The organism is Rhodococcus sp. 27YEA15, assembly GCF_049739425.1.
Taxonomy (GTDB): Bacteria; Actinomycetota; Actinomycetes; order Mycobacteriales; family Mycobacteriaceae; genus Rhodococcus_F.
On the sequence record NZ_JBMHHW010000001.1, the window covers coordinates 3,184,148 to 3,294,378 of the forward strand.

Below are 110,231 nucleotides of genomic sequence, written 5' to 3' on the forward strand. Positions count from 1 at the left end.
CGACCAATCCGTCGACGTGAACTCCGCCGACAACGGCGAATCGGCCCACATGCGCCACCACTCCCGCGTCCGCTCCGGCCACACGAACGTCTGAGCGATCAACTCGCCGTCAACCTTCACCTGAATGTCGAACTCCGGCAGATCGGGCTGATCGACAGGCTCAGCGTGAATCACACGCAACCCGAGCGGATCTTTGTTCGACCGAGCCCGCTTCGACGGATCCTTCGGTTGCGGTCCGCGTCCAGCCATCTGGGCCACCTCCTACAGGGTGCTGAGATCGCCACAGGGGCGAGAAATAGGTGCCGGGGCCAAAATCCCCAGACCCGTAGCCACAGGGAGCGCGTATGCCAACCGCAGGCCCGTGGGGCACCGGGAGGAGCATCCCCGCACCCCCTTGTGGGTCGGTCGGGTCGGCGGTGGGGCTCGGCGGTGGGCTCAGAGCAGCCCTGGGTGGGGCTCAACGGGATGGAGGCGGCCGTTCTTCGCTCTCCCAGCCTGGGCTTCCCTCTGGGTTTTCCTGCCGTGGCAGGGCCTACAGAGGGTCTGCCCGTTGGGGAGTGTGGTCGGTCCGCCCTCGGCGTGGTTGATGATGTGGTCCGCCTGCACGTCGGCGGGTCGGGATTGGGGGCTGCCCTGGTATCCGCACTCCCGGCACCGGTACTGGTCCCGGGTGAGTACGGCACGGCGCCATCGGCGGTGCTCGGACCGTGATGTCCGGTCGCTGGTCCCTCCGTGTCCCCAGGCCATCAGTGGTCCTCCTGTGTGTCCGTCTGCATGTGGAGCAGGTCGCGGTGGATGCGGAGCCGTTCGACTGCGTCGCTGTTGCCCATGCGTTCGGCTCGTTCGATCAGGACGTTGACGTAGAACAGTTGGTCGCGAAGTGACGGCATCGTTCACCCCTCCGTGTCGGGTGGTGTCCGGAGTATGGCTGGGCATCGCATCGGCGGGATGGTTGGTCGCGGGTAGATGCGGTGCGGCAGTCCGGTGATGGCGGGGTGGCGCCCTACGTGGCGAAGGGGCCCTTGCGGTGTCGGCGGTGGGAGTAGTCGCGGGCAAGCCAAGAGTCTCGCGGGATGCGGATCCGCACCGACTCGGTGGCGACACTCAGTCCGTCAGCGGTGAGAACCGGTTCGCTAACCGCATCGGTCACAAACCGATCGGCCTTGAGCCAGCGAGCGTTGACCTGCCGAACGGACTCGTCGGCGATCCGGTGGCCCTGGGTACCCAGTACCCGGGTGGCCTCCTGGTAGTGCGGGGTGCCACGTCGAAAGTAGGGGTCAGCCTTGGTGGGGGCCAGGGTGATTCGCATGCGCCGTTCCATCGCCTTGAGTTTGGCGATGAAACTCAGGTAGGCCGCAGTATTCAGGTCGCTCGTCACGACTTTGCGCCCGATACGGCGAGACCACCAATGTTCGCCTCGATCGCAGCGAACACCATCTTGTCGCTGACTTCGCCCGCGCGTGCGGCGGCCCGGAGTTCGTCGTAAGACATGTCGTGACGCTTCGCGATCCACTGCCAGATCGGGAGCCCGAGTGCAGCGATACGGTTGATGTTGGGCGTGTGTGCTCGGCCTATGCAATTAATCTGTTCGATCGGTCGCCAAGCGTCCTCGCGGGGAACGCCAGCTGCCACAGCAACATCGTCGATGAGCGATTCGGTGGTCATTAGTTCTCCCTGTTGTCGTCGGTCATGTCGGGGGCGGATTGAATCATCGGGATACACGCGGCAGCCTTCGCCTGCTCCAGCAGCCCGAGCTTCTTGAACAGCGGCATTCGGACGCCATCGGCAGTCCAGTAGCGTTCGACGATCAGGTACTCGCCGGTCTCGGCATTAAGGAACTCGACGATCTCGATGGTCGATAAGGGCACTGCGCCTTCGGGTAGCCAGTCCATCACCACCACCTCCACATGCGCCATAGACCGGACAGTGCCCAACGGGCGAGACGGAGGCGGTGGATCCCAACGAATCCCATTGCCTATGCCGGATCGAACTCGTCCATGAGGACGGCCCACGCACGCCCTTTCAGTTCGAGAGTGTCGGTGGAATGCGTTCCGTATCGGTAATCGGCCCCGCCCACTATGGAGCGGAACACCAGCAGCCGTGAGCCCGGCAGTTTGAGGGTCCACACTCGACGTGCGGCGAAGACGCACGATGCGTGGGTTGCTCGCATCTCCCAGTCTTTGATCTCGACCGGGCGCATCCATCCGCTATAAATACTGCGGGACAGCCACCCATATCCAGCGACGAGTCCGAACGCGACAAGCGCCACGAGTGGCACTGTCAGCATTCCAAGTATATACACCTGCACGTTCATTACCTCCGACTAGATCACTGATACGTCAAGCCGCTAACCGCCTTCTGGGCACGCTCTCGGCGCCGCTTGCGGATGCCGTACAGATGCGATCCGCCGTACAGCAGCGCGGACACGATGAACCACCATTGCTCCGACGACACCGCGTAGGCGATCCAGACGGCTTGAATCCCGATTCCGATGGCAGGACCGAGGTAGGCGGTGTAGCTGCGGTAGGCGAAGAACATGCCCGACGCACCGAACGCGGTGAGGATGAACGACCACCAGAGACTCATCACACCACCCAGAACACGATGAGCGCCCACACGATTCGGACGGCCTCGATGAAGTCACGGATTGCGGTCACTTGCTTGCCTCACGGAGGCGAATCAGTTCCTCCTGCGCCACCCGAAGCCGTCTATCGGCCAGACTCCTGGCCTCGACAGCCAGAAGGCTTCGCTCGCCTCCCCGGATGCGGTATATCCGCGCTCGATACATCTGAGCATTGAGGATGTCCATCTCCGCCCGCAGCATCTCAGCATTCGTCACTTTCGGCACAGCCATCTCATCCAGCTCGGCGGCAACACCATTCAAGATCGAGTCGACATTAATGGGTGTGAATACGTTGACCACTGTCGAGCCGCTGACGAAGGCCAGGGTGGCGACGAGTTCGAAAACAAGCTCACGCTGCTCATGATTCAGCGACCGGATGCGCGCGCCGATATCTTCGTATGTTGGACTCACACCTGCCCCCATTCCTTGCCGCACTGACAGATACGGATGACCTCGAAGTCGGTCTCGTTGAACACGCCATCACCGCGGAACCCAAGATCTGGATACCAAGGCTTCGGCTCCCGCATCCGATGGCAGTCCACGAGACCGCAACCAGGACACGGACACCAGGCAGTGAAAGGCTCGATGAGACTAGGCATTGCCGTCTGCGGCCAGCGCATACTCGTCGGCGCGTCCAGTCTTTGTGGTACCGGCGAATGCCTGCGCGATTGCCTGCATCCCCCGCGACATGGCTGTGCCCAGTTCGTTCATGGCTTTGGTGAAGTCTCGTCGGGCGCAGTATCCGCGCACGGCAGGATCGAGACCACACAAGACGCGCATCTCGTCGTACGGGATTGGAGCAATGGGTGCAGCCATGCGAACCTCCTGGAAGTTACTCACCAAAGAACCGCGCAGGTCAGCGGCAACTATTCGGAAATTCCGAACAGTTCGCTGAAATAGAAGTAGGCGGGCAGTTTTACAGGCTCATACCCAGGAGGTGACGGCCAGAGCATCCCGGAGGACCACTGGCATTCAATTGTGCGGCTACCGATCTCCCCGGATCACCGCGTACCCCACTGAAAGCGGGGACGATTACGCCCCGCCGACCGCGTTGGCAGTGACGGGGCAACCCCGGGCGCTGGCAAGCTGCTCGCAGGGCATGCGGCACAGGGAAGACCCCGAAGGGAATGTGCCACAGGATTCAGACGCCAAGAATAGCGAAAGCGCGACCAGTGATGATTCACTACCCGCGCTATGCGACAAGCATAGCATTCGGGGTGCGGATACCGCTACGCGAACGAGTCGACTTCCTCTCACGCACAGGAACCTCTAGGTGTTTCAACAGCACATCTGCGAGTAGAAAAACCTCAGCCTTCGTCATCACCCCGCACCACTTCGCCGCAATGTGCCCACCTTTACGCAGTGAATCCACCCGATTCAACGTCAGCCCCGCATACTCCGGATACTGCCGCCCCAGGATCTCGCACACCTCCACAATCCCCGCCCGGTGCAGCATCTTCCGGCCCACGCGCTCGAGAACGTCGAACTTGTCCTGCTCGGCAATCTCATCCTCCGGCGGAATATCCATCGCCCGCCGGCACTCCCTCATCGCCACCTCGATCGACGGCAACGCTTCCTCCGCGCCCTCAGTCATCGCCAGAGACGCCAGATTCCGGCGCAACCACAGCGCCACACCAGCAGTCGACGCAGAACCTGTGTACACCAACCCACGGGACTCGCACACATGCCGAGCCCAACCCGCCAGCTCATTCCGCAGCCTGTCCCCAGCATCCGACGCACCCACGTTGAACGGCAACGGCTGCACGTTCTCACCGGACGCGATCTTCGCCCCACCCTTGCCTATTCGGTCCTGGCGCGTCACAGTGACCGCCAGATCCTCCACCAGGGACGGAACCTCCCCCAGCAGCTTGTCCAGCATCGCCCGGTCATCACGGCCTACGAAGTAGATGGTCATGGTCGCTCCTCCTCCGTCACGATCACTGCCGCAATCTCTTCGAGGCTCACCGGCCGCTTCCACGTATCCCAGCCGACATGCAACTGGCGGGAGTGGGGCTCGGTGAGCGGTTCCGCCTGGTGGGTGTGCCCGTGCAGCAACCACATCCCCTCATCCCGCAACCGATACGCCTCCGCCCGATCAACATCCGTGTGATCGCCCACGTACGGGAAATGCGACAACATCACATTGCGGCCCGCGACCTTCCGCCGAGCAAACGTCTGCACCGACGAAAACACGTCCAGGAAACGACGCTGATGCTTGTGGGCGTCCCGATGCATCGAATGACACGAGTCATGATTGCCAGCAATCAGATGCAGCTCGTAGCCCCGCGACAACACCTCGAGAATCTCCAACGCCCGAGCCTCCGAACGACTACCGCCTGACGACAGGTCACCCAGAATCCACAACTGGCCACCCTTACTGAGAGTGGACGTGATCGACTCCACCAACTCGGCATCATGGTCGTCAATGCTCGAGTAGCCGCGAATCTCCGCAATCATCGAATGGCCGAAATGTAGATCGGACGTGAAATAGACCGTGCTCACAGTGCCCAGCTCTCGTCATAGTCGGGATGATCGGCGTAGGTGGACGCGAGGTGCGTCAACGTCACAGTAAGAGCGTCTACGTGCCCCCCAGCCTTAGCGGCAGGCAGCCCATTCCCTCGCATGTGCGCGTAATACTCCTCGGCCTCACGGGCTTGGGCCAGAATCGCCCGCTTCGCCGCGACCTCGCGAAGGATGCGGGCAGGATCATGACGGGCGAGGTGAACGGTGGTCGGAGTTGAATGCCCCGGCACATCAGTGCTGTCCCACACGATCAGCCCCTCGTGCGGGACTGCATTCACATGCCACCCGTCTTGCCCGTGATGTTTGGCGGCGTCTCGCGCTACCGCTTCATCCTCCGCGATCCGAGCCTCGAGAAATTCGACAATCCCCATGCTCAGAGTTCCCCCTTCAGCGCCGCAGTAGCCATCGTGAACCGGTAGCGAACTTCACGCAGCACGCACCTGACGCGATACCGGGCCGACTCCAGCCGAGTCATCCGAACAATCTCCCTCGGAGGGCCAGGTATGACCATTGCCCCGACTGCGCCCATGAATCCGGACCCAAAGTCTGAAGGCATTCCACTCCAGGTGTAGCCCGTCAACGGAACGAAGCCCTCCCCGAGGAACCTCGACTCGCCACTCTGCATCTCGGCTATGCAACCCTCACTCCCGACTGAGCAACTCTCGCCGCAGACATGTCGATCGCCCATCGTGAAATCTCGACCGATCAGCATCGGCTCACCATCCGGTATCTGCATCATGCGATCCCCACTCTCAGACGGCCTGCCACTACCCCCGATTCTACCACGGCAAACACCGCAAATCACACCGGATAGGTTGGCGCACAACATCACTCGCACGCCAACCCATCCAAGTGGTCAGATTACTTCACTCTCGCGGTCGGTCCGTATTTCGTCCGTCGAGTGCGGCCCGGATTGTCGGCCCAGAACGGACGCTCAGGATCCGGTGGACGCTTCGGCGGATAGGCCACAACGGGCGGCAGGTTGAGATACTCCACCGATACCGTGAAGGCACTCTCGGTCCGAGTGTCGACCGTCTTGCCGCCGAACTCCTCGGCCCCATCGGGCGTGAACTGGATTTCATTGACAGTCCCGAACGGCTTCCCGTCGATGTAGACAGTTCCACGCTCCATCACTCACCACCCGGAGTGAACAGGACGCGGATCGGGTCTCCGTAGGTGCCGCGAATGACCTCGGCGAGTTCGTCGGTCGGTAGGTGGCCGGGGTAGCCGACGACGTGCCGTTTATCGCGCGCCGCCATGATCATTCCAATCTCGCCGTCCGGGAGCTTGATCACCGACCCGACCGGCAAAGCCTCCAGTTCTTCGACGGTCTCCACCGCACGAGGTCGGGACCAGCCAGCAGCCAGCAGAGCATCAGCGGCCTCCTCGAAATGACCTGGATGGTACTGACGCCAGTCCGGGTCAAGTTCCTTCTGCATCGCCTCGGCCAGTTCGTCTCGTTGCGTGCTCACAACTCCCCCTCGGGAACTCGCCATTCGTAGACTTCGCGGTAAATCACTTCGCAGTTCTCGGGGTCGGGATGATCGAGCATCCATTTCTCAGCGTCCGCACGCGATGTGTGAATGTTCGGGTATGTCAGCAGGCGTTTGTAGCAGACAGCCCACTGGATTTTGCACGCTCCCATTCGCATTCCTTCGGTCTCACTCACTGCTGTTCCCCTTCCAAAGCTGCGCGGAGGTCGGCCCAAACCTTCTTCTGGCCGGAGGCGTATCCGACATCGATGTACGTCGCTTTGCGTCCGAGCCCTTGGATGACTCGCGGGATGATGGCCTCCACCCTCGCTACCGTGGCCTCGGCAGCCTCAGCGCGGGCATTCAGTGCCGTCGTGTGCTGCTGCACCACCCCAGCCACATGCGCGGCCCATTCGCGTGGTGTCGCGAACCTCTCTCCGCAGTCGCATGTGATCCAATCGCCATCGTCGTCGATCTCGTGTACCGTCCAATGCCCCGCGATCAGCTCGGTCAGGCCGGCCACCGGATCAGACATGCCACTCCCCAATCTCCGCAGTCTCCACGCGGGCAACACAACCCCACTCGATGAGCTGGTCCACTCGGACCTGCGCGGCACTGCGCACGAAGAAATGTCGGCGAGTGAGTGACGGCACCACAAGCAGTGGAGGCCACGGCACGTCTCCCTGGATGCCCTTGCCCTGGCGCTGCGGTGAGTCGTATCCGTGTCCGAACGGTCCGTCATCCTCGGTGTAGAGGTATTCGGATATGTCGGGTACCCAATCAGGCGTTGGGTCAGGGTCAGTCGGGTTGTCGTACTGGTCCACGATCAACTGCCAGAACTCTTTCGACTGCTCCGTGAACGGCTTACCGTCTTCGGTCGGGTAGGACTCGACTACGACGCGGAACACCTTTCCCCGCTTCGGATCAGGCGCGGTCACGACGACACCTCGGACGCATGCTCGAAGCACGCCTTCAGGTGTCGCGCATCTGCCAGCGCATCATGCGCTCCGGCTGCTTGCTCCGGGATCTCGGGTCGTCCGAGATCATCTAGGCGCTGCTGGAAGTCCCGCGTGTACATCGGCAGACCCTTCGGTAGCCGGATCATCGGGCCCCAAAGTTGCGCGAGTGCGACATGATCGTACGCACCAAAGTCGGCCCACAGTTCCGGGTCCGGTCCAGCGAGTAGGAACTCACGCACCTCGTTTGCGATAACCCACTTCGGTTTCACGAGAGTCGAACTCAAGTCCAGTGACCAGAGCCATCTCGACGAACCCTGCGCAGGCTTGCCGCCCGCAAGCGGTAGGTGCGGGATGACGTTCTTGCACAGCCAGTCGTTAGTTGAAATCCGGTCCTGATCCATATCCGAGTTCACGGCGTAGTATTCGCGACCATCGTCAGCGACAATCCCGATGCTGATCAGGTCGATCGTCCTGCCGTCTTCCAGAAACTCAGTGTCATAGAAGCACTTCATGGCTTCGTCTCCAATGTTCGGGTTAGTACTGCCGTCAGGTCTCGGTACAGTCGCCAACGGTCCCCGGTGGCGCATTCCGGTAGGTCTCCGTCGTCGGAATGGTCGTAGCGGTCGAGGACGCTCAGCGCCTCTGCCACGGTCGCCCTGAGTGCCTGCACCCCGGCAACCAGAGCGGGCACCAAAGTCCGGGCAGCAGCGATGAACTCGGCGTCAGCGATGTCCAACAACCCGTCGACCATGATGTCCGGCAGCCACTCCCCGCCGATGTACGTGTTCTCATAGAAGCGCTCTTCCGTCTCGACCCGCCACGGCCCACTCGTCGCTGCTGCTGCCAGCGCGGTCGCCCGCTCAACAATGTCAGTCATGATGCACGTCCTGCGCGGGATGTGTGATGGTGAATGAACCAGCATTTTGGATACCGCCGGCGAGAACGTAACCGTAGATCTTTCCTGCCTTTTCCTCGATCGCGACGTCGATCCATCCCGATGCGAGTAGTTGCCGCGCATAAACCTCGATGCGGTGCGCGACCTCATTCCAGTTCGTTAGGTCGCCTGGCCATAGCGGTTCGTAGTCGATGACGATTCGGTGCTGAACGTCCGCGACGGGGATGCGCAGCTCTGGCAGGTTGTGCGTCCTGCCGATGCGCTCGAACGTGACAACGAGGTCCGCGCTCACGCTTTCCCCTCCTTGGCCGCAACGAACGGGGCGTACTTCCGGTTGATGTACAGGACCGGGAGGATCGCCGTTTCAGGCGTGACCCAGTTGTCGCCGTCATACGTCCATTTGTCGCCAGCTCGGTCAATCAGGGTGAGGTGCTTCGGAGCCTCTGAGATGCCCTGCCACTTGGTTTCGGCGGGGGCCGCAACGAACGGGGCGAGTTCTTGCATTGCGAACTCGGATACGGTCGATGGCCGGCCACTTGCGAGGTAGATGATTCCGCCGTGATTGACGAAATAGCCGGATCTCGGGTCACCTTCGCTCCGGTACTTCACACCCTCCGGCACTGCATCCCATGTCTGCCACTTGGTTTCGGCGGGGGCCGCAACGAACGGGGCGAGTTCTTGCATTGCGAACTCGGATACGGTCGATGGCCGGCCACTTGCGAGGTAGATGATTCCGCCGTGATTGACGAAATAGCCGGATCTCGGGTCACCTTCGCTCCGGTACTTCACACCCTCCGGCACTGCATCCCATGTCTGCCACTCGGTTTCGGCGGGGGCAGGGGTGACCGGAGGGGTGGAGGTGCGCAGTATGTCGTAGATGTCGCTGGTGTAGATCCCTTCACCTACACGGTCACAAGCCATCTCGATGCTTGTCAGCTTCGCTTGAGCTGCATACAGAGCCGCTTTCGTCTCCTCCGCTTCTGCGGTCGGGGCCTTGTCGGCGCGGGCAGACGCATCGAACGGGGCGGACGAACTATTGCATTCCGTGCAACTGTTGCCGCTGACCTGCTCAGATGCGGGCCAAAGTCCGAGATGCGCGATGGCTTCCCGGATCGCTTCAGCAGCCGCTTCCGCCGGATCGCCCTGATCCGCAACCATGTCCCAGTCGTGCAAGCCGACCCCCGCCTCCACCGCCGCATCGACAAGTCCCTCCCATATGCTGCCGCGTACCTGCTCGGATGCGGGCACCTTGGACTTCTTGACTGACTCCCACGCTTGCAAGGGGTTTCCGGCGACGTCCTCGGCGGGTTCGGCAGGGGCGGGGAGAGCGAATGGATCAGCCCAGGGCTGCGGGAACTTCGACCAAGGAACCTCCACGTACGGGCCGGAGGACGGAAGGAAGTCGCTTTCCGCCATCGGCTTCGACCAGTACTTAGACGCACCTAGAGAAAGTCTCAGTTCCCTGAAGCGATTGCGCACGAACAGGCTTGAACCTTCACCGCCGTGCGTGTGGAGCAGGGTGTTGTTCGGTACGTCCTGGATTGCCGGGAAGCTGCGACGTTCCTCGGCGGGTTCGGTTGCCGGGAACAGGGCGCGGAGACGGTCACGCGGCCCCCACCACTCGGTGTCGTGATCCCAGTCGGCATTCACCACCGTCCGCACGTCTTCCACCAGTGCGGCAGTAAAGCCCATACCGCCCTCAGGGATTATGCAGCCACTTAGTAGCTCAAGATTGACACGCTGAGCTTCCACCTGCTCGGCGGTGAGTGCCAGACCGCCGGCAGGGGCCAGACGGCCCGTGACCTCCAGCATGCGCAGCACCTCACGGATACCCGCACGAGACACCTCCCGCTGATCTTCGGTGAGCGCGTCCCAGGCGAGCGTCGGATGCAGTGTGTCGATGTCCAGTGCGCGGGACTGCGCTGCGTCATGCCTCCACAGCGCCAGATCCTCGACGAGATCAGGATCGAAATCAGTGCCACTCATTGAAGCCTCTTTCCGGATAGCCCGCGATCGGCGAGCGCATTGAATGTCAGGAAACTTGCGTACGCCGAACCCACGGCGAGGGACACGAAAACAACTGCGACAGAGAGGATTTGATACCACGATTTTACCAGGACAGTCACGTCATTTCACCTCTACGCGCTGGCCCGAGATCAGGGCAACGAGGTCGCGAACAGTCATGTGAACCCACTGATCGAGCGGGTCCGTCGTGCCCCTCCGCTTGGCAACGACAACGCCGGCTAGGGCGTCGTCGTTGCCTGCTTCGAGTTGCGCCTCGCGAGTCCACTGCGGGAGCGATTGCGTGGCAACGTCTTTGCATTCGATCACCAACCGTTGTCCGTGGATTCGGACCCCGCCAATGTCACCACGGTCTTTCGCGCCGGTCTTCACGCGACGGTCGATGCGGTCATCGTCGAGGGCTTCGGCGAGCCCGTCGGCAATGAGCCGTTCGAACCGTGCCCCGGCGGCTTTCGCGGATGCTCTGCTGCGGCTCACTCCTCCACCTCGACTCGTGCGAGCTGGAAGCGGTCACGACGGCGGAGCATGGCTGCGGACTCACGTAGTGACTTCAAGTCCTCCACCCCGTCGTCTCGACCCCAGTACGGGCCGTAGACGTGGTCTGGGATTCCTCCGCCCTGGCCGGTTTCGAGGATGACGTAGATATCGGTCATGCGGGCACCCCCGGAAACTCGTCCCAGGTCCGTCCGTCGAGTTCGCGCCCAGCCGCCTTCTTGCCGACGCGCTGTGATGACGCATCCCATTCACCCCACTGTTTGAACAAGAACGGCACGGCAGCCTCGACGCACTGATCCCGCAACGACGCCGCCCACTCGGGATGCATCGGCCGTGCATTGCGGCCAGACTCACCGCCGACGATCACCCAATGCAACATCCGGTTCGCAGCCAGCCGGTCACCTGCCCACTCCTCACCATCTCCAGGATGGAACTTGGCGAGCGACTGGCGAAGGTTGATCGGCCCGAGCAGCGGCTCAGCACTGATGAACCGGACCGCAGCCGGAGTGTCGAGCAGCGCCGGAATGCGGATATCCGCCCACTTCTGGTCCTCAGTCGAGACGCCCAGCCAGACGTTCGGGAGCGGGTTGGAGAGCCATGATATTTCGGTCGCCCACCGGGTCAGGAGCGATCGCATCCGGGCGTGCCGTTTCGTGAGGATCTGGAAAGTGTGCTGAGACGCCTGGGCCATCACACCGAACACGCCAAGAATGAAACTCTCCGGCACGTCATCGTGGAACAGGTCACTCATCGAGTTCACGAAGATCCGCCGCGACTTCTTCCACTTCAGCGGTTGGTCGATCTTGTCCGGCCGGAGCTGGAGGTCGAACCCGCTCTCGAAGTAGTGTCCAGGTGTGCCACGGAAGCGCTCACTGAACGTCTCGGCGTAGCAGTTGTCGCATCCGGGCGAGACTTTCGTGCATCCGGTGATGGGATTCCATGTGGCATCAGTCCATTCGATGCCGGTCTTGTCGCTCATGCTGCCTCGTTCCACAGTCCGTGGCGCACGATTTCCGCCCACCATTCGGGGTCGCAGGTGATGCAGGCGCAGGTGTCGGGGTGGTGGTTCATGCTGGCTCACCGCCTGGTAGGTGACTACCGAACCAGTCATCGGAAACTAGGCAGTCCCTGACATGCTCCGAATGGGGCTTGCACTCGACGTCGATTGCCCGCTCCAGAGCGCGATGGGTGACCGTCTTGACGTGCCACTCGACCTCGTTGGTCGTCAGGACTGTGACGACGACGGATTTGTGCTTATTCATGAAGTCGAGGAGTTCCTGTGCGAGTGGGTGGTCATCTGGGAGTGTGAAACCTCCGGCAAAGGGCGCAATGGAGTGCCCTATCGGAGCGCGCTTGGAATCCCATGCGCGAATTAGAACTGGCTTGACGTTCATGCTTGATCCTGTTCTCGTGTGCTGTTTCCCGGCGCTGTGCTGCCCGTGGGCGCACTAGCGGGGTTGGGGTGGGGTGATTGCCCGAACTCGCCGACAATGGCCGTCAGAAACCGCCTACGGTCCGGGGATGCCTTCAATGCCTGCCGCTCAGCCAGACGTGACCGCAGCGCCGTGTCCTGATCCGCCGTAAGCGGCCTCAGTGGACGCCTGCCGAGCGCAATCCGCCTCGCATAGGTGTGAGCCTGCGGAGGCGTCAAACCGAGCTCCTGGAGGATGTGAGACGCCTCCTCCATCAACTCCCGCTTCGCCTCCGGGAGAGCCTTCAACGATTCGAAGTACGCGGCGCGAGCGTGTTTCACGATCGACGCGGGCAGCGGCTTGAAACCCTCGTCCGCGAGCCGGTACGCCCGAGCCACACCCGCGAGCAGATCCTCACGAGCGAGCCCGGACTCCGCGAACACCTCCGCCCACGCCATCACGATCGACTCGCCACCGTTCGGGAACCAGGGATCGTTCGCCGCGCACTTCGCCAGGACCAGAGCGGCCGTCTGCTGGTGATCGTTCACAGGATTTCCTTCTGGTCAGAGATGTTCGCGAATGCGAGGTAGCCGGCGACTTTGGCGTCTTGACGGGAGACTCCGGCAGGTTGCGCCCCGGGGCGCGCGGTTGGTCGTGCCCGCCGGACCCAGTTCCGCCACGTCGCGTCCCAGTCGAGTTTCACGCCCTTGGCTCCAGGCTGGGCGATCCAGTAATCGCGGAAGATTCTGAGCTCTGCGGCGAGGTCGATGTCCGGACGTTCGGAGGCGATCATCGCGTTCAGGGATTCGGTCGGGGTCCAGTCGCTTGAGATCCTGGCGCCACGCTTGCGTGGTGCAGTCTCTTTATCCTTTCCCTTCCCATCCCTTCCCTTCCCATCCCTTCCTAGGGGGAGTTGTGGTGAGTTTGGGTGAGCCACATCGCGACTCGGGTGAGTTTCGGCGAGTGTCAGTGAGTCTCGGTGAGCGCATGCCGGGCATCGAGTTTTCCATCTCGGATCGATCTTCTGATGGTCCTCGAACCGTGTGACGTGCAGATATGTCCGCCCGTCGAGATCCTCGACACGACTCACGCGGCCCGAATCGAGCAACTCCGACAGCAGCGCCACGATGTCGACATCGTCCATCGGGAGTATCTGCAACTTCAATTTCATCGCATCATCGGCCACATGACCGTGATCGCACATCGTGAAATTCCACATGCCGATGTAGAGCAGTCGAGCGAAGGGGGACAGTGAAACGATGTTCCCATCGGTCCAGAAATCCGGTTTTATCGTCCGGATGCGAGCCACTAGTCCCCCTCGGTTGGTCGGTGAAATGTGCCGTCGTCGGCGAGGAGAACAGGCTCGGAATCGTGGACGAGTAGCACGGGAACCTCGTCGGATCGGCGCCGACGATTCATGGACACGAGCCAGCCGTGACCCTCGGAATATGCGCGGGCCGACTCGATGAACGCATGGCACGCCAGGCAGACGTCGACACCGTTCGCGGCGCCACTAACCCATGCCAGAGTTGAGCCTCCCGAGCCGCGGGGACGGCGGTGATGGATATGCACCGCCACCGCCCCACGGCACTGCTGCTGAACCTCACAGCGGCCACCGGATCGGGCGTGGATGAGGACTTTAACTGCTGGAGGGAATCCGGTATCACGGGTCCGTTTCCGGGGCGGCGGTGTCGTCTTCTTCGCCCGGCTACGTGCTGATGATGTGCGGGCGGTGAGAGGTTTTCTGCGTAGGCTCATGCTGCGACCTCCATTCGAGTCAGTAGTGACGAGTACGCGGTAATCGCCTGCTGTGGGCACACGCCGTTGCCGATGGCCTTGAGTTGGTGGGCGCGCGAGATTCCGGGGACCGCGGTGACATGGCCGGCGGGGAGGCCCATCATCCATTCGGCGAACTCGGCGTTGAGTTGCGGCTTTCCACTCCGGTTGAGCCTGGTTGGTGCGGGCGCTGGTCGGGTCAGTCGTTCCCAACGTCGAATAGCGGGTCCGTAGTTGCCCCAGTTGATTCCGGGAAGTAAACCGAAACTGCCGTCAGTGACGGATCTTTCCGCCTGGCCTCGCTCGGGCTGTTGTTGTCCCGGAAGTCGTTGGCTTTCGGTGTCGGGAGGAAATCCAGCACCACGCCCGGCAGTAGCTTTTCGTTCGATCGCGATCCGCCCCTGCGCTCGTTCGTCCCGGTTGCGTTCCCCGCTGTCGGCGTTGGGGGCACTGACGAGGATGAAAACCCGCTCGCGGTGGTGGGGGGCGCCGACGTCGGAAGCTCGTAGGCTCGTCCATTGCGCGTCATACCCGATTTCGGCCAGCGTCCCGAGAACGGTGGCGATTGCTCGCTGAACAAATCGGTCTGCGCGTCTTCGTCGATCCACTGCCCGTTTGTGCTGTCGAGTGACGCGAATGGCCGCAGCTCGTCGCCCTCGTTCATGGTGGGCGTCCTTTCCTTTGTGACCGTTGATGTGTTCGAGGGCGCGCTCGAGTCGAGCGACTTCCCGGTTCGCCGCGATCAGCTCATCGCTGTCCGGCTCGCCTTGGGCAGTGAGCAAGCCTGCGACGTTTTCAATCAGCACGTAACGCGGTCGGAGCCGACGAATCGCATACGCGAAATGCGCCCACAACCCAGACCTGGTGCCTTCCTGCAGCCCCGCGCGTTTCCCGGCCGCAGATACGTCCTGGCAGGGGAATCCGCCTGCGAGGATGTCGACCGGCTCGACCGAGTTCCAGTCGACTTCGGTGACGTCGCGGAGGTTCGGCACAGTCGGCCAGTGGTGGGCAAGGATCTTCGACGGTGCGTCGTCCCATTCACAATGCCACGCCACCGACGAGCCGGGAAACAATTGCAGCGCAGCCAAATCTAGTCCGCCGTAGCCACTGAACAGTGAACCGATCCTCATGCTGCGGCCCTCAGTCTCGTGACGGTGCGGTCGCTGATCCCCAATCGGGTCGCGATCGCAGCCGCAGACAAGCCCTTCGCAGTGAGGAGGATTACCGCCTCGTACTGCTCTCGCTTCGGAGCGCGGCCCACATGACGACCCTCCAGGAGTCGTTGCACCAGAACCTCATCCAGTGGACCAGTCGGCTTCATGCGAGCCGACTTGCCTAGCGCTGTCCGCGGCGGCGTCACTCGCGGGTCGTCGATGTCGTAGCCCTCCCACTCCATCGGGAGCAGGAAACCTGATCGGGCGGCCAGCGCGCGAGCGCGAGCATGAGGCGACCCGATCAGTTGGCCGACGGGAGTGGATGACAGCTCGTCGTACAGATCACGCACCGCGACCCAGCGCGCGTATGTGCATGTCGGCCGACGGAACGATTCGAGGAGGTTCTGACGTTTCGTGCCGAGTCGATCAGCCAACTCGGGGACCGTGAATCCCAATGCCCGCAGCGCCTGTAGCCGTCGAACCGCTCCGGCTGAGAGAACATTTGCCTGCGCAGGATGCGGGTGCACGCTGACGCCGAGGATGGCATTCGCGCGATCGAACAAAACCCACTCGTAGGTTCCATCCTCGATGAACGTCACCGTCTGCTTGCTGACGCCGGCCGCGTTGGCGATCATCATCCCCGACATGCCAGCCGCGCGAAGCTCTTGGACGTGAGCCTGAACCCGCGCAGTCGGCACACGCGCGGGGATGCCTTGAATCTGACGGAGCCTCCCACGGCGCCGAGTCGCCTCACGGCCCTGATTCCACGGAAGTTTGACTGGTGCGGTCATGCCTTTGCCTTCGCTTCCTTCGACTTCCGCTTCGAGGCGTGCTGGCAGGTTTTGCAGTAGCGGGCCGTCATATCTCCGGGGCTGACTCGAATCCCGGTGTTTTCGTCCGTGAACTCGTGGCCGTGTGTGCAGTGGGTTTTCGCGGCCATGGCGGTAGCGCCGCCCAATGGTCGCGGTGGTGTAGCTTTCGCGCTGTCTGGGAGCTCCACGCCTTCGGCTTCTGCGATGGCGACGAGCCTGGCGCGCTGGGATCGGGTCATCCTGTAGTCGATGTACACGCCCGCGCGGATCCCGTAGGGCTCGCTCGCCATGACCGCTTCAGCGGCGCACTGTCCGATGACTGGGCATACTCCGCAGGTGAGGATTACGGGGTCGGAGGGCTTCGGCTGGCGTGTCGGGAATACTGCGTCATAGTCGCCTGTACGGGCGCAGAGGGCTTCCTCGGTCCATGGTGCGCCGTTGAGCAGGTTGAGCAGGGGTAGGTACGTGGAGGTCATGCGCCCTCACCTCGGCCGGCGACGTTGTATGCGGATCTGACGGATGCGCCGAGGGACTGCCAGGCGCGGAGTTCGGATTCGAGGGCTTTCGCCTGACGGTCGGAGTACCGGTAGGCGGCGTCCTTCTCGTCGCGGATCGCTCGGGCCTCACCCGTCGCGATCTCGGCGGCGTACTTCTTCTCGTGCGCCGGTCCTGAGTGGCACATGTAGGCGCGCGCGTACTCGCGGTCGTACATGCGGTCGGCGTCGAGGTAGGCGGAGTAGGCGTTGGCGCAAATCGTGACACCCTTGGCAATGTTGTTGGCGCAGTCGCGGATGCCCTGCTCGACAGCGACGGGGTTGAAGTCGGTCATGCTGCGTCACCTGCCCCTGCAACAGGCTGCTCGGGCAACGATTTACCGAGCGCGACAATGAAATCGCGGAGAACGGTCGGTCGGCCGTCGACGTCGAGCGTCGGAGCGTTCGACATCTGCGCTGCCTCGACCTCGCGGAGGAGTGCAAGCAACTCGTCACGGGAGCCACCTTCGGCGCGTGCTCGGTAGTCTGCGATGGACGGAACCTCGACACCCTCCGACAACCAGTCGGAGATGGTCCGCGCCAACTCCACGCCGGGATGCGCAATGGCCTGCCCCGACAGGGACGGGATTCGAGACTTCGAGATGGTCAGACGATTGTCGTGGTCAAGGTCGCCGATGACGTCGAACTCGTACTCGATGCCGTCGCGTTGGATCGGCTTCATGCCGACCTTGCGGGGCTCCTTCTTCCCTCGGTCGTTCTCCTCGACGACATACTCAGTCTTGGTGCGGAGCGTGGCGATCACATGGCCCGGGTAGGTGAGCAGGGCGTCGATCATCTGTTTTTCCTCGGGGCCGACGGCCTTCCATCCGGAGGTGAATTTGTTGGAGCCGCTGCGCTTGTCGACCTGCTCGAGCATTCCGTCGGCGCCCATCCAGTAGTGCGACAACGAGTCGATGAGCACTGCGCCGTACCCGGATCCAGCGGCGACGCCGAGTGTTTCTACGAGCGATAGCGGGGAGAACTTGCTCGGAGCGACTGTGTCGAATGCCCAGCCGTTGAGTCCGACGTACTTCGATGCGGATCCTCGCTCGGTGTCGATGACGGCGACACGATCAGAGAGCGCGGTGGCGAGAGCGAGTCCGGTGTACGTCTTTCCTGAGCCGGACGGGCCGCATAGTGCGATGCGAGCCTTCGACGCCTTCTTTGTGGCGGGGGTGAACTCTATGGTCATGGTCGGGTCTCCTGGGTTGGGGCTTCGATGGCGAGGAGCGGGGATGACTGGAGCAGCTGGTCAGCGAGAGCCTGCGCAGCCGCATTCGGGCGCACCGAGATCTTGCCCGCAGGGCGAGTTACCGTGATACCGGGGATCGTGCGACCGGGGATTAGCGCCTCTTTTTTCGTGGTGTCGATCAGCCACTTCGGGATTACACCCTCGGTGATGGTCAGCAGCTCCGGGGCGTGCTCGCACAGCACGGCGTACACCTGCGGTAGGTCGTCGAGTTTGTACTCCACGTCGAGGTCTGCGGCGCGGGTTTCGCGCAGATACGCTTCGAGAGCGTCCTGATCTGTGATCGTGGCGACCGGCTCCGGAAAGCTCTTCGACACGGTGCCGAGCTTCTGCTCCACACCGTCAGCGTCGATGTACATCGCGGTGCGCTTATCGCCCTTCGGGAGGATTTCGTCGAGCTGGACGGCATTCGCGGATTTCGTTGCCATGACGGCCTTGACGATGGATGCGACCATCACGGCGCGGTTGACGAGATCTTCGGTGGCTTCGACGTCGATGACATCGGCTTTTGAGTCAGGCATGGTGCACTCCAATGGATGTGAGGATTTCCTGAAGTCGTTCAGTGGGGATGGCGATGGCGGCGAGGTCGTCCCATCGGCTCGATGCGGTTGGTCGATCGTCGTCGGCTCTCGAGATCAGGAGCGTCACTTTCGAGGCGTCCCGGTACGCGAGGAGTCGGTGGTGGCCGTCGATGTGCGTTTCGACGACGGGGCGCGGGTAGCGGCGGTTGTCGGGTCGGGGTCCGCCGTTGATGTGGCAGTGCAGCTCGTGCTGTGGATATCCGAGGACCGTTCCAGCGCAGGTGCATCGGGGGTTATGACTCATCGGACATTCCTCTCGTCCAGGGCTTGGTCGACGAAGTGGTCGGTGTCGCGGATGTCCCACTGATCGCAGGGGTCGTCCAGCGGGTCGGGGTCGGGGTAGGTCATGCGACACCACCGATGTAGACGATGTTCCCGATGTTGACGAAAACCAAAGCGAGCCAAAAGATGACATGCCCAGTCTTCTCTGCGTGAAAGTTCCTAGCGACCTCTACCGCGCAGAGCATTAGGCCGATGCCAGACAGGATTGCGGCCAGCATGTAGACACTCATCGCCGTTCTCCGTTCTTGTAGTGCGACACCCAGTAGGTGACGAGGAAAATCTCGCTGGACCGCTGGACGATTTCGATGGTGGGGAGTCCGTCCCGTTCGGCTCGCGCGAATTCGCGTTGGCCGATCTGCTCCCAGTCGCCCATGCCGGGTAGGGGTTTGGGGATCATGGTCGCTCCTCGAGTGCGCCGACAGTGGGTGAGATCCAGTACGGAGTTCGGTTGCTCGCCGTCAATGTGCGCTCGCCATGTTGGGAGATGAACTTGATCGACGTGGGCGGGATTTCGCGGCCATCGACGCGGAACACTTGCGGCCAGATCGGTTTCATGTCGGCCCCGTAGATGAACATTCGGGTGCGCCCAAAGTTCCGCTTCCTCGCCCGGTATTTCATGAGGGGGAAGAACTCCGGGACGCGTGGGCGTTGACCTCTACTCATGCGGTCACTGCCGCTGCACGGAGGGCTGCAATGACCTCGATAGCGGTGCGGCCCTCGGCGTCATTCCAGGCGGGGACGCTGCTGTACCCGATTTTTCTGCGGACAGCGAACACTGCGTCCCGCCACACAGTGATGGATTCCGTCGAGGCCGGGCCTGCGAGTGTCAGGCCAGCGGCCTCGTTGATTGCGCCAATCGCGCAACGGCAACCCGTAATGCGGTCGACTGCTTTCCCTTGCGTCCAGCCATCCTGTTCGAGGATGTCGGCGGCGGTGTTGAGGATGGTGGATACGTCAGTCATGGTCGCCCCAGTGGCTCGGATGGTTGGGTGTGAGTTGCGCACGGAGACGGGCGTTCTCGGCCCAGGCGAGGTGCGCATTGAAACGGGTGAACGCCAGGACCGCGAGCAGAAACGCAATGAGTGGATTCCATGCGAGTAGGTTGATCAGTGCGGCGACGAGCAGTATCGCGATGCCAATGCGGTCGACGGTGGGCATGTTTCTCATGCCGCCACCGCAACGAACGGGGCGCGGCCCTGCATCTCCCGGTCGCTAGCCTCCGAGACCTTCACTGGCACGTTCGCGGACGATGCTCTCGTGTAGTAGCGCGTGCCCCCATGGTTTTCCCACAAGAACCACGGCGTCCGATTACTGGTGTACTTCACACCTTCCGGCACCGCATCCCATGTCGGCCACTCGGTTTCGGCGGGGGCAGGGGCAGGGGCACGCTTGGATAGTTCGCGATCGATGTACCAGCGCGCCTTCTCGAGGTCTTGTGTCGCAGAACCTTTCAGGTCGGCTCGCCAGATGTACTTGACTGCGTTCCCGAGGTTGAAGCCCATGTGCTCGGTGATCTGGATGCACTCGACGCCGCTCGGATGGTCGGTGTAGTGCGCCGGATGGTTGACTGGATCGCTCATGCCGCACCGCCGATCGGGGCAATGGCGTAGATACCGGCGAGGACCAGAACGATCAACGCCGACAGGACCGCGGACACGATCACGCCACGACCGGCAGCGGGGGTAGCGGATGTCTCGTCGGCGAACCGGATCACGCCGTTCTCGATGGTGATCGCGTCGAGGTCGCTCTGATCGGTGTCGCCTTCCGTTGGCCAATCCACGTCCAGGGCAGTCGACAGGGCGTCGTGGATCGGGGTCGGTTCGGCCTTCACGTCACCGAGGACGGCGATCGGGAGAGCCGCGAACAGCGGGCTGAACTTGTGACGGGTCAGGCTGTATGGGGCAACTACTGGGGCGATTTGGGCATGCGTCATCGCAAAATGTCCTTTGCAGGGGGGAATGGGGGTGGAGGGTTACGCGGGGAGGATGTGGAGCTCGTCGCCGAACGCGCCGGCGGTGCCGCCACCGACGAACTCGATGCGGTAGTAGCCGCCATACTCGCGATCACACGTCTGAGCGGGCTTCACAGGCTCAATGGATTCGACGGGAAGGCCGTCGTAGTGGACGGTCATGCTGCGGCCTCCACTTCTGCCGCCATCTTGTCGGCCGCAGACTGGAATAGTCGCCGCATTACAGCGCTCTGCTCCGAGTTCCAGACCGGCATAGTCGCGAGAACCTTCTCGAGATGCCGGGCATCGTCGTCGGTCCAAGGTGCGCGCTTCGGGAGGATCGGCGGGGCGATCGGCTTCATGCCGCCTCCTGATCGCCAGCCACCCAGCGGGAGACGGCCTTCGCAATCGCCTGGGCGCCGGGAGGGGTGATCTTCAACGTGTGCATGACCTCGCCACGAAAGCGGGGGGCCTTATGCTCTTCGATACGGCGGAAGTACGACTTCTTGTTCGAGTACTCCGAGTACCGGTTGATGGTCTCTTTTTTCTGCTGCGATTCAGACCAGCGCGTAGCGGTCTCGACGTAGATCCATCCGTGCTCGATCAGGATCTTGCGAAGCTCGGACTCTGGAGTCTCGAGAGTGGATGCTACGGTTCGGAAGCTGAGGAGGTCCGCGTCGGTAACGAAGGTGTCAACGTACTCCGCCTTCGGGGCGAGTTCAGAGACCTTCGCTTCGAGTGCCAGTCGTTCAACCTCGGCTGCGCGGGCGATCTCGATCAGGTCCAGCCGCGACAGCTGGGCGGGCTTCGGTGTCGCCTCAGCTTCGCGGGTGCGGATCGCGAAGTATGCCTGTGCGGCGGCGACCTCGGGCTTGCGAGGGTCGCCATTCATTGCCACGAGGTAGCAAGCGAAGCGGGAGAGGCGGAAGTCTTCGCGCGGCTTCGTTCCCCCCGGGAGATTTTCCCGGAGGCGGGAAAATCCTGACTGCTGCCCCGAGTTCTGCGCGGTCGCGATTGCCCGATCAATTGATCCCGTGAACCGCTCCCATTTGTCGTATCCGAGTAGCGGCATGAGATCGCGTGCCGACCAGAACTCGGGGCCGTCTGGACGGACCTGGCGGATCGAATCGAACGGGGACTCGATGTGACTGAAGAGGTCGAGTTCGCTCATGCTGGCTCACCGCCGTTGCGGATGAACTCGATCAGGTCCGACTCGGCGGCTACTGCCGCTTCGCGTGCAGCGTCGAGGTTCCGGGCCGACTCCTTCGCTGCCTGATTGGCCTTGTCGTAAATCTTCTTGACCGTGCGCAGGTCCGTCGCAGCGTCCTCCGCTGCCGAGACGAGCGACATGAGCGTGACCTTCGCGTCCGATTCGGGGAGGACGGGCTCGGTGATACCTGCCGAGTTATGCCCAACCCTGCTGGTGTGGAGTTCGCCAGCGCCCTGGGCCATTCCTATTGCGAACCCCCACTCAGCCCTGCGCGCCCGCTCTGCGATGGGCTTCACTAGCGCGTCAATATCGTTGACAATGGAGCGGCGCATGTCGCGTTCACGGCGCTCTGCGCGAGTGAGTCGCCCCGTGGTGCTGCGTGCAGGCAGGATTGTGGCGACCAGCTGAATGCGGAGCCTAGCGAGGTCGGTTGCGATAGAATCTGACATCAGATTCCTTTCTTGTAGATTTGGGATTGACTTAGCCGCCGCCTGCGACCACAGGTGGCGGCTTTTTTCATGCCGCCTGCACAGCACCTGTCGCCTTCTTGGCGACATTGTGACGCACAGTGGGGGACTTTTTGGCCAAAAAAAGAGTGCCGGGCAGAACGCCGAGCGCTTCTTCGATCAACTCCCCCACCTGCTTGGTGCAAGTGGTTCTTTCGCCCGTCGCCAACATGTGAACAAACTGCCTCGAGCACCCGACGTAGCGGGCGAGCCGGGACTGGCTGAAGTCCTTGTTGTTCATGTAGGCGACGAGTAGCTCAGGATCTCGAACCTGCATCCATACGCCTCTCATCCTTCTCCGCCGGATTGCGGTAGCCATAGTCTGCCCCTCTCGAAGTTTGTTGTCAACAACTATGCGACAAACTATCGCCTATCGGTTGACAATCTGTCAACACTTACATCCGTGTAGTTATGCAGGTCGCAGGTCAGGGCATGTTTGGAACTATCGCCTCCTAGTTGACAGAATCGTGGTCGAATAAATCGCCGCCAGGTTGACACGTCAAAATGCGGCCGCTTGTGCAATTTCCCACCGCCACGGAGGCTTTGTCTTGTGAACGAGTTCAGCCGCTTCATCCAAGAGCAGATCGACATTCGCGGGTGGAAGCCGGCAGAGCTTTCAGCGCGATCGAGCCTGTCACGGCAGCACATTTCAAAGCTGCTCAATGACAAGCGCGACCACCTAGGGCAGATGCCAGAACTGAAGACCATGGAAGGTTTGGCCACCGCATTCGAGGGCGTCTCTATTGAGACCATCCGAGACGTCGCAGCCAGAGCGCTAGGAACCGTGGCCGACAACGACAGGCAGACCGTCCTCGACCTACAGCAGGTGTCAATAGACGCACTGCTGAATGAGATCAAGCGAAGGGTTCAGGGAAATGAAGACACGCGCACGCAGGGCACGCCGAGCGATCCGACGACTGATGGAGAAGCTGGGCCTCGCGGAGCCCCCATGAATGAGATAGACCCCAGCGCAGCTATGCGGCTCGCTCGTTCTGATGGTCACCCCGACGATCCGATCGGACAGCCATTGACACCGGGTGAGACGCAGGAACTGCCACAGACACGTACGTCGTCCACCGCTCGCCGTCGCCGGTAGGCCACCAGCCGCCGGCGCGGGTGGGCTGCTCATGAAAAGCGACTTCCGCTGCACCGAGCAGTAGGGCCGACTGGCGGTCATTGCACTCGAGCCTAGGGATCACTCGAATCAGTGACCCCATTACGACCAGTGCCCCAATCTCAGCCATCAGTACGCCCCTGCGCATCCGGTAGATGATGTCCCCTTCGGGACTGCAGGGGACAATTCCGAGTGCAGCCAACTCGATATCTGTGACAGCAAGACTTGGGCAGATGAAGTCGACCCGGTCACTCATGTGCAATCTCCATCGAAAGGCCCGCGAGGGCGAAAGTCAGTTAGACGGATGTCCGTTTAGTTAGCAATGGAGTCTATTACCGTCTCTTTGGATTCGGTGATGGAATCGGGCATGCGATTGCCGTAACCAGCACCTACACATACCGTGTCGGCATGACAGCCGCGCGCCTGCATGACGGAGTAGTGACCATGGACGAGGCCAGGCGGAGGTCTTACGGCCCACAGATCAGGGCCATTCGCACCACAATTGGGTGGACCCGAGAAAAGTTATCCAGCGAATCCGACGTCCCTGTTTCGACGATTAAGGGCATCGAAAACGGGGCCGCGGGGCAGCAGGATAACCTCGAAAAAATATTCGGAACCCTCGGAGTAACCCCGTCCGATTACGGACTAATTACTCACGAGATCAGCGACATGCTCGGGGTATTCGCGCCGCTCGTTTCGCGGATTCCACCGGACAAGCTCGCGGAAACAATGGCGGTAATAATGCGGATCTTGTCCCGCGTTGGACAGGGCTTGCCTATCCCGGAGCTGGTGATCGACATGGATACTCCGATCATCGACGCGGAGCAGGTGAACGTGACCCTGGGGGAGGCGTCGATCAGTCAGGCTAACGTCACTGAATCGACCGGAGATTCGGAAAAGTGAATCCGGACCTTGGCGCGTAGTCGATATCCGCATGCGTGAACCCTCGCGTGCCCACAGTCGACCGATTGATGGTGACAGTAATCAGTGAGCGGACAGCCTCTCGTCTATCCGGAATTCCCATCAGCTCCCACTGACTTCTTGCGTCAGGGCCAGCTAGGACCGCAAGGAGTGGCGATCGCGCGGAGCTTCGGGCTAGATTCTCTGCCGCCTCGATTTTCGCCCTGGCGGACCTCTCGTACTCGGCAAGGGTTTCGAGGCTGATGCCCAAATCGAATGCCTTCCGCGCATAATCCTTGAGCTCTGCGCGCAGTTCGGCGGCCTCTTTGAATGCCATTCTGCCGTCGTCGGATGCGCTCGCGCTCATCGGCTCGAAATTCGGAGGATGTATCGCCATTTGGATAATTAGCTCCTCGACGAAATCGTCGATCTTGTCTGTTCTGCGGGCTACGCATGACGACTTTTCGCACACATATCTGGGCGTCTTCAGGGATTTCGGCCCGAAGTATCTGACTCCGCTACCGCATATGCCGCAGGTTGCTATACCGGTCAGGAGGTGTACGGGTTCGTGGCCGCGCTGGGTTGAGCGTGCCGGATCCGTGAGGATGGCAACGAGCCGTCGGTGATCGTCTTCGGTGACGATCGGTTCCCAAGTGCCTTTACCGATGATTTCCGATCCGTGGGTCCGCAGTCCTGCGTAGGTGGGTCGGATGATCATCACGCGCATGCGCTGCGCCCTCCACTCTCCTGCGGCATTCCTTTGCGTGCTAGGGGCTGGAACGCCGCGGGCGATGAAATCTCTTGTGATCGACCAGAGTGATTCGCCGTCGAGGACTCGCGTGAAGATTTCCCGCACGATGGGGGCTTCCTCTTCGTCTGGTATCCAGGCGTCGGTCTCGCCGGTTCGCATGTTGATGGATCGCCGGTAGCCGTACGGTAGGCGTCCATTCGGTCTGCCCTCAAGCGCGCCTGCGCGTTTTGCTCGAAGGACGCGCTCGCGGTTCTGTTCGGCTTCTTTTTCGGCGAGGAGCGCGTCGAGTCCGGTGCTGAATCTGTCGTCACCTCGGGATGGGTCATAGAGGCGGCCAGAGTAGGACCAGAGCACGCCGCGGGCCGCGCACAAGTCCCTGAGCTCAACAAATGCGCGCATGTCACGCTGCGCTCGGGACGCTTCCCAGGTGACTAGGACGTCACCGTCTGTGAGGATTTCCATGAGCCGCTGGTACGCGGGGCGATGCTTCCCGGAGTGTCGACTGGCGCCGATGTCGTTGTCGGTGAGGACTTCGGCGACGGGCCATTTTTCGCGTTTACAGATTGCGCGGCAGTCCGCTTCCTGCTCTGATACAGACCTACCTTTACCTGAGGGGTCGCTGGAAACTCGGGTGTAGATCACGGCGCGCATGGGGGTGAGCGTATAGGGACTGTTAATCACACTTGGACGAGGCCGGAGATCCGGTCTCTGTCAGTGCAATTCGAACTTCCAACAGCGGCATGGGCTTTCACGGCTTTTACCGCCCAACCGAATGACAGGAATCATGTCGGACGATACCCAGCAGCCAACACCGATCATCACATCGGTAGCCGCGAACAGAGCCAGGACGGTAGTAGTTCGAGCCACTGAGCAGTCGGTGCCGGTAGATCTGCGAATCGATCAAGACGAGTTGCGCTACGGCGGCGCCCGACTGGCCGCCCAGATCCTCACGCTCTGCGAGCGGGCGGGCCTCGAGGCCGGCGCCCGCCATCGGGTCGAACTCGAGGACAGCGGCGTGCCTGCTTCCGTTCTGGACCGTCTCGGGTTGGCCACAGCGGAGCAGGTCGCACGGGCGCAGGCCGTACACGACCGTTACCCCGCTACCTGGATGCGTGAGCTGTGAACGAGATGGATCGGATCCTCGACCGGGCAAAGGACCGCACCGGACGTATGCAGGACACCCTCGTTGGAATCGACGCCATTCGCGGGGTCGCCGTCAGTCCTGGCAACATCGTCACCGCCACGGTCAACGGACTCGGGACGCTGGTCGAACTGCAGATCACCGACGCGGTGACGTCCATGCAGGCACGAACCGTCGCATCGCTGACCGTCGCCACCATTCACCAGGCCGTTCAGCAGGCCGGTGTCGAGCGCGACCGCCTCATGACCTCGTTGACGAGGTCACTGCGTGATGGTTGAGCAGCCCGCACTATGCCTGCGGTACCCGGGTCGATAGGCTTCCGCCCATGGCTGGAGACATCGTCCCTATCGAAATCGGATTGACCGACGGCGACCTCGTCACATTGTGGGCGCCGCGGTGGCGGGAGGGCGACGACGAGTGGGAGGCGTTCCTCGGCCACGAGGAAGATCTGTACGGATTCTCGTCCGTCGCCGAACTCGCCGCATTCATTCGCACCGACAACGACAACGACCTGGTCGAGCATCCGGCCTGGGCCGTGGTCTCGGGTTTGTCGGCGGCCGAGCTCGAGCCTGAGGAGAACTTCTCCTTCGACTTCGTCGGGGTGCTGGAACTCGCGGCGAGCGATCCGGAGGCTGCGGTCGTCTCCGAACTCGAAGACACTCTGAACATGGCACGCAACATCGGTGAGGTCTGCGAGCTGGACCCGGTCATCCGCTTCTTCAGTGGTCACCCGGTGCTCGGTGCACTGGTCACCGGTGCCGCCACGTTCGAGGGACGTGACGGTCTCGCATTGTGGAATCAGATCGGTGCCGCGATCGCCAAGGACTGGGACGGTGTCCTCGACGCCATCGACAAGATCGTCACGTCTCCGACGGTCGACGCCGCAGCGGTTGCAGTGGCCGAGGCCGAGTTGCTGGCCGCCGCCGAGAACACTCTCGATGCCGACGACGCGGCCGAAGCAGCCCACGAAGACGAGGAGGACGAGGAAGACGAGTTCGACGAAGAAGACGAATCGTTCTGGGGCGAGGTAGGTGTCGATCCGATTCGCATCATCACCTCGGCCGATACCTACTACACCTTGCGCTGCTACATGGGCGAGGACGCTCTGTTCCTCGGCAAGGACGGTGCGATCACCGTCTTCCGCTCCGAACGCGCTCTGGCGAGATATCTCGCCGACAACCACGATCATGACCTTGCTCAGGTGAGTACGTACGACGAAATCCGGATGGCTGCGGTGGACGGGTCCCTCGACGTCGACGTTACCGACGAAAATGTCTACGTCCTGCCGGGTATCGCCGACGACCTGGCCGAGGGGCCGGAGGTCGTCGACGCCGAACAACTGGAACTTGCCGTCGAGTTGTTCACCGATGCAGCAGATTTCGCCAAGGACGATGCGACGGAGGCCGCGCTGTCGATGTCCACCGAACTCGGCTGGTACGTCTCGTATCTCCTCGATCCCGACCCGTCACGGATGGCACCGAGTGCTCCGTTCACCAAGGAATCCGAATCGTGGCGCGAACTCGAGATGGCGTTCGAAGCACGGCTTCGCCCGGAGTAGTGACGTGCTGGTCGGTGGTCAGCCGACCAGCACGGCGTATCCGGGCTTGATGACGTCGTCGATCAGGGCGAGCCGCTCGTCGAACGGGATGAAGGCGGATTTCATCGCGTTGATGGTGAAGCGTTGCAGATCCGTCCAGCCGTAACCGAACGTGTCGACGAGGGCTGCCATCTCTCGACTCATACTCGTGTCGCTCATCAATCGGTTGTCCGTGTTGACGGTGACGCGGAACCGCAGCGCTGCCAGCAGACCGAACGGGTGATCGGCGAGCCTGGACACCGCGCCGGTCTGCACGTTGGAACTCGGACACAGTTCCAACGGAATTCGCATGTCACGGACGTAGTTCGCGAGTCTTCCGAGCTTGGCGCCGTCGCCGCTCTCGACGATGTCGTCGACGATCCGCACACCGTGACCGAGCCGATCCGTACCGCAGAAGGCCACGGCCTCGTGAATCGACGGCAGCCCGAATGCCTCACCGGCGTGGATGGTGAAGTGGGCATTGGCATCACGCATGAACTCGAAGGCGTCGAGGTGGCGGCTCGGCGGATTGCCGGCTTCGGCACCGGCGATGTCGAATCCGACGACGCCGCGATCACGAAACCGTACGGCCAGCTCGGCGATCTCCCGTGATCGTGCCGCGTGACGCATCGCCGTCAACAGACAGCCGATGCGGATCTTCCGGCCCGAAGCCTCGGCTGCGGACTCCCCGGCCCGGAATCCTTCGAGGACATGCTCGACTACCTCGTCCAACGTCAACCCCCGTTCGAGGTGTTGCTCCGGAGCGAACCTGACCTCGGCGTACACCACGTTGTCGTCCGCGAGGTCTTCGGCGCACTCACGAGCTACCCGGCTCAGCCCGGCTGCCGTTTGCATGACGGCAACCGTGTGCGCGAACGTCTCGAGGTAGAGCTCGAGGCTGCCACTGTCGGCAGCGGTCCTGAACCAGCGCGCCAATTCGGGCGCTGTATGAGCAGGCAGGTCGTCGTAGCCGCATTCGGTGGCCAGTTCCAGAACGGTGGACGGACGCAGGCCGCCGTCGAGATGATCGTGGAGGAGAACTTTGGGCGCGCTGTAAATGGTGGACAACACGGGTGCGTTCATGACTCAACGCTAACGCGACTCCCCCACAACCCGCTCGACGAGCAACGGGCGCGGCGACGCGCCCGCCACGGCGTCGACAGACCACTGCCCGTCGAGTGCGCTGCGTGCCGCTGCGAACCGCTCCGGGGTGTCCGAGTGCAGGGTGAACATCGGTTGACCACGCCGGACGACGTCTCCTGGCTTGGCGTGCATCTGCACTCCGGCACCCGCCTGTACGGGTTCGCCTTGCCTTTCGCGGCCGGCGCCCAATTTCCAGGCCGCGACACCCACCGCCATCGCGTCGAGCGTGGAGAGGACGCCGTCGCGTTCGGCTGTGATCACGTCGGTGTGCCGCGCTGTGGGCAGGTCGGCGTCGGGATCTCCGCCCTGTGCGCCGATCATGGCTCGCCACCGGTCCATCGCACTGCCGTCGGCAAGTTTGTCGGCCGGATCGATGTCGTCGATTCCGGCGGCCGCCAGCATCTCCCGCGCCAGCAAGAGCGTGAGCTCCACGATGTCGGCCGGGCCGCCACCGGCTAGTACCTCCACGGACTCACGAACCTCGAGGGCATTACCTGCTGTCAGTCCGAGTGGGGTGTCCATGGACGTGATCAGGGCACTGGTCCGCACCCCCGCGTCGTTACCCAACTCGACCATGGTTCGCGCCAGCTCCCGCGCGTCGGCAATCGACTTCATGAATGCACCCGAACCCACTTTGACGTCGAGCACCAGCGCACTGGTGCCCTCGGCGATCTTCTTGCTCATGATCGAGCTCGCGATCAGGGGCACGGACTCGACGGTTCCGGTGACGTCGCGCAGTGCGTAGAGCTTCTTGTCTGCCGGGGCCAACGCGGCGCCTGCCGCACAGATGACAGCGCCCACAGCCGGGTCGGCGAGGATCTCGACCATCTCGGCAGCGGACAGCTCGGCACGCCAACCGGGGATCGCTTCGAGTTTGTCGAGGGTGCCGCCGGTATGCCCGAGGCCGCGACCGGACAACTGGGGCACCGCGACTCCGCACGCGGCGACAAGCGGTGCGAGCGGCAAAGTGATCTTGTCGCCGACACCACCGGTCGAATGCTTGTCGACGGTCGGCAACGGCAAGTCCGAAAAGTCCATCGTGGCGCCGGATTCGATCATCGCGCGCGTCCATCGACCCGTCTCGGCGCGCGTCATTCCGCGGAAGTAGACGGCCATCGCGAGTGCCGACATCTGCTCGTCGCCGATCACCGACTGGGTGAACGCCTGCACCACCCAGTCGATCTCGGTGCCGGAAAGTTCACGACCGTCACGCTTGGCAGTGATGATGGAAACGGCGTCAAACATGCCGGAGCCCTTCTGCTTGTTCCGGTCCGAACGCATCGGGCAACAGCTCACTCAACGGCCGCACCCCACTCGTGCTGTCGACAAGCATCGCACCTCCGCCGTGTTCGAGAAGAAGTTGTCTGCACCGCCCACACGGCATGAGAATCGCCCCACCGGAGTCGCAGCAACTGAAGGCCACCAACCTCCCGCCGCCGGTTGCCGCCAAGTTACCGACCAGTCCACATTCGGCGCACAAACTCAATCCGTATGAGACATTTTCCACATTGCATCCGGAGACGATTCGACCATCGTCCACCAGGGCCGCCGCACCCACCGCATACCCCGAGTATGGGGCGTATGCCTGGAGCATGACGAGTTGTGCTTTGTCTCGCAACAACTTCCAGTCGATTTCACTCATGGTGAAACATCCAATCACGACAACTGAATGGATGCAGAAAGCCACGCCGCAAACATTGGAAAGGCAAACCTTACAAAGAGTTTGATGGGTGTACGAATCCCGCATCTGATTAGTTCCCGGTTTCACATAGGTTTAGAGTCTGAGTCAAGTCGGTTCAGGATCCCGTCGAGCCCGGGCTGAGTACCTCGAAGCTCTCTGCAGGCTCGGCGCGTCCACCAATGACGTTGGAGGCACAGCACTCGATGAGTACAACGACTGAAGCCGCTCCTCAGAAGGAGCGCACGAGGTCGCTTTACCGGGGCGACCCCGGAATGTGGTCCTGGGTTCTACACCGGATCACGGGCGTCGCTACTTTCTTCTTCCTGTTCGTACACGTGCTCGACACAGCGCTGGTCCGGGTCAATCCCGACACCTACGACGCTGTCATCGACACGTACAAGAACCCCGTCGTCGGCCTCATGGAGATAGGCCTCGTCGGTGTAGTCCTCTATCACGCCCTCAACGGAATCCGCGTGATGCTCGTGGACTTCTGGTCGAAGGGCCCGAAGTACCAGCGCGTCATGCTCTGGATCATTCTGGCGATCTGGTTCCTGGCAATGATCCCGGGTGCAGGACGCATCCTCATCAACATGTTTGCGGAGCACTGACATGGCGACTACTCACGGACCCGAAGCCAAGAGCCTGGGTACCTCATACGACCGTCCTGCCAGCCTGGACAATCCGCGCTCACCGCGCGCGAAGGCTCGGAACAACTTCGAGCTGTACGCCTGGCTGTTCATGCGTTTCTCCGGCGTCGCACTGATCGTCCTGGTGCTCGGCCACATGTTCATCATGCTGATGCTCGACGGTGGAGTCCACCGACTGAACTTCGCATTCGTCGCCGGCCGCTGGTCCAGCCCGTTCTGGCAGGTCTGGGATCTGACGATGTTGTGGCTGGCACAGCTGCACGGCGGTAACGGTCTGCGCACGGTCATCGCGGACTACTCCCGCAAGGATTCCACGCGCTTCTGGCTGACCACGATCCTCGTTCTCTCGATGATCCTGATCATGGGCCTGGGCACGTACGTCATCTTCACCTTCGACCCCAATATCTCGGCGAGCTAGGGGAGCACAGACTTCATGCAGGAACATCGTTATGACGTGGTCATCGTCGGCGCCGGTGGCGCGGGCATGCGTGCGGCGATCGAAGCAGGCCCCCGTGCCCGCACCGCCGTACTGACCAAGCTCTACCCCACCCGCAGCCACACCGGCGCGGCCCAGGGCGGCATGTGCGCCGCACTGGCGAACGTGGAGGAAGACAACTGGGAGTGGCACACCTTCGACACCGTCAAGGGCGGCGACTACCTCGCCGACCAGGACGCCGTCGAGATCATGGCGAAGGAAGCCATCGACGCGGTGCTCGACCTCGAGAAGATGGGTCTGCCGTTCAACCGCACACCCGAAGGCAAGATCGACCAGCGCCGCTTCGGTGGTCACACCCGCGATCACGGTAAAGCACCCGTTCGCCGCGCGTGTTACGCAGCCGACCGCACCGGTCACATGATCCTGCAGACGCTCTACCAGAACTGCGTCAAGCACGACGTCGAGTTCTTCAACGAGTTCTATGCGCTCGACATCGCCATCACCGAGACCGAGGACGGCCCGGTTGCCACCGGCGTCATCTGCTACGAGCTCTCGACCGGCGAGCTGCACATCTTCCACGCCAAGTCGATCATCTTCGCGACCGGCGGCTCGGGACGCATGTACAAGACGACGTCCAACGCGCACACCCTCACCGGTGACGGCATGGGCATCATCTTCCGCAAGGGTCTGCCCCTCGAGGACATGGAGTTCCACCAGTTCCACCCGACCGGACTCGCCGGCCTCGGCATCTTGATCTCGGAAGCCGTCCGCGGTGAAGGTGGCATTCTCCGTAACGCCGACGGTGAGCGCTTCATGGAGCGGTACGCCCCCACCATCAAGGACCTCGCACCCCGTGACATCGTGGCTCGCTCGATGGTCCTCGAGGTTCTCGAAGGCCGCGGCGCCGGCCCCAACAAGGATTACGTCTACATCGACGTGACCCACATCCCCGAGGAAGTTCTCGACGAGAAGCTCCCGGACATCATGGAGTTCTCGCGCACCTATCTCGGCGTGGACCCCGTCAAGGAGCCGGTGCCCGTCTACCCGACGTGCCACTACGTCATGGGCGGTATTCCCACCAAGATCAACGGTGAGGTGCTGCGCAACAACGACGAAATCGTCAAGGGTCTGTACGCCGCAGGCGAATGCGCCTGCGTCTCCGTGCACGGCGCGAACCGCCTCGGCACCAATTCGCTCCTCGACATCAATGTGTTCGGCCGTCGCGCCGGCATCGCAGCCGCCGAGTACGCGAACTCCACCGACTTCGTCGACCTGCCCGAGACCCCGGCCGCCATGGTCGAGGACTGGGTCGGCGTCATCTTGTCCGATCACGGCCACGAGCGTGTCGCGGACATCCGTACCGAACTGCAGCAGTCGATGGACAACAACGCCTCGGTGTTCCGTACCGAAGAGCGCCTCACCCAGGCACTCGCCGATGTGCGTGCCCTCAAAGAGCGCTACAACCACATCACGGTCCAGGACAAGGGCAAGCGCTACAACAGCGACCTGCTCGAAGCCATCGAGCTGGGCTTCCTGCTCGAAATGGCGGAGGTCACCGTCGTCGGTGCCCTCAACCGCAAGGAATCGCGCGGCGGCCACGCCCGTGAGGACTTCCCGGACCGCAACGACGCCGAGTACATGAAGCACACGATGGCGTACAAGGAGGGTGACGGTCTGCTCTCCGACATCCGTCTGGACTACAAGCCGGTGATCCAGACCCGCTACGAGCCGATGGAGCGTAAGTACTGATGTCTGCACCCGCTGTAGATGCACCCAAACTCCCCGCTGTTCCCGAGGGGGCCGTCATGGTCACCCTCAAGATCGCGCGGATGAATCCGGAGTCCGGCGACGGCCAGCACTGGGACAGTTTCCAGGTCCCGGCACTGCCCACCGACCGTCTGCTCAACCTGCTGCTGTACGTGAAGGGTTACCTCGACGGCACCCTCACGTTCCGTCGCAGCTGCGCTCACGGTGTGTGTGGTTCGGACGCCATGCGGATCAACGGCGTGAATCGTCTGGCCTGCAAGCTGCTGATGAAGGACATGCTCCCCAAGGACGGCAAGCCGGTCACCATCACGGTCGAGCCCATCAAGGGACTGCCCGTCGAGAAGGATCTCGTCGTCGACATGGAGCCGTTCTTCGACGCGTTCCGCGCCGTCAAGCCGTTCCTCATCACCACCGGCAACGAGCCGACCCGTGAGCGCATCCAGAGCGCACACGATCGTGCCCGTTTCGACGACACCACCAAGTGCATTCTGTGCGCGTGCTGCACCACGTCGTGCCCCGTGTACTGGAGCGATGGCAGCTACTTCGGTCCCGCCGCCATCGTGAACGCGCACCGCTTCATCTTCGACAGCCGTGACGAAGGCGCTGCCGAGCGGCTGGACATCCTGAACGACAAGGAAGGCGTGTGGCGCTGCCGCACCACCTTCAACTGCACCGATGCGTGCCCTCGCGGCATCCAGGTGACCAAGGCGATCCAGGAAGTCAAGCGAGCACTGCTGTTCTCTCGCTAGCCTTCTCGGCCCTGTGCGCGGTTGCGGAGTCTTCGGACTCTTCAACCGCGCACAGGCGTTTTCACGTCATTGTCGACTACGCACCGCTGCCATCCCTGAGGTGTATTCCCAATCCTTCAAGCAGCGTTCGAACCGCTACGCCGTGCCGCGTCACCAACGGACGCGCATCGACAGAATCCTCGACCAGAGCCAGCATGCCGCGAGCCTCCGCGTAGGGCAGAGCATTGTGAAGTCGTACGGAAGTTGTGCCGGTACCTGCTACCGCGGTCAAAGTTGCGGCTGTCGGGTTCTTGTGTTGCTGGTCGAGGCCGTACATCAGACGGCGCACGTCCTGCGGGGCACATTCACGAATCCCAGCAATAGCACCTCGCGCGACCTCGACAACCGCATATATCGTCTCTCCGAACATCGTGAAGCGCGCCAGGGTTCTACCGTCAGGGTTTCCGTCCACTGACGTCCAGCGGTGCGACTGCGGCTTGTACACGGCTGCCAACTGCGGCGCATACAACTGTATTTCGCAAGCATCGTCCCACTCGTCGTTTTGGCGGCGAAGTGGCAAGGCAAGCGTACCGTCGGTCCAGTCCTGCAACGGAATTCGAGGTGCACGCATCCAGTCTTGATATCCGATGACTGGTAGCTCGAAAAGGTTCACACACCGTGCGTCACGGATGATGCGACGCGAACTGTCGACCTCGACGGCTGTTCGTGCCCCCTCATCGAACTCACGCAGCGGAATGCCGCTGATCAGTAGGAATGTCGGCGTTGGACTCGCATCGAGTCGGACGATGCACCCGCTCGCCGACAACCACTGACCTCGCTGCAGCTCTACAAGGTCACCCACGATCGCCAGCGTGTCCATCATGCGGCGGAGTTCGTTGCGCCGGGCATCGACGCCATCCTTGCGCTGCACAATCGCCAAGGCCGGTTCCATGAGTCGATCAAGCAATACCCGAGTGCCGATCGGTGCACGTCCCCCCGTCGAGGCCCAGGCCACGGCCCGGATCAGCTCGCACGTCAGTCCTTCGGGTGTTGCACCGCGGGCTACACCCAGCTCGGCCCGGAAATAGGCCGAGATACCCTCACCCGACAGAGTCGTGATTCGCGGAGCACCAGGAATCACGCGAACCTACTGTGGAATCGTTGCGCCAAACTGTGCAACCGGCGGCGCTCCTTCGACTCAGACGTTCGGCTCCAGTCCAGCACCGCGTTCACTGCAAACTCGAGATCGGGGCCTCCCATGGACGTCGAAAGCACCGGTACGAGAACACATTCCGACAATGACGCTGGGATCTTGTCGGCCTCACCGACTACTTCCAGCGCCGACGCAAACCGGCGTGCGGTGTCAAGCACACCGTCGTCGATGGGCCAGTACTCTGCGACTGCATCCTCCAACGTCTCGAGACTTGTGTCCGCATCGCGCACCGGGGGGAGGGCGCCAGTGCTCGCTTTCGCTGTCCCGAAGGGACGACACGGGACGTCGATCGCGACGGCGAACCCCCACAGATCGGGACTCACCGGCGCGGTGGTGCGACCGGCGACAGCCGTGGCAGCGACGAGAAGACTCTGGTGAGGCACGATTCGTTCCGATCCAAGAATCTGCTGCGCCGTCACCGGGACGGCGATACCTCGATCGGGAACCTGTAGCCACGGCATCAAATAGGACTCGGTTGGAGCACGATTGAATGCTTCTAGAACGAGCAATGCCGGTCCGCCTTCACGCACGGCGTCGCTCACGCCCGACAGGAGGCCCGCATGCATCCGAGTTATCCGCGGATCAGCGGCGCGGACGCCGAGAAGATCGACCGGGTGGAGAAAGTCGTGTGCCACAGGCAGTGCCGCAATTCTGCCGCCACACACAGCTGCGGCGTACGCACTCAACGCGGCTGTCGCACCGTTGCCCGTCAGAACAGGTATGAGTTCGGCAACAACAGCGGCGTGAATTCGTTGCAGGACAGTGTGATCAATTCCGGATTCTCGACCAACACTCACAAAGGACTCGTCCTGAGGCCGCGCCTCGGTCACCGGAGTCGTTCGCCAACCAGGCGACCACGCGAGCAGCGGAGACGTTGCGGCGGGGATCGCGGGCGCCTGTGTAGACGCGCCCACGCCGAGCGCCCGCAACAAGACCGACTCGGCCAGTAGGTCAGACGCATCCGCGACGAGATCTGTCACGCGATCGCTTACCGTGTTCTCCAGTGCCGCGAGTTGCCGATACGCCGAAGCCTGGGTGGACTTGAGCTCGGAGCGTAATCGATCCAACTCAGCGACGTGCCAGGCATTGTCGTGTGCAAGCGCGAGATTCTCCTCACGCATCCGGTCTAGCTGGCCTTGCTCATCTTTCAACTTCGCTTGCACTTCGTCTTTCGCTTCTGCAAAAGCGCCCGCGAGATGCTCGGTTTTACGTCGATCGAGATCTTTCCCAACCGCCGGATCCGCGAGTAAGAGGGACGATAGTTCGGCCGAATGCCTGCGAACCTCGTCGCTGTCACGGCAAATCTTCAGTGCACGAACCATGCGGTCGTATTTGTATTGACGGTCACCAATGTCGTCGCCTTCGCGCAGGGAGTCTGCTGCTTTCTGCATCAGCGCTTTTGTCGCAAGAAATTCCGGTGTGCCAAGAGCCGACTTGTCTGACACTCCAACAGCGTCCCGGACTGCTGTACGCAAGATATCTGCGTCCGGACGGCAGTCGAGAATTCCGGTAATTGGTGAAGTCGGTGCACAGAACGCCGCGCCTCCAGGAAATCGAAAAATGGCACTTTCGTTCTCGCGGTAGGGAACCTGTTCGAATCGCAGTGAGTCGGACGGAACGAGGTACATGTCGCCGTCAATCTTCGGGGTCAACGGTCCGAGTAACAGATCTCCCTTGCACCATACGTAAATGTCCTTGCCTGCGGCTACCTCGGGCCCAGCAGGAAACCTACCTGCAATCAATCGCTCGAGCGCCTCGTCGTAAGTGAAATCTGGATAATGGACGACCGGGCACAAATACTGCGGCGACCTAACCTCAAAATGATCTTCGCCACGATTATCGGCTGCCTCGAACAAAACAACCAATCCGCGATCAACCGACCAATTTTGCGTTCGCCAAGTTATCTGACCGCGCGTTGGATAATCGTTCGAGTCCACATCCACCCAACCTGCCCCAAAATCATTGTAGGCCGGGACCACCCCTGCTCTGCCCGTATCCGATATCCACTCGACTCTGCCAACTATCTGGGTTCCAGGAACTACGACCATGCGCCGATAATAGAGGAGTGATTCGGACGAATTTGATCTGGGTTGCGCCAGCGAAGGTCACTGTTATCGCCAGATAGTTCGGACGCAATCGTGTAAGCGGTCAACCAGTCCGACTGCTGCAGGGATGCTGCCGGAACTTCTCGCATGACACACGGCGCAGTGTCGAACTCCAGGCGGGCGAACCCCAGGTTTCCAGCATCGACCTCGATAATTCGGGTGTTCCCTCGAAACAGCTGAAGCCATTTCGACAGTTGTAGCGCGCCATCGTTATGGCGTGTTTCCACACGTCCATCCATGCTGTGCACAGTCGCGGTAAACGTCAATCCTGCCAGCTCCGAATGAATTTCAATCTGAGCCTCGATATCCGTCTCTTCGCTGGCATTAAACGGGGCGAGCATCCTTTCGCCATGGCGTAGAAACCAGATAGGCGTGAACGAGTCGCGATTCACAGACGACTCGGTCACAATTTCGGAATTGATTCCATCGCGTGGAACATTCGTACGTAGTCGCAGTGACCCCGATTCAATAGCAGTTACCGCAATTCCCTGCTCCGAGCCGGACCGAGCGCGCCGGGGAAGCTTGAGCGCACTTATCGTGACGTCAGATTCGGCGATAAGTATGCTCGCCGCTTCTGCTGCGGTCACGACAACTGGTTCACCCAAAAGGAATCGGGGTGTCCCGTCGCCCGCATATTCGACGGGAGGGGTAACTATGCGTGTGCGAGAGCGGCGGGTTTCGACTACGACGCCAAAGCTCGCCAGCCAGTCGATCACCGAAGAGCGCGCAACCGAGGGAAGAACTACGCGCCAAGCATGCCAAGGTCCTGCAGTAGTCGAGACAGTTCCCAACTGGAGTGGCGAGAACTCAGCGGGAGGCGCGACACCGTCGGGGCGGACCACTACGACGGAATCGCCCCAGTAAACCGACGTCATCGAATCGTATCGCCGATACGTGCCTCCGCGAAACTTCACGAAAATTACACCACCGCGCGGCAATCCCACGAGATTCCGTTGCCATCGATTCGATCGAATCGACCGAGGCCACGTTCCGATCATACGAACCGACAGCTTCTGCCGAGACGGTATGATCGTGATCCGGTTCCGTCCGGATCCAGCAGCCAAGGCGTCGGCCCGCACCTTGCGCGGTTGCTCGCCCGGCCGATTCAGCACCAAGCCATCGAAAAACAGAAGCCCATACGCGGTGTTCCGACTCTCTGCGATCGAGAGCACGTCGCACTCGATAAACATCGTCCAACCGTGATCGTCGGAATTCAGATGCAGATACAGCGGCATGCCTCCGTCTGCCAACGGGTCGCCCGCGATCCCGTACAGCGACGAGCCGGGGTGGTATAGATCGCACTGATCGCTTCCCTCACCTGGGTTGTGCGCAAAATGCGCGATCTTCGCGGGTCCTTGCCTCAGATGGACCTGGGCGCAGCAGTGTGGGCATAGATAACCGGGGTGCCGCTCGGCGTCACGCGCCGCGACGAGTCCACCATTACCCAGATCTATCGCGAGATCCACGGGCCTACAACTCCTTTGCTGCGATTCGGCCGAAACAGCACCAACACTCACCGACGCACAGCGTATGCCGAACCTCGACGCACGCCGACGAGCGCCTGCCATCAATCGCGGCGGCTCTCGTATTCTTCCGCGGTCAATGACGTGAGGTGGAATCCGCCGCATGCACCACAGGCGTATGCACGATTCTCGAGTTTTCCTCGGTACTTACCCTTTGCGCGCCGGACCCGTAGCTGTTGCGCGTTACGGAGTGCCGCCGCGGCGGCATGTTCCGTCGGCAACCGTCGTTTACCGGTCGCGCATACCGGGTCTTCGAGCTTCCAGGGTTCGCAGCCAGGCGCAGCCATCCTGTACAAGCCGTCGAGCTGCATTCGGCTGCGGGGCTTCATCCGGTGTCGAGTCATTGTCTGTCCCTCCGTGAGGTGTGACTCGATCATTGGAATGGCAGGACGCTGTTGCAACCATATGACTGATAAGAGTACTTATCAGTAGTTTGTCATACGCTCATCACTCGGTCGGATAACGTATGGCAGACGAAACCGGAAGGAGGCCAGGCGGTGCAAACCTTAACGATGCAGGGAATCGCGCAGCTCGCACGGGTGAAGCGGCCCGTCGTCTCCATGTGGAGGGCGCGTTTCGCCTCCTCCGACCAGCCGTTTCCGGCGCCGGTCAATGAGAGCCCTCTTCAGTTCGACACTGGAAAGGTAGTTCAGTGGCTTCGCGAAACGGGCCACGGAAACAACCTCGACGCAGAAATCGAATCACCCCTACACTCGTCCGCGTTCGAACGTGTGATGCAAGATATCGAGAGTGCGTCAGGTCTTCTACTACTTCACCACATCACGGGTGAGCCGCTTGCCGAGTCCGATCCGATCGATACCGTACTGGCAATCGACGCCCACGGGATCGGATCAGTCCTCGATCCAGCCACGGCATTCGACGCGCTTGGCGACGTCGCATTACGCGAGGCGGTCGACGAGTTGGCGGAGGCCGCATACTCGGGAGGCAGTGCACTCCAACACGTCGTGGACAGCTTGATCGCTCCCAGCGGACCGTGGGCTGGAGAGGCCCTGACCCAGACAGGCGACGACCTGTTGACTACAGCAATTATCGAGGTTCAGCGCGCTGAACCCCGGGAGATCGCACCCTCCGGGTCTGGCAGCCTTCTATTGATGAATGCGCTCGCGAAGCGTACCGATGAGCGCGAGCGGTGGACTATCCGCCGTCGGGCATCATCGCCCGAACACTCGTGCGACCAAGTCGCCTGGAGAAGTCTTGCTGCACAAGAATTTCCGATCGAACCCTATACCGAGGTCCGGTCGAACACGGCCGATACGATCGGCGTTCTCCACATCATGCAGTGGCTGTCAGTTTCGAGCGATTCCGAGTTCTTCGACCATGTCGAGAACTTACTGATGGACCTGAGCGAACTCGACCTACTGCTGGTGGTGGGGCCCGCCAACCTCATGACCGATCGCCACGGCGCGAGCAGGCGACGGCGTCTACTCCTCCCGTCAGAGTCCTACACCGCTCCCCTACGTTATGTCGCGCAACTCCCCAAGGGCCTGAGCCGATTCGGTGGGCGTCGCCGCCTCGCAGTCTGGGTCTTCGGCCGACCTTCGTCTACCTGGACAGTGGTCGGATCTCATTCGGATACGAGGACAGACGTCGCCGCTCGCGAGGCGATTGCCGCTGATATCGCAACGGCGGTGTCCAATTCCATCGATCTATACGCGCACGCATTCCGCACCAGCAGCGTATTGAAGTCCGACGTTTTCCTGCGACAGTCGACGTTGACCGCACCACCTGCGACGGGCGTGCCGGCGGATGGCGGCGAGCGACTGGCGCGTGTATGGGAATTGGACCGGGGACTCCTCGACGGAATTGACGTGTCAGTCGCAGACTCACAGTCAGGCCACGTCACCTTCTCTCGGGCGTTGCGAGGGTTCGGGCGCGATCTCGCCGGGGCCCGGATTCCCGATGAGCACCTCGATATCCCCCAGACAGGCTGGGTAGCGGTGATCGGTTCCGACCAAGTACGCGATCCAATGTTGCTGGGCCGGAGCGGTATCGACCGTCTCACGCTAGAAGAAGTTGCACCGCGCTCAACGCTCACCGAACCTGGCGACGTTGTCTACGTCACCGTCGGCGGGTGCGCTGCTTTCGTCGACCACCACGGCGGCCATGCTGTCGCGGCCCCGGCAAGAATCTTTCGGTGCAAAGACGACGCAAGCCATGACCGTCGCCTGGTCCCAGCTGTAGTTGCTGCGAACATCGCCTCGCAACCCGGATCGGACCGCAGCACCTGGCAGTTGCAGACTGTCCCGGTCGACGCAGTCCCGGCCATCACCGAGATCGCGCAACGTGTCGCAGCTCGAAAACAATCTCTGCTCAACCAACTTCGAGACCTAGAGGCGCTCGCAACGGTACTCACCGAAGGGCTGTCCACAGGCAGCCTGACAGCCACGGTACATACGTCCCACACAACGAAAGCCGAGTGATGACAACCAAGACGAAACAGCCCCTGGCTCCGTCGACAGCCAAAGAACTTCAAGACACCCTGTGGAAGGCCGCTGACAAACTGCGCGGCTCCATGGATGCGAGTCAGTACAAGGACGTCGTCCTCGGATTGGTGTTTCTCAAGTATGTCTCTGACGCCTTCGAGGAGCGACGTGAGGCAATCAGCGCAGAGTTGGATGGCGAAGACGCCACGTACATCGCCGAAACCCTTGAAGACGTAGATGAATACGTCGGAAACGGCGTCTTTTGGGTGGCACCTGCAGCACGTTGGAGTTTCATCTCCGCAAACGCGACGGGAATCGCGGCCTCCGCCAGCGAAGACGCACGGAGCGTCGGGGACCTGATCGATACCGCGATGCGCCTGCTCGCGAAGGACAACACCTCGTTGGAAGCCACCCTGCCGGCAATTTACGGGCGCGATAACATCGACCAACGGCGTCTCGGTGAGCTGGTTGACCTCTTCAACTCGGCCCGGTTCACCGGCGAGGGCGCATCGAAGGCGCGCGACCTACTCGGTGAGGTGTACGAATACTTCCTCGACAAATTCGCGAAGGCCGAAGGCAAACGTGGTGGTGAGTTCTACACCCCACCCGTTTTGGTGCGCACCCTGGTGGAGATTCTCGAACCGCATCACGGTCGCGTTTATGACCCGTGCTGCGGATCGGGTGGCATGTTCGTTCAGGCCGAGAAGTTCCTTGCCCGGCACAACGAGGATCCGACCAACCTGGCCGTATACGGCCAGGAGCTCAACGAGCGCACCTGGCGGTTGGCAAAAATGAACCTCGCAATCCACGGCATCGACTCGCAGGGACTCGGCTCCCGCTGGGGCGATACGTTTGCCCGCGACATTCACCCCGATATGCAGGCCGACTTCGTCATGGCGAATCCGCCCTTCAACATCAAGGATTGGTCTAGGAGCGAAGACGACAAACGCTGGAAGTACGGTGTGCCGCCCGCCAGAAACGCGAACTACGCTTGGATGCAACACATCTTGAGCAAGCTCAAGATGCAGGGTGAGGCTGCGATCGTCATGGCCAACGGCACCATGGCTTCAAATACCGGCGGTGAAGGCGATATCCGCCGCGCCATGCTCGAGGACGATGTGGTCTCGTGCGTTATCACCATGCCTACCAACCTGTTCCGCTCGGTGGCCATCCCAGTCTGTGTCTGGTTCTTCGCCAAGGACAAGGGAATTGGCAGCAAGGGAAATATCGATCGACGCGGTGAAGTTCTTTTCATCGACGCCCGCGAGCTCGGATATATGGTCGACCGTGTCGAGCGCGCCCTCTCCGACGACGACATCGAGCGCATCAGCAACACGTTCCGTACGTGGCGTGGGCGTCAATCTGCAAACGGGACGTATGAAGACGTTCCGGGGTTCTGCAAGAGCGCGAAATTGCAACAGATCGAGTCCGCCGCCTGGGCGCTGACACCGGGCCGCTATGTCGGAACACCTGAATCGTCCGTGGACGACGAACCAATCGACGCGAAGTTCGCGCGACTGACGACGGAACTCACCAAGGCGCTGGATGAGTCCGCGCGACTTGACATTGTCGTTCGGAGCCAATTGGGAGCGCTGACGTGACAAATTTTACAGAAACCTCAGTGGGCAGCTTGGGCCGTATCTTTGACGGTCCACATGCGACGCCAACGCGCCTCGCGTCCGGCACCAAGTACTTCTTGAACATTAGCTCTCTCAGCAACGGACGCCTCGACCTTAACCAGTCAGATTGGATCGGCGACGCCGATTTCACACAGTGGACACGAAGGGTGCAGCCTTGCGAGAGCGACTTGTTGTTCTCCTACGAGACCCGATTAGGGGAGGCAGCATTGATGCCCGCCGGAGTTGAAGCCTGCCTCGGACGACGTATGGCACTTCTGCGACCTGATCGATCTGTCGTAGAGCCTAAGTTCTTGCTGTATGCATGGCTATCGCCCCGATTTCAGGGCGAGATTGCTCAAAGGTCAATTCAGGGAGCGACTGTGGATCGGATTCCGCTGACCGACCTTGTCAATTGGCCGATTTACCTGCCACCGTTGAATACTCAACAGGCAATCGCAGAGGTACTCGGGGCACTGGACGACAAGATCGCCGCCAACCGGCGAGTGTTGCTAGCGACCGATCAGCTCGGACGCTTCATCGCCGGCAACGCGACAGAAGGCGCATCCGATTGCTCTCTTACATCCGTTTCGGAATTACTTACCAGAGGTGTCGCTCCTCGATACTCCGATACTGGGTACCGTAGTTTTAAATCAGAAGTGCGTCAGAAACGGCCGTATCGACACTAGTCTCGGCCGCACAATGGCTGTACTTCCGAAGGTTGAAGGAAAGATTCTGCGTCCTGGCGACATTCTGGTGAATTCAACTGGACAAGGCACTCTCGGACGGGTCGCTCGCTGGACCCGCGCCGACGAGTCTGTATCCGTTGATTCCCACGTGTCGATTGTCCGTATCGACCCCGCGGTTGCTGATCGAGATTTCGTGGGAGTCCTGTTACTCGATCGTGAAGGCGACATCGAGGCATTGGCCGAAGGGAGCACCGGACAGACAGAACTTCGACGCGATGCCCTCGGCGCGCTTCAGCTCAGACTCCCATCGCTTGACGTTCAGCAACGAATTGGTGAGCAACTGCGATCCATGGCTGAGCTCATGGATGCCAGGGACTTTGAGAACCAACACCTCGCGGAGACGCGCGACGAACTCCTCCCACTTCTCATGAGCGGGAAGATCACCGTCAAGGATGCTGAAAAGCAAGTCGAGCAGGAGGTTTGACGTGGGTGACCCGATGAATGAAGCAGCCTGGGAACAGTGGGTTCTCGATGAACTCGGCGACCTCGAATGGCAACCAGTACACGGAGCGACGGTTGCGCCCGGCTCAGGTGAACGCGAGTCATGGCATGAGATCGTTCTTCGGGGAACCCTCAATACGGCCTTACGTAACCTCAATCCCGAAGTGCCAGAAGAGTATCTGCAGCAGGCTATCGCCGAAGTCCTGACTCCGCAGTCTCAAGATGCAATTTCGGAGAACTACCGCCTGCACCGCGTTCTCACCGACGGATATCGAGGCATTACCTACGTCGATGAGAACGGCAGCCAGGTCAATCCCACGATTCGATTCTTCTCCGGCGACCCCGCGAAGAACCGCTACCACGCGGTCAACCAGGTAACCATCCGCAATCGTGAGTACGAGCGCCGCTTCGACGTCGTTCTCTACGTCAACGGACTGCCGCTGGCTGTCATCGAACTCAAAAAGGCCGGGGCCAAGAACACCAGTGCCGAAGGCGCTTTCAACCAGCTGCAGACATACCTGCACGAGTTCCCGATGGCTTTCCGCTTCGCTGCCGTCGTGGTTGCCAGCGACGGTGTCACCGCCCGCTACGGCACTCCGTTCACTCCGTGGCACCACTTTGCGCCGTGGAACGTCGACGACGACGGCCGTCTCGTCGGCCCCGGTGAAGCTGCGCAAGACGGCGATCCCGTCACCGAACTCGGTTTGACACTCGCAGGCGTGTTCAACGTCGAACGTTTCGGACAGTTGGTGCGTGACTACATCGCCTTCGACGAGGACGCGTCGGGGCTCACCAAGCGAATTGCCAAGCCCCACCAGTACTTTGCTGTCACCAAAGCTGTGGCGAGCACTGTCCGCGCAGTCGACAGCGACGGCCGTGCCGGCGTGGTGTGGCACACCCAGGGTTCGGGCAAGTCGATGGAAATGGAGCTTTACTCCGCCAAGGTGATGCGCCATCCACGTCTGGCCAATCCAACCATTGTGGTGATCACCGACCGCACGGAACTCGATACCCAACTGTTCGACGGCTTCCAGCGCAGCACCTTGCTACCTCAGTCGCCACAGCAGGTGGCTTCCCGGGAACAGCTCCGCGAGCAGCTCACCGAACGACGCACCGGCGGAATCTACTTCACGACACTCCAGAAGTTCGGGCTGTCCAAAGACGAGCGTGAGGCCGGCGCCGATCACCCGATGCTGTCGGATCGGCGCAACATCATTGTGATGGCCGACGAGGCGCATCGCAGCCACTACGATTCCATCGACGGCTACGCCGCACACCTGAAAAACGCACTTCCGAATGCGACGTTGATTGCCTTCACCGGCACACCGATCGCCGAGGGTGAGCGCGATACTCGCAAGGTCTTCGGCGACGACATCGACGTTTACGACCTGCACCGGGCTGTCGCAGACGGTGCGACCGTTCCCGTGTCGTTCGAGCCTCGATTGATCAAACTCGCTCGAGTCGACGGTGTCGACGACGACGATCTGGACGACGCCGCGGAGGAAGCAACCGGGCAGCTCGACCAGGCAGACAAAGACCGCCTCCAGCGCAGTGTCGCGGTACTCGACACCGTGTACGGCGCTCCACAGCGGCTCGAGGTACTCGCCGACGACTTCGTCAAGCATTGGGAGACGCGGCGCGAGGCGATGCGCCCCTTCATCGGCGGGTCCGGCAAGGCGATGATCGTCTGCGCTACCCGTAACATCGCGGCTCGCCTCTACGACGAGATCGTCTCGCTGCGACCGGAGTGGCATGACGACGCCGACGACAAGGGAAAAATCAAGGTCGTCTACACGGCAAATCCGTCCGATTCGGCATTGATCAAAAAGCACATGCGTCGTCCCAGTGCTACTGCAGCAGTGAAGAAGAGGATCAAGAACCCTGATGACGATCTCGAGATCGTCATTGTCAAAGACATGATGCTCACCGGATTCGACGCTCCGTCACTGCACACCTTGTATCTGGACCGCCCGCTCAAGGGCGCTTTGCTCATGCAGACGTTGGCTCGGGTGAACCGTACCTATCGCGGCAAGCAGGATGGATTGCTCGTCGCGTACGCACCGCTGGCGGAAAACCTGACGAAGGCTCTTGCCGAGTTCACACGCGACACCGATCAGACCGGCGACCGCGTTGTGGGTCGGACTGCGGACGAGGCCGCGCAAATCGTCCACGACTTGCTGTCCTCACTCTCCGAGCTGGTCGGCGACGAGTGGAAGTCGATCTTCAACGCGGATGCGAAGAGCGGTTGGATCAAAGCGGTGCTCTCCGTGACAACCAAGCTGCGATCACCGCTGACGCCGGGCAACACTGATCCGGAGGACCCGGAGGCGCGGCCACTGGGTGAGTCGTACCGCAATCAGTCTGCGAAGCTCGCCCGCGCCTGGGCACTGGCCGCGGGAACCACCGAGTTGGAAACCGTTCGGTTCGAGGTGCGCTTCCACGAGGAGGTCCGCACCTGGATGGCCAAGCTCGACGCTCAGGAACGGGTGTCGCGGGGTGAGCCGATTCCCGACGACATTCTCCGCCGACTCGGCGACATCATCGTCACGTCGGCGGCCTCCACCGGTGTCATCGACATCTATCGCGAAGCCGGTCTGGAACTACCGCGTCTGGACGCTCTCACGCCCACGTGGCAGAAAGAGGCGTCCGAGCCCAGCAAGGCGCACTTGGCAATCGAAGCGCTCAAGGCCAGCCTGCTCGAGAAGTCGGCTGCTGTCACACGTGGCAACGAGGTGCGGCGCAAACTGTTCTCCGAGCGGATCAACGATTTGATGACGCGCTACACCAATCAGCAGCTCACCGCAGCCGAAGTCATCGCCGAGCTGGTCGAAATGGCCAAAGAGGTCGTTGCCGAGGCAGATCGAGGTAAGAAGTTCGAGCCCCCGCTCGAATCCGACGAGCTTGCCTTCTACGACGTCGTGGCGCAGAACGAGGCAGCTGTCGACGTGATGGGCGACGACGTACTCGCACACATCGCCCGAGACCTGGTGGCCGCCATGCGGCGCGACACCCGCACCGACTGGACCGTCCGCGAAGACGTCAAAGCCAAACTGCGGGCCAGCATCAAGAGATTGCTGCGTAAGTACGGCTACCCGCCAGACAAGCAGCCTGAAGCGATCATCCAGGTGATGCAGCAAATGGAGGCGCTCGCACCTCGCTACGCGGAAGAGCGAGCAGACCGAATCACAGGCAACCCAGCCGAGAACCCGACGGAATAGAAGCCCAAGATGCGCATCTGACTGGATCCCCGTGAACAGGTCCAGTGGTTGTGAGGGTTCTGATGCACCAAAATGGGTGCAGGACGACGAAACACAACATGGCACGTCGACACACACCCGAACAGATCATCCGCAAGCTCCGCGAAGGCGAAAAGCTCCTCGGCGAGAAGTTCACGATCGAGGACGTCTGCAAACACCTCGAAGTGTCCGAAGCGACCTGGCATCGCTGGCAGAGCCAGTACGGCGGCATGAAATCCGATGACGCCAAACGCCTCAAGGAACTCGAAAAAGAGAATGCGCGACTGAAGAAGATGGTGGCCGATCAGGCTTTGGACCTTGACATGCTCAAGGAGTTGAACCGGGGAAACTGGTAAGCGAAGGACCGCCGCCGCAGGGCCGTGGAAGTATTGCGGGAACGGTTCGGGGTATCCGAACGCAGAGCATGTGCTGTGGTGGGTCAATCTCGGTCGGTCCAACGCCGTCGGCGAAGCGTCGACGAGACCGAGAAGGTCCTTCGGGAGAAGCTGCGAGAGATCTCTCGCAAGCATCCGCGTTGGGGATGACGCAAGCGCATGCCCTCTGCCACGCCGACGGTTTGGTGACCAACCGTAAACGCACGCAACGATTGTGGCGTGAGGAAGGGTTGAAGCGGCCGCTGCGGGTGCGGAAGAAGCGCCGCATCGGCGAGGGCCGCAATCAGCGGTTGGCAGCCGCGCATCCGGACCATATGTGGGCGCTGGATTTCCAGGTTGATGTCACGGTGGACGGCCGGCAGGTGCGGCTTCTCAATATTGTCGACGAGTTCACGAGGGAAGCTCTTGCCGCACAGGCATTTCGGTCGTGCACCTCGGATCGGATGACTCAGGAATTGGATCGGATTATTGCCCGTACTGGGCGAAGGCCCGCCCATATTCGGATGGACAACGGTACCGAAATGACGGCACACGCGATGCGCGATTGGTGTCGGTTCGCCGGAGTGGATGCCTCGTTCATCGAGCCTTCGGTCGCCGTGGCAGAACGGGATCTGCGAGTCGTTCAACAGCCGTTTCCGGGACGAGTTCCTCAATTGCGAGGTGTTCCATTCGCTGACCGAGGTTCAGGTTCTTGCCGACGATTGGAGAATCGAGCACAACAGTTATCGACCACACGGATCGCTCGGATTCAGAACACCTGAAGCATTCCGTGCGCAATGGTTAGAGGCCGAGTTCGATCAGGAATTGCAACTCGCATAATCAGTGGACCCGCGGTCGGGGCCCAGTCACATCCGCAAGATGCTGATTCGTTGGTACAAGTCGTTCAACTACGACTACGAGTTGAAGGCGATTCCAGGCGCGACACGCAATGACTGGCAGATGACTGCCGATGGATGGCTTCCCCACGTGTCAATTGGCCTCGAACACGACATCACCTCCGTCGTCGGAGCCAACGAGTCCGGTAAGTCACACTTGCTCGACGCCATCAACATTCTTCTCACCGGAAAGAATCACAGCCAGAACGACTTCTGCCGATACTCTTCGCTGTTCTCCGTCGAGAAAGGTCAGCGGCTGTTTCCTGAAGTTGGTGCTGTGTTTGCCCTGACCGCAGATGACTCAGAAGCGCTTACGACACTGAAGATTCCCTTGCATTCCAATGGCGACCTTCTGATGCTGCGGCCCAACCCTGACGCCGTCGAGGTCCTCAATGATGCTGAGCAGCGCGTTGCGCTCGATGACGATCAGCTCAAAGGCCTTGAGGAACTGCTTCCTCATGCCCATCAGCTCAAAACGCAGATCGACCTTCCGGACTCGGTTTCCATCGCCTCACTCGCCCAAAGCGTCACACCGATGGCCAGTCGGACTCGACGGCACGAACTCCTCGAAACCCTCAACGAGATCACGTCCATCGAAGACATCGCGCCCAGATCGGTGGCGCTGGTCGAGATCTTGACGGCGACCGAACAGCAGAAACTGGGTCGACTACTGCTCACCAAGGTCGCCCGGATCGACCCGTCCGCATTCAGGGATCTCCAAGATGCCATTGCAAACGAGAAGGAAGGCCTCGTCAACGCACTCATCCAGGAGATGAACAAGTCGATCGCACGCCACCTGAACATCTCGAAATGGTGGAGTCAGGATGAAGATTTCCAACTGCGAGTATCCCCGCGAGAGCACGAACTCGTTTTCACTATCCGCGACCGCACAGGCACCGACTACTCCTTCAGCGAACGCAGCCGCGGACTCACCTACTTCCTCAGCTACTACGTTCAGCTACGGTCTCACGATCGTCCCCAGGAACGACCCGAGGTTCTCCTGATGGACGAACCAGATGCCTACCTATCAGCCCTCGGGCAGCAGGACCTCTTGCGTGTACTCGAAGATCACGCTCATCCGGAAGACTCGGACCGAACCGACCAGGTCGTGTATGTCACCCACTCCCCGTTTCTGATCAACCGAAACGCCGGTCACCGCGTCCGCGTTGTGGACAAGGGCGCTCGCGACGAAGGCACTCGCCTCGTCAAAGACGCCACCCAGAATCATTACGAGCCTCTACGAACATCGTTGGGCGCATTCGTAGCAGAAACGGCCTTCGTCGGCGGCGACAACTTGTTCGTCGAAGGCATCGCCGATCAGATCCTGATCGCAGGAATGAACGCCAGGGTCCGCCGCAGCGGGACCGCACCCAGCAAGTGCCTCGACCTCAACCAGGTCACTCTCGTTCCCGGAGGCTCCAACGTCGCGTACATGCTCTACCTAGCTCGCGGCCGCGATCAGTACAAACCTGCGTGCGCGGTTCTCCTCGACAGCGACCCGGCTGCCGGCTGTTCTTCGATGCAGCGCACGGTACCTACGGGTATCGGCGTATTCATGCTGATCTACGCGCCGGCGGCATCGAGTGTTCCCCAGAGCTGGTCCGTTCGATCATGCGCGAACGCGAGATGGTTCCGTGCCAGCCGAGACCGTTTCGGACGACCACCGAATCCGGCGATGACGGAAAGGTACCGGACCTGGTCAAGCGGGATTTCACTGCGGATCGGCCAGGAATGAAGTTCGTCGGCGACATCACCTATATCCACACGTGGCAAGGATTTGTGTATCTGGCGACGGTGATCGACTGCTTCTCCCGGAAGATGGTGGGCTGGTCGATTGCCGACCATATGCGCACAGAGCTCGTTGCGGCGGCGTTGACCAATGCAGCTGCGACCAGCCTGATCGAACCGGAAGCGGTCTTTCACTCCGATCGGGGCAGCGTCTACACCTCGCGGATCTACCGGCGTCTGGTAGCCGGAATGGGTATGAGGTCCTCGATGGGACGGACAGGTCAGTGCTGGGACAACAGTATGGCCGAAAGTTTCTTCGCCGCACTGAAGAACGAATGTGTCTACCGCACTGTCTACGCCACGAAATCTCAAGCACGACAGGACATCATCCGATACATCGAGGGCTTCTACAATCCTCGGCGGAGGCATTCGGCACTTAACTATCAGGCCCCGAACGACGTCCACTACAGTTACCGGCAGCATGTCAACGCGACCTGAAATTTAATCATCTCCAGTGTCCGAAATCCTCGCGGCAGATCAGTCGTGCCGTGGCGGACGTAGTCGTGGGTTTGCTTCTCCGGGATCCCGATCTGCATCGGCAACGTCGGAGCCGTCCGATCCAAGGCCTGAATCTGCGATTTCTCGTCCACACAGAGGACGATCGCGTTCTCCGGCGGATCGAGATACAACCCGACGATGTCGGTGACCTTCGCAACCAACTCGGGATCGGTGGAAAACTTGAAAGTTTCACTGCGCCACGGCTGCACCCCGTACTCACGCCAAATCCGTGCCACTGTGCCGTACCCGATCCCCAAGTGCGTTGCGAGCAGACGTGAACTCCAGTGTGTGACACCGTATTTCTTTGGCGGCGGCATCAAGGTCGCGGAGACGATCTCCCGGTGATCGAGACTACGCGGACGCCCGGAACGCGCATCGTCCTCGAGGCCGGCCAAGCCGTCCGCGTCGTAGCGAGCGCGCCAGGAAATCACCGTCGGCCGCGACACCCCGACCAGCTCCGCAATCGACGAATTCGACTCACCTTGAGATGCGAGCAAGATAATTCGCGCCCGCTGCGCCGCACCCGAAGGGATCGACCTCGATCGCACCCGTCTGGCCAACTCGATATCGTCGCCGTCACGCAACATCAGAGGCTCAATCCGCATGCGCGAAGTATCTCAAACCGAACTGTAAAAGAACTTTAGGCGCGCCGCACTAGTGTCCTGCGTTAGAAATTAAGCATGTTAGTTATTGATTGTTTTCGTCGTGGTTGGGTTGATCTTGGCGAGGTAGTCGGCGAGGGATCTGAGGATCTCGTCAGCGGTCTTGGTCCAGCGGAAAGGACGCGGATTGTCGTTCCAGGTATCGATCCACTCGGTGATCTCGCCTTCGAGGGCTTTGACCGAGGTATGGACACCGCGGCGGATGAGCTTGTCGGTGAGCAGTCCGAACCAGCGTTCGACTTGATTCATCCAACTCGAACCTGTTGGGGTGAAGTGAATATGGAAGCGGGGATGCCTGGCCAACCATGCCTTGATCTCGGCGGTGTTGTGGGTGGCGTAGTTGTCGCACACCAGGTGCACGTCGAGGTCACGGGGTACGGCTTTGTCGATGGTGATCAGGAACTTGCGGAACTCGACGGCTCGATGCCTACGGTGCAGTGCGGAAATGACGGTGCCGTCGGCGATGTTGAATGCCGCGAAGAGGCTGGTAATACCGTGACGAAGATAATCGTGGGTGCGCCGTTCGGGAGTGCCGGGCACGATCGGCAGGATCGGTTGTGACCTGTCGAGGGCTTGGATCTGAGACTTCTCATCGACGCAGAGCACGATCGCCTTCTCAGGTGGATTGTGGTACAAGCCAACAACATCGACCACTTTCTCGACGAACAGCGGGTCGGTGGACAGCTTGAACGAGTCCTGCAGGTGCGGTTTGAGATCGAACTTGCGCCAGATCCGCCCGATCGTTGATTTGGACAGTCCGGTGTGCGCAGCCATCGACGTCCGGGACCAGTGGGTGTCCTTGCTGGGCGTCGACTCCAAGGTCGCGATGATCACGTCCTCGACCTGATCGAGCAGGATCGACGGCGGCCGGCCTGACCGGGGCTCGTCGACCAACCCGTCGAGCCGGTGTGTAATGAAACGCTGACGCCACCGGTTCACGGTCGACTCGTCGACACCGAGATCGGCCGCCGCCTGCTTGTTCGTCCCGCCTTCGGCGCAGCGCAGTACGATCGTTGCCCGCATCGCAAGGTACTGAGCGGTTTTCGCTCTCCTCGCCCACGACGTCAGCTGCGTTCGTTCGTCCTCGCTCAACACCAATTCCGCCTTCGGGCGCCCACTTCGCCCGGCATCGGCCAGTCCCTCGAGCCGCTCGGCGGCGAACTTTCGCCGCCATGTCGCTACCGTCGCTACCGTGAGATCGAGTTCGCGTGCAACACCCGCGTTCGACGCACCTTCGGCGCAGGCCAACACGATGCGCGCCCGCTCCGCCTGCCGCCGGCCACCCGATTCGACCCTGCGCGTCAGCTCGGCACGTTCAGCCACGGACAACGTGATTTCAACAGCCGAAGGCCCACGATGCGACATGAAACAGATTATAAACTAATTGGTGTAATTTCTAACGCAGGACACTAGGTCTGACGTGCAGTCGGCCTTCGGTGATGGGGCAGGTCAGTCCTGCGCGGGTGCAACCATTTCACTCGCCGTTGTGGGCGCATCGAAGGGTGGGGGAATGATCACCGGTTCGATTGGTGTATCCGCAGTGCTGTCGCTGGTGATCGCCGTCATAGGGGATTCTCCGAAGATGCTGCTGAACAAAGTGGTGAGTTCGCTGATGACAACTTCTTCTTGATCTCCCAGGACCGCCCGATACGAGGCCAGACTCGATACGTCTTTGCAGAATTGGAGGGCGTGATCGACTTTTTGCGAACGTCCGGTATCACCGCAGTACGTTTCGATGTCTCCGCGCGAGAGGACGTGGACATTTTCGAGGCGTAGGGCCTCCAGGAGTGTCTGTTTGGCCTCCGTGATATCCGGATCGGTTCCCGTGAGAAGGTCGAGTTTTTCGTTTTTGCGGTGGGATGTGAAGAAGTTGTCCATAGCTTCGCGTAGCTTCGCCCAGGCTTCATTGTCTTGTGACCCGTTTTCATATACGTCTTTGGCGTTGACCCAGTTGCTGCGGGCATCTCTGCGGTCTGCGAGATTTTTGGCGGCTTTCGAACTGATCTCCGGCGCGGTCGTGGGCAGATTACTGTCGATGGCTGCCATCAATGTTTGCCGAATTTGGACGATCTCTGTTGTTGCGGTGAGTTGTTCGAATCCACCGATGAGGGCGTCGAGGTCACAGACAACATGCACGGGAATGTTGAAGTGGTTGAAGAAAGTGCGGTACTTGTCGATGTTTCCTTTTCCGCCGATCTGGGCGAACGCAATGTTGCGGTCGATGTGGTTCCACTTTGGGTCGATCAAACGGGCGAGGTGGGTGAGCACGACGGCATCACTGTCACCTTCGACGAGTACGACCGCTCGTGCGAAGAAGGCGATCTCGTTGTGCTCGTGTCGGATGATCTGAAAGGCATCACGGATCGAAACTGACGTACCCAGATCTACGGGGGTGATTTCGGTGTAGGGAGCGCATTCGGATTCGGAGACCTTGCGGAGTTTGATGAAGGTTTTCGTCGACTCGGGGCTGAAGAAGACCGGGGAGTGTGTTGTCACGAGAACACTGTGGTCGCCGGCGAAGGCCTCGAGTGCTTGGAAAAGCTGCCTCTGTGCCCACGGATGCAGGTACAGCTCCGGCTCCTCGAACAACAGCAGATAGCTGGGCCTTCCCGTCTGCTTACGTTCGGTCGCTCCAAGCCCTTCGTGGCGGAGGAGGTTGTATGCCCGCAGGATAGCGAAGGTCACGGCCCGCTTGAGCCCATCGCCCTTACTGTCGATCGAGCCTTCGTGCCCGTCGTCCGCGGTAAGCTCAGCGCCTGCGACAATGGTCTTGATCTCTGGGACAGGGACAACCATTTTCAGGTCGATGCCCGGAAAACTCTCTCGGACGAAACCTTCGATGGTGCTCTCGATCCTCTTGACCTGCTCGAGGCGATCGTCGGTGTGGTTTCCCGATTTGTCGAATACTCTGCTGAGCTTCCGTTGGATGCTCGAGAACTGCTCTTCGATATCCCCGAGTTGGTCGGTCACCTCGTCCAACAAGATCTTGAGCAGTTTTCCGAATGTAGCGGATCCACTCGTCTTCAGCTCGGTGGCAACGTCTTTGACTGCCTCGATATAGAGCGGTTCAGGCAGAAAGGCATAAATAGCGGCGTCGATGCCGGTACCTAGAGGCTCGTCTCGAAGGACTTTCTCCGAGATCGGAAGGCTCTCGACGATGTGGTCGCGCGCCTCAAGAACCTGTGGTTGTGTCGGTTTCTCGCCGAGCCTAGATTCGAGTTCCGGGATCAGTTCCACTACAGCTTCTCGAAGGGCCGGGTTCTTCTTACCCTTCATCGTCGGCTTAAGTACACCGTCCGTGAAACGATCTTCCGCGGGGCCGAACTTGCGAATCTTTAAGGAAGATCTACTCTCACCAGGCGGAATGCTGCGTACCAGGGTGACCGTGCCATCGACGATGTCATTTTCGAAGCTTGTGCGATTTCCTGCATCGGAGATTCGCGCCAAGTCCTCGGCGTTGATCGCGCTGATCGTCAACTCGATCCGGATCGGCAACGACGTGGAATGGTAGTCGTGGATGTCGACGCTACGGGGAGTGCTGCCGGTGAGTACGAGGTGCAATGCGTGCAGAACCGATGACTTGCCAGCGTTATTCTCGCCGATTAGGCATCCGAAGGTCGACAGAGGGAGGGTGACATCCTTCAGCGCACGAAAGTTTTTGATACGGATCTTTTCGAGTTGCAAGGCCTGTCTTTCAGGTCGGGTGCGCACGGTGCGCACTATTGCAGATGAACAGCGAAAATGTTGGTCGGCCGGGCTCCCTCTAGGAAAGCGGACCATACGGACTGTAGTTCATGATTCGACGACCTTCAACGCACACCTGGATGTGGATCGCGTGTTATGTATGTATGAGATACCGACGGGCCGTGTGTCATTTATTTAAATGGCAGTGGTCGGAATAGCTAGCTCGGCTGTTTGAACTCGATGACGCCGTGGGCGCTACGGCTTTCTGTTGATGGAAATCTGCTGGGACGTGATTGGGTCTGCACACGGTTTGGTTGGGTCAGAGATAAACAGGCATTGGTCGAACTCGCTGGTCATGCGGGCGGGACCGAACGCAGATCGCGTCGCCGACCGAGGGAAGGTTGTATGCAATTGGAGCATAGGAACGGCTTGCATAACTAGGTTTGTCCCAACTTTTGAGTCGGGACTTGTCTCATTGGTACTGTATTAACTGGTCTTCGTCTCATTTTCATCAGGCGATGGCGGCACTTTTTCTGCCGCCATCGCCTGATGATGATGAGACAAAAATCGGACACCATGAAAATTGGAGATGAATATCTGCGGTTATGCAGATGTGAGATACATGCGGGCTGGATCTTCCTACCGGTGCATGCCCTGACGCCGGGTGTGAAGGACGGTGGCCGCTCACCCTGTGTTGCGGGGTGAGCGGCCACGGTGTGGGTGTGGTGATGGGGTCAGGAATTCCGGTTCTATGACCCGAATATTCCGGACCCGAATTCGAGGGATCCGGTGGGGGTTGTGGTGGTGTCGGTGATGTCGAGGACTACCGGTAGTTCTGCGTCGTCGCCGATGCCGTTGGTGGCGGTGACGGTGAATTCGAATTGGCCTGCGGTGGTGGGGGTTCCGGAGAGCTCACCGGTTGGGGAGAGCGTGAGGCCGTCCGGTAGGTGGCCGGAGGTGATGGTCACGGTCGGAGTGGGTTGGCCGGTGACGGTGAAGGTGTACCGGTAGGGCTGGTCGAGTGCCGCGGTGGTGGGGGTTCCGCTCAGTGTCGGCGCCCGGTCGATCGCGATGACCGACACCGAGTTATCGCCCCGGTTGGTGACGTAGACGCGCGAGCCGTCGGGGGTGATCGCCACCCCGATCGGACTTGCGCCGACCGGGACGGTAGCGACCACGGTAGGCGGAGTCGCGGCGGTGTCGATCACCGACACCGAGTTGCCGTTCAAGTTGGCGACGTAGACGCGGTTCCCGTCCGGGGCGATCGCCACCCCGGACGGACGTGAGCCGACCTTGATGGGGTTGCCGATCGTGGTGCCTGAGGCGGTGTCGATCAGCGACACCGAGCTGCCGTACTGGTTGCTGACGTAGGCGCGGTTCCCGTCGGGGGTGATCGCCACCCCGAACGGGGTTGTGCCGACGGGGATGGGGTTGCCGATGGTGGTGCCTGAGGCGGTGTCGATCACCGACACCGAGTTGCTGGTCTGGTTGGTGATGTAGGCGCGGTTCCCGTCCGGGGTGATCGCCACCCCGGACGGGTATGCGCCGACGGGGATGGGGTTGCCGATGGTGGTGCCTGAGGCGGTGTCGATCACCGACACCGAGTTGCCGTCCCAGTTGGTGACGTAGGCGCGGTTCCCGTCGGGGGTGATCGCCACCGAGTACGGCATTGTGCCGACGGGGATGGGGTTGCCGACGGTGGTGCCTGAGGCGGTGTCGATCACCGACACCGAACTGCCGCCCCAGTTGGTGACGTAGGCGCGGTTCCCGTCTGGGGTGATCGCCACCCCGGACGGACTTGCGCCGACGGGGATGGGGTTGCCGATGGTGGTGCCTGAGGCGGTGTCGATCACCGACACCGAGTCGTCGGCATTGTTGGTGACGTAGGCGCGGTTCCCGTTCGGGGTGATCGCCACCCCGAAGGGGCCTGCACCGACCGTGATGGGGGTGCCGATGACGGTGTCGGCGATGCTGCACTCGTCCCGGTGACCACTGCAGCGACCGACAGAGCGGCGGCACTGAGGGTCGCGGCGAGTCGGACCCGCCACCGCGGTGAAGGTGATCGATCGACAACAGTCATGACAAGCGTGCCCTCCCGGTGCAGTCCACACCCGCTCCGGGTGCGCGGTAGCTCACAGTCGTGAGCCCCGCAAAGAAACATAACGCACATTAACCCCGAAACGGGCGAGCGGGGATGTGCTCCAGCGGCGGATGGAACGAAGCGGCCCCCGCGGTTCGTCAGCGGCGGATGGAACGAAGCGGCCCCCGCGGTTCGTCAAAGCCTTTGAGGTCTGCTGTACCGGCAGACCGAAACGAACTCGGCCACATCGGATGCAGATGACCCGATAAGGAAGGGCGTGCCCAACTTGAAATGCCTCGCCCTCGATGTCAAAGCTTGTCTCATCGGAGCCGTTTTCGCAGGTACTTGTCTCACCGTTCGGCGATGACGGCATCTTCGTAACTTCCGGTCGCGTACTCGGCGAGAAATCACGAGGGGCGGTACGAGGGACTTGACCGGGCTGTAGACGATGCCGAGCAACAGCATTGCCCGGCATCGTCGGATCATCGCTTACATGAATACCGCCAAGCCCTCATCAAGCCCTACAAGTGTATACACTATTCGATGTCGGTGACATTGGGGCGATTTTCGAACAATTACCTCGGTAAAGCGGCGGGGATGCGAGTACATCTGACCGATCAGGGCATCCGCGGCTCGTTCTTGCTCACGACATGGGGCGCCGCCGTGTTGGCGAGACTATTCGATTCCGCACGGCTGGACGATCGCCGATTCGTCGTGGAACCATCCTTACCGGATCAGGGTCATTCCGGATGTACGTGCGCCCGATGACAGCGCAGAGTGGTGCATATGAATATCACCGAGTGGTGGCCGATCCTTACCCGAGATACCCGAGACTGGCTGATCGAGCACAACGGCGAACCGCTGGACCCAGCGGTACTGGTCGAACTTCTGGCCGTCAACAGCGGCCGGACCGACCCTGCGTGGTGGTCCGACGAGTCCGACGACGGATCCTGCGAGCTCACCGACGAGGCTGTCGACTGGATCGAATGGCACGCAAACGGCGAAGACTCCGGCACCTGAACCGCGCATCGTCAAATCGGTACTGGTGCCGAACCGCTACCGCGAACGCCTGCGGAGCACACCGGAAAGACCCAGTGCCGCAGCCGCACCGGTGACGACGAGGGCCGTAGCCCGCGACGGCGAAGCTCTGCCACTGACAACGACACGCGGCGAGATGATCGCCGGATCCGGCGGTGGTACGAAGGCCAGCGCCATGCTTTCCGTGGTGGTGGCGGCCCAGGCTGTGCAGAACAACAACATCCGTGACGCGGTGAACACGAATACCAGCAAACCGATGATGGGTCCGAATGCAACACCGGCCGGGCCGCTACTCACCGACGACAGATAGATGGCACCAACCTGTTTGAAGACCTCGAACACTACTGCGGCAATCACGGCGGCACGAACGGCACTGCGCAGCGCGACGGGCTCACGCGGCAGCCTCGCGATGACCCACAGGAACAACGCCCACGTCGCCGCGACCGACAACAGCGTGGACACCACTCGCAACCCGAATCCGATCCCGGTGATGTTCCCCAGATTGAGCCACTCGACAACTTGCCGAGCGCCCGGACCACTGCTCACCGCCGACATTCCAAGGGAGACCACCAACGCCAAACCCAGCCCCACCAATGCTGCTGCATCACCGAGTTTGGTGCGTACGAAACCTTTCGGTTGACGTTTGCTCTCCCACATGGCGGTGAGCGCGTCTCGCACGTTCGCCATCCAACCGAGCCCAGCGTACGCCGCACCGAGAAGACCGATCACACCGACACTCGCGCGAGAATCGATCGCCGACTGGATCAAGTCCGTGATCGTGTCGCCGAGACTGCCCGGAATGTTGTTCGTGATCTGCTCTTGAATCGATTCCAAGTAGTCGGGGCGCCCCGCCAGCACGAAACCGGCGACCGCAAATGCAACCATGATGATCGGAATCAACGCCAGAACACTGAAATACGTGATTCCGGCCGCGTAATAGTCGCCCTTCTGCGCCTGGTACCGACCGCCCGCACGCACCAGATGATCGAGCCATGGCCTCGCCGCCCGTTGCCGATCGAGGAAACTCGGCTCGGTGTCCGTGGTGTCAGCCATGTGCCGTCTCCCGATACGTCGGTCCATCAGTCGGTTGGGTCAGCCTTCAAGTCATCCCTTGGGCGTCAGGAACCCGACCTTCTCATACACGGTGGCAAGAGTGCGCGAAGACACCTCACGGGCGCGTTGCGCCCCAGCCGCCATGATGCGATCGAGTTCGGCTTCGTCTGCCAGATAGTCGTCCACCTTGGCTTTGAGCGGGGTCACGAATTCTGCGAGCACGTCCGCTGTATCGGACTTCAAGTCGCCGTAACCCTTGCCTTCGTAACCGGTGACCAACGCGTCGACAGAGACACCGGACAGCGCCGACTGAATGGTGAGCAGATTACTGACACCAGGCTTGCCCTGCGGATCGAAGCGGATTTCCCGCTCGTTGTCCGTCACCGCCGACTTGATCTTCTTGGCCGATACCTTGGGATCGTCGAGCAGATTGATCAGCCCGGCGGGGCTGGCCGCCGACTTGCTCATTTTCGCAGTCGGTTCCTGCAGGTCGTAGATCTTCGCCGTGCCCTTGATGATCTGCGGTTCCGGCACCACGAACGACTTTCCGTACCGCGAGTTGAATCGTGTGGCCAGGTCGCGTGCAAGTTCGAGGTGCTGACGCTGATCTTCACCGACCGGAACCCGTTGCGGGCGGTAGAGGAGGATATCGGCAGCCATCAACACCGGGTAGGTGAACAGCCCGACGCTGGCATGCTCACTCCCCTGCTTGGCGGACTTGTCCTTGAACTGTGTCATCCGGCTCGCTTCACCGAAACCTGTGATGCAGTTGAGCACCCAGGCGAGCTGGGCGTGCTCGGGAACCTGGCTCTGCACGAACAGCGTCGCCCGGTCGGGATCGATCCCCACCGCCAACAACTGAGCCACTGCCACCTTGGTGCGGCGGCGGAGTTCCTTCGGATCCTGGGCGACGGTGATGGCGTGCAGATCCGGAATGAAGTAGAACGCGTCGAAGTCGTCCTGCAGGGGAACCCACTGTTGCAAGGCGCCCAGGTAGTTCCCGAGGTGAAAGGAATCCGACGTGGGCTGGATTCCGGAGAGCACTCGGGGCTTTGCTGTGGGTTGCTGTTCTGGCGCGGTCGACATGGTTCCGATCTTTTCACGACCGGAGTTCAGTGTTGCGGAGCGGTGTCCGGGTAGTGCAATTCCATGAGGTCACCGACGTGCGGTTCGCAGCTTCCCGACTCGAATTGGTAGACGGTTCGGAAGACGACCGGAGACCACTCCTGCGCGTAGAAGTCCATGGTCTCCCGGAACCAGGAACGCTGATCGGACTGATCACTGAGCAATGCGTCCGCGTCGCGGACCACGAGGACGTACCCCGCCCCGAGACCGAGTACATCGTCGAGATCACGCATCACGTCGTCGAACGCGTCTTTGTTCCGGCCGAAATACGCAGGGAACTGAAATGCCGCTGCGAACTCGTCGAACACTGCCGTGGTGGTTCTCATCCGAGCACCGCGAACTGCCCGAACCACGAAGTTCTCGAGGCGAAGTTGTCGAGCGAGCTCGTCCCCCCGATCCGCTGCCCCGACCAGCGCCACCGAGGTCGTATCCGTGGACGGATCCAACCACTGCTCGAGTGTGACGAATTCTCGTTCGGCCATCATCGGATCCTCGTGAACGTGTCGTAGTGATCGAGGGTGTACCACGCCGAACCGTCGTTGCCGGTCACGATGCGCTCGGCGTCCCGGCCTCGACCGTTCTTCTTGGGGTTGACGTCCCATTCTCGATAGACGACGCGACCTCCGCCGGCACCGACAGCGGGAAGCCTGCCCTGGCTGTTTCGGAAGGTATCTCCGCCTTTGGTACCGGGCGCATTCGCGGAATCCGGCCACCGGCCCGCGTCGATCTCGTTCAGTGTCGCGAGCACACGTTCCGGGGCATCGCCGGTGGACTGCTGAGCGGAGGTGGGCGCGGCGCTGGTCGGCTCCTCGGTGTTCGCTCCAGGTTTGGTGCGCACACTCGACGCCGGCCCTGCGGTTGACGTCGGAGCCGCGGTAGACGCCGACGCTGCGACCGATGCCGACGAACCAGCCTGCGCCGAATCGTCGGACTCCCGCGACGACAACGTCACGGCCAGCACCACCGCCACCACTGCGACGACGACGGTGACGACAGCGTTACGTGTCTTGGCACTCGGCATTTTCGAACCCTCGGCCATCGACGTTCCTATCCGTACGAGACGGTGACGGGTGCGTGATCCGACCAGCGGAGGTCGTAGGACTCGGCACGCTCGACCACGGCGACCTTCGCCCGTTCGGCCAAACCTCTCGTGGCGACCTGGTAGTCGATTCGCCACCCGGAATCGTTGTCGAACGCCTTACCCCGGTACGACCACCACGAGTACGGGCCGTCGACACCGGGGTGCAACGTGCGGAAGACGTCGACCCAGGCGGAGTCCTCTGCGAACACCACGTCCATCCAGGCGCGCTCCTCCGGCAGGAATCCCGACGACTTCCGGTTGGTCTTCCAGTTCTTCAGATCTAGCTCGGTGTGCGCGATGTTCCAGTCACCGCTCACGACGACGTGGCGACCGGCCCCTTCGGCGGCGGCAGCCGTGGACGCGAGATGCTCGGCGAAGGACGCCATGAAACGTTCCTTCTCCGCCTGCTTGGGGGTCAACGCCTCGCCGGACGGCAGGTACAGGCTCGCGATCGTCAGGTCCCCGAAATCTGCCTCGATGTAGCGACCGGCCTCGTGGAACTCGTCGTCGCCGTGTCCGACGCGCACAGCATCGGGTTCGGTGCGAGAGAGCACCGCCACTCCGTTTCGCCCCTTGGCCGAGGGCTCGGCCGAGGCCAGGAACCAGCCACCACTGAGTGCCGGTTCGAGAGTTTCGCGAAGCTGTGTGTCCGATGCCCGCGTTTCCTGCAGACAGATGTAATCCGCGGCGGTCGACTCGAGCCAGCCGAGCATTCCCTTACGGGCGGCGGCGCGGACGCCGTTGACGTTGACGGACGTGACGGTGTGGGAAACGGTTTCTGACACGGCAAGCACCGTAGCCGATCACACCGACGCGATCGCGCTCTCGGCTCGCCGTTGCAGAACAACCGTGATCACGAGCACCCCGATACCAGCGATCGCCAGCCCCGCACCGACCGCCGCCGGCGCGGTGTACCCGAACCCGGCCGCGATCACGACACCGCCGATCCAGGCTCCGAACGCATTGGCAGTATTCAGTGCCGCATGGTTCAGCGAGGCCGCAAGAGTCTGCGCGTCCTCGGCGACGTCCATCAACCGCATCTGCAATCCGGGAACCATCGACGTCCCGGTGACACCGATCAGGAAGACGAAAACCAGAGCGGTGTACGGATTGCGGACCGCAACGACGAAGATCGCAAGGACTACGGCCAACGAGGCCATCGACAGAAAGAGGCCGCGGATCAGATTGCGGTCGGCGAGATAGCCGCCGACGAAGTTTCCGGCGACCATACCGAGGCCGTAGAGCATCAGCGCCAAGGGGACCAGCGACGATGCCAGCCCGGCGACGTCGGTGAGCGTCGTACTGATGTACGAGTAGACCGCGAACATGCCGCCGAAACCGATCGTGCCCACTGCCAACGTCATCCACACCTGAACCCGACGTAGTGCCCCCAACTCGGTGATCGGGTTGGTCACCTTCATCGCGTCGAGTCGCGGAATCCACCCGAACAGTGCGGCTACCGTTGCCACCCCGATCACCGCGACCAACGCGAAAGCGCTACGCCAGCCCAAGGTTTGACCGATCCAGGCCGCAACGGGCACTCCGACGACGTTGGCCACCGAGAGTCCGAGCATCACCTGCGCGACTGCCTTGGCCCTTTTCCCGGGCTGAGCCAGGTGTGCGGCGACCAGAGCGGCGACACCGAAGTAGGCGCCGTGAGGAAGGCCGGCGACGAAGCGGGCCAGCATGAGCGTGACATAGGAGGGCGCGAACACGGAGGCGGCATTACCTACGGTGAACGCGATCATGAGTCCGATGAGCAGCGTTCGACGAGGAACACGCGCGGACAGCGCCGCGATCAACGGTGCGCCCACCACCACTCCGAGCGCGTATGCGGAGATGACGTGGCCGGCGGTCGGCTCGGAAATCCCCAGTCCGGTCGCCATTTCCGGCAGCAACCCCATCGCCACGAATTCGGTGGTGCCGATCCCGAATCCACCGAGAGCGAGTGCGAGCATCGCCGGGCCCCGGACGGAGCGACCGTCACCGACTTCGGTATGCGGTGCGGTTGAGCCAGGAAGAGTAGACGACGTCACCGGTCAATTGTGGTCGCAGAGGCTGCTCGACTTCCAAGCGAGAGCCGGTGAGTTCACTCACGTGATCTGTCGCATATCGTCGCGATACGGCGACGGGGCGCCCGGGAAGCCGGGCACCCGTCACCGGAGAACTGCGAAACTACTTGGCAGCCTTCGACTTCTGCAGATTCACATCGAGCGCACCGAGGAACTCTTCGGTGGTCAGGTAACCCTGGTCGCCGCCGACGAGCATCGAGAGGTCCTTGGTCATCTGACCAGACTCGACGGTCTTGACGACCACGTCCTCGAGCTGGTGGGCGAAGCCGACCACCTCGGGAGTGCTGTCGAGCTTGCCTCGATGCTCGAGCCCTCGAGTCCACGCGAAAATGGAGGCGATGGGGTTGGTCGAGGTGGGCTTACCCTGCTGATGTTGACGATAGTGACGCGTCACCGTGCCGTGAGCAGCTTCTGCTTCACAGGTCCGTCCATCCGGCGTGAGCAACACCGACGTCATCAGGCCGAGCGAGCCGAAGCCCTGCGCGACGGTGTCGGACTGGACGTCGCCGTCGTAGTTCTTGCATGCCCAGACGTAGCCGCCCTCCCACTTGAGTGCGGAAGCGACCATGTCGTCGATGAGACGGTGTTCGTAGGTCAGACCCGCCGCGTCGAACTCCGCCTTGAATTCAGTCTCGTAGACGTGCTGGAAGATGTCCTTGAACGCGCCGTCGTACGCCTTCAGGATCGTATTCTTCGTCGACAGATATACCGGGTAGTTCTGCTGTAAGCCGTAGGTGAGCGACGCGCGAGCGAAGTCGCGAATCGACTCGGTGAAGTTGTACTGCCCCTGGACGACCCCACCCTCGGCGGGAAAGTTGACCAGTTCGTGTTCGATCGGCGCGCTGCCGTCTTCGGGGGTGTAGGTGATCATCACCTTGCCGGGACCGGGGACCTTGAAGTCCGTGGCTCGGTACTGGTCACCGAACGCGTGACGGCCGATGATGATCGGCTTGGTCCAGCCCGGCACGAGTCGCGGAACGTTCGAGATGATGATCGGTGCCCGAAAGATCGTGCCGCCGAGGATGTTGCGGATGGTGCCGTTGGGCGACCGCCACATCTTCTTGAGGCCGAATTCCTCGACGCGAGCTTCATCCGGAGTGATGGTGGCGCACTTGACGCCCACGCCGTGCTTCTGGATGGCATGCGCGGCGTCGATGGTGACCTGGTCATCGGTCTCGTCGCGGTATTCGATGCCGAGGTCGTAGTACTCGAGGTCGACGTCGAGATACGGGTGAATCAGCTTGTCTTTGATGAACTGCCAGATAATGCGCGTCATCTCATCGCCGTCGAGTTCGACGACGGTGCCCTCAACCTTGATTTTGGACATGGGTGCTTCGCGTCCTCCTAGGAAGTTTCCCTGGTTACACGGTTGCGGGCACTCGATAGGAGTGGATCCGCGAACGGTTCGATTGGCAAACCTAGACGGTATGGACTTATCTCGGGTGATGAGTCCTAAACAAGACAAGCGTACTGCTAGCCGGCGTTCTCGCAACCGGCGACCCCACCAGCACTTTCTTACCCGTCGGTAACAATCACTTCGGGTCAGAGCGGACTCGGACACGCATCGCCTCACTGCGAACCCCTGGCGCGTCCGACGCCGAAAGTGTCCACTTTTGTGGACTGTTCCCACCTCGCTGACACTGCCTACGCTCGAGTGATCCAACTCACACAATTTTTCACAGTTCAACTCATCGAAGGTTCGAGGTCAGATCATGACGAACACTGCCGCACTCGACGCAATATCGGCAATCGCCCGCGGAAGGACAGTCGTCGTCCTGGACGAGAAGGATCGCGAGAACGAAGCCGACCTGGTCATGGCCGCGCAGTTCGTCGACACCGATGCCGTGGCATTCTTCCTCGAACACACGTCGGGTTTCCTGTGCACGACGATCACCGAAAGTCGCGCAGCAGAACTGCGCCTTCCGCCGATGGTCCTGGACAACACCGAAAGCCACGGCACCGCATTTCTGCACAGCGTGGACTACACGATCGGCACGAGCACCGGTATCAGCGCTTCGGATCGAGCCGCTACCATTCGCGCGCTCAGCGACCCGACGGTCTCGGGTGACGATTTCGCCAGACCCGGCCACGTCATGCCGTTACAGACGCGCGACGGTGGGGTGGCGGTTCGCCCCGGGCACACCGAAGCAGGATCCGATCTCTGCGCCGCCGCAGGAGTCCGGGAGGCCGCACTGATTTGTGAACTGGTTACTGCGGACAAACGTGAGATGCTGCGCGGCGACGATGCCAGAGAATTCGCGGCGAATCACGGACTTCCGGTCATCACCATCGCAGAACTCGACGAACATCTCCGCGCAGGAGCGCAGACCGTGACCGCCACCGGCAGCGCGTGCATTCCGACGCCGACCGGGAACTTCACTGCCACGGCGTTTCTCGACTACGACGGTATCGAGCACGTAGCGATGGTCTGCGGAGACGTAGCCGGCGCGGACAACGTTCCGGTGCGGGTGCACAGCGAATGCCTCACCGGCGACCTGTTCGGTTCGTTGCGCTGCGACTGTGGACCGCAGTTGAGCTACGCGGTCGAGGAAATCGCGGGCCGAGGTCTGGGCGCCGTCGTCTACCTCAACGGCCAAGAAGGCCGTGGCATCGGACTCGGGCAGAAACTACAAGCCTATGCACTGCAACAGGATCGGGATCTGGACACCGTCGACGCGAATCTCGCTCTGGGGTGCCCGATCGACGACCGCGACTACCGCACTGCCGCCCGGATACTCGACTTGCTCGGAATCCGCTCGATTCACCTCATGACCAACAATCCGGCGAAGGTCGACGACATGTCCGCGCTGGGAGTGCGCATCACGGACCGCATTCCGGTACAGACGTTTCCGACTCGATACAACATCGAATACCTGCGAACCAAACGCGATCGGATGGGGCATCATCTGGAACTACCCGAAACCGTCTGATCGTCGACGGGCGGCAACTGTCACGTTCACGCGCTACGTTCGGTGCACGATCAGCCGGCATTCGACGGACCGATCCACCCCGGATACTGCACGCCCACCGGTGCCACCGGAGCCACGAACCCCGGCGGCTGGGTCTGAAACGGCAAGTCCGGATTGGGATGGGTCAACGTCGGAAACTGCTGCAACCACCAATCCCGGCATCGGCATCCGGCTTGTGCAACACGATCCGATACACCATCGACGGCGGGTTGGCATCATCGATACCGGGAACGGAATGCAGGAAATAGCTACACACCGACGCCGATACCTCCATCTCGGACTCCGAGTAGTCCGTCAAATGCGCAAACACAGTCTCGACGAGAGGTTTCGTGTACTCCCGACGATCATCCCAACGATAGTTGCCGAAAGGGTCACGACCAGTCGGTAACGCAGCGGTGAAACCCGGAAAATAGTCGTCGATCTCCGGGAACGCCGGCCACGAAGACCCCACTCCGGGCTTGGGCCAATAGAATCCGTCCTCACTGGCCGCCCGTAACAGTTCCGAACCGCGACCGAACAAGTCGACGCCCGCGTCCGCCGACCACACGTGCGGTGTGAAATTGGTGAACAGCTCCGGCTTGGCCTGCGCCGGCCCATCATCGGATTCATCCGAACCAGCACAACCTGACTCCGCCAGAACACAACACACCGCCACAATCACCGAACGGACTGCCCACCTAGCCATCCGCACGCACTACATCGTCGTACGCGTTTCGAATGAACTGAGACTGTCTGCAACAGATCCGGGCGGCAAAGATGCCTGCGTCAATCCTGCATCGGGGGTCTTCCCGTCAGCGAAGAAGAACGGCCTCTCGGACGGAGCAAGTTGCTCGTAGGCGACCTGAGGTGTCCAGGTATCGCCTGCCCACGTCCAACAGCGACCTGTCGAGCTCGCTACCGTTCTTGTACCGATCGTCACCCATCGCGACTATCGAGGCTACCGCCTGATTGTCCGCGACACCGTTGAGCCCGATCGTGGTGAAAACCCTGACACACCCGCATCGAATGTGATTTCGATCAAATCGTTGCGAGTCAACGACTCTCGCATCTCCTTCGGAAGCAAGTCGAGACCGCCGTTGGTGGGTACCTCCGAATCGCCGTGCGTCGAGACCGCCGTTGGCGGGTACCTCCGAATCGCCGTGCGTCGAGACCGCCGTTGGTGGGTACCTCCGAATCGCCGTGCACCGAGGCGGTAACGTGCTCGTTGGAGACGATCTGCAGCGAATTGACCACACCGGTCCGGGCGCCTTCGGGCAACGCGGACAACAAGTCCTCGATCTCCTGCGGCGACCTTCCGTCCAACGATCGCACAATCTGATCGAGGTACTCCATCTGCGACGCCGGAATCGTCGCGGTGTCCCCGCGTTCGAGCGCCCCGATCTGCTCGGCAGTCAGATGCCCGCCTTCCTCCAACCGACGTATCCGCTCCGGGGTCAATGCGGACGGATCATCGACGAGAACGGAAGCATCGGAACGACCTTGGTCGCCGCCCGACGTCGCGACAGAGACGAAGGTTGCCCGCAAACCGTTCCGTGTAGCCGACAGCGTCTCACGTACTGTCTCGTCGGCGGTCACCGTAGCGGAAGCGGCATCTGCCAACTCCCGTGCCCGATCCTTCAGTAACGACACCCGAGCGTCGTCGGTATCCGGTTGCCTGTCCGTGACCACCAACTGTTCGGAGACGTCGAATCCGTCCCCCTCCACCGACACGATCGCCAATCGTGCACGTTGCGACGATGCGTCGATCTCGAAAATATCCGTTCCGCGCAATTGCCGCCACCGCTTCCAGCGCGTCGGTGACATCGGTGAGCATCGACGAGTTCCACGACAGCAATTGCGCGCATGTGACATTCACGAGAGCGGCTCCTCCGGTAGCAACTGACCTGTCGCATCGGTGAAGGTGGCAGCCAACTCCGCCGCCGATTGTTCGTCGCGATCACGTCAGCCGATATCGACGATGCCTCGAGCATCGACGCCGAAATGCCTCCCGGTGCGGACATGAACGGCCCCGAAGTCGGCCCTATCCCCGCAATGCCGCTGCCCTGGTTCCCAACCCGTCCAGGACACCTCCAAGCCTCAGGAGTTGCTCCATGTCCGCTGCGAATGTCCCCACCACGTGTCTCCTCTGCCGATCAGACCCCCTCTGATCGTGCGCCGACGAGATTATCAGGGCGGGTCCGTCGAAGCAGGCCCCCAACCGAGTTCGCGGCGATGCGCGAGTCATCGCCGACGCTCCAGGACTTAGGTCGCGATCGAACGCCGTCAACTCCTGCGATAGCCGCCGATCCGAGTGTCCCGATTCCGCTGACACCGTTGAGCCCATTGCTTTTCCACCGGTCGATTCCCCTCGCGCGTCAATCGCGTGCGTGGGCGCGAGTGCTCTGCACGATCTCGTCGGGAAAGTGCGGTTGCTCGTGAGGCACGGTGCGGGCCACGAGGATCGCGTCGACCATTGCACTGAGAAGACCATTGCACTGAGCAGACCATTGCACTGAGCAGACCGACGGTCATGCTCAGGGCTCACCACCGAGAAGCCCGCCGAGTTCCTGCTCGACGTTCTCCATGCCGTCGCGGTATGTGGGGCAGTACGCGGATCGGCGTCGAGGTGTCGCCGGGGCACACGACCCGGCCTACGTCCGTCTGCTCGGCCACCCGAGCGCTCCACCTACGACGGCGGTCTCGTCGACGGCCACACCGACCATCTCACTTTTCCGCTCGCCGTCGTCTGGTACCCCGATAGTGGCCACCGTGATCGTCTGCTCCCTCACGCCGGTTCGGGGTGCGTCGTCGAAGGCCGGGCGGAGATTTCCGGAGGAACCGAACGCCGTTCCCGACAGCACCAGGATCGGCTGCCGACACCACCTGCCTCGGAGCCGTCCGGCGAACGCTAATATCTGAGTCGAGGTCATGAGCGTCAGCATCGAGCCCCGGCTTGCTGACCGGCAACCCTCCAACCGCGGTGGGGTGCCCCGGGTGATGACCAGGTTGCGCGATGTCACACGACGTCGCGGGACAAGCGCGGCCCGCTGGACGGGCCCACTGGAAGGGCCGAGTCAAACGGAGGTTGTCAGTATGTGTCGCTCGCACCGATAGAACCCAGCTGGAGGCGTGCCGCCTCGTCCGACTTGCCCACGTCAGACCACTGGAGTGAACGACTATGACCGACACCTGCAGGATATTCGCCACCGGCTTCGCTGCGGCGGCGACCTCTTGACCGTGAACGAAGCCGAGCGCACATTGGAGTCCCTGTTGCCACCGCCGAACGGCGAGGTCGGCATCGTGAACATCGGCTCGCTCGAGCTCGAGAGCGGTGCTGTTCTGCCCTCGGTGTCGTTGGCCGTCCAGCGATGGGGTGAGCTGGCTCCTACTCTCGACAACGTCGTACTCGTCGAGCATGCGCTGACCGGCGACTCTCACGTCACCGGGCCTGTCTCCGAACATCAGCCCTCACCCGGCTGGTGGAACGGCATGGTCGGCCCCGGCGACCCGGTGGACACCGATGAATGGTGTGTGATCGCCACCAACGTCCTGGGGGGCTGTCGCGGCACTACCGGACCGGCTTCCCTCGCCGACGACGGCCGACCGTGGGGAAGCCGCTTTCCCGAAATTTCCATCCGGGATCAGATCGCCGCGGAGAAGAAGCTCGTCGATCTGATCGGTATCGACAAACTGGCGGCGGTTGTCGGTGGCTCGATGGGCGGTATGCGAACACTGGAGTGGACTGTCACCTATCCGGACAACGTGCGGGCCGCGTTGGTTCTTGCCACCGGCTCACGTGCCACCGCTGATCAGATCGGGACACAGACCACCCAGATCGCAGCGATCGTGGCGGACCCGGACTGGCAGGGCGGCGACTATCACGGAACCGGTCGCGCACCTCGAGTCGGACTGGGTATCGCTCGTCGCATGGCGCATCTGACGTACCGCGCGGAAGGTGAGCTTGACACCCGTTTCGCCAACTTCGCCCAGAACGGCGAGAATCCTTGGCGTGGAGGACGATACGCGGTCCAGAGCTACCTCGAACATCAGGCAGACAAGCTCGTGGCACGCTTCGATCCCAGCACGTACGTATTGCTGACCGAAGCGATGAACCGCCACGACGTCGGCCGTGGCCGCGGCGGCGTCGCGGCCGCGTTGGCGTCGATCACCGCTCCCGTCGTCGTCGGCGGCGTCGATTCCGATCGGCTGTACCCGCTACGCCTGCAGAAGGAGATGGCCGACGGCATCTCGACGTGCAGTGGGCTCGAGATACTTCGTTCCAAGGACGGCCACGACGGTTTCCTGACCGAAGCCGATGCGGTCGCCGGACTCTTGCGTCGAACCATGGACTTGGCCCGCTCGTCTCGCTGACCCCACGACGCATCGGCCGGACATGCCCGTCCCGGATCGGTCAATGTCGGGAAAACCACAGTTGATCTGCAGGTTTTCCCGACATTTTCACGAGCGGCAGAAGGCGTGAGAGGCTAACATCGGCGACCGTGACCCACCCCTTCGCAGAGCGCCTTCAAGCTACCTATCTGCCCGAGCACATGTCGTTCGCGTTCTGGGGTGCACCCGATCTCGATCAACAGATGACCTCGCTGGGATTGACCGGCGGCACGTCGACCGTGTGCCGACTGGCAGTGCCGATCGACGGCCGCGTGAAGCCCACGGACGTGTGCGCGCAATTGCTCGATATCGAAACCGCGGTGGGCGCATTGCGGTGTCTCGATGTTGCTCGGCCCGAACTGGCGGAATCGGTGCTCGCGTGGATGCGGGTTGTCGAATCCGGCGAACACGAGCAACTCCCGACGGCTGCGCATGCCGCACTGCGCCGCGACGACACGGCAATCCGAAGCGCGGCATCAACGGTGCGTCTTTTCATCGAGGCCACACAGATAGTCGGTCGGATCGCCGACGCCGGAATCCGGGCAACATTGCGGCCGTACCAGGTACAGGGCGTGCACTGGTTGACGATGCTGCCCGGCGGCGGAATCCTCGCCGACGAAATGGGGTTGGGCAAGACCCTGCAGGCCATTTCGATGATCGCTGTCAGAGCGGCCGACGGACCCCATCTGGTGATCTGCCCGACGTCCGTTCTCGGAAACTGGCGTCGCGAGATCGAGCGGTTCGCGCCGAACATGCCCCAGTACGTACATCACGGCTCGGCCCGAACCTTCCCACCGAACTTCGCAGCCGGCACCGTCGTCTTGACCAGCTACAGTGTCTTACGTTCCGACATAGAGCAATTCGAGAATATCTCGTGGAGTTCGGTGATCTTCGACGAGGCCCAGCAGATCAAGAATTCGACGTCGAAGATCACGCGGGCAGCAATCAGGTTGCGCGCAGACACCAAGGTGGCGATGACCGGAACTCCGGTCGAGAATCGTCTCGACGATCTGTATTCGCTCTTCCGCGTGGTGAATCCGAATGTTCTCGGAATTCGTGCACGCTTTCGCCGGCGTTTTGCGGTTCCGATCGAATCCGGCCGGTCCACCACCGCCGCAGCCCGACTCGCCGCCGTCATCGATCCGTACATCCTGCGACGCACCAAGGCTGATGTAGCGAAAGATCTTCCACCCAAACAATTCTCGAATGTCAACTGCGCTTTGACTGTCGAACAGGCGAGCCTGTATCGGGCCGCGGTATCGGACGCCTTCGATACCGGATTGGGATCCGGATTTGCACGACGAGGCAACGTACTCGCACTCTTGACCACCCTGAAGCAGGTGTGTAATCATCCAGCCCAAGTCACCGGCGACGTGGGCGCCGGCTCCGGGAAGCTGGATCGGGTAACCGACATGCTCGCCGAGATAGTCGACAGCGGCGAGCGCGCACTGATCTTCACCCAATACCGGACGATGGGTGAGATACTCTCGACTCATCTGGGCACGGAATTGGGCCTGGACGACGTTCCTTTTCTGCACGGCGGCCTGAGTACGACGCGACGAGATCAGCTGGTCGACGCCTTCCAGACCGACGAGGTCTCGCCGCCGATTCTCGTTCTGAGTCTGCGGGCGGCGGGTTTCGGCCTCAACCTCACCCGCGCCAGTCACGTGATCCACTACGATCGTTGGTGGAATCCGGCGGTGGAGGATCAAGCTACGGACCGAGCGCATCGCATTGGGCAGACCCGAACGGTCACCGTCCACACCCTTGTCACCGGCGGAACGATCGAGGACCATGTCGATGCCATGCACCGTTCCAAACGTTCGGTAGCCGAATCGATTTCGGGGAACATCGAGTCGACGCTCGCCGACCTACCCGATACCGAACTGCGCGGGGTCCTCGAACTCGGTGATGCGGTGATCATCTGATGGCCGACGAATTCGGAGTCACCGCCTGGGGACGCGCCTGGCTGCGGACGATCGAGAAGACGGCGGCGATCGGACCGAACCCCGCCCTGCCGACCGCCCGCGGGCTGGCCCGCAGCGGCGCAGTGACATTCGGCGAGATCTCAACGGGGACAGTCGCGGCAGAGGTGACTGCCAAGGGAAGAACCTCGACCGTGCACATCGCGGTACCCCGATGGTCGGCCTCGGATGTCGACGGAGTCCGTGAACTGCTCCACACCGATGAGGCCGCGAGTCGGACCGCCATCACCGGTGAGCTTGCCGACGGCATCGTCACGGAACTGAACTCACGAGGTATCGCGGTGGCCGTGGATCTCGTCGAGTGCGTGAGCACCTGCACCTGCACCAGCAGGCGCACCCCGTGTACACACCAACTTGCGACGGTGTATGCCCTCGTCGGACGGATCGACGAGGAACCAGCCCTCGCTCTCACGTTGCGGAGCACGAAGCCGACCTCGCCCACTGCCTCCGAACCCGAGTGGATTCCCTTGTGCGAGATCGACGTCGAAGCATTCTACGAAAATTGAACGAGGTCAGTCGGTCCCCAGTGGATCGATCGTGGAGGCGAGCGCGATGATGAGCGCACCCATCAGGCCCATCGCCGCAGTGTCGAATTTCCGACCACGCACGGCAAGGAGCCCCATCCGATCCTCACTGACGAACCATCTGGCCGCAGCACCGATGATCACCGCCACCCCGAAGACGAAGGCCCCGCGACGCCACCGGTCGGCCAACACGAGAACTACCGCCGCCGCAATCACCGCGAGTATCGCGAGCATGGGAAGGTTTTTCTTCGCGAGGCCGACCAGTTCGGACATCTCCGTCAGGCCCCGGCCAGAACTCGTTCGGCACGCTCGACCACATTGGTGATCAGGAATGCGCGCGTCAGGGGGCCGACCCCACCCGGATTGGGAGAAACGAAACCGGCTACCTCGGCGACTTCGGCAGCGACGTCGCCGCGCAGGCCGTCGTCGGTGCGGCTGACTCCTACGTCGAGTACGGCAGCACCTGGCTTGACCATGTCAGCGGTGATCAGTCCGGGAACGCCGGCGGCTGCGACGACGATGTCGGCGCGACGGACCTCGGCGGCCAGATCACGGGTGCCGGTGTGGCAGAGGGTGACCGTCGCGTTCTCGCTACGACGGGTCAGCAGGAGTCCGATCGGCCGACCGACCGTGACACCGCGCCCGACGACGACGACGTGAGCACCGTTGATCGGCACCTCGTAACGCCGCAGCAGATGCAAGATTCCGCGCGGCGTGCACGGCAATGGCGCTTCCTTTCCCAGCACCAGACGGCCCAGGTTCACCGGGTGCAGGCCGTCGGCATCCTTGTCCGGGTCGATGCGCTCGAGCGCCGCGTTCTCGTCGAGGTGTTTGGGAAGCGGGAGCTGGACGATGTATCCGGTGCATTCCGGGTTGGCGTTGAGTTCGTCGATGGTGGCGTCGAGCTGCTCCTGCGTGATGTCGGCAGGCAGGTCGCGGCGCAGCGAGTTGACACCGACCTTGGCACAGTCGTTGTGCTTTCCGCGCACGTAGGCCGCCGAGCCCGGATCGTCGCCGACCAGGATAGTGCCCAATCCGGGCGTGATGCCCGCTGCCTTCAGCGCGCTCACCCGCACCTTCAGGTCTTCGAAGATTTCGTCGCGAGTGGCTTTGCCGTCCAGAATCGTTGCAGTCACGGTGGCCATTGTTCCAGGTTAGGGTCGATCGGTGACATCGGCTCCGGAACTTCACGGCGAACGGGTGATGTTGGTCCCCCTGGCCCCCGAACATCACGCCCGACTGCGCGCGATTCACCTGCTCCCCGAGGTGGTGGCGTGGTGGCAGAACCCCGACGACGACTGGCCGCAGGCACCCGAGGCCGGAACGACTCGGTACAGCGTCTTCCACGACGGTCGGCTGATCGGATTCATCCAGTGGTACGCCGACGAGGACAACCCCGATTTCCGTCATGCCGGACTCGACCTGTTCCTCGACCCGAATTGCCACGGCCGTGGTTTCGGCCGTGAGTCGATCCGGGTCCTGTGTGCCTATCTGATCGACGAGCTGAAATTTCACCGGTTGATCATCGATCCGGAGACCGAGAACACCGTCGCTATTGCCTGCTACCGATCGGTGGGGTTCAAAGATGTGGGCGTGATGCGCGAATATTCCCGCGATCGGCACGGCCGGTGGAAGGACGGTCTGCTGATGGATCTGTTGGCGCGAGAACTCGTTCGTTGACGACCACTAGGTGACGGCCCGCTGGAATCGATAGCTGTTTTCCACGATCGCGCGAGTCAGTGCCCGTTCCGGCGCCGACTGCGCGCGTCGCGCCGTGGTGACCAACGTGAACTCGATGGTTCCCGGGGACGGCAATCCTCGGACAGGCACGACGTCCGACGGCAACAACCGCTCACTGTGGACGATGAACCCGAGGCCGGCGAGGGCGGCCGCACGTAGTCCGAGCTGCCCTTTGGTGGTGCAGGCGATTCGGTAGGTGATACCGGCCTGGTCCAGCACCGAGAGCGCCGCGTCGCGGGTCAGGCTCGGTGGCGGGTAGACCACGACCGGGACCGGATTCGCCAGATCCGGGACTGCGCCCGCAGCACCCGCCCACACCAGCCGGTCCTCGAAGACAAGTCGACCGTGGACCTCCCCCGGCCGGCGTTTGACAAATGCCACATCCAATTTGTCGGATCGCAATTGAGAGTGAATTTCTTCGCTCAATCCGGTCGAGAGTTCGAGATCTATACCCGGATAGTTTCGGCGGAACTCGAAGAGAATCTTCGGCAGTTCCTGAGAGACGAGGTCTTCGGACACCCCGAGACGAACATGGCCACTGACGTGGCCACCACCGAAGTGCCGGACCGCTTTTTCCTGGGCGTCGAGGATCTCGCGGGCAAAGCCCAACATCGCGGCGCCGTCCGACGTCAGCTCGACACCGTGGGTGTCCCGGATGAAGAGTTCGCGGTCGAGCTGCTTCTCCAGTTTGGCGATATGCCCGCTGACGGTGGGCTGCCGCACCCCCAACTGCTTGGCTGCAGCTGTGAAACCGCCGGCCAGTTCGACGGCCACGAAACTTCTGAGCAAGACCGGGTCGAACATCGGCACCCCTATCGCGATTCGTTATTACCAATATAGTCAGAATCGCCTTTTCCAATGACTAAAGCGTGGTTACCGTTGCATTCGTGAAGTTTCTCGGCAAGTTCTACATCGACGGTTTCATGATCGCGATGCTGACAACGGTTGCCCTGGCGTCGATGTTTCCGGCCTCCGGATCCGCAACCGAGGTGTTGTCGTGGGTGACGAAGGCGGCGATCGCCCTGCTGTTCCTTCTCTACGGTGCCAGGCTGTCCCCCGCTCAAGCGTGGCAGGGCCTCAAGCACTGGAGACTGCATTCGCTCATCCTCGCCGTAACCTTCGTGCTGTTCCCACTCCTCGGGCTCGCCGCGCGAATTCTGGTACCGAGCGTGCTCTCCGACGAGCTGTACACCGGGCTCCTGTTCCTGTGCCTGGTGCCGTCAACCGTTCAGTCGTCGATTGCCTTCACCTCGGTAGCTCGCGGAAACATCGCCGGCGCCGTGGTCAGTGCATCGTTCTCCAACATCGTCGGTGTGTTCGTGACACCGCTGCTGGTCGTCCTGTTGGTCACCACCACCGGCGACGTCCACGTCGACGCAACATCCGTCCTCGTGATCCTGGCGCAACTCCTCGTGCCCTTCGGGGTCGGGCAGCTACTGCGGCCACTGGTCAGCGGTTGGCTCGAACGCCATGCGCGGCCCACCAAACTGGTCGACCGCGGCTCGATCCTGCTGGTCGTCTACTCCGCCTTCAGCGAGGGCATGAACGAAAAGATCTGGACTGCCGTCGAACCCCTGCAGATAGTGTCCTTGGCGCTGGTGTGCGCGGGGCTGCTCGCCATCGTCCTGGGACTCACCACACTGATCGGCAAGATGATGCACCTACCCGTCGAAGATCGAATAGTCGTCCTGTTCTGCGGATCCAAGAAGAGTCTGGCGTCCGGACTGCCGATGGCAGCAGTGTTGTTCAGCGGCAGTCAAGTCAGCCTGGTCGTGTTGCCCCTCATGTTCTTCCACCAGATCCAACTGATCGTCTGCGCAGTGCTCGCGCAACGATTCGCCAGACGACCTGACGCGGCCTCTGCCGTCGACGCGAAAGCTGCCGCCGTCACCGCCTGAGCGGTTATTTCATGTCGACGATCACCCCGTGCGCCGACGCGTAGGAAACGGCCTGCATCAATTCGATCCGGGCTCCGGCCAGCGATGCCGACGTCCACAGGCTCGGGTCGATGCGGGCCCCGCGCAGGTCGGCACCGTCGAGTCGGAGCCCGCCGGTTCGGGCGCCGGACAGATCAGCCGCGGACAGGTCGGCCTCACGCATGTCCGCGCGCACGAGATTCGCTTCCCGGAACCGGCAGCCGGTGAAGTCGATCTTGCGAAGATCGGCACCACCCAACGAAGTGAGCGAAAAATCCACCTCGTCGAACACCGCCGGCCGGATACGACATCCGTCGAACGTCGACCCCATCAGGGAACAGTTCCGGAAAGTACTGTGCCACAGAGTTGTCCGAGTGAAGTTGCACGAGCGAAAGGCCGTTCCCGTATGCAGGGACTCCCCCAGGTCGGTGCCGGTGAAATCACAGTCGGTGAACACCACCGACTCCGTGGCGATGCCACTGAGATCTGCATCGCGAAAATTGCAACGGGTGAACGTGCGTTTGTGCCACTTTTGGCCGGGCAACCGCGCGTCGGAGTAATCTTCGCCGACGACGTCGGTTTCTTCGGGAGACATGACCACCATCGTGCCTCGAGCTCCCGACATCGCTCGCCACCGAGCAGACGCAGCTCCCTCACGTGGACTCACATCTCGATGGGCGGCCCTACTCGCAGGCGACGCCGTCCCCATCGCGATCCAAGTTGCTCGAATATCCCGGGTCTCCTCGATAGAGCGGCGCAGCGCCCGCAGCCCGAGCGTCCGCACAACTCGAATATTTCACAACCGGATTGGGTACGTGCACAGTCGGCGGCACGTATTCGGTCGTGGGAACGGGCGGTGGGGGCGTGTACGCAGGCGGCGCGACATGTGGCGTCGTCACTTCCACCTGTGGAACCAATGGCACCACTGCAACAGTGGTAGTGGTCGTCGGGGGCGGCTCCTGCGTAGTAGTGGTCGTCGTGACAGCCGTTGTAGTAGTGACAGCGGTGGTGGTGACAGTGGTGGAACTCGTCGTGGTGGTCGTGGTCGCGGCCGCCGACGAGGACATCACGGGCGTCGTCGATTCCTCGAACTTGTCCGGGGTGTTCACAACTCCGAGAACCACCAGACCCGCTACTACCGCACCGGTGATCCAGGGCCACTTCCGTCTCTTCCGGGACGACGGGTCGCCGGCACCTGACGGCGAACCGTGCTCACCGAGACCAGTTGTAGGTGCATCGGATCCTCGCGGCCGGGTCTGAGCAGTCCATTGCGTACCGTCCCAGTACCGATCGATGGTCGGATCGACGGGATCTGGATTCCATCCTGCGGGAGGGTTCATGCCATGTCCGTTCACTAAGGGGTCGACATGAAATTCGCCACGACCGACCGGTTTGTTACACAAGCCGTCGTCCTCACGCGCGGTAAGGTTCTACCGGTGTTCCGAGTGATGTTCCATGAGCCCCGTATCCCACCGAACACCGGTAATGCGATCCGTATGGTCGCAGGCACCGGTTGCGAGCTACATCTGGTGAAACCACTGGGATTCGATCTGTCCGAACCCAAGCTCAAGCGGGCCGGGCTCGACTACCACGATCTGGCAACAGTGACGGTGCACGAGAACCTCGACGCGGCATGGGCGGCCGTCACTCCGGCGCGCGTGTTCGCCTTCACGGCGCACGCCACGACGTCGTACGCCGACATCGCCTATCAACCCGGCGACGTCCTGTTGTTCGGACCGGAACCGACCGGCTTGTCCGAGGAGGTACTCGCGGACGAGCATGTCACCGAACGTGTCCGTATCCCGATGCTGCCGGGCCGGCGCTCGCTGAATCTGTCCAACGCCGCGGCATTGGTGACGTACGAAGCCTGGCGTCAGCACGGTTTCGAGGGAGCGGTCTGAGTCCGTCAGTAATTCTGCACTGCGGCATTGGATCCGAGAGCGATGTCGAGGAAGTCCCGTGCCGCGCCATGTAATCCGCGATCCGGGTCCCAGACCGCCTGCAGCCGGCGCGGCATCTGCAAACCTTCGACGGGTACGGCTTTCAGTCGGCCGTCGGTCAGATCTGCGGCGACGGCCAACGACGACAGCACGGCCGGCGCATTGCCTGCAACCACTGCTGCCTTGACGGCCGTCGCCGACGTCAGTTCGAGGAGCGGCGGAACACAGTCCGGCACTGCGTTTTCGAGCGTCAGACGGGTGCCCGATCCCGATTCTCGCTGGATGAGTGGCGTCCGCGCCAACTCCTCGATCGGTACTGCGCCCCCGCTCGCCCAGGGATGGCCAGGCGGCACCACGACCACCAGATGGTCACGGGCCACCTCGCAACAGGCCAGCGACGAGGGCACGTCGGGGCCTTCGACGAAACCGATGTCGGCGGTGCCCGCTTGCACCTGGGCCGAGACGTCCGACGAGTTGTGCAGGCTGACCGAGGCGATGACCTTGGGGAACTTGTGTCGCATCGCCACTGTCCACCCCGGCACCAGATACTCGGCGATGGTCATGCTGGCAGCCACCGTCACTGCCGCGTCCCGTTCGCCCCGCAGAGCGGCCACGCCGGACGCCATCTCTTCGGCGGTGACGAGGATGTGGCTTGCCCATTCGAGGATCAACCCACCTTCGGCTGTGGGACGCACGCCGGTGGCTGCCCGGTCGAAGACCTTGATCCCGAGTTGGCGCTCCACCGACCGCACGCGAGCGCTGACCGCCTGCTGGCTGAGCCCGTGTTCGCGCCCGGCTGCACCCATGCTTCCCAGCCGCCCCACCGTCAGGAGGACGTCGAGGGCACTGAGTTCAGGTACCCGAGGAGACAGCGACATGCGTTCAGATTAGACCCACAATCACAGATTGTGGGCATTCAAGGACAAGGCGTCTACCGGTGCCGATGCCCGCAGACGACTGTGGACGTATGTCCACCGCGCCGCAGTCCCCCTTCGCTCACATCACCCCGAACTGGTTCGCGGTCGCCATGGGAACGGGAATCGTCTCGGTGGCAGCGGGATCTCTCGAGTCCGAACTGACGCAGTTGAAAGTGGTTGCAGAGGTCTTCTGGCTTCTGGGTGTGACGGTTCTTCTCTGTCTGGTCTCCGCGTTTTCCGCGCACTGGTCGAAGCACCGCGTTCAGGCCCTGACCTACCTTCGCACTCCCGCGATGTTTCCGTTCTACGGCGCCGTGGCCATGGCGTTTCTGACCGTGGGCTCGGCCACCGGAATCACCGGCCCCACCTTCCTCGGGACAGACGTCGCGATCGCGGTGTCGACGACGCTGTGGACAGCCGGTACCGCACTGGGCCTGATCACCTACGCCGTGATGGTGCAGCGCCTGCTACGGCACGGCGGCGCGGCGGCGGCGATGCCCTTCTGGCTCTTGCCCGTCGTGCCACCGATGGTGTCCGCCAGTACCGGCGCAGCGGTATACGCCCATCTCGGTGACGGCGTCACCCGAACGGCGATGCTGACGTTCTGCTACGCGTTGTTCGCCCTGGCACTGATAGCCGCAGTCGGCATCCTCGTCGCGGTATTGCGACAGTTCGCCCGCAACCGCGCCGCCGGCGGTGCGATGATCCCGCGCAATGCCATTCCGACACTGTGGATTCCGCTGGGGGTCATCGGACAGTCCGTCGCAGCGTCGAATCTGCTTGCCGCCGCAGCACACCACACCATGAGCGATCCTCACGCGGAGGTATTGCGCAGCTTCGGGATCGTGTACGGATCGGTCGTCGGCAGCATCGGCGCCGTGGCCTTCGTCGCCGTCACCGTCGTCACCGTCGCGGCACTTCGTGGCGGACTGGACTTCTCGCTCGGCTGGTGGAGTTTCACCTTTCCGATCGGCGCCTGCGCAGTAGGTGCCGGCGCCTTCGCCGCTGCCACCGATTCCCTCCTGATCGAGATCGTCGCAGTTGCGCTGCTGTCCGTGCTGATTCCCGTCTGGGCTACCGTCGCCGTCCGGACGGTGGCGTCGATTCGGTCCGGCGCGTTGCCTGCGGCAGCCTGACAGTGCCGAACACCGAGTGCCTCAACTCCGTTCGGGCACATCCGCGAAAGGATCGGTTGCCGCAGCAATCCTTGCTCCGGCATCGACGAGGACGGCTTCGCCGTGGCCGAAACCGGCAATCTGCGCCCCGGTTCCGACCAGCTTCGCAAGTGAGAGTTTCGCAGTCACCCGATCGGTGTCGAAGACACCCAGGATCACCTCGCCGTTGAACTCCGCCACCGCATCCCCGGTCAGTAGTGCATCGGCGTCGGGCAGGTAGAGGGCAATACTTCCCGGCGTGTGTCCGGGCACCGAGACGACGCGGGCCCCGCCCGCGAAGTCCAGCACGTCACCCTCACGCACCTCACGATCCACTCGGCACGCGGGGCCGTGCGGCGGTTCGGCACTCTCCGCGTGAATGGTGCGTTCGAGAACGGTCAACGACGGAAGCGGCCCCCTCCGCTCCCCGGAGACGAACGCCGAATCATCCGCTCCCGCAACCACCTCGACTCTCGACCAGGTCGTGATCTCGGCAGCCGAACCCGCGTGGTCTTCGTGAAAATGGGTGAGCACGATCCTCACCACATCGGCACGACGACGATCGAGTGCGGCCAGCGCTCGCTCGATCAGCGCCGCACTGTCCGGCCATCCGGTGTCGATCAACGTCACCCCGTCTGATCCCAGCCAGAGATAACTGTTGAGCAGATGAGCCGGCCCCTCGGGAATCCGGAGCTGATAGAGCGAGGAGGCAAGTTCGACCAGGCCTGGTTCGGTCATACGGCGATCCTGAGCGCCTGACAGCGCCACACCCCGCCGATTTCACTCAGGCCGAACGGACCCACTCGCCTCTGATCAGGACTGGACCGGCCCGGTGTCGACCTTGCGGCCGGACTGGAACCAGCCCATCGTTCCCCCGGCGACCGAAACAGCATTGATACCGCGCGCCTGCAGGTACTCCGCCGCCTGCAGGCTACGGCCACCCACGGCACAGATCACGTAGACAGTCTCGGCGTCAGGAATCTCGTTCACCCGAGAGACGAATTCGCTGAGCGGAACAAGCACTGCACCGGGGACCCGAACCTGCTCGAACTCGTCGGTCTCACGTACGTCGATCAGCGGCTCACCAGCAGCCAGAGCCGCATCCAGTGCATTCAAGTCGACTTCCAACATGTGGTCCTACGCCCGCCTTCGTTTCACTTCTCTTCCGACACTGACGTAGACGGTACGCGCGTCCACGACTCCCAGGCCGAGCGAGGTGATCTTGATCGTCCCGCTCAGGAGCCGGCGCGTGATACCTGAGTGAGATGCCAGACGAGTCCGTGCGAGAGAATCAAGCACATGACTTCGCACTCGGCCTTCTCTCGTGCTGCCGGCGTCGCGTGCGCGCTTGCGCTCAGCGGATTACTCGGCACACAAGCCACCGCATCTGTGCCGGATACGTCAACCACCTTCACCACCTCGGCCGAGACGACGGCATCCGAACGTGTCTCCGACATCTACAGCGCCGCCGGCCCCGAAGAGGTGACTTCACTGGCCGTACCCGGATTTCAACTGTTCTTCCCCACGAACCTGGGCGGTGACGGAATTCGGCACCCGTTGGTGACGTTCGGCAACGGTAGTTTTGCAACCTTCGAAGAATACGACGCACTGTTACACCACTTGGCCTCGTGGGGATTCGTCGTGGCGGTGGCAGACAGCAGCGTCACCGGCGACGGCACCGAGATCGCCGCCGCAGCGCAATATCTGGTAGATCGGAATACCGATCCTCAGAGCATCTTTCACGATTCTCTCGATACCGAGCATGTCGCATCGGTCGGACATTCACAGGGTGCCGGTGGTGCAATCAATGCCGCTACCCAATCGTCACTGATCACCTCGACCGCCGCGCTGGATCTACCTGATCCGCTCTGGGCCTCGAGGCCCGTCGACGTAGTGGACGTGACCCGGTTGACCGGACCGATGTTCTTCATGACCGGCGCCGACGATCCGGTGTCCACCGCATCTGCACAAGCCCGGTACTTCGACAGCACGCCGGTTTCGGCGGTGCGCGGCCGACTCCTCGGTGTCGGCCACAACTGGGCAAGCGACGGAGAAGGATTCCGCGGATACCTCACCGCATGGCTGATGTACACCCTACGTTCCGACTCCGTCGCGGCCGGCGCGTTCGTCGGCGAGTCACCGCAGCTCCTCACCGACGAACACTGGGACGGTGTCGCAATCAAGGATGCCCGGGGTGGAACGGGCTAACCGCGATCGGCCGTCGGGATGTAGAAGAGCAGTTCCGGCCCGGTCTCGCCGGTAGTGGAAATTGCCGCAGACATGTCGAGGGTGCCGTCACCCAACGCCGCGCCGAGCGCCTGCGCCGTGGCCGCGAGGTCCACGGTGTCAATCTGGTAGATGCTCAGGTATCGGCGTGCCGGAAGGGCCTCGGCCGGCAACAACTGCGCGTCGGCAAGCAGGTAGCGAGACGCCGAGACCACACCGGGCACACGCTCGACGACCTGCGGAATATGCACTTCGTCGTACCACCGGTTGAACTCTTCTTCCGAAGCAAGATCGGTGGGGTCGACGTGGGCGACGAGAATTGCGGTGCTCATGAAGTTTCTCTCCAAATGGACATGGAATTGGACTGCACACTGCTGCAATCGAATTCGAATACGCGATGACAGAAGGAGTAGGTCACGCCGATCACTCCCGAAAATCAACCCTAGGAAGTTGCTGTGACCTGCGCCATATGCTTGGAGGTCAGACTTACGCGCGGCATTTGGCCTTTGAGCACAATCTCACCGGAAATCACGCGATCGTGACGAGACACGCAGATCCATCAACTGCATGTGATCCGCCACCACCGTCACCGCGCCTTCCGCGTTCTGGACTTTGCCTCGAATCAGCAAGGCCGGGGCTGTATTCGCCAGTGTGCGGTACTTCGCCCACAGTCCCACCGAGCAGACCACGTTGACCATTCCCGTCTCGTCCTCGAGGTTCACGAACGTGACACCGCCCGCCGTGGCCGGGCGCTGCCGGTGCGTCACAGCTCCTCCGACCAGCACCCGATCGCCGTCCCGGACGTCGAGCAGCTCCGACGCCGGTACCACTCCCAGCGCGTCGAGTTGCGGACGAAGGAACTGAGTCGGATAGGTATCCGGTGACACGCCGGTAGCCCAGACGTCTGCCGCCGCCAATTCCACGTCGCTCATTCCGGGTAGCGCGGGTGCGGTGACCGACGCCCCGACACCGGGCAGACGATCCGGCCGCTCGGCAGCTGCGGCCCCCGCCGCCCACAAGGCCTCGCGTCGCGAGATGCCGAAACTCGACAGCGCGCCTGCAGTTGCCAATGATTCGGCTTGCGCTGTGGAAAGTTCGACGCGAGCAGTCAGATCCAGAAAGGAGGTGAAGATACCGCCGGTGGTACGCGCCTCGACGATCGCCTGGGCCAGGGCATCGCCGATGTGGCGTACCTCCCCCAGACCCAGCCGAACCTCGAGGCCTTCGGCTTCGACGGTGGCATGGGCGAGGCTGATGTTGACATCCGCCCCGCGAACCCGGACACCGTGCCTGCGTGCATCGGCGACCAGAGACTGCGGCGAGTAGAAGCCCATGGGTTGCGCCCGCAGAAGACCAGCGCAGAACGCGGCCGGATGATGCAGTTTGAACCACGACGAGTAGAAGACCAGAGCGGCGAAACTCTGCGAGTGGCTCTCGGGGAAGCCGAAATTGGCAAACGCGTAGAGTTTTTCGTAGATGCGGTCGGCTACGGCGTCCTCGATTCCGTGCAGTTCCCGCATCCCTCGATACAGGCGGCCGCGTAGTTGCTCCATTTTCTCGGTGGATCGTTTCGATCCCATCGCCCGACGCAGCTGATCGGCTTCCGATGGAGTGAACCCGGCGACGTCGACGGCCATCTGCATCAACTGTTCCTGGAACAGCGGCACACCGTACGTTCGCTCGAGCGCCTTCTTCAGCGACGGATGATCGTAGACAGTCGGCTCGAGTTCGTTTCGGCGACGGATATACGGATGCACGGACCCGCCTTGGATCGGACCGGGCCGGATGAGCGCCACTTCGACGACGAGGTCGTAGAACTTCCTAGGTTTGAGTCGCGGCAAGGTGGCCATCTGAGCACGCGATTCCACCTGGAACACACCTACCGAGTCACCACGTTGCAGCATCTCGTACACCGCCGTTTCCGACAGGTCGAGTTGCGCCAGATCGACGGTGAGCCCTTTGTGCTCGGCGACGAGGTCCATCATGTAGTGCAGTGCCGAAAGCATTCCCAGCCCGAGCAGATCGAATTTGACCAACCCGGCGGCAGCGCAGTCGTCCTTGTCCCATTGCAAGACGCTGCGATTAGCCATCCGCGCCCACTCCACCGGACAGACGTCTGCAATCGGCCGATCGCAGATGACCATGCCGCCCGAGTGGATACCCAGATGCCGCGGAAGTCCTTCGACTTCTGCCGCCAACTCGAGTACCGGCCGCGGAATATCGGTCTCGATCGATCTGTCGATGGCACCCCACCTACCGATCTGCTTGCTCCACGCATCCTGCTGACCTTGCGAAAAGCCCAGCGCCCGAGCCATGTCCCGCACCGACGACCTACCACGGTAAGTGATGACGTTGGCCACCTGCGCGGCGTATCGACGCCCGTACTTGGTGTACACGTGCTGGATGGCCTCTTCGCGGCGATCAGATTCGATGTCCACGTCGATGTCAGGTGGACCGTCTCGTTCCGGCGCCAGGAATCGCTCGAACAACAAATTGTTACGGATCGGGTCCACATTGGTGATGCCTATCGCATAACACACTGCCGAGTTGGCGGCGGAACCCCTTCCCTGACAGAGTATGTCGTTGTTCTTGCAGAACGAGACGATGTCATGCACCACCAGGAAGTAGCCGGGAAAAGTCAACGCGGTGATGACGGCGAGTTCGTGCTCTATCTGCCGGTAGGCATCCGGGGCATGTTCCGGCGATCCGTAGCGCTCGCGGGCGCCTGCCATGGTGAGCTCACGTAGCCACGATGCTTCGGTATGCCCGTCTGGGACGTCGAACGGCGGTAGCTTCGGAGCGATGAGTGTGAGATCGAATGCGCACTCTCGCCCTAATTCTGCTGCACTGCTGACTGATTCAGGATAAAGCGAGAACAACTGCGCCATCTCGGCACCCGACCGTAGATGCGCCCCGCCCGTGGGCTCGAGCCAACCAGCCGACTCGTCCAAGCTGCGTCGTGATCGCACCGCTGCCATCGCCATCGCAAGGCGTCGACGTGGTGGCGCCGCGAAATGCGCAGCGGTGGTGGCCACTGTGCGCACTCCGTGATCGCGGGCCAACCCTGCCAGTACCGCGTTGCGCTCGTCGTCGTCGGCCGTACCGTGATGCGTCAACTCCACCGACACCCGCTCGGCCCCGAAACGCTCGATCAGGTCCACCAATGCCTCCGCCGCCGCATCACGGCCACCCGCCCTCAATGCCTGCCGCACATGCCCTTTCCGACATCCGGTGAGTATCTGCCAATACCCGCCCGCAGCTTCGGTCAACGCATCGAAGTTGTACTGCAGCTTCCCTTTCTCGCCGCCCGCCAGATGTGCGGCCGCCATCGCGCGGGAGAGCCGGCGATAGCCTTCCTGCCCGCGGGCAAGCACCAGCAGGTGGGTTCCACCAGGATCTGCCACTCCGGTTCTGGTTGCCGAGTCCAGAGACAACTCGGCCCCGAACACCGTACGCATCCCCCATTCGCGGGCCGCCTCGGCAAACCGCACCACTCCGTAGAACCCGTCGTGATCGGTGATCGCAACGGCCTCGAGACCGAGACGAACAGCTTCTTCCACCAGCTCTTCCGGCGACGACGCCCCGTCGAGAAAACTGAACGCCGAGTGCGCGTGCAACTCTGCATAGGGAACGTCACCGGAGCCTCTGGCGAGTGAACCGGCGCGATACTCCTCGCGTTTGCGTGACCAGGCCGGACTGTCGCCGCCGTCACCCGGATACAGATCTTCGTGTGCCACCCGGCCCGGTCTGCCCGACAACACTCGTTCCATCTCGGACCACGTCGGTGGCCCCTCTCCCCAACCCATACTTACCTCGCACCTGTTCGAGCCGGAAATTCGAGGATGCCGAGAGGGAAGACGCATCACCTGATCGAACTGATGTTCGATCAGGTGAGTCTGGCAGGTACCGCCGCCGCAGTCAATCCACTCGAACAAGGCCGCCCGACATGCTCACGACCACCTGCCACGACAACCGTCAACCTCGGGCTCGATGCCTGCGCACGGCGTCGCGGTTGGCGCACGCCGGCGAGCAGTACCGCTGATTGCCGTTGCGCGAGACGTCGGCAAAGATGTTGACGCATTCCTCGAGAGCACATCGGCCGAGCCGATGCATTCCGCGACCGACGAGGTGCAGCGCGGTCCCCACCGAGAACAGCGCCTTGAGGACTTCCGCCAAGGACTGATGCGGATCTCGATAGTGCAGATGCCAACCGTCACCCGCGTGATCCGTCATGCGCGGATATGCAGATGCCTGTTCGAGCATGACGTTCACGAGCTTCGCTCTGGCATCGTTGTCGGTGACATCGACTATCGCAGACCACTCCGCCAAAAGTGCGATCGTTTCGTCGAGATCCTTTTCCGAGACGGGAAAGTCGAGGACTATCCCGGCATCGACACATCGTTGAACCAATTCGGTCAGAGTCTCAGGATGACGATTGGCCAGGTCAGCAGCCAATGTCACCGCATATTCTCCGTAAGGGTTGAGATGCATAATGCCATTACATCATCCTGGTCGAGTGAAGAAAACAGAGCACCCGTCCATCAGTTGCCTCCATCGCTGGGAAGTCGAATCCCGGCACCGCACGAGCGAAGGAACGATCACCTACCTTCGTTGCCACTGCGGGTCGTGGCAGACCATGCTCACCGGAGATGCCCGACACCCGGAACCGGTGGGGCATGTGCCTCGGTGACCGCATCGCTTGCGGCACAAACCTTTCCGCCGAACGGTACTGCAGAAGCACTGCGCAGGTACCCTCGCACGGAAAACCCTACTCACCCAGGACTGTTCGAAAGCCACGAGTCGGAGCATCGTCCGCACGGACATCGACCCAACGCCGACAAAAACGTCGGCAGCGAACGCGACCCGACCCCTGCTGTGCGCCTTTGTCAACCACGGGCGGTTGACAAAGGCGCACAGCAGACCCAAACCCTCACCACCCCGTCACATAGTTACATACGAATGTCTGCACTCCGTTCACCTGAGCACCACACGATGAGTCCCGAAGTAAAACCCGAAGTAAACACAGTCAAACATTCTCAGGAGTGCTACTCGTATGTCGTTCTCGCGCAACACCCGCCGGCTGACAGCTGTCGCCGGCGCCGTCGCCATTCTCGCTGCAGCGGGCTGCAGCAGTTCTGCTGACAGTTCAGATTCCGTCGGCACCACGATCGACCGCGCCGCGACGGGCGAACTGACGTCCAACGGTGGCGCTCGCCGCATCGACGGCGACCAGTCCGCCGCAGTACGCGACGCCGTCGGTGCGTCCAGCGCGAAGAACGTCATCCTGCTGATCGGCGACGGAATGGGCGACTCCGAGATCACCGCCGCCCGCAATTACGCCGAAGGCGCTGCCGGCAACTTTGCCGGCCTCGATGCATTGCCGATCACCGGCCAGTACACGCACTATGCGCTGACCAAGGACGGAAAGCCCGACTACGTCACCGACTCGGCCGCCAGCGGAACCGCCTGGGCCACCGGCACCAAGTCGTACAACGGTGCCATCTCGGTGAACATCAAGGGCCAGGCTCAGGCCACTATTCTCGAGATCGCCAAGGCGAACGGAAAGGCCACCGGCAACGTCTCCACCGCCGAAGTTCAGGATGCGACTCCGGCCGTCCTGGTCTCCCATGTCAGTGGCCGCAAGTGCTACGGTCCCGAAGCCACCACGAAATCGTGCCCGGAGAACGCCCTCGAAAACGGCGGCAAGGGCTCGATCAGCGAACAACTCCTCGACACCCGGGCCGACGTGACGTTCGCCGGCGGAGCCAAGTCCTTCGGCGAAACCGCGAAAGCCGGTGAATGGCAGGGCCAGACGCTCAACGAGCAGGCCAAGGCTCGCGGCTACCAGTTGGTGGGTAATGCCGCCGAGATGAACTCGATCAGCAAGGCCGATCAAGATGCGCCGGTACTCGGTCTGTTCTCCGACGGCAACATGCCGGTTCGGTGGGAAGGCTCCGTCGCCACTCGTGACGGCTATCTGCAGCCGGCCGAGAAGTGCGTCGACAACCCCAAGCGCACCGCTGACGTCCCCAAGCTCGCGGACATGACGCAGAAAGCGATCGACCTGCTCGCGACCAATGACAACGGCTTCTTCCTGCAGGTCGAGGGGGCGTCCATCGACAAGCAGGACCACGCCGCGAACGCCTGCGGTCAGATCGGTGAAACCGTCGACCTGGACGAGGCCGTGCAGAAGGCCCTCGAATTCGCCAAGGCCGACGGCAACACCCTCGTCGTCGTCACCGCCGACCATGCGCACACCAGCCAGATCGTCACCAACATGAGCAGCGACGACATCGCGGGCATCGCGAAGGCCCAGAACATCCCGGTCGAGCGCGCGCAGGACATCGTCTACCCGGGTCTCACGCGTAAGTTGACCACCAAGGACGGCGCCGAGATGACGATCAGCTACGGAACGTCCGAGGATCCGAACGTCGAGTCCGAAGGGCACACCGGTAGCCAGTTGCGCATCGCAGCTTACGGTCCGCGGGCAGCAAACGTCAGCGGTCTCACGGATCAGACCGATCTGTTCTTCACCATGTCCGATGCGCTGGGGCTCGATCGCTCCAAGGTCTCGGTGAACTGATCGAAGACTCTCACACCAGAGTTGCCAAGGCGCGCACCCGATCTTCGGGTGCGCGTTTCGGGCAACTCGTACACTTACCCGAGCCCGGCACCTCGTAGATGAGGCAACACGAGGCACGTTGCGTGAATCGCCGGAGTCCGGGCCGTACCGCCGCCAACGGATTGCGCACTTTGTCCGCGACGCCCTGCCGACTGACATCGACGAACCGGGGCCGGGGCATCGGGGCGCCGCCGCCACGCAGCACCTCGACCAGGGCCGCAGCGCAGGCACTTCCGCGCTCGCTCTCGGTACCCGCCGCGTCGAGACCGCGGTTGGCAGTCGAATCGGTAGTGATGGCCCACAACGCCCGAGGCGTTACCCCTGACACCTGCGAAAGCGTGTCGATCACCGGGGTCAGGGCATCGAGCAAAGCGTAGCCGAGTCGATCCAGACTCGCCGTAACCGGGAGAAGACCGCCGGCTGCGAATCCACCGAGATAACCGTTGTCGCGCAGGAAAATCCGTCCGCGCACCAGTGAGGGATCGGCGGCACTTCCGGTAACCAGACCGGTACCGACCGGTATGCCTGTGAGCGTGGAACTGGCCGAGTACCACCACAGGGTTCCGTTCACTCGAAGGTCCGCACTCCCCCATCGCCGCCCGGTATCGGCCACCCTCGCGGCCATCCATTCCGGATCCGTCATCACCTCGGCGGACACGGTATCCGGGTAAGCGTTCAAGTTATCGAACAACGGCACCGCCGCCACCAAGCGCGAGTACACATCTGCCACCGTAGTCATGCGAGCCCCGACACCTCCATCCGCAGGCTTCGCCCGCCTCGGTCGACGCGGGCCCTGATGCCGAAGACTTCCGCCAACAACGATTCGTCCAACACCTCGACAGTAGGCCCACAGGCTCGCACGTCACCATCGGTGAGGACGGCCAACCGGTCACAGTATTCGACGGCAAGGCGCAGATCATGCATCGTGACGACGATCGCCAGACCTTGGGCGGACAGTACGGTGAGCAACTCCATGACGATCAGTTGATGACGTAGGTCCAGGTGGTTGGTCGGCTCGTCCAAGAGCAGAATCCTCGGCTCCTGCGCCAAGGCACGGGCAATCGAGACCCGCTGACGCTCGCCTCCGGAGAGAGTGGCCACGTCCCGCCCGGCCAGGTCTGTCAGACCCACTTGCTCGATACACCGGTCCACGATCTGGCCGTCATGATCGGTGGTGCGATCCAACCAGCCGCGGTGCGGCGTTCGTCCCAACGTCACCGATTCACGCACGGAGAGCCCACCCGAGACTGCCGGTTCCTGCACGCTGGCCGCGATCGTCCGAGCGATGTCCTTTCGGGACAGAGTCGTCGAGTCGACCTGCTCGATCAACACTGCACCACCGGACGGTGTCAGGGCGTTGTAACAGCAGCGAAGTGCTGTGGTCTTACCACTGCCGTTGGGTCCGACCAGGCCGAGCACTTCTCCGGCCGCAACGTCGAACGTGATGCCGTGCAACACTTCACGACTACCCAGGCGAGCTCGGGCGTCGACGAGTTCGAGTGGTTTCACTGCTCCAGCCTCCGATACTGTCGGTAAAGCATCCAGACGAAGATCGGCGCACCGACCAGCGCGGTGACCACACCCACCGGCACCTCGGTCGACTGGGCGACCGACCGCGACGCAGTATCGGCAGCCACCATTGCCACCGCCCCTAACAGCGCCGCTGCCGGAAGCAGTCGGATCGCCCTGGTACCCACCATGAATCCCGCAAGGTGCGGAATCAGCAACCCGATGAATCCGATACCACCGGCAACACTGACAGCGGCTCCGGCAAGTACGGACACTGCCAGCAACGACAGCACCCGAAAACGGCGCACGTTCATACCGAGAGCCGCAGCGCCGTCGTCACCGGTCTGCAGCACGTCCATCCATTTGGCACTGAGCAACAGGGCAATACCGATCACCAGCAGGGTCAGCGTCGGAAACGTCAGTGTCGACCAGCGGGCGTCACCGAATCCACCCGCCAGCCAGTGCATCAGGCCGGTGATATGACGCTCGTCTGCCACGACGAGCATGACGAAGGTGATGAGGGCCGAAAATATCTGCCCCAGCGCCACACCCACCAAGATGATCGCCGTCGGCTGTGGATATCGGCCGCCGATGAGCAAGGCGAGGAAGAGCGGAATCATGGCGCCGACGAAAGCGGCCACCGGAATGGTGAAAACACCGAGTACACCTGATCCGATACCGAGAACGCTGACCAGCACAACCATGAACCCGGCGCCGGACGAGACACCGAGGAGGTACGGATCGGCCAGGGGATTTCGGGTGACGGCCTGCGCCACGGCGCCTGCCATGGCCAATGACGCGCCGACCACCGCGGCGGTGAGCGCGCGGGGCAGGCGGGAGTCGATCACAATCGACTCCCGCGCCGGTGTCCACCAGGTCTCGAAACTTCCCGGGAGCATGCGCGAGCCGACTATGGCCCACACGTCGCCGACCGGAATACGTACCGAGCCGAACGAGACTGCCAATCCCATCACCACAGCCAGAGCTACGGCAAGCCCCAGCAGTAGCGCCGAGTACCCGGACCGGGTGCGCATCACGGTGTCGTGACCACGCCCGGATGCAGCGCCGCTGCAATGGTTTGAGCCGACCGCACCAGACGGGGGCTCTCGAAGAAGTCGGAGAGCGGGACAACCACGAACCGATTCTGTTGAACGGCCGGAGTGGTAGCCATGACCGGGTGCGACTTGAGGAAATCGATCTTCTGCTCGGCGGACTCGTCGCCGTAGTCGAGGACGACTACCGCCTGCGGAGCGCGTTCACCGACAACTTCCCACGTGGTCTTGACGTATGGCCGCTCACCTTCGGAATAGATGTTCGATGCCCCGGCGTAGTCGCCTACCAACTGACCGACACCGACTCCACCGATCGTCGTCGGCACGTCCTTGCCGCCGTCGTAGAAGAAGGTCGGCACGACCGGGGTGTCGGCAACAGCAGCCTTCACCGCGTCAAGTCCGCCGACAACCTGCTCGGTTACCGCAGCAGCACCTTCCTCGACACCGAGAACTCGGCCCAACTGCGAGTAATCGTTCTCGAGCATCGAGATGTCCGGAAATCCCTTACCGCAATATTCGGAGAACAGAAAGGTATTGATTCCCCGCTCCGCGAACAGCTCTCGGGACCGGCCTTCCTTCTCTTGGAAGGCACTGCTCATGCCGCCCACGATCAGATCCGGGTCCAGATCGAGTATCTGTTCTGCAGTGGGGTACTCCTTGGCCAGGTTGGTGATCTTGGCGAACTGTTCTGCGGTTTCCGGCGTGGGAGTGGCATTGCCGTAACCCATTCCGACGATCCGATCCCCGACGCCCATCTCTATGAGTACCTCGGTGACGTGGTTGTTCATGGTGACGATGCGCTGTGGAGGTGCGTCGAAGGTTTCTTCACGATCACAGTTGGTGATCGTGACTGGTTGCGCGAAGGATTCGGTGGATGCCGAGTCCTGGGCCGCATCGCCCTTCGAACAACCGGCAGCGACGAGAGCGACCGCGAACAACGACACTGCGGCGCGAACTGGGGTGAATTTCGGTGACACGAGGACCTCGAAAGGGGGCTCAGAGCCACGAAGGAGAACCCGGCGAACTCTCGGGCCCACATACCGTCACGGGCCAGAGCTCCCGCTGGACTTCCGTTTCGTAGACCACGACGAATGGGATGTCGCACACCACCCGGCGGGTAATCGGGCTCGTCCGCACCCGGCGAATACCGAGTGCCGACCTACCGTTGCGGGTCAGCGCCGGATTCGGACCGGCTTCCCCCACACGCGTGGCTTGCAAGTGCTTGAAAGCAGTATGCACGACGCTTCCGGAAGAAGACCAAACGACCACTACAGTCGACCTCGAACCGAACCGTCACCACACCGGAGTTGATCAATGACACGCTGGGCCCATATCGTCGTAGCTCGAAAATGGTGGGTTCTGTCCCTCGCGGTTCTGATAGTTCTCATCAGCGGTGTGTGGGGCCTGGGAGTGTTCGGCAAACTCGGTCAAGGCGGATTCATCGATCCGGGTAGCGACTCCGCGAAGGTCGCGAACATCATCGAGGACAACCTCGGACCGCAGACCCCGGACATCATCGCTCTCTACACCCCGTCCGACGGCGGCAGCCTCGACGACATCGGTCCGGCGGTGAACACCGTCATCGACGCGTTTGAGGCCGACGTACCGACGGCAGCGGTGAAGTCCTACTGGACTGCCGACGCCACCACCCGCGCAAACCTGCTCTCGCACGACGGACGAACCGGCGCCGTCGCCATCACCTTGGCACCGGACTCGGGCGTCACCGCTGCGGGCTTCGCCGATGTGCTCACCACCCTCGACGTGCCAGGAGCCGATGCGCAATTCGCGGGCAACACCGTGGTAGGCATTGCGTTCAACACCAAACTCGAACAGGATCTGGTGGTCGCCGAGGCCATCGCCATCCCGATCACATTGGTGTTGCTGGTGTTCATCTTCGGTGGGATCGTCGCGGCGGCGGTCCCGGTATTCGTCGGAATCCTCAGCGTTCTCAGTGCTCTCGCAGTGCTTCGGCTCCTGACGTTGTTGACCGAGGTGTCGTCGTTCTCGATCAACGTCGCCTCCTTGCTGGGCTTGGGACTGGCCATCGACTACGGACTGTTCGTCGTCGGCCGTTTCCGTGAGGAATTGAATGCGGGGTCGGAACCGGGTGCTGCTGCGAGACGAACCCTTCTCACCGCGGGTCGAACAGTCATGTTCTCCGGATTACTTCTCATCTGCGCGTTCAGCGGCATGCTCGTCTTTCCCCAAGAGGTCATCAAGTCCCTGGGCTTCGGAGCCATCGCAGCAGTGCTCAGCGCGGCAGTCCTCTCGCTCACCGCTGTTCCGGCTTTGTTGGCCGTCCTCGGCCATCGCATCAATGCCTGGACCTGGCGCAAGGATGCCGCCCAACGCGGTGAGGAACGCTCACAACGGTTCTGGGGTCGAGTCGCTTCCTGGGTGATGAAACGCCCCGTCGCCGTCTCCGTCACCATCGTCGCCATTCTTCTGGTAATGGCGTCGCCGCTTCTCGGTGCACGCCTGGGCGAACTCTCGTACACCGCTCTACCGGACAATGATCCAGCTCGTATCGCGACGGACACCCTTGTCAACGACTTTCCGCAGACCGGCAACGGGGCCACGCTGATCTTGCAGGCAGAAGGTGCCTCGACGCTCAATCCTGCCGAAGGCGCGGCGATAGCCGAAGCCGCCGGACAGGTGGACGGTATCGGCCAGGCAATCGTGGTCGCCAGTACGGCCAAACTGGTGGCCGTCCAGGCTTTCTACAGTGAAGGCTCCACTCCGGAGTCGCAGAGCGCCGCAGTCACCGATCTGCGGGCCATCTCGGCTCCGGACGGAACCCGACTCCTGGTCGGCGGCGGTCAGGCAATGATCGACGACGGCAACAACGCCGTCTTGCACTGGCTGCCTGTCATGGTTCTCATCATGGTGGGCTCGACGTTGATCTTGTTGTTCCTCGCGTTCGGTTCCGTGGTGTTGCCCATCAAGGCCGTGCTGATGGCAGCTCTGAGTCTGGCCACCACATTCGGCGTCCTGACGTTCGTCTTCCAGGACGGTCACGGAGTGCAATTGCTCGGTGTCAGTCAGACACCGCTTGAGGCGACGTTCGTCGTACTGATCCTGGCAGTCGTCTTCGGGTTGTCCACGGACTACGAAGTCTTCCTGATGTCACGCATGGTCGAAGCGAAAAACGGTGGTGCGACCACGGAAGAGGCCGTCAGGTTCGGGGCCGAGCGCACGGGACGCATCGTGACGGCGGCCGCATTGCTGCTGATCGTGGTGACAGGCGCCTTCGCGATGTCCGGACTGTCGGTGATGAAGTTCCTCGGCGTCGGCATGATCGTGGCTCTCATCGTGGATGCAACGGTCATCCGCATGCTCTTGGTGCCGTCGTTGGTCAAACTGATGGGTGAGGCCAACTGGTGGGCGCCTGCATGGATGAAGAAGGTGCACGCGAAGGTCGGGATCGGTCACTGACGTGGGAGTGACCGAGAGTTGACAGTTCTCCCGGAGTGGGTTTCCTACTCCGGGAGTACTGGCTTTCTCAGGAAAATCGGCCCTGCGGCCGATGCTCCTGCCAGGATCGAAGACGAAACTCGAAGCATGAGAATTTTCGAGTGGATCCTCGACGTTCCTGTTCTTCTCCTCGCCTTGGTGTTCCTGTTGTCCGGGACGGTGACGGCTTTCATGCATTTCGAGCCGGAGGACGGGGTGATCCTGACCCGTCATTGACGATCGGTGTCCGCGCGACCTCGAAACGCTCCACGCCCGGATATTTGTTTCCGAGTGGGCGCACCGCGAATCCTGTCGCTTCGTAAAACGCGACGGCGTCTCGATCGGTTTCCGCCACCACGTCCGATCCGGGTGAGTAACCGCGAAGCCATTCGACGAGTGTTTTGCCGACGCCGCGCCTTCGATATTCGGAGGCGGTGGCGAGGTGGAGAAGTTCGGTTCGGTCCTGACCGGGTAGGAAACCGACGACACCGACGACGAGCTCTTCCAGATATGCCGCCGCCAGAACGAATCCGCTCGTCCGGTACTGCTCATACGCCCGCTGGAGGCGGTCGTGATCTTCAGAACCTACTGCGAACGCGAGGATCTCGTGCACGCCGGCGGTGTCCACGTCGATCACCCTGACCTCAACGGCACTCATGGTGTTCGGCTTCGCATCACGTCGACCTGCTCTTCTGGTAGTTCCGGAATCCAGTGTCGCGTTTACACTGGCAGGCGAACTTACTTCGGAGTAAGTTGTCGGCCATGGCCACATACATCGTCACCGGCGGTACCGGCTTCCTCGGTCGAGCCGTCCTCCCGTTGATTCTCGAGCGAGACGACACTGCCAAGGTGCACGTGTTGATCAGGTCCGGCTCCGTCGACAAACTCGAAGCTCAGACCTCGAGGATGCGCGGCGCCGACAGAGTACACCCGCTGATCGGCGATCTCACCGAACCCGGTCTGGGTATCGATTCGCCACCGGCCGCAGATCATGTCCTTCACCTCGGTGCAATCTACGACATCACGGCCGGCGACGAACAGGCCACGACGAACATCGAGGGCACCCGTTCCGTTGTCGAGCTTGCCGCGACACTCGGAGCCACCCTGCACCATGTGTCGTCGATAGCCGTTGCGGGCGATTTTCGCGGCAAGTTCGCCGAAACCGACTTCGATCGCGGTCAGAGTTTTCCGACGCCGTACCACCGCACCAAGTTCGAGGCCGAGAAACTCGTTCGTGAACGTGAAGGACTCTCTTGGCGGGTGTACCGCCCGTCCGCGGTGGTCGGCAACTCCGTCACCGGTGAAATGGACAAGATCGACGGGCCTTACTACATGTTCCCCAGTCTGGCACTCCTGGCGAAACTGCCTGCCGCCCTGCCGGTACCGATTCCGGACCTTGGTGCGACCAATGTCGTTCCGGTCGACTTCGTCGCAGCAGCTCTTGTCGAGTTGATGCATCAGCCCGGCCGGGACGGTCGAGTGTTCCACCTGGTGAACCCCACACCGCAGCCGGTGCGCGAGATCTATGCAGGACTGGCGAAGGCCGCCGGCGCGCCGTTCCCGGCCTTCGACGTGCCCGGCGCGTTGGCTGCTCCGTTCCTCTCGGCGCTACCGATCGCGTCGGCGGAGCGAGTGCGCAAGGTGCTACTCGATCGAATCGGGCTCCCTGCGGTGCTGCTCGACAACATCACCATGGCTCCTACGTTCACCGCTGTCGAAACGCGGGCAGCTCTCGAGGGGACAGGCATCGAAGCGCCGCCTTTCGGCTCGTACGCCGCCGCCCTGTGGAGGTACTGGCAAAAGAACCTCGACCCCAACCGCGCCCGGCGAACCCACCCCGACGGAGCTCTGGTGGGCAGAAACATCGTGATCACCGGAGCGTCGTCGGGAATCGGACGGGCCTCGGCGACAGCCGCCGCCGCAAAGGGTGCCACAGTTCTACTGCTTGCACGACGCGCGGGCGAACTCGACGACGTCGTCGCCTCCATCCGTGCGGCCGGCGGCAAAGCGCACGGATATCCGTGCGACATCACCGATGGCGATTCCGTCGATTCGACCGTCAAAAGCATTCTCGCCGAACATGATCACGTCGACATGCTTGTCAACAACGCCGGCCGTTCCATCCGGCGTGGGATCTACAATTCCACCGACCGACTGCACGATTACGAACGAACGATGGCAGTCAACTATTTCGGCGCCGTACGACTGGTTCTCGCCTTCCTCCCCACCATGCGTGCCCGGCGGTTCGGCCACATCGTGAACATCAGCAGCGCCGGAGTTCAGGCAGCGTCGCCACGATTCTCTGCGTACGTGGCGAGCAAGGCCGCGCTGGACGGGTTCTCCGACGTCGCAGCTTCGGAGACCCTTTCGGACGGAATCACGTTCACCACAATTCACATGCCGCTGGTGCAGACACCGATGATCGCTCCGACCGGCTCGTACAACCCGGGCCCGATCACGAGCGTCCACACCGCGGCCGCGATGGTCATCCGAGCACTGGTCGAACGCCCCAAACGTATCGACGTGCCCGTCGGCACGTTGGCCGATCTAGGGCACAGATTCGCGCCGCGGACCAAAGATCTGGTTCTTAATCAGATGTACCGCGCATTCCCCGACTCTCCGGCAGCACGGGGAGAAGTCGACACGAGACTCCCGGCCGTCGAACCGGTAACGGCCACACCGCATTCACGTTCGCTGTTCGTCACCATCGGCCGGAAAGCGGCCCGACTCGTCCCCGGCACCTTCTGGTGATCGAGTCGACTCGGACTCCGCTCAACGCCCGTCGTCATCGGGACCGTCGGCGCGGTCGGCCGAAGACGCAGCCGTCACGGCACGCTACGGTCCGAGATAGATCGTCACTCGGGTCTTACCGAGAACGGTGGCGCCGGCACTGGTAACGGTGAGATCGAGACGTGCCGTCTGGGTTTCGTGATCGACGCTTCCGATCGTGGCGGTGACCTCGATCGAAGCACCTCGCTTCGGATCGACAACCACCGGTCGCGTGAACCGGGTTTCGTAGCCGACAATTCCGGTGGAATCACCGATCCAGTCGGCCACGGTCTGGACGGCGAGAGCCGTGGTCAACAACCCGTGTGCCAGCACCCCGGGAAGCCCGGCTGCCTCGGCGATGTCGTCACGGTAGTGGATCGGGTTGAAATCGCCCGACGCACCGGCATAACGAACCAGGGAATCTCGGGTAACCGTTCGAATGGACGATGCCACCACGTCACCGACGACAAGATCCACGATCGAGGGTTTACTCATTCGCTCTCTCCTCGGACGAAAAACGTGGATGCAACTGTGACGACGAGTTTTCCTGCCACATCATGAATTTCGTTGGACGTTGCCAGGATCGCGTTGCCGCCACGTTCGGTGACATTTGTGACGGTGAGCGTGATCGTCAGCTCGTCTCCGGCGACGATATGCCTATGGAAAGTAGCTTTTTCGGAACCGTGGACGATGCGAGTCGGATCGAGGCCCGCGTCCGGGTCTTTCATCAGCTGTACGCCTGTGCGCTCCAACACCACTGCTACGAAGGTGGCCGGGGCAACCAGATCGGCGTGGCCCGCCGCTCGCGCAGCGACGACGTCGAAATGAATCGGATCGGTACCGAACACGGCGTACGCAAACTCCCGCACCTTCTCCCGACCAACCGAGTACGGCCCTATCGGCGGGAAGACACGGCCCTCCAGATCTGGATTCAACGGCATTGATGCCACGTTACCGTCCGAATCACCAAAATCCGGCAAATCAGCACTCAGGTGCGGGTACTTGTCACACCGCGGTACGCCACCGCGACCACGACCTCCGACAAAGTGTGCATCGTCTCCGACCCCGTAGGTCAACCGGACGAATCGGCGAGTACTTCGCATATCCCTCGGCGTGCGACATCGGCGAGCGCTCTGTTGCTGGTTGCGTAGTACGGCAGTGCGGACAGGCCCACCGACAGCGCCCAGCCGCGCCCCCGCGCCCAGGTGTCGTCGTCGACTCCGGAGTACTCACGGAACGTCTCACGCGTATCGCGATCGAACAACGTCCATCCGATCATCGCGTCACACGCCGGGTCGCCGACACCCAGACCACCGAAGTCGATCACTGCCGCCAACACTCCGTCACGGACGAGAAGGTTCCCCGACTGCAGGTCACCGTGAATCCACACCGGTGCGCCCCGCCATTCGGGAACTGCGAGCGCCGCTTCCCACGCCCGCAGCGCGCCTTCGGTGTCGACGAGACCGTCCACGGCGGAGATCGCTGCCCGCGTCGACTGGTCCCGATGTACCAACGGCACTCCACGCGAGAAATTGTGCGGCCCCGGAAGCGGTCCGCCCGCCGCCTCGCATATCCGAAGCGACTGCACGAAGCGCCCGAGTTCGGCGGCCAGACGAGCCGGCTCGAACACCGACTCCGGTGCCACCGACTGCCCGTCGATCCACCGATAGATCGACCAGGGGTGCGGGTAGTCATGTTCCGGCGCACCCTTGCCCACCGGCTGCGGAACCGCACACGTCAAGGCAGGCCCCAGTAGTGGCAACCAGCGCTGTTCCTTGTCCACTTGCAGAGCAGCAGAAGGTGTCCGAGGCAGCCGCACCACCAATTCGTCGCCCAGGCGGTACATCACGTTGTCGGTTCCGGCGGATCGCACCATCGCGAGCGAAAGATGCTCGAACCACGGGAACTGGGTGCGCAGCAGTTCAGCTACGAGAAGAGCATCGATGTCGAACTCGTCCGCATGCAGTTTTTCGCTGACCACAGGCCTATTGTGCAACACCCGATCGGCGCGGGGGGTTCTCGCGCACCGATGTCGCCACCACCGGCCGGACCGGCTTGATTGCCGCTCCACAACTCGGCGGCCGAGATTCCAGCTCCGCCACCGCAGTCTCCACAGTCCAGTTCCGACCGTCGAGATGTTCGACCGTGCACTGACCGTCGGCATGATCGACTACCGACAAGTCCTCCACTCGCGCCGAAATAAGCTCTCGCACAGCAATATCGGAAACCTGAGCTGACGAAGACCAGCAGCTTCGACCTCGCAACCCGGTGCGGTACACCTCGCCGGAATCGAGCGACCGAACCGCCTCGATGCTCTGCACCGAATCCAACCGTCCGTACGTATGGCCAGTCGGTAGCACGATGATCGACGGTGCAAACCTGTGACCACCGGTATGCGAGCACTCCCACACCCTGTCGCCGAACGCGGTCGCCAACTCCGCCGCAACCGGACGCCCCAACACCGCACAGCACCGATCACGTTTACCGTGGGCACACACCAACACCACCGAATCCTCGACTCGCACACCCAGACCTGGCGCCGGGCCGGCCAGGACGGTGAAGTCCAGATCGAGCAAACCCTGCGGGGCGTCGAGGTGTAGCTGTTCGCACCAGGTCTCGCCCGGTTCCGATCGGGCCAGCAGCACGGTATGACCGGGTACACGATTCATGCTCCGGCCGGGGCGTCGGATGAACATGATCCGCACATCGGCCTGCTCTGCCCGCCGCCTGAGCTCGGCTGCCAGGTCGGCTTCCAAGGCCGTGCCGTCCAAGACGTCGCGTCCCCACCCACCGTCGAACTCCAGGCACACCCAGCGCCGAATCGTTGCCGCCGTACCAGCCAGCGGTTCGTCGACGGCGGACAACGTAGAGCACGTCATGGCTTCGGTCACAGTACATAGTGTGTCAGTCGAGTCACGCCGGTCGAGCCATCGGTCACCCACTTGGCGACGATCCGGCAGCACGCGCCGACCGAGCCGTCAGTGGAACTTCTTTCCCGCCGCCAATTGGTCGACGAACTTCTCGATCCTTCGAGCCCGTGTCTCGGGACGCTTGGCCTCTTGCAAGCGATACGAGATGGCGAACCGATTCGTCGAGTTCAACGTCTCGTAAAACGCCTGAGCCTGCGGATTCACTGCCAACGCGTCGAGGAAGTCCTGGGGAACCCGAGCCTTGGCCGGACCTTCGTATGCCCGATCCCAACGTCCGTCCGCCTTCGCTTTCTCGATTTCGGCGATCCCGGACGGCTGCAACAGGCCTTCGTTCTCGAGCCTTGCCACGATGTCCACATTGCGGATCGACCACGGGCTACGCGCGGTGCGAGGCGAGAACCGCTGCACGAAGAAGTCGTCGTCGAGACGGTTCTTCCGGCTGTCGATCCATCCGTAGCAGAGCGCGATCTCCAGGGCTTCCTGGTAGCTGACCGACGAATACGATGACGACTTCTTTGCTATCTTCAACCAGATGTCCACTGCCGTGTCGTGGTTCGCCGCAAGCCAGCGGCGAAACCCCTCGCCGTCGTCGAAATGTTCACTGTTCGGAGAAACCATCGACCAATCCTCTCGGCCCGAGATTGCCGGCTGATCTTCGCAGGCTCGGCAAAGCATCTACCGCGAAATTCTCGCACGCCGCCACCACCGGGTCCAGGTGATCGTCTCAGCGTGCCAGATCGACCTCGATACGATCAGCGGCAAGACGCAGAGCAGAAACCAGCATCGGTAGCTGGCGACGGTCGTAGCGCACCGAAGGCATCGAAACAGACAGCCCGGCAACGGCTTTACCCTCGTCGTCGCGCACCGGCACCCCGATGGCGACGACACCGCGCTCGGTGCGCCCCTGATTGACGGCAAATGCCTGCTTACGAATTCGTGTGAGTTCGGCCCGCAATCGATCCATGTCCGGCATCTCGATACCGTCGACATCGGGTCCGATGTCGTAGATCTGATTCAATTCGTCCTCGGTCAGCGCCGCGAGCAACACCATTCCACCCGACGTGTGGTGGGCAGGAAATGCCATCCCCTCGCGCGATCCCACCCGCAAAGTTCGAGTTGATTCGACCGAAGCGACGAAGCGAACTTCCACACCGGTACGCACGGTCAGGTTGGCCGACTCCCCCACGAATTGCACGAGCGTTTCCATGTGCGCCAGCGCGGCCGATCGCACCAAGGACGTGGTGGACCTCGAGTGCTCGGCCAATTTCAGCACCGGCCCGGCGCCGTAGTGCTTTCCGGAATCCTGCACGGCAAAGTCTCGGTAGACCAACATTCGAAGGAGTCGATGTGCCGTCGATCGCGCGACCCCGAGTCGCTCGGCGGCCTCAGCGACCGTCAAGTCTCCTTCCAGTTGCAAGATCGTCGCCAACCGCAGTGCATGGTCGACGCTGGCAATGGCGTACGTCGGCGGATTCTTCTGCAACTTCTCCACAAGATTCTGTATAGCAGAATAAGTTGTTCTGCATCGAAAGCACGCGCCACTGTTGTGCCATGACTTCGACAGACTCCCCCGTTCGACTCAGGGCCGTCGCAGCACCGGGCCAACCCGAGGTGACACCGTCGCTCGAAGAGCTCTATCGTGGCTTCGAGAGCGAACTGCTGGTGCCGTTATGGACCGAGATCGGTGATCTCATGCCGGCACATCCGCGATCACGCGCCGTCCCGCACCTGTGGAAGTGGGAGAATCTGGTAAGCCTCGCCCGGCGAGCCGGAGACATCGTCCCGGTCGGGCGCGGTGGTGAACGTCGCGCGATCGCACTGGCCAATCCGGCACTCGGTGGGCGACCGTTCGCCACCCCGACTCTGTGGGCAGCAATCCAGTACCTGATGCCCGGTGAGGACGCCCCCGAGCACCGACACACCCAGCATGCCTTCCGATTCGTCGTCGAAGGTTCCGGTGTGTGGACTGTGGTCGGCGGGGACGCCGTGCCGATGAATCGCGGCGATTTCCTACCGCAGGCGGGCTGGAACTGGCACGCCCACCACAACGCCACCGACAAACCGATGGCCTGGATCGACGGTCTCGACATCCCGTTCCAATACGTGACCGAATCGCAGTTCTTCGAGTTCGGCCGCGAAGAACTCGACGCGGCCGAACGCATCACTCCCGAGCGCTCCCGATCCGAACGGCTGTGGGGCCATCCCGGCCTGCGCCCCCTCGGCGCCACCCATCTCACACCCGGTAGCCCACTGCTCTCGTACAAGTGGGAGTTCACCAATCGCGCGCTCATCGACCAGCTGTCGATGGAAGCCGAAGGTTTCGGCGGCACAGTCGAACCCGGCCATGCGGCGGTGCGCTACACCAACCCACACACCGGTGGCGACGTTCTTCCCACCCTTCGCACCGAATTCCACCGCGTGATCCGTGGCGCCGAAACCGCTCCAGTGAAGGAGGTGGGTTCGAGCGTCTACCAGGTTTTCGACGGATCCGGGACCGTGACTGTCGGTGACCGCTCCTGGACGGTCACACGCGGCGACCTGTTCGTCGTCCCGTCGTGGCAACCGTTCTCGGCGAGATCCGAAGCCGGACGTACGGACTCCGATTCCGGCGCCCTCGACCTCTTCCGCTTCGCCGACGCCCCCGTCTTCGAAGCACTGCAGCTGAACCGAATGGAGATTTCACAATGAGGCTTGCAACAATCCGCACCGGTGATACCACCCGGGCTGTCAAGCTCGACGGTGACCGCCTGGTCGACCTCGGCGAGAAAGATCTGGGAATCTTTCTCGCCCATGATGACTGGAAGAATCGCGCCGAGGCCGCACGGGCCGACGACGCCACCACCTACCCGCTCGACGACGCGGATTTCGCGCCGGTCGTTCCCACACCGTCCAAGGTCGTGTGTGTCGGCCACAACTACACCAATCACATCAAGGAGATGGGGCGCGAACTTCCTTCCTACCCGACGCTCTTTCCCAAATTCGCCGACAGCCTCATCGGAGCGAACGACGACATCGTCAGGCCCGCCGAAACCGAGGCCTTCGACTGGGAAGTCGAGCTGGTGGTAGTCATCGGCGAACACGTGCGCCGCGCGGACGACGCGCAGGCAGAAGCCGCGATCGCCGGTTTCACCGTCATGAACGACATCTCAGTGCGCGACTGGCAGTTCCGTTCCATCGAATGGACCCAGGGCAAGATCTGGGACAACTCGACCCCGGTCGGACCCTTCCTGGTGACACCCGACGAGGTCGGCGGCGTCCGCCCGTCGCTCGAGGTCACGACAACCGTGGACGGCGCAGTCATGCAGCGCGACGACACCGGCACCTTGCTGTTCGATCCGATCACGCTGGTGAAGTACATCTCGACGATCACACGACTGCACCCGGGCGACATGATCGCAACCGGCACACCGGCCGGTGTCGGCCACGCCCGTGAACCGAAGGTCTATCTGCTCGGCGGCCAAACCATCGTGACCGCGATCGAAGGTCTCGGCGCCTGCACCAACAAGGTTGTCCAGGAATGACGCGCACCCGGCGTTGGATGGCGCAGGGAACGGAACTGTTCCTGACCGGGGTCGACGGTCTCGACGCCGCCGCCGTGGACGTACCCTCCACTCTGCCGGGATGGAGTCGGCGACACCTGCTCGCGCACCTCGCAGCGAACGCCGAGGCGCTGGGAAACCTGGTCAGATGGGCCGAGACCGGTATCGAGACACCGATGTACGCCTCCCCCGATGCTCGTGCTCGCGGGATCGAGGACGGTTCCCGGCTGCCGGCGACAGATCTGTTGACATGGCCGCAGGCGTCCGCCGAGAAGCTCACCGAGGCAATGGATTCACTGACCGACAAGCAGTGGGCGAGTCGGATCGTCACGGCCCAGGGACGGGCTGTGCAGGCCACGGAGATCCCGTGGATGCGGGCTAGAGAGGTATTCGTCCATGCCGTCGATCTCGGCGTCGGGATCACCTTTTCCGATCTGCCCGCCGACTTCCTCTCGGCCCTCGGTGACGACATCGTGAGCAAGCGCAGCACCGCGTCGGAGGCCACACTGCACCTGGAAGCGTCCGATACCACTGCTCGATGGGAACTCTCCGGCTCGACTGCGCCCGCCGTCGTGACCGCACCGCTGGCCGACCTGGTCGGCTATCTCAGTGGCCGCATCACGAATCTGTCGACCATCGACGGATCGCCCGCGCCGGTTCTACCGCCGTGGCTGTGATCTGAGCATCTCTCGAACGGACGCGACACGGCACCGAGGTCGACCTCCGACTGTTCAACACGGTCGGAGGTCGACCTCGGTGCATATTCTGGCTATATTCGACGATGCCTGGAAGTAAGGAAATACCTGCTCCGGTATCTTTTCGTGGAGGTCGCAATGCCCCTGCCGCCGCAGGTCGACGAGCCGCTCCGCCAGCACGGGCGTTTGCGGACCGCTGACGCTCACCTTGCGCAGTCGGTGGTGTCGGAAGTGTATGAACCGCACACCCTCGAGCCGGCTCGGGGCGAGGCCCTCGACGCCCGCCTCAACGCCGTGCAGAACGGCGCACTGACACTGGGATACCTGGCGTACGGCGCCGGCGCAACAGTCGTGTTGCCGCCCAGCGAGCACTGGTACCACGTGAACATCACCTTGTTCGGCGGCAGTCGCATCACACGCGGTGACTCCTTGTGTGGCGTGACGTCCGCCATGGCAGGGGCGGCCATACTGGTGCCACACCATACTCAGACGATCGAATGGGATTCGGATACCGCGCAGTTCGCTCTGCGCGTGCCTCGTACCGACCTGGAAAGCCATCTGGAGAGTTTGACGAGCACACGATTATCCGGTCCCGTCGATTTCGATCTCGTGGTGGATCTGAATTCGAGTGCCGGGCGCGGCTTGCTCCGCTGTATCGAGTTCGTGATTTCGGAATGGGACGACGACGGAATCCTGGCTCGGCACGGGAACTCTCGCCGTCATCTGGAATCGTTGACACTGACCAATCTCGTGCTGGCGGCAGAAGGCCCGCATCGGGCGATCCTCGATCGGGGCGCCGAATCCCCGGTACCGGACGGGCTTCGACTCGCCCTCGACTACGTCCACGATCATGCCCGGTCGTTGCCGACGTTGGCGGATCTGACGACGGCGGCCGGGGCGAGTGCCCGCACTCTGCAGAATCAGTTTCTGCGACACGTGAATCGAACTCCCATCCAGTACATCCGGGACGTTCGGTTGCGCGGCACCCGTGACGATCTACTGCACCCGGACAGCTCGACTGTCACTGTCACCGATGTGGCCACGTCGTGGGGATTCTACAATTTGGGCCGGTTCTCGTCGTTGTATCGGGAGCTGTACGGGGAGTCCCCCTCGGAGACACTACGGCGGAGCCGTACGTGAGCGCAGCGGCGGAGCCGTACGTGAGCGCAGCGGCGGAGCCGTACGTGAGCGCAGCGGCGGAGCCGTACGTGAGCGCAGCGGCGGAGCCGTACGTGAGCGCAGCGGCGGAGCCGTACGTGAGCGCAGCGGCGGAGCCGTACGTGAGCGCAGCGGCGGAGCCGTACGTGAGCGCAGCGGCGGAGCCGTACGTGAGCGCAGCGGCGGAGCCGTACGTGAGCGCAGCGGCGGAGCCGTACGTGAGCGCAGCGGCGGAGCCGTACGTGAGCGCAGCGGCGGAGCCGTACGTGAGAGCAGCGGCGGAGCCGTACGTGAGCGCCCGCGGTGGGGGCGTCTGCGGTGTGTCGACGCCCCCACTGCGTGCGGTTAGATCACCTGAACCACGTGCTTGTATTCCTGGAACTCTTCGAGTGCTCGGTGGCCGTTGAGGCGACCGAGCCCGCTCTGCTTGTATCCGCCTTCTTCGAACTGGTCGACGACCACTGCCCATCCGTTGGTCCAGACGGTGCCGGCGTCGAGGTTCTCGGCCATGCGCAGTCCGCGAGCGCCGTCGCGGGTCCATACCGATGCTGCGAGTCCGTATTCGGTGGCGTTGGCCATTCGGATTGCGTCGTCCTCGGTGTCGAAGACCTCGAAGGTGGCAACCGGTCCGAACAGTTCACGTTGCACAAGTGGCGAGTTCACATCGTCTACGGCCAGCAGCGCCGGGCGGAAGTAGGCACCCTTGGCCAGGGCCGGATCGTCGGGGCGACCGCCCCGAACGAGCACTTCTGCGGTATCGACGTGCTGTGCGATCAGTGCCTCGAGCCGATCGCGGGATGCGGTGTCGATCATCGGGCCCATACCCGAACTCTCGTGATCACCCGGGCCGACGACGACATGTTCGAGCGCGTCGACCAGAGCATCCCGGACCCGATCCGCGACCGTTCGCTGGACGAGGACACGGCTACCTGTCATGCAGAACTGCCCACTGAAGGTGGTTACACCTGCGACGATCGTTCCGACTGCCGCCTCGATGTCGGCGTCGTCGAACACGATCATCGGCGTCTTCCCACCGAGTTCGAGTGACAGACGCTTGAGCGTTGCACCACCGTCTGCCATGATCTGGCGTCCGACGACCGTACTGCCGGTGTAGCTGACTGCGTTGACCTCGGGAGACGATACGAGCAGTTTCGCTCCATCGCTTTCCGATTCGGTGAAGATGTTGATCACGCCGTCCGGAAGTGAGGGGCACTCTGCCAGAAGCTCGGCGAGTCGGGTGTTCACCAGCGCCGTCTGGGCGGCCATCTTCATCACCACGGTGCAGCCCGCAGCGAGTGCGGGTGCAAATGAGCGTACCGACAACACCACCGGCGAGTTCCACGGCACGATCACACCGGCGACGCCGATCGGCTCGGACAACAACATCGAGTACACACCGTCGCGGGCGCGGCCGCCGCGGCCGGTGTCGGTTAGCGCTTGGGCAGCGTAGTAGCGCAGTTTCGATGGTGTCAGGCTGAGCTCGAACCCCGCCTCCGGCAGGACCTTTCCGTTCTCGCGGGCCAGTAACATGGCAAGTTCGTCGGTGGCGGCTTCGATCCGATCCGCCATCTCTGCGAGCACCTTTGCCCGCAGATGCCGGTCACGACGCCACGAGTGCGTAGCGAACGTGTCGTGAGCGATACGGATCGCCTCGCGAACCTGATCGATGTCGGCTTCGTAGTATTCGCCGAGCGGTTCGCCGGTCGCCGGTGAGTACGAGGTTCCCGTCGTGTTCGACGAAACCCAGTGCCCGCCGATGTAGTTGCGGGCGATGTCGTTGCGCAACGCCGAGTCGGTAGTCATGTCGTTTTCCTTGTGGCCGGGGTCGAGGCGTTGTGTGCTCTCGACCGGGTGAATCGCACGTGGAGAGGGTCCGGGCCGAAGTGGTGCCGCGGCAGACGTTCCGCCAGCGCCGTCACCTGTTCGACGAATTCACGCAGGTCCGAACGCGCTTCGTCCGAGACGTTGTCCTCGGCGAAGGTGCTGTCGACGAAGAATGCACTGTTGGGGGCGGTGAGTGCCCCGAACCAGGACAGCACGTCACGCAGGTGCCGCTCTGCGGAAAGGAAGTGCTGCGGCGCTGCGGCGACGGTGAGAATTCCGGCCGGTTTCGACCGCAGCGCCTCGTTGGGTAGAGCGTCGACGAGGAGTTTCAAGGTTCCGGTGAACGATCCTCGGAACACCGGAGAAGCCAGCACCACCGCATCCGCTTCCCGAACACGTTCGACGGCGTCGGCTCCCCAATATCCGACTACAGGATTGCCGGTGGGCTCGGGCGAGAGCCGGTCGACAGTCCATACCGGATACAGTGCCCGGACCTCGTTTTCGACGAGAGTCAGAGCGCGGGCGAGCTTTCCGGGTGGCGTCGGACTGCCGTAGATGGTGAGAAGTTTCATGGCGCCGCCACTTTCAGTTGCGGAGGCCGGCTTCGCGCATGAGTGGTAGAACTCGCTCACCGAAGTACTCGAGTTCCTGGGCGTAGTCGAGGAAGCCGACCATCATTCCGCCGACACCGGCCTTCTCGAGTTCGAGAAGTTGATCGACGATCTGCTCCGGTGTTCCGATCAGGGGGTAGCCGCCGTAGCCGAGGATGAAGCGTTCCTGCATCGCCTTGATCTTGTCGAACGATCCACTCTCGCTTCCCAGTCCGGCCGAGACCTGGCGCGCGACGTCCCAGTCGCCGTGTTCGAGGATGTTGTCGAGTAGCTGCTTGGTCTCCTTCTCGGTGTCGCGACAGATGATGTTGCCGTA

At 62.1% G+C, this 110,231-nt stretch carries 127 protein-coding genes, 3 pseudogenes and 2 riboswitches (2 of these 132 running past the window's edge); of the genes and pseudogenes, 37 read left to right on the top strand and 93 right to left on the bottom strand.

Features of this window, described 5'->3' with window-relative positions; all coding sequences use genetic code 11:
- From ABH922_RS14985 to ABH922_RS15115, 27 genes are all read right to left on the bottom strand, one after another.
- Positions 1–249, bottom strand: the 5' portion of a protein-coding gene (locus tag ABH922_RS14985; RefSeq protein ID WP_424807670.1) for a hypothetical protein. 216 nt of this gene lie to the left of the window's left edge; only the first 249 of its 465 coding nucleotides appear in the window; its start codon is at positions 247–249; its stop codon lies beyond the left edge, outside the window.
- Between the two features lie 186 nt (positions 250–435).
- Entirely contained in the window at positions 436–747 is a 312-nt protein-coding gene (locus tag ABH922_RS14990) for an HNH endonuclease (RefSeq protein WP_424807671.1), read from the bottom strand.
- Entirely contained in the window at positions 747–890 is a 144-nt protein-coding gene (locus ABH922_RS14995) for a hypothetical protein (RefSeq protein WP_424807672.1), read from the bottom strand. The genes ABH922_RS14990 and ABH922_RS14995 overlap by 1 nt, the downstream gene beginning before the upstream one ends.
- Positions 891–1,003: 113 nt before the next feature.
- Positions 1,004–1,378: a hypothetical protein gene (locus ABH922_RS15000; protein WP_424807673.1), complete on the bottom strand. Its 375-nt coding sequence runs from the start codon at positions 1,376–1,378 to the stop codon at positions 1,004–1,006.
- Positions 1,375–1,665: a hypothetical protein gene (locus ABH922_RS15005; RefSeq protein ID WP_424807674.1), complete on the bottom strand. Its 291-nt coding sequence runs from the start codon at positions 1,663–1,665 to the stop codon at positions 1,375–1,377. The genes ABH922_RS15000 and ABH922_RS15005 overlap by 4 nt, the downstream gene beginning before the upstream one ends.
- Entirely contained in the window at positions 1,665–1,916 is a 252-nt protein-coding gene (locus tag ABH922_RS15010; protein ID WP_424807675.1) for a hypothetical protein, read from the bottom strand. Before ABH922_RS15010 ends, ABH922_RS15005 begins: the two co-directional genes overlap by 1 nt.
- A gap of 59 nt (positions 1,917–1,975) precedes the next feature.
- The gene (locus ABH922_RS15015) at positions 1,976–2,287 is read right to left on the bottom strand and encodes a hypothetical protein (RefSeq protein WP_424807676.1); all 312 of its coding nucleotides are present in this window, start codon (positions 2,285–2,287) and stop codon (positions 1,976–1,978) included.
- Between the two features lie 41 nt (positions 2,288–2,328).
- Positions 2,329–2,586 (bottom strand): hypothetical protein, encoded by a 258-nt coding sequence (locus tag ABH922_RS15020; protein ID WP_424807677.1) that lies wholly within the window; start codon positions 2,584–2,586, stop codon positions 2,329–2,331.
- Between the two features lie 67 nt (positions 2,587–2,653).
- The gene (locus ABH922_RS15025; protein WP_424807678.1) at positions 2,654–3,034 is read right to left on the bottom strand and encodes a hypothetical protein; all 381 of its coding nucleotides are present in this window, start codon (positions 3,032–3,034) and stop codon (positions 2,654–2,656) included.
- Positions 3,035–3,214: 180 nt separating this feature from the next.
- Entirely contained in the window at positions 3,215–3,439 is a 225-nt protein-coding gene (locus ABH922_RS15030) for a hypothetical protein (RefSeq protein WP_424807679.1), read from the bottom strand.
- Positions 3,440–3,815: 376 nt separating this feature from the next.
- Complete coding sequence (locus ABH922_RS15035) at positions 3,816–4,538, bottom strand: hypothetical protein (protein ID WP_424807680.1); 723 nt, start codon at positions 4,536–4,538, stop codon at positions 3,816–3,818.
- Positions 4,535–5,125, bottom strand: coding sequence for a metallophosphoesterase family protein (locus ABH922_RS15040; RefSeq protein ID WP_424807681.1), 591 nt, complete (start codon positions 5,123–5,125; stop codon positions 4,535–4,537). The genes ABH922_RS15035 and ABH922_RS15040 overlap by 4 nt, the downstream gene beginning before the upstream one ends.
- Positions 5,122–5,517: a DUF6221 family protein gene (locus tag ABH922_RS15045; protein ID WP_424807682.1), complete on the bottom strand. Its 396-nt coding sequence runs from the start codon at positions 5,515–5,517 to the stop codon at positions 5,122–5,124. Before ABH922_RS15045 ends, ABH922_RS15040 begins: the two co-directional genes overlap by 4 nt.
- Positions 5,518–6,007: 490 nt before the next feature.
- Positions 6,008–6,277, bottom strand: coding sequence for a hypothetical protein (locus ABH922_RS15050; RefSeq protein WP_424807683.1), 270 nt, complete (start codon positions 6,275–6,277; stop codon positions 6,008–6,010).
- Positions 6,277–6,618: a hypothetical protein gene (locus tag ABH922_RS15055; RefSeq protein WP_424807684.1), complete on the bottom strand. Its 342-nt coding sequence runs from the start codon at positions 6,616–6,618 to the stop codon at positions 6,277–6,279. The genes ABH922_RS15050 and ABH922_RS15055 overlap by 1 nt, the downstream gene beginning before the upstream one ends.
- Before the next feature lie 193 nt (positions 6,619–6,811).
- Positions 6,812–7,153, bottom strand: coding sequence for a hypothetical protein (locus tag ABH922_RS15060; protein ID WP_424807685.1), 342 nt, complete (start codon positions 7,151–7,153; stop codon positions 6,812–6,814).
- On the bottom strand, positions 7,146–7,556 hold the full coding sequence (locus tag ABH922_RS15065; protein WP_424807686.1) for a hypothetical protein: 411 nt from the start codon (positions 7,554–7,556) through the stop codon (positions 7,146–7,148). Before ABH922_RS15065 ends, ABH922_RS15060 begins: the two co-directional genes overlap by 8 nt.
- Positions 7,553–8,089 (bottom strand): 3'-5' exoribonuclease domain-containing protein, encoded by a 537-nt coding sequence (locus ABH922_RS15070; RefSeq protein ID WP_424807687.1) that lies wholly within the window; start codon positions 8,087–8,089, stop codon positions 7,553–7,555. The genes ABH922_RS15065 and ABH922_RS15070 overlap by 4 nt, the downstream gene beginning before the upstream one ends.
- Complete coding sequence (locus tag ABH922_RS15075; RefSeq protein WP_424807688.1) at positions 8,086–8,454, bottom strand: hypothetical protein; 369 nt, start codon at positions 8,452–8,454, stop codon at positions 8,086–8,088. Before ABH922_RS15075 ends, ABH922_RS15070 begins: the two co-directional genes overlap by 4 nt.
- Positions 8,447–8,764, bottom strand: a complete 318-nt coding sequence (locus tag ABH922_RS15080; RefSeq protein WP_424807689.1) for a hypothetical protein — start codon at positions 8,762–8,764, stop codon at positions 8,447–8,449. The genes ABH922_RS15075 and ABH922_RS15080 overlap by 8 nt, the downstream gene beginning before the upstream one ends.
- Positions 8,761–10,458 (bottom strand): hypothetical protein, encoded by a 1,698-nt coding sequence (locus ABH922_RS15085; RefSeq protein ID WP_424807690.1) that lies wholly within the window; start codon positions 10,456–10,458, stop codon positions 8,761–8,763. The genes ABH922_RS15080 and ABH922_RS15085 overlap by 4 nt, the downstream gene beginning before the upstream one ends.
- Positions 10,459–10,599: 141 nt before the next feature.
- Complete coding sequence (locus tag ABH922_RS15090) at positions 10,600–10,971, bottom strand: hypothetical protein (protein WP_424807691.1); 372 nt, start codon at positions 10,969–10,971, stop codon at positions 10,600–10,602.
- Positions 10,968–11,147 (bottom strand): hypothetical protein, encoded by a 180-nt coding sequence (locus ABH922_RS15095; protein ID WP_424807692.1) that lies wholly within the window; start codon positions 11,145–11,147, stop codon positions 10,968–10,970. The genes ABH922_RS15090 and ABH922_RS15095 overlap by 4 nt, the downstream gene beginning before the upstream one ends.
- Positions 11,144–11,968, bottom strand: a complete 825-nt coding sequence (locus tag ABH922_RS15100) for a DUF5131 family protein (RefSeq protein WP_424807693.1) — start codon at positions 11,966–11,968, stop codon at positions 11,144–11,146. The genes ABH922_RS15095 and ABH922_RS15100 overlap by 4 nt, the downstream gene beginning before the upstream one ends.
- An 88-nt stretch (positions 11,969–12,056) precedes the next feature.
- Positions 12,057–12,383 carry a hypothetical protein gene (locus tag ABH922_RS15105; protein ID WP_424807694.1) on the bottom strand — a complete coding sequence of 109 codons (327 nt, stop codon included), beginning with the start codon at positions 12,381–12,383 and terminating at the stop codon, positions 12,057–12,059.
- Complete coding sequence (locus ABH922_RS15110; protein ID WP_424807695.1) at positions 12,380–12,949, bottom strand: hypothetical protein; 570 nt, start codon at positions 12,947–12,949, stop codon at positions 12,380–12,382. The genes ABH922_RS15105 and ABH922_RS15110 overlap by 4 nt, the downstream gene beginning before the upstream one ends.
- Positions 12,946–13,194: a hypothetical protein gene (locus ABH922_RS15115; protein WP_424807696.1), complete on the bottom strand. Its 249-nt coding sequence runs from the start codon at positions 13,192–13,194 to the stop codon at positions 12,946–12,948. The genes ABH922_RS15110 and ABH922_RS15115 overlap by 4 nt, the downstream gene beginning before the upstream one ends.
- A 234-nt stretch (positions 13,195–13,428) precedes the next feature.
- On the opposite strand from ABH922_RS15115, the gene ABH922_RS15120 reads away from it, so the two are divergent.
- Complete coding sequence (locus tag ABH922_RS15120) at positions 13,429–13,656, top strand: hypothetical protein (protein WP_424807697.1); 228 nt, start codon at positions 13,429–13,431, stop codon at positions 13,654–13,656.
- 499 nt (positions 13,657–14,155) lie between these two features.
- On the opposite strand, the gene ABH922_RS15125 is transcribed toward ABH922_RS15120, so the two are convergent.
- The 18 genes from ABH922_RS15125 to ABH922_RS15210 form a co-directional block, all read right to left on the bottom strand.
- Positions 14,156–15,307, bottom strand: a complete 1,152-nt coding sequence (locus ABH922_RS15125) for a DNA cytosine methyltransferase (RefSeq protein ID WP_424807698.1) — start codon at positions 15,305–15,307, stop codon at positions 14,156–14,158.
- A complete protein-coding gene (locus ABH922_RS15130) occupies positions 15,304–16,122 on the bottom strand; it encodes a helix-turn-helix domain-containing protein (protein ID WP_424807699.1) in 819 nt (272 codons plus the stop codon). Before ABH922_RS15130 ends, ABH922_RS15125 begins: the two co-directional genes overlap by 4 nt.
- Positions 16,119–16,619: a WhiB family transcriptional regulator gene (locus ABH922_RS15135; RefSeq protein ID WP_424807700.1), complete on the bottom strand. Its 501-nt coding sequence runs from the start codon at positions 16,617–16,619 to the stop codon at positions 16,119–16,121. The genes ABH922_RS15130 and ABH922_RS15135 overlap by 4 nt, the downstream gene beginning before the upstream one ends.
- The gene (locus ABH922_RS15140; protein WP_424807701.1) at positions 16,616–16,972 is read right to left on the bottom strand and encodes a hypothetical protein; all 357 of its coding nucleotides are present in this window, start codon (positions 16,970–16,972) and stop codon (positions 16,616–16,618) included. The genes ABH922_RS15135 and ABH922_RS15140 overlap by 4 nt, the downstream gene beginning before the upstream one ends.
- Positions 16,969–17,868, bottom strand: a complete 900-nt coding sequence (locus tag ABH922_RS15145; protein WP_424807702.1) for an ATP-binding protein — start codon at positions 17,866–17,868, stop codon at positions 16,969–16,971. The genes ABH922_RS15140 and ABH922_RS15145 overlap by 4 nt, the downstream gene beginning before the upstream one ends.
- A complete protein-coding gene (locus ABH922_RS15150; protein WP_424807703.1) occupies positions 17,865–18,446 on the bottom strand; it encodes a hypothetical protein in 582 nt (193 codons plus the stop codon). The genes ABH922_RS15145 and ABH922_RS15150 overlap by 4 nt, the downstream gene beginning before the upstream one ends.
- Entirely contained in the window at positions 18,439–18,750 is a 312-nt protein-coding gene (locus ABH922_RS15155) for a hypothetical protein (protein WP_424807704.1), read from the bottom strand. The genes ABH922_RS15150 and ABH922_RS15155 overlap by 8 nt, the downstream gene beginning before the upstream one ends.
- Before the next feature lie 264 nt (positions 18,751–19,014).
- The gene (locus ABH922_RS15160; RefSeq protein WP_424807705.1) at positions 19,015–19,185 is read right to left on the bottom strand and encodes a hypothetical protein; all 171 of its coding nucleotides are present in this window, start codon (positions 19,183–19,185) and stop codon (positions 19,015–19,017) included.
- A complete protein-coding gene (locus tag ABH922_RS15165; RefSeq protein WP_424807706.1) occupies positions 19,182–19,451 on the bottom strand; it encodes a hypothetical protein in 270 nt (89 codons plus the stop codon). The genes ABH922_RS15160 and ABH922_RS15165 overlap by 4 nt, the downstream gene beginning before the upstream one ends.
- Positions 19,448–19,750 (bottom strand): DUF6197 family protein, encoded by a 303-nt coding sequence (locus tag ABH922_RS15170; protein WP_424807707.1) that lies wholly within the window; start codon positions 19,748–19,750, stop codon positions 19,448–19,450. The genes ABH922_RS15165 and ABH922_RS15170 overlap by 4 nt, the downstream gene beginning before the upstream one ends.
- The gene (locus tag ABH922_RS15175; RefSeq protein WP_424807708.1) at positions 19,743–19,955 is read right to left on the bottom strand and encodes a hypothetical protein; all 213 of its coding nucleotides are present in this window, start codon (positions 19,953–19,955) and stop codon (positions 19,743–19,745) included. The genes ABH922_RS15170 and ABH922_RS15175 overlap by 8 nt, the downstream gene beginning before the upstream one ends.
- Positions 19,952–20,368: a DUF3310 domain-containing protein gene (locus ABH922_RS15180; protein ID WP_424807709.1), complete on the bottom strand. Its 417-nt coding sequence runs from the start codon at positions 20,366–20,368 to the stop codon at positions 19,952–19,954. The genes ABH922_RS15175 and ABH922_RS15180 overlap by 4 nt, the downstream gene beginning before the upstream one ends.
- Complete coding sequence (locus ABH922_RS15185) at positions 20,365–20,721, bottom strand: hypothetical protein (RefSeq protein ID WP_424807710.1); 357 nt, start codon at positions 20,719–20,721, stop codon at positions 20,365–20,367. Before ABH922_RS15185 ends, ABH922_RS15180 begins: the two co-directional genes overlap by 4 nt.
- A 39-nt stretch (positions 20,722–20,760) precedes the next feature.
- Complete coding sequence (locus tag ABH922_RS15190; protein ID WP_424807711.1) at positions 20,761–20,919, bottom strand: hypothetical protein; 159 nt, start codon at positions 20,917–20,919, stop codon at positions 20,761–20,763.
- On the bottom strand, positions 20,916–21,098 hold the full coding sequence (locus ABH922_RS15195; RefSeq protein WP_424807712.1) for a hypothetical protein: 183 nt from the start codon (positions 21,096–21,098) through the stop codon (positions 20,916–20,918). Before ABH922_RS15195 ends, ABH922_RS15190 begins: the two co-directional genes overlap by 4 nt.
- A complete protein-coding gene (locus ABH922_RS15200) occupies positions 21,095–21,907 on the bottom strand; it encodes a phage antirepressor KilAC domain-containing protein (RefSeq protein ID WP_424807713.1) in 813 nt (270 codons plus the stop codon). Before ABH922_RS15200 ends, ABH922_RS15195 begins: the two co-directional genes overlap by 4 nt.
- Positions 21,904–22,395, bottom strand: coding sequence for a hypothetical protein (locus tag ABH922_RS15205; protein ID WP_424807714.1), 492 nt, complete (start codon positions 22,393–22,395; stop codon positions 21,904–21,906). Before ABH922_RS15205 ends, ABH922_RS15200 begins: the two co-directional genes overlap by 4 nt.
- Before the next feature lie 67 nt (positions 22,396–22,462).
- Positions 22,463–22,744 carry a helix-turn-helix domain-containing protein gene (locus tag ABH922_RS15210; RefSeq protein WP_424807715.1) on the bottom strand — a complete coding sequence of 94 codons (282 nt, stop codon included), beginning with the start codon at positions 22,742–22,744 and terminating at the stop codon, positions 22,463–22,465.
- 258 nt (positions 22,745–23,002) lie between these two features.
- Between ABH922_RS15210 and ABH922_RS15215 the strand changes: the two genes are divergently transcribed.
- Both ABH922_RS15215 and ABH922_RS15220 read left to right on the top strand, forming a co-directional pair.
- Positions 23,003–23,548, top strand: a complete 546-nt coding sequence (locus ABH922_RS15215; protein ID WP_424807716.1) for a helix-turn-helix domain-containing protein — start codon at positions 23,003–23,005, stop codon at positions 23,546–23,548.
- Positions 23,549–23,974: 426 nt separating this feature from the next.
- A complete protein-coding gene (locus ABH922_RS15220; RefSeq protein WP_424807717.1) occupies positions 23,975–24,469 on the top strand; it encodes a helix-turn-helix domain-containing protein in 495 nt (164 codons plus the stop codon).
- Here ABH922_RS15220 and ABH922_RS15225 read toward each other — a convergent pair.
- Positions 24,438–25,868, bottom strand: coding sequence for a recombinase family protein (locus ABH922_RS15225; RefSeq protein WP_424807718.1), 1,431 nt, complete (start codon positions 25,866–25,868; stop codon positions 24,438–24,440). The genes ABH922_RS15220 and ABH922_RS15225 overlap by 32 nt on opposite strands.
- A gap of 133 nt (positions 25,869–26,001) precedes the next feature.
- On the opposite strand from ABH922_RS15225, the gene ABH922_RS15230 reads away from it, so the two are divergent.
- The 3 genes from ABH922_RS15230 to ABH922_RS15240 are packed head-to-tail and all read left to right on the top strand — an operon-like array spanning position 26,002 to position 27,916.
- On the top strand, positions 26,002–26,340 hold the full coding sequence (locus ABH922_RS15230; RefSeq protein WP_424807719.1) for a hypothetical protein: 339 nt from the start codon (positions 26,002–26,004) through the stop codon (positions 26,338–26,340).
- Between the two features lie 5 nt (positions 26,341–26,345).
- Positions 26,346–26,636, top strand: coding sequence for a YbaB/EbfC family nucleoid-associated protein (locus ABH922_RS15235; RefSeq protein WP_424809682.1), 291 nt, complete (start codon positions 26,346–26,348; stop codon positions 26,634–26,636).
- A 47-nt stretch (positions 26,637–26,683) separates the two neighbouring features.
- Entirely contained in the window at positions 26,684–27,916 is a 1,233-nt protein-coding gene (locus ABH922_RS15240; protein ID WP_424807720.1) for a primosomal protein, read from the top strand.
- A gap of 18 nt (positions 27,917–27,934) precedes the next feature.
- Here the strand turns inward: ABH922_RS15240 and ABH922_RS15245 are convergent, their stop codons facing one another.
- From ABH922_RS15245 to ABH922_RS15255, 3 genes are read right to left on the bottom strand one after another with little or no spacing between them, the layout of a single operon-like run.
- A complete protein-coding gene (locus ABH922_RS15245; RefSeq protein WP_424807721.1) occupies positions 27,935–29,017 on the bottom strand; it encodes an adenosine deaminase in 1,083 nt (360 codons plus the stop codon).
- 9 nt (positions 29,018–29,026) lie between these two features.
- A complete protein-coding gene (locus ABH922_RS15250) occupies positions 29,027–30,322 on the bottom strand; it encodes a thymidine phosphorylase (RefSeq protein ID WP_424807722.1) in 1,296 nt (431 codons plus the stop codon).
- On the bottom strand, positions 30,315–30,719 hold the full coding sequence (locus ABH922_RS15255) for a cytidine deaminase (RefSeq protein ID WP_424807723.1): 405 nt from the start codon (positions 30,717–30,719) through the stop codon (positions 30,315–30,317). The genes ABH922_RS15250 and ABH922_RS15255 overlap by 8 nt, the downstream gene beginning before the upstream one ends.
- A gap of 242 nt (positions 30,720–30,961) precedes the next feature.
- On the opposite strand from ABH922_RS15255, the gene sdhC reads away from it, so the two are divergent.
- The 4 genes from sdhC to ABH922_RS15275 are packed head-to-tail and all read left to right on the top strand — an operon-like array spanning position 30,962 to position 34,357.
- Positions 30,962–31,366, top strand: coding sequence for a succinate dehydrogenase, cytochrome b556 subunit (gene sdhC, locus ABH922_RS15260; RefSeq protein ID WP_424807724.1), 405 nt, complete (start codon positions 30,962–30,964; stop codon positions 31,364–31,366).
- A 1-nt stretch (position 31,367) separates the two neighbouring features.
- On the top strand, positions 31,368–31,823 hold the full coding sequence (locus ABH922_RS15265) for a succinate dehydrogenase hydrophobic membrane anchor subunit (protein ID WP_424807725.1): 456 nt from the start codon (positions 31,368–31,370) through the stop codon (positions 31,821–31,823).
- A gap of 15 nt (positions 31,824–31,838) precedes the next feature.
- The gene (gene sdhA / locus ABH922_RS15270; RefSeq protein WP_424807726.1) at positions 31,839–33,590 is read left to right on the top strand and encodes a succinate dehydrogenase flavoprotein subunit; all 1,752 of its coding nucleotides are present in this window, start codon (positions 31,839–31,841) and stop codon (positions 33,588–33,590) included.
- Positions 33,590–34,357, top strand: a complete 768-nt coding sequence (locus ABH922_RS15275; RefSeq protein WP_424807727.1) for a succinate dehydrogenase iron-sulfur subunit — start codon at positions 33,590–33,592, stop codon at positions 34,355–34,357. The genes sdhA and ABH922_RS15275 overlap by 1 nt, the downstream gene beginning before the upstream one ends.
- Before the next feature lie 76 nt (positions 34,358–34,433).
- On the opposite strand, the gene ABH922_RS15280 is transcribed toward ABH922_RS15275, so the two are convergent.
- The 4 genes from ABH922_RS15280 to ABH922_RS15295 all read right to left on the bottom strand — a co-directional run bounded on the left by ABH922_RS15280 (position 34,434) and on the right by ABH922_RS15295 (position 39,521).
- On the bottom strand, positions 34,434–35,477 hold the full coding sequence (locus ABH922_RS15280) for a hypothetical protein (RefSeq protein ID WP_424807728.1): 1,044 nt from the start codon (positions 35,475–35,477) through the stop codon (positions 34,434–34,436).
- On the bottom strand, positions 35,474–36,940 hold the full coding sequence (locus ABH922_RS15285) for a hypothetical protein (protein WP_424807729.1): 1,467 nt from the start codon (positions 36,938–36,940) through the stop codon (positions 35,474–35,476). The genes ABH922_RS15280 and ABH922_RS15285 overlap by 4 nt, the downstream gene beginning before the upstream one ends.
- A 647-nt stretch (positions 36,941–37,587) precedes the next feature.
- Positions 37,588–39,120 (bottom strand): hypothetical protein, encoded by a 1,533-nt coding sequence (locus ABH922_RS15290; protein ID WP_424807730.1) that lies wholly within the window; start codon positions 39,118–39,120, stop codon positions 37,588–37,590.
- Positions 39,121–39,221: 101 nt separating this feature from the next.
- Positions 39,222–39,521: a hypothetical protein gene (locus ABH922_RS15295; RefSeq protein WP_424807731.1), complete on the bottom strand. Its 300-nt coding sequence runs from the start codon at positions 39,519–39,521 to the stop codon at positions 39,222–39,224.
- A 390-nt stretch (positions 39,522–39,911) separates the two neighbouring features.
- On the opposite strand from ABH922_RS15295, the gene ABH922_RS15300 reads away from it, so the two are divergent.
- The 8 genes and pseudogenes from ABH922_RS15300 to ABH922_RS15335 all read left to right on the top strand — a co-directional run.
- Positions 39,912–41,618: a hypothetical protein gene (locus tag ABH922_RS15300; protein ID WP_424807732.1), complete on the top strand. Its 1,707-nt coding sequence runs from the start codon at positions 39,912–39,914 to the stop codon at positions 41,616–41,618.
- Positions 41,618–43,222 carry a type I restriction-modification system subunit M gene (locus ABH922_RS15305; protein ID WP_424809683.1) on the top strand — a complete coding sequence of 535 codons (1,605 nt, stop codon included), beginning with the start codon at positions 41,618–41,620 and terminating at the stop codon, positions 43,220–43,222. The genes ABH922_RS15300 and ABH922_RS15305 overlap by 1 nt, the downstream gene beginning before the upstream one ends.
- Before the next feature lie 20 nt (positions 43,223–43,242).
- Positions 43,243–43,926, top strand: a complete 684-nt coding sequence (locus tag ABH922_RS15310) for a restriction endonuclease subunit S (RefSeq protein WP_424809684.1) — start codon at positions 43,243–43,245, stop codon at positions 43,924–43,926.
- 13 nt (positions 43,927–43,939) lie between these two features.
- Entirely contained in the window at positions 43,940–44,410 is a 471-nt protein-coding gene (locus ABH922_RS15315) for a hypothetical protein (RefSeq protein WP_424807733.1), read from the top strand.
- 13 nt (positions 44,411–44,423) lie between these two features.
- Positions 44,424–47,645 (top strand): type I restriction endonuclease subunit R, encoded by a 3,222-nt coding sequence (locus ABH922_RS15320; RefSeq protein WP_424807734.1) that lies wholly within the window; start codon positions 44,424–44,426, stop codon positions 47,643–47,645.
- Positions 47,646–47,743: 98 nt separating this feature from the next.
- Positions 47,744–48,877: pseudogene (locus ABH922_RS15325) on the top strand (IS3 family transposase).
- Between the two features lie 120 nt (positions 48,878–48,997).
- Positions 48,998–50,062 (top strand): annotated as a pseudogene (locus ABH922_RS15330) (AAA family ATPase); the annotation flags it as partial.
- A 383-nt stretch (positions 50,063–50,445) separates the two neighbouring features.
- Positions 50,446–51,159, top strand: a pseudogene (locus ABH922_RS15335) (IS3 family transposase); the annotation flags it as partial.
- On the opposite strand, the gene ABH922_RS15340 reads toward ABH922_RS15335, so the two are convergent.
- From ABH922_RS15340 to ABH922_RS15355, 4 genes are all read right to left on the bottom strand, one after another.
- Entirely contained in the window at positions 51,132–51,824 is a 693-nt protein-coding gene (locus ABH922_RS15340; RefSeq protein WP_424807735.1) for an IS630 family transposase, read from the bottom strand. The pseudogene ABH922_RS15335 and the gene ABH922_RS15340 overlap by 28 nt on opposite strands.
- Positions 51,825–51,902: 78 nt before the next feature.
- On the bottom strand, positions 51,903–53,246 hold the full coding sequence (locus ABH922_RS15345; RefSeq protein WP_424807736.1) for an IS630 family transposase: 1,344 nt from the start codon (positions 53,244–53,246) through the stop codon (positions 51,903–51,905).
- Between the two features lie 84 nt (positions 53,247–53,330).
- On the bottom strand, positions 53,331–55,601 hold the full coding sequence (locus tag ABH922_RS15350; RefSeq protein ID WP_424807737.1) for an ATP-dependent nuclease: 2,271 nt from the start codon (positions 55,599–55,601) through the stop codon (positions 53,331–53,333).
- 713 nt (positions 55,602–56,314) lie between these two features.
- Entirely contained in the window at positions 56,315–57,613 is a 1,299-nt protein-coding gene (locus tag ABH922_RS15355) for a beta-propeller fold lactonase family protein (protein ID WP_424807738.1), read from the bottom strand.
- Positions 57,614–58,431: 818 nt separating this feature from the next.
- Here ABH922_RS15355 and ABH922_RS15360 point away from each other — a divergent pair.
- Complete coding sequence (locus ABH922_RS15360; RefSeq protein ID WP_424807739.1) at positions 58,432–58,665, top strand: hypothetical protein; 234 nt, start codon at positions 58,432–58,434, stop codon at positions 58,663–58,665.
- 36 nt (positions 58,666–58,701) lie between these two features.
- Here the strand turns inward: ABH922_RS15360 and yhjD are convergent, their stop codons facing one another.
- The 7 genes from yhjD to ABH922_RS15395 form a co-directional block, all read right to left on the bottom strand.
- Complete coding sequence (yhjD, locus tag ABH922_RS15365; RefSeq protein ID WP_424807740.1) at positions 58,702–59,736, bottom strand: inner membrane protein YhjD; 1,035 nt, start codon at positions 59,734–59,736, stop codon at positions 58,702–58,704.
- A gap of 51 nt (positions 59,737–59,787) precedes the next feature.
- Complete coding sequence (gene trpS / locus ABH922_RS15370; protein WP_424807741.1) at positions 59,788–60,822, bottom strand: tryptophan--tRNA ligase; 1,035 nt, start codon at positions 60,820–60,822, stop codon at positions 59,788–59,790.
- Between the two features lie 26 nt (positions 60,823–60,848).
- The gene (locus tag ABH922_RS15375; protein ID WP_424807742.1) at positions 60,849–61,343 is read right to left on the bottom strand and encodes a barstar family protein; all 495 of its coding nucleotides are present in this window, start codon (positions 61,341–61,343) and stop codon (positions 60,849–60,851) included.
- Positions 61,343–61,900 (bottom strand): ribonuclease domain-containing protein, encoded by a 558-nt coding sequence (locus tag ABH922_RS15380; protein ID WP_424807743.1) that lies wholly within the window; start codon positions 61,898–61,900, stop codon positions 61,343–61,345. Before ABH922_RS15380 ends, ABH922_RS15375 begins: the two co-directional genes overlap by 1 nt.
- A gap of 8 nt (positions 61,901–61,908) precedes the next feature.
- A complete protein-coding gene (locus ABH922_RS15385) occupies positions 61,909–62,727 on the bottom strand; it encodes an exodeoxyribonuclease III (RefSeq protein WP_424807744.1) in 819 nt (272 codons plus the stop codon).
- Positions 62,728–62,745: 18 nt separating this feature from the next.
- Positions 62,746–63,900 carry an MFS transporter gene (locus tag ABH922_RS15390; RefSeq protein ID WP_424809685.1) on the bottom strand — a complete coding sequence of 385 codons (1,155 nt, stop codon included), beginning with the start codon at positions 63,898–63,900 and terminating at the stop codon, positions 62,746–62,748.
- Between the two features lie 217 nt (positions 63,901–64,117).
- Entirely contained in the window at positions 64,118–65,341 is a 1,224-nt protein-coding gene (locus ABH922_RS15395; protein ID WP_424807745.1) for an NADP-dependent isocitrate dehydrogenase, read from the bottom strand.
- Between the two features lie 385 nt (positions 65,342–65,726).
- Here ABH922_RS15395 and ribB point away from each other — a divergent pair, with 385 nt between their 5' ends.
- Entirely contained in the window at positions 65,727–66,944 is a 1,218-nt protein-coding gene (gene ribB / locus ABH922_RS15400) for a 3,4-dihydroxy-2-butanone-4-phosphate synthase (RefSeq protein WP_424807746.1), read from the top strand.
- 163 nt (positions 66,945–67,107) lie between these two features.
- Here the strand turns inward: ribB and ABH922_RS15405 are convergent, their stop codons facing one another.
- From ABH922_RS15405 to ABH922_RS15420, 4 genes are all read right to left on the bottom strand, one after another.
- Entirely contained in the window at positions 67,108–67,668 is a 561-nt protein-coding gene (locus ABH922_RS15405) for a hypothetical protein (protein ID WP_424807747.1), read from the bottom strand.
- Positions 67,669–67,774: 106 nt separating this feature from the next.
- Positions 67,775–67,906: a hypothetical protein gene (locus ABH922_RS15410; RefSeq protein WP_424807748.1), complete on the bottom strand. Its 132-nt coding sequence runs from the start codon at positions 67,904–67,906 to the stop codon at positions 67,775–67,777.
- Positions 67,907–68,015: 109 nt separating this feature from the next.
- Positions 68,016–68,786, bottom strand: coding sequence for a hypothetical protein (locus ABH922_RS15415; protein ID WP_424807749.1), 771 nt, complete (start codon positions 68,784–68,786; stop codon positions 68,016–68,018).
- 827 nt (positions 68,787–69,613) lie between these two features.
- On the bottom strand, positions 69,614–69,892 hold the full coding sequence (locus tag ABH922_RS15420; RefSeq protein WP_424807750.1) for a hypothetical protein: 279 nt from the start codon (positions 69,890–69,892) through the stop codon (positions 69,614–69,616).
- A riboswitch (SAM riboswitch) is annotated at positions 69,887–70,008 on the top strand. It overlaps the preceding gene by 6 nt.
- Before the next feature lie 185 nt (positions 70,009–70,193).
- Here ABH922_RS15420 and metX point away from each other — a divergent pair.
- The 3 genes from metX (at position 70,194) to ABH922_RS15435 (ending at position 73,842) form a co-directional block, all read left to right on the top strand.
- The gene (gene metX / locus ABH922_RS15425; RefSeq protein ID WP_424809686.1) at positions 70,194–71,333 is read left to right on the top strand and encodes a homoserine O-acetyltransferase MetX; all 1,140 of its coding nucleotides are present in this window, start codon (positions 70,194–70,196) and stop codon (positions 71,331–71,333) included.
- Between the two features lie 128 nt (positions 71,334–71,461).
- Positions 71,462–73,279, top strand: a complete 1,818-nt coding sequence (locus tag ABH922_RS15430) for a DEAD/DEAH box helicase (protein WP_424807751.1) — start codon at positions 71,462–71,464, stop codon at positions 73,277–73,279.
- Positions 73,279–73,842, top strand: a complete 564-nt coding sequence (locus ABH922_RS15435; RefSeq protein WP_424807752.1) for a hypothetical protein — start codon at positions 73,279–73,281, stop codon at positions 73,840–73,842. The genes ABH922_RS15430 and ABH922_RS15435 overlap by 1 nt, the downstream gene beginning before the upstream one ends.
- Before the next feature lie 6 nt (positions 73,843–73,848).
- On the opposite strand, the gene ABH922_RS15440 is transcribed toward ABH922_RS15435, so the two are convergent.
- Complete coding sequence (locus tag ABH922_RS15440) at positions 73,849–74,133, bottom strand: DUF3017 domain-containing protein (protein WP_424807753.1); 285 nt, start codon at positions 74,131–74,133, stop codon at positions 73,849–73,851.
- Positions 74,134–74,138: 5 nt separating this feature from the next.
- Positions 74,139–74,996 (bottom strand): bifunctional methylenetetrahydrofolate dehydrogenase/methenyltetrahydrofolate cyclohydrolase, encoded by an 858-nt coding sequence (locus ABH922_RS15445; protein ID WP_424809687.1) that lies wholly within the window; start codon positions 74,994–74,996, stop codon positions 74,139–74,141.
- A gap of 31 nt (positions 74,997–75,027) precedes the next feature.
- Between ABH922_RS15445 and ABH922_RS15450 the strand changes: the two genes are divergently transcribed.
- Positions 75,028–75,540 (top strand): GNAT family N-acetyltransferase, encoded by a 513-nt coding sequence (locus tag ABH922_RS15450; protein WP_424807754.1) that lies wholly within the window; start codon positions 75,028–75,030, stop codon positions 75,538–75,540.
- Positions 75,541–75,546: 6 nt separating this feature from the next.
- Here the strand turns inward: ABH922_RS15450 and ABH922_RS15455 are convergent, their stop codons facing one another.
- Entirely contained in the window at positions 75,547–76,404 is an 858-nt protein-coding gene (locus tag ABH922_RS15455) for a LysR family transcriptional regulator (protein WP_424807755.1), read from the bottom strand.
- An 83-nt stretch (positions 76,405–76,487) separates the two neighbouring features.
- On the opposite strand from ABH922_RS15455, the gene ABH922_RS15460 reads away from it, so the two are divergent.
- Positions 76,488–77,498: a bile acid:sodium symporter family protein gene (locus tag ABH922_RS15460; protein WP_424809688.1), complete on the top strand. Its 1,011-nt coding sequence runs from the start codon at positions 76,488–76,490 to the stop codon at positions 77,496–77,498.
- A gap of 4 nt (positions 77,499–77,502) precedes the next feature.
- On the opposite strand, the gene ABH922_RS15465 is transcribed toward ABH922_RS15460, so the two are convergent.
- Entirely contained in the window at positions 77,503–78,111 is a 609-nt protein-coding gene (locus ABH922_RS15465) for a pentapeptide repeat-containing protein (protein WP_424807756.1), read from the bottom strand.
- Positions 78,112–78,199: 88 nt separating this feature from the next.
- On the bottom strand, positions 78,200–78,856 hold the full coding sequence (locus tag ABH922_RS15470; protein ID WP_424807757.1) for an excalibur calcium-binding domain-containing protein: 657 nt from the start codon (positions 78,854–78,856) through the stop codon (positions 78,200–78,202).
- Between the two features lie 96 nt (positions 78,857–78,952).
- On the opposite strand from ABH922_RS15470, the gene ABH922_RS15475 reads away from it, so the two are divergent.
- Positions 78,953–79,417, top strand: coding sequence for a tRNA (cytidine(34)-2'-O)-methyltransferase (locus tag ABH922_RS15475; RefSeq protein ID WP_424809689.1), 465 nt, complete (start codon positions 78,953–78,955; stop codon positions 79,415–79,417).
- A gap of 5 nt (positions 79,418–79,422) precedes the next feature.
- Here the strand turns inward: ABH922_RS15475 and ABH922_RS15480 are convergent, their stop codons facing one another.
- Entirely contained in the window at positions 79,423–80,334 is a 912-nt protein-coding gene (locus ABH922_RS15480; RefSeq protein WP_424807758.1) for a LysR family transcriptional regulator, read from the bottom strand.
- Positions 80,335–80,423: 89 nt separating this feature from the next.
- Here ABH922_RS15480 and ABH922_RS15485 point away from each other — a divergent pair, with 89 nt between their 5' ends.
- Positions 80,424–81,509, top strand: coding sequence for a TDT family transporter (locus tag ABH922_RS15485; protein ID WP_424807759.1), 1,086 nt, complete (start codon positions 80,424–80,426; stop codon positions 81,507–81,509).
- A gap of 21 nt (positions 81,510–81,530) precedes the next feature.
- Here ABH922_RS15485 and ABH922_RS15490 read toward each other — a convergent pair whose 3' ends face one another.
- On the bottom strand, positions 81,531–82,265 hold the full coding sequence (locus tag ABH922_RS15490; protein ID WP_424807760.1) for an MBL fold metallo-hydrolase: 735 nt from the start codon (positions 82,263–82,265) through the stop codon (positions 81,531–81,533).
- Positions 82,266–82,340: 75 nt separating this feature from the next.
- Complete coding sequence (locus ABH922_RS15495; protein WP_424807761.1) at positions 82,341–82,658, bottom strand: rhodanese-like domain-containing protein; 318 nt, start codon at positions 82,656–82,658, stop codon at positions 82,341–82,343.
- A gap of 168 nt (positions 82,659–82,826) precedes the next feature.
- Between ABH922_RS15495 and ABH922_RS15500 the strand changes: the two genes are divergently transcribed.
- On the top strand, positions 82,827–83,735 hold the full coding sequence (locus ABH922_RS15500) for an alpha/beta hydrolase (RefSeq protein ID WP_424807762.1): 909 nt from the start codon (positions 82,827–82,829) through the stop codon (positions 83,733–83,735).
- Here ABH922_RS15500 and ABH922_RS15505 read toward each other — a convergent pair.
- The 3 genes from ABH922_RS15505 to ABH922_RS15515 form a co-directional block, all read right to left on the bottom strand.
- Positions 83,732–84,085, bottom strand: coding sequence for a hypothetical protein (locus ABH922_RS15505; RefSeq protein WP_424807763.1), 354 nt, complete (start codon positions 84,083–84,085; stop codon positions 83,732–83,734). The two genes, ABH922_RS15500 and ABH922_RS15505, sit on opposite strands and share 4 nt — an antisense overlap.
- Before the next feature lie 186 nt (positions 84,086–84,271).
- Positions 84,272–87,559, bottom strand: coding sequence for an error-prone DNA polymerase (locus ABH922_RS15510; protein ID WP_424807764.1), 3,288 nt, complete (start codon positions 87,557–87,559; stop codon positions 84,272–84,274).
- Positions 87,560–87,728: 169 nt separating this feature from the next.
- Positions 87,729–88,244 carry a CGNR zinc finger domain-containing protein gene (locus tag ABH922_RS15515; RefSeq protein WP_424807765.1) on the bottom strand — a complete coding sequence of 172 codons (516 nt, stop codon included), beginning with the start codon at positions 88,242–88,244 and terminating at the stop codon, positions 87,729–87,731.
- Between the two features lie 562 nt (positions 88,245–88,806).
- Here ABH922_RS15515 and phoA point away from each other — a divergent pair.
- Positions 88,807–90,336 (top strand): alkaline phosphatase, encoded by a 1,530-nt coding sequence (gene phoA, locus ABH922_RS15520; RefSeq protein ID WP_424807766.1) that lies wholly within the window; start codon positions 88,807–88,809, stop codon positions 90,334–90,336.
- A gap of 10 nt (positions 90,337–90,346) precedes the next feature.
- On the opposite strand, the gene ABH922_RS15525 is transcribed toward phoA, so the two are convergent.
- Genes ABH922_RS15525 through ABH922_RS15540 form a run of 4 tightly spaced genes read right to left on the bottom strand, consistent with a single transcriptional unit; the run spans position 90,347 to position 93,913 of the window.
- Positions 90,347–91,114, bottom strand: coding sequence for a (2Fe-2S)-binding protein (locus tag ABH922_RS15525; RefSeq protein WP_424807767.1), 768 nt, complete (start codon positions 91,112–91,114; stop codon positions 90,347–90,349).
- Positions 91,111–91,884 (bottom strand): ABC transporter ATP-binding protein, encoded by a 774-nt coding sequence (locus ABH922_RS15530; RefSeq protein ID WP_424807768.1) that lies wholly within the window; start codon positions 91,882–91,884, stop codon positions 91,111–91,113. The genes ABH922_RS15525 and ABH922_RS15530 overlap by 4 nt, the downstream gene beginning before the upstream one ends.
- Positions 91,881–92,918 (bottom strand): FecCD family ABC transporter permease, encoded by a 1,038-nt coding sequence (locus ABH922_RS15535; protein ID WP_424807769.1) that lies wholly within the window; start codon positions 92,916–92,918, stop codon positions 91,881–91,883. The genes ABH922_RS15530 and ABH922_RS15535 overlap by 4 nt, the downstream gene beginning before the upstream one ends.
- Positions 92,918–93,913: an ABC transporter substrate-binding protein gene (locus ABH922_RS15540; RefSeq protein ID WP_424807770.1), complete on the bottom strand. Its 996-nt coding sequence runs from the start codon at positions 93,911–93,913 to the stop codon at positions 92,918–92,920. The genes ABH922_RS15535 and ABH922_RS15540 overlap by 1 nt, the downstream gene beginning before the upstream one ends.
- Positions 93,914–94,031: 118 nt before the next feature.
- Positions 94,032–94,202, bottom strand: a riboswitch (cobalamin riboswitch).
- Positions 94,203–94,250: 48 nt separating this feature from the next.
- Between ABH922_RS15540 and ABH922_RS15545 the strand changes: the two genes are divergently transcribed.
- Positions 94,251–96,371 carry an MMPL family transporter gene (locus ABH922_RS15545; RefSeq protein WP_424807771.1) on the top strand — a complete coding sequence of 707 codons (2,121 nt, stop codon included), beginning with the start codon at positions 94,251–94,253 and terminating at the stop codon, positions 96,369–96,371.
- 126 nt (positions 96,372–96,497) lie between these two features.
- Positions 96,498–96,626 carry a hypothetical protein gene (locus ABH922_RS15550; RefSeq protein WP_424807772.1) on the top strand — a complete coding sequence of 43 codons (129 nt, stop codon included), beginning with the start codon at positions 96,498–96,500 and terminating at the stop codon, positions 96,624–96,626.
- On the opposite strand, the gene ABH922_RS15555 is transcribed toward ABH922_RS15550, so the two are convergent.
- Positions 96,580–97,047, bottom strand: a complete 468-nt coding sequence (locus tag ABH922_RS15555; protein ID WP_424807773.1) for a GNAT family N-acetyltransferase — start codon at positions 97,045–97,047, stop codon at positions 96,580–96,582. The genes ABH922_RS15550 and ABH922_RS15555 overlap by 47 nt on opposite strands.
- 104 nt (positions 97,048–97,151) lie before the next feature.
- Here ABH922_RS15555 and ABH922_RS15560 point away from each other — a divergent pair, with 104 nt between their 5' ends.
- Positions 97,152–99,140 carry an SDR family oxidoreductase gene (locus ABH922_RS15560; protein ID WP_424807774.1) on the top strand — a complete coding sequence of 663 codons (1,989 nt, stop codon included), beginning with the start codon at positions 97,152–97,154 and terminating at the stop codon, positions 99,138–99,140.
- 84 nt (positions 99,141–99,224) lie between these two features.
- Here ABH922_RS15560 and ABH922_RS15565 read toward each other — a convergent pair whose 3' ends face one another.
- The 6 genes from ABH922_RS15565 to ABH922_RS15590 all read right to left on the bottom strand — a co-directional run bounded on the left by ABH922_RS15565 (position 99,225) and on the right by ABH922_RS15590 (position 103,580).
- Complete coding sequence (locus tag ABH922_RS15565) at positions 99,225–99,653, bottom strand: MaoC/PaaZ C-terminal domain-containing protein (RefSeq protein WP_424807775.1); 429 nt, start codon at positions 99,651–99,653, stop codon at positions 99,225–99,227.
- On the bottom strand, positions 99,650–100,099 hold the full coding sequence (locus tag ABH922_RS15570; protein ID WP_424807776.1) for an FAS1-like dehydratase domain-containing protein: 450 nt from the start codon (positions 100,097–100,099) through the stop codon (positions 99,650–99,652). Before ABH922_RS15570 ends, ABH922_RS15565 begins: the two co-directional genes overlap by 4 nt.
- Positions 100,100–100,230: 131 nt before the next feature.
- Entirely contained in the window at positions 100,231–101,139 is a 909-nt protein-coding gene (locus ABH922_RS15575) for an aminoglycoside phosphotransferase family protein (RefSeq protein ID WP_424807777.1), read from the bottom strand.
- Between the two features lie 4 nt (positions 101,140–101,143).
- Positions 101,144–102,037, bottom strand: a complete 894-nt coding sequence (locus ABH922_RS15580; RefSeq protein ID WP_424809690.1) for a sucrase ferredoxin — start codon at positions 102,035–102,037, stop codon at positions 101,144–101,146.
- A 99-nt stretch (positions 102,038–102,136) separates the two neighbouring features.
- Positions 102,137–102,706 (bottom strand): YdeI/OmpD-associated family protein, encoded by a 570-nt coding sequence (locus ABH922_RS15585; protein ID WP_424807778.1) that lies wholly within the window; start codon positions 102,704–102,706, stop codon positions 102,137–102,139.
- Positions 102,707–102,812: 106 nt separating this feature from the next.
- Positions 102,813–103,580 (bottom strand): IclR family transcriptional regulator, encoded by a 768-nt coding sequence (locus ABH922_RS15590; protein ID WP_424807779.1) that lies wholly within the window; start codon positions 103,578–103,580, stop codon positions 102,813–102,815.
- A 59-nt stretch (positions 103,581–103,639) separates the two neighbouring features.
- Between ABH922_RS15590 and ABH922_RS15595 the strand changes: the two genes are divergently transcribed.
- The 5 genes from ABH922_RS15595 (at position 103,640) to ABH922_RS15615 (ending at position 107,887) form a co-directional block, all read left to right on the top strand.
- Entirely contained in the window at positions 103,640–104,776 is a 1,137-nt protein-coding gene (locus ABH922_RS15595; protein ID WP_424807780.1) for a cupin domain-containing protein, read from the top strand.
- Positions 104,773–105,609: a fumarylacetoacetate hydrolase family protein gene (locus ABH922_RS15600; protein ID WP_424807781.1), complete on the top strand. Its 837-nt coding sequence runs from the start codon at positions 104,773–104,775 to the stop codon at positions 105,607–105,609. Before ABH922_RS15595 ends, ABH922_RS15600 begins: the two co-directional genes overlap by 4 nt.
- Positions 105,606–106,304, top strand: a complete 699-nt coding sequence (locus ABH922_RS15605; RefSeq protein WP_424807782.1) for a maleylpyruvate isomerase family mycothiol-dependent enzyme — start codon at positions 105,606–105,608, stop codon at positions 106,302–106,304. Before ABH922_RS15600 ends, ABH922_RS15605 begins: the two co-directional genes overlap by 4 nt.
- A 156-nt stretch (positions 106,305–106,460) precedes the next feature.
- Entirely contained in the window at positions 106,461–107,462 is a 1,002-nt protein-coding gene (locus ABH922_RS15610; protein WP_424807783.1) for an AraC family transcriptional regulator, read from the top strand.
- Positions 107,459–107,887, top strand: a complete 429-nt coding sequence (locus ABH922_RS15615; RefSeq protein WP_424807784.1) for a hypothetical protein — start codon at positions 107,459–107,461, stop codon at positions 107,885–107,887. Before ABH922_RS15610 ends, ABH922_RS15615 begins: the two co-directional genes overlap by 4 nt.
- Here ABH922_RS15615 and ABH922_RS15620 read toward each other — a convergent pair.
- The 3 genes in view from ABH922_RS15620 to ABH922_RS15630 are tightly spaced (at most 13 nt apart) and all read right to left on the bottom strand, a layout consistent with a single transcriptional unit that may run on beyond the window.
- Positions 107,826–109,283: an aldehyde dehydrogenase family protein gene (locus ABH922_RS15620; protein ID WP_424807785.1), complete on the bottom strand. Its 1,458-nt coding sequence runs from the start codon at positions 109,281–109,283 to the stop codon at positions 107,826–107,828. The genes ABH922_RS15615 and ABH922_RS15620 overlap by 62 nt on opposite strands.
- Positions 109,280–109,876 (bottom strand): NADPH-dependent FMN reductase, encoded by a 597-nt coding sequence (locus ABH922_RS15625; protein WP_424807786.1) that lies wholly within the window; start codon positions 109,874–109,876, stop codon positions 109,280–109,282. The genes ABH922_RS15620 and ABH922_RS15625 overlap by 4 nt, the downstream gene beginning before the upstream one ends.
- A gap of 13 nt (positions 109,877–109,889) precedes the next feature.
- Positions 109,890–110,231, bottom strand: the 3' portion of a protein-coding gene (locus ABH922_RS15630; protein WP_424807787.1) for an LLM class flavin-dependent oxidoreductase. 792 nt of this gene lie beyond the right edge of the window; only the last 342 of its 1,134 coding nucleotides appear in the window; its start codon lies off the right edge, out of view; the stop codon is at positions 109,890–109,892.

What these genes read in the sequence shown, in the direction of transcription:
- ABH922_RS14990 (WP_424807671.1), bottom strand. Translation starts at nt 747, where the DNA reads ATGGCCTGGGGACACGGAGGGACCAGCGACCGGACATCACGGTCCGAG.
- ABH922_RS15015 (WP_424807676.1), bottom strand. Translation starts at nt 2,287, where the DNA reads ATGCTGACAGTGCCACTCGTGGCGCTTGTCGCGTTCGGACTCGTCGCT.
- ABH922_RS15145 (WP_424807702.1), bottom strand. Translation starts at nt 17,868, where the DNA reads ATGACCATAGAGTTCACCCCCGCCACAAAGAAGGCGTCGAAGGCTCGC.
- ABH922_RS15560 (WP_424807774.1), top strand. Translation starts at nt 97,152, where the DNA reads ATGGCCACATACATCGTCACCGGCGGTACCGGCTTCCTCGGTCGAGCC.
- ABH922_RS15140 (WP_424807701.1), bottom strand. Translation starts at nt 16,972, where the DNA reads ATGACCGACTTCAACCCCGTCGCTGTCGAGCAGGGCATCCGCGACTGC.
- ABH922_RS15125 (WP_424807698.1), bottom strand. Translation starts at nt 15,307, where the DNA reads ATGAGGATCGGTTCACTGTTCAGTGGCTACGGCGGACTAGATTTGGCT.
- ABH922_RS15190 (WP_424807711.1), bottom strand. Translation starts at nt 20,919, where the DNA reads ATGACCGTCCACTACGACGGCCTTCCCGTCGAATCCATTGAGCCTGTG.
- ABH922_RS15565 (WP_424807775.1), bottom strand. Translation starts at nt 99,653, where the DNA reads ATGAGTAAACCCTCGATCGTGGATCTTGTCGTCGGTGACGTGGTGGCA.
- ABH922_RS15120 (WP_424807697.1), top strand. Translation starts at nt 13,429, where the DNA reads ATGGTCCTCGAACCGTGTGACGTGCAGATATGTCCGCCCGTCGAGATC.
- ABH922_RS15175 (WP_424807708.1), bottom strand. Translation starts at nt 19,955, where the DNA reads ATGAGAAACATGCCCACCGTCGACCGCATTGGCATCGCGATACTGCTC.
- ABH922_RS15500 (WP_424807762.1), top strand. Translation starts at nt 82,827, where the DNA reads ATGACTTCGCACTCGGCCTTCTCTCGTGCTGCCGGCGTCGCGTGCGCG.
- ABH922_RS15495 (WP_424807761.1), bottom strand. Translation starts at nt 82,658, where the DNA reads ATGTTGGAAGTCGACTTGAATGCACTGGATGCGGCTCTGGCTGCTGGT.
- ABH922_RS15160 (WP_424807705.1), bottom strand. Translation starts at nt 19,185, where the DNA reads ATGATCCCCAAACCCCTACCCGGCATGGGCGACTGGGAGCAGATCGGC.
- ABH922_RS15220 (WP_424807717.1), top strand. Translation starts at nt 23,975, where the DNA reads ATGACAGCCGCGCGCCTGCATGACGGAGTAGTGACCATGGACGAGGCC.
- phoA (WP_424807766.1), top strand. Translation starts at nt 88,807, where the DNA reads ATGTCGTTCTCGCGCAACACCCGCCGGCTGACAGCTGTCGCCGGCGCC.
- ABH922_RS15030 (WP_424807679.1), bottom strand. Translation starts at nt 3,439, where the DNA reads ATGGCTGCACCCATTGCTCCAATCCCGTACGACGAGATGCGCGTCTTG.
- ABH922_RS15555 (WP_424807773.1), bottom strand. Translation starts at nt 97,047, where the DNA reads ATGAGTGCCGTTGAGGTCAGGGTGATCGACGTGGACACCGCCGGCGTG.
- ABH922_RS15435 (WP_424807752.1), top strand. Translation starts at nt 73,279, where the DNA reads ATGGCCGACGAATTCGGAGTCACCGCCTGGGGACGCGCCTGGCTGCGG.
- yhjD (WP_424807740.1), bottom strand. Translation starts at nt 59,736, where the DNA reads ATGGCTGACACCACGGACACCGAGCCGAGTTTCCTCGATCGGCAACGG.
- ABH922_RS15455 (WP_424807755.1), bottom strand. Translation starts at nt 76,404, where the DNA reads ATGTTCGACCCGGTCTTGCTCAGAAGTTTCGTGGCCGTCGAACTGGCC.
- ABH922_RS15060 (WP_424807685.1), bottom strand. Translation starts at nt 7,153, where the DNA reads ATGTCTGATCCGGTGGCCGGCCTGACCGAGCTGATCGCGGGGCATTGG.
- ABH922_RS15230 (WP_424807719.1), top strand. Translation starts at nt 26,002, where the DNA reads ATGTCGGACGATACCCAGCAGCCAACACCGATCATCACATCGGTAGCC.
- ABH922_RS15305 (WP_424809683.1), top strand. Translation starts at nt 41,618, where the DNA reads ATGACAACCAAGACGAAACAGCCCCTGGCTCCGTCGACAGCCAAAGAA.
- ABH922_RS15115 (WP_424807696.1), bottom strand. Translation starts at nt 13,194, where the DNA reads ATGATCGCCTCCGAACGTCCGGACATCGACCTCGCCGCAGAGCTCAGA.
- ABH922_RS15130 (WP_424807699.1), bottom strand. Translation starts at nt 16,122, where the DNA reads ATGACCGCACCAGTCAAACTTCCGTGGAATCAGGGCCGTGAGGCGACT.
- sdhA (WP_424807726.1), top strand. Translation starts at nt 31,839, where the DNA reads ATGCAGGAACATCGTTATGACGTGGTCATCGTCGGCGCCGGTGGCGCG.
- ABH922_RS15345 (WP_424807736.1), bottom strand. Translation starts at nt 53,246, where the DNA reads ATGTCGCATCGTGGGCCTTCGGCTGTTGAAATCACGTTGTCCGTGGCT.
- ABH922_RS15155 (WP_424807704.1), bottom strand. Translation starts at nt 18,750, where the DNA reads ATGAGTCATAACCCCCGATGCACCTGCGCTGGAACGGTCCTCGGATAT.
- ABH922_RS15195 (WP_424807712.1), bottom strand. Translation starts at nt 21,098, where the DNA reads ATGAAGCCGATCGCCCCGCCGATCCTCCCGAAGCGCGCACCTTGGACC.
- ABH922_RS15405 (WP_424807747.1), bottom strand. Translation starts at nt 67,668, where the DNA reads ATGGCTAGGTGGGCAGTCCGTTCGGTGATTGTGGCGGTGTGTTGTGTT.
- ABH922_RS15095 (WP_424807692.1), bottom strand. Translation starts at nt 11,147, where the DNA reads ATGACCGATATCTACGTCATCCTCGAAACCGGCCAGGGCGGAGGAATC.
- ABH922_RS15380 (WP_424807743.1), bottom strand. Translation starts at nt 61,900, where the DNA reads ATGGCCGAGGGTTCGAAAATGCCGAGTGCCAAGACACGTAACGCTGTC.
- ABH922_RS15045 (WP_424807682.1), bottom strand. Translation starts at nt 5,517, where the DNA reads ATGGGGATTGTCGAATTTCTCGAGGCTCGGATCGCGGAGGATGAAGCG.
- ABH922_RS15250 (WP_424807722.1), bottom strand. Translation starts at nt 30,322, where the DNA reads ATGTTTGACGCCGTTTCCATCATCACTGCCAAGCGTGACGGTCGTGAA.
- ribB (WP_424807746.1), top strand. Translation starts at nt 65,727, where the DNA reads ATGACGAACACTGCCGCACTCGACGCAATATCGGCAATCGCCCGCGGA.
- ABH922_RS15415 (WP_424807749.1), bottom strand. Translation starts at nt 68,786, where the DNA reads ATGTCACCGACGCGCTGGAAGCGGTGGCGGCAATTGCGCGGAACGGAT.
- ABH922_RS15585 (WP_424807778.1), bottom strand. Translation starts at nt 102,706, where the DNA reads ATGGTTTCTCCGAACAGTGAACATTTCGACGACGGCGAGGGGTTTCGC.
- ABH922_RS15535 (WP_424807769.1), bottom strand. Translation starts at nt 92,918, where the DNA reads ATGCGCACCCGGTCCGGGTACTCGGCGCTACTGCTGGGGCTTGCCGTA.
- ABH922_RS15375 (WP_424807742.1), bottom strand. Translation starts at nt 61,343, where the DNA reads ATGGCCGAACGAGAATTCGTCACACTCGAGCAGTGGTTGGATCCGTCC.
- ABH922_RS15510 (WP_424807764.1), bottom strand. Translation starts at nt 87,559, where the DNA reads ATGGGTTGGGGAGAGGGGCCACCGACGTGGTCCGAGATGGAACGAGTG.
- ABH922_RS15240 (WP_424807720.1), top strand. Translation starts at nt 26,684, where the DNA reads ATGGCTGGAGACATCGTCCCTATCGAAATCGGATTGACCGACGGCGAC.
- ABH922_RS15085 (WP_424807690.1), bottom strand. Translation starts at nt 10,458, where the DNA reads ATGAGTGGCACTGATTTCGATCCTGATCTCGTCGAGGATCTGGCGCTG.
- ABH922_RS15480 (WP_424807758.1), bottom strand. Translation starts at nt 80,334, where the DNA reads ATGTCGCTGTCTCCTCGGGTACCTGAACTCAGTGCCCTCGACGTCCTC.
- ABH922_RS15315 (WP_424807733.1), top strand. Translation starts at nt 43,940, where the DNA reads ATGGCTGTACTTCCGAAGGTTGAAGGAAAGATTCTGCGTCCTGGCGAC.
- ABH922_RS15465 (WP_424807756.1), bottom strand. Translation starts at nt 78,111, where the DNA reads ATGTCTCCCGAAGAAACCGACGTCGTCGGCGAAGATTACTCCGACGCG.
- ABH922_RS15010 (WP_424807675.1), bottom strand. Translation starts at nt 1,916, where the DNA reads ATGGCGCATGTGGAGGTGGTGGTGATGGACTGGCTACCCGAAGGCGCA.
- ABH922_RS15595 (WP_424807780.1), top strand. Translation starts at nt 103,640, where the DNA reads ATGACTTCGACAGACTCCCCCGTTCGACTCAGGGCCGTCGCAGCACCG.
- ABH922_RS15420 (WP_424807750.1), bottom strand. Translation starts at nt 69,892, where the DNA reads ATGACCTCGACTCAGATATTAGCGTTCGCCGGACGGCTCCGAGGCAGG.
- ABH922_RS15600 (WP_424807781.1), top strand. Translation starts at nt 104,773, where the DNA reads ATGAGGCTTGCAACAATCCGCACCGGTGATACCACCCGGGCTGTCAAG.
- ABH922_RS15470 (WP_424807757.1), bottom strand. Translation starts at nt 78,856, where the DNA reads ATGAACCCTCCCGCAGGATGGAATCCAGATCCCGTCGATCCGACCATC.
- ABH922_RS15295 (WP_424807731.1), bottom strand. Translation starts at nt 39,521, where the DNA reads ATGACTCGACACCGGATGAAGCCCCGCAGCCGAATGCAGCTCGACGGC.
- ABH922_RS15075 (WP_424807688.1), bottom strand. Translation starts at nt 8,454, where the DNA reads ATGACTGACATTGTTGAGCGGGCGACCGCGCTGGCAGCAGCAGCGACG.
- ABH922_RS15210 (WP_424807715.1), bottom strand. Translation starts at nt 22,744, where the DNA reads ATGAGAGGCGTATGGATGCAGGTTCGAGATCCTGAGCTACTCGTCGCC.
- ABH922_RS15485 (WP_424807759.1), top strand. Translation starts at nt 80,424, where the DNA reads ATGTCCACCGCGCCGCAGTCCCCCTTCGCTCACATCACCCCGAACTGG.
- ABH922_RS15320 (WP_424807734.1), top strand. Translation starts at nt 44,424, where the DNA reads ATGAATGAAGCAGCCTGGGAACAGTGGGTTCTCGATGAACTCGGCGAC.
- ABH922_RS15170 (WP_424807707.1), bottom strand. Translation starts at nt 19,750, where the DNA reads ATGACTGACGTATCCACCATCCTCAACACCGCCGCCGACATCCTCGAA.
- ABH922_RS15225 (WP_424807718.1), bottom strand. Translation starts at nt 25,868, where the DNA reads ATGCGCGCCGTGATCTACACCCGAGTTTCCAGCGACCCCTCAGGTAAA.
- ABH922_RS15570 (WP_424807776.1), bottom strand. Translation starts at nt 100,099, where the DNA reads ATGCCGTTGAATCCAGATCTGGAGGGCCGTGTCTTCCCGCCGATAGGG.
- ABH922_RS15610 (WP_424807783.1), top strand. Translation starts at nt 106,461, where the DNA reads ATGCCCCTGCCGCCGCAGGTCGACGAGCCGCTCCGCCAGCACGGGCGT.
- ABH922_RS15515 (WP_424807765.1), bottom strand. Translation starts at nt 88,244, where the DNA reads ATGCATCTCAACCCTTACGGAGAATATGCGGTGACATTGGCTGCTGAC.
- ABH922_RS15150 (WP_424807703.1), bottom strand. Translation starts at nt 18,446, where the DNA reads ATGCCTGACTCAAAAGCCGATGTCATCGACGTCGAAGCCACCGAAGAT.
- ABH922_RS15505 (WP_424807763.1), bottom strand. Translation starts at nt 84,085, where the DNA reads ATGAGCACCGCAATTCTCGTCGCCCACGTCGACCCCACCGATCTTGCT.
- ABH922_RS15625 (WP_424807786.1), bottom strand. Translation starts at nt 109,876, where the DNA reads ATGAAACTTCTCACCATCTACGGCAGTCCGACGCCACCCGGAAAGCTC.
- ABH922_RS14995 (WP_424807672.1), bottom strand. Translation starts at nt 890, where the DNA reads ATGCCGTCACTTCGCGACCAACTGTTCTACGTCAACGTCCTGATCGAA.
- ABH922_RS15525 (WP_424807767.1), bottom strand. Translation starts at nt 91,114, where the DNA reads ATGACTACGGTGGCAGATGTGTACTCGCGCTTGGTGGCGGCGGTGCCG.
- ABH922_RS15285 (WP_424807729.1), bottom strand. Translation starts at nt 36,940, where the DNA reads ATGCAGAAAGCAGCAGACTCCCTGCGCGAAGGCGACGACATTGGTGAC.
- ABH922_RS15035 (WP_424807680.1), bottom strand. Translation starts at nt 4,538, where the DNA reads ATGACCATCTACTTCGTAGGCCGTGATGACCGGGCGATGCTGGACAAG.
- ABH922_RS15020 (WP_424807677.1), bottom strand. Translation starts at nt 2,586, where the DNA reads ATGAGTCTCTGGTGGTCGTTCATCCTCACCGCGTTCGGTGCGTCGGGC.
- ABH922_RS15050 (WP_424807683.1), bottom strand. Translation starts at nt 6,277, where the DNA reads ATGGAGCGTGGAACTGTCTACATCGACGGGAAGCCGTTCGGGACTGTC.
- ABH922_RS15105 (WP_424807694.1), bottom strand. Translation starts at nt 12,383, where the DNA reads ATGAACGTCAAGCCAGTTCTAATTCGCGCATGGGATTCCAAGCGCGCT.
- sdhC (WP_424807724.1), top strand. Translation starts at nt 30,962, where the DNA reads ATGAGTACAACGACTGAAGCCGCTCCTCAGAAGGAGCGCACGAGGTCG.
- ABH922_RS15070 (WP_424807687.1), bottom strand. Translation starts at nt 8,089, where the DNA reads ATGAAGTGCTTCTATGACACTGAGTTTCTGGAAGACGGCAGGACGATC.
- ABH922_RS15545 (WP_424807771.1), top strand. Translation starts at nt 94,251, where the DNA reads ATGACACGCTGGGCCCATATCGTCGTAGCTCGAAAATGGTGGGTTCTG.
- ABH922_RS15135 (WP_424807700.1), bottom strand. Translation starts at nt 16,619, where the DNA reads ATGACCTCCACGTACCTACCCCTGCTCAACCTGCTCAACGGCGCACCA.
- ABH922_RS15550 (WP_424807772.1), top strand. Translation starts at nt 96,498, where the DNA reads ATGAGAATTTTCGAGTGGATCCTCGACGTTCCTGTTCTTCTCCTCGCC.
- ABH922_RS15340 (WP_424807735.1), bottom strand. Translation starts at nt 51,824, where the DNA reads ATGCGGATTGAGCCTCTGATGTTGCGTGACGGCGACGATATCGAGTTG.
- ABH922_RS15235 (WP_424809682.1), top strand. Translation starts at nt 26,346, where the DNA reads ATGGATCGGATCCTCGACCGGGCAAAGGACCGCACCGGACGTATGCAG.
- ABH922_RS15605 (WP_424807782.1), top strand. Translation starts at nt 105,606, where the DNA reads ATGACGCGCACCCGGCGTTGGATGGCGCAGGGAACGGAACTGTTCCTG.
- ABH922_RS15265 (WP_424807725.1), top strand. Translation starts at nt 31,368, where the DNA reads ATGGCGACTACTCACGGACCCGAAGCCAAGAGCCTGGGTACCTCATAC.
- ABH922_RS15300 (WP_424807732.1), top strand. Translation starts at nt 39,912, where the DNA reads ATGCAAGATATCGAGAGTGCGTCAGGTCTTCTACTACTTCACCACATC.
- ABH922_RS15185 (WP_424807710.1), bottom strand. Translation starts at nt 20,721, where the DNA reads ATGACGCATGCCCAAATCGCCCCAGTAGTTGCCCCATACAGCCTGACC.
- ABH922_RS15395 (WP_424807745.1), bottom strand. Translation starts at nt 65,341, where the DNA reads ATGTCCAAAATCAAGGTTGAGGGCACCGTCGTCGAACTCGACGGCGAT.
- ABH922_RS15275 (WP_424807727.1), top strand. Translation starts at nt 33,590, where the DNA reads ATGTCTGCACCCGCTGTAGATGCACCCAAACTCCCCGCTGTTCCCGAG.
- ABH922_RS15490 (WP_424807760.1), bottom strand. Translation starts at nt 82,265, where the DNA reads ATGACCGAACCAGGCCTGGTCGAACTTGCCTCCTCGCTCTATCAGCTC.
- ABH922_RS15410 (WP_424807748.1), bottom strand. Translation starts at nt 67,906, where the DNA reads ATGGGTGACGATCGGTACAAGAACGGTAGCGAGCTCGACAGGTCGCTG.
- ABH922_RS15165 (WP_424807706.1), bottom strand. Translation starts at nt 19,451, where the DNA reads ATGAGTAGAGGTCAACGCCCACGCGTCCCGGAGTTCTTCCCCCTCATG.
- ABH922_RS15205 (WP_424807714.1), bottom strand. Translation starts at nt 22,395, where the DNA reads ATGTCAGATTCTATCGCAACCGACCTCGCTAGGCTCCGCATTCAGCTG.
- ABH922_RS15200 (WP_424807713.1), bottom strand. Translation starts at nt 21,907, where the DNA reads ATGAGCGAACTCGACCTCTTCAGTCACATCGAGTCCCCGTTCGATTCG.
- ABH922_RS15005 (WP_424807674.1), bottom strand. Translation starts at nt 1,665, where the DNA reads ATGACCACCGAATCGCTCATCGACGATGTTGCTGTGGCAGCTGGCGTT.
- ABH922_RS15620 (WP_424807785.1), bottom strand. Translation starts at nt 109,283, where the DNA reads ATGACTACCGACTCGGCGTTGCGCAACGACATCGCCCGCAACTACATC.
- ABH922_RS15580 (WP_424809690.1), bottom strand. Translation starts at nt 102,037, where the DNA reads ATGACGTGCTCTACGTTGTCCGCCGTCGACGAACCGCTGGCTGGTACG.
- ABH922_RS15390 (WP_424809685.1), bottom strand. Translation starts at nt 63,900, where the DNA reads ATGCTCGCACTCGCTCTCGGTGGATTCGGGATCGGCACCACCGAATTC.
- ABH922_RS15100 (WP_424807693.1), bottom strand. Translation starts at nt 11,968, where the DNA reads ATGAGCGACAAGACCGGCATCGAATGGACTGATGCCACATGGAATCCC.
- ABH922_RS15255 (WP_424807723.1), bottom strand. Translation starts at nt 30,719, where the DNA reads ATGAGTGAAATCGACTGGAAGTTGTTGCGAGACAAAGCACAACTCGTC.
- ABH922_RS15245 (WP_424807721.1), bottom strand. Translation starts at nt 29,017, where the DNA reads ATGAACGCACCCGTGTTGTCCACCATTTACAGCGCGCCCAAAGTTCTC.
- ABH922_RS15440 (WP_424807753.1), bottom strand. Translation starts at nt 74,133, where the DNA reads ATGTCCGAACTGGTCGGCCTCGCGAAGAAAAACCTTCCCATGCTCGCG.
- ABH922_RS15180 (WP_424807709.1), bottom strand. Translation starts at nt 20,368, where the DNA reads ATGAGCGATCCAGTCAACCATCCGGCGCACTACACCGACCATCCGAGC.
- trpS (WP_424807741.1), bottom strand. Translation starts at nt 60,822, where the DNA reads ATGTCGACCGCGCCAGAACAGCAACCCACAGCAAAGCCCCGAGTGCTC.
- ABH922_RS15360 (WP_424807739.1), top strand. Translation starts at nt 58,432, where the DNA reads ATGAATATCACCGAGTGGTGGCCGATCCTTACCCGAGATACCCGAGAC.